General features: G+C 72.9%; 96 protein-coding genes, 1 tRNA gene, 7 pseudogenes and 2 CRISPR repeat arrays (2 of these 106 only partly in view). Of the genes and pseudogenes, 48 read left to right on the top strand and 56 right to left on the bottom strand.

The genetic code is table 11. From position 1 onward, the window contains the following. Both AC4IHM_RS21445 and AC4IHM_RS21450 read left to right on the top strand, forming a co-directional pair. On the top strand, window positions 1–483 hold the 3' portion of the coding sequence (locus AC4IHM_RS21445; protein WP_490868625.1) for an acyl-CoA thioesterase. It extends 399 nt beyond the left edge of the window; only the last 483 of its 882 coding nucleotides appear in the window; the start codon falls outside the window, past its left edge; it ends in the stop codon at window positions 481–483. 4 nt (window positions 484–487) lie between these two features. After that, the gene (locus tag AC4IHM_RS21450) at window positions 488–1462 is read left to right on the top strand and encodes a cation diffusion facilitator family transporter (protein WP_490868626.1); all 975 of its coding nucleotides are present in this window, start codon (window positions 488–490) and stop codon (window positions 1460–1462) included. 13 nt (window positions 1463–1475) lie between these two features. On the opposite strand, the gene AC4IHM_RS21455 is transcribed toward AC4IHM_RS21450, so the two are convergent. Together AC4IHM_RS21455 and AC4IHM_RS21460 are read right to left on the bottom strand one after the other, a co-directional pair. Beyond that, a complete protein-coding gene (locus AC4IHM_RS21455; RefSeq protein WP_490868627.1) occupies window positions 1476–2264 on the bottom strand; it encodes a phosphatase in 789 nt (262 codons plus the stop codon). 61 nt (window positions 2265–2325) lie between these two features. Then, window positions 2326–3813, bottom strand: coding sequence for a PucR family transcriptional regulator (locus tag AC4IHM_RS21460; protein ID WP_490868628.1), 1488 nt, complete (start codon window positions 3811–3813; stop codon window positions 2326–2328). A gap of 188 nt (window positions 3814–4001) precedes the next feature. Between AC4IHM_RS21460 and speB the strand changes: the two genes are divergently transcribed. Then, window positions 4002–4991 (top strand): agmatinase, encoded by a 990-nt coding sequence (gene speB / locus AC4IHM_RS21465; RefSeq protein WP_490868629.1) that lies wholly within the window; start codon window positions 4002–4004, stop codon window positions 4989–4991. Next, window positions 4988–6676 carry a thiamine pyrophosphate-binding protein gene (locus AC4IHM_RS21470; RefSeq protein ID WP_490868630.1) on the top strand — a complete coding sequence of 563 codons (1689 nt, stop codon included), beginning with the start codon at window positions 4988–4990 and terminating at the stop codon, window positions 6674–6676. The genes speB and AC4IHM_RS21470 overlap by 4 nt, the downstream gene beginning before the upstream one ends. Window positions 6677–6687: 11 nt before the next feature. Here AC4IHM_RS21470 and AC4IHM_RS21475 read toward each other — a convergent pair whose 3' ends face one another. Beyond that, on the bottom strand, window positions 6688–7524 hold the full coding sequence (locus tag AC4IHM_RS21475) for a helix-turn-helix domain-containing protein (RefSeq protein ID WP_490868631.1): 837 nt from the start codon (window positions 7522–7524) through the stop codon (window positions 6688–6690). Between the two features lie 112 nt (window positions 7525–7636). Here AC4IHM_RS21475 and AC4IHM_RS21480 point away from each other — a divergent pair, with 112 nt between their 5' ends. After that, window positions 7637–8233, top strand: a complete 597-nt coding sequence (locus AC4IHM_RS21480) for an NADPH-dependent FMN reductase (RefSeq protein WP_490868632.1) — start codon at window positions 7637–7639, stop codon at window positions 8231–8233. 7 nt (window positions 8234–8240) lie between these two features. Here AC4IHM_RS21480 and AC4IHM_RS21485 read toward each other — a convergent pair whose 3' ends face one another. Further along, window positions 8241–9065 carry an endonuclease I family protein gene (locus AC4IHM_RS21485; protein ID WP_490868633.1) on the bottom strand — a complete coding sequence of 275 codons (825 nt, stop codon included), beginning with the start codon at window positions 9063–9065 and terminating at the stop codon, window positions 8241–8243. A 320-nt stretch (window positions 9066–9385) separates the two neighbouring features. Between AC4IHM_RS21485 and AC4IHM_RS21490 the strand changes: the two genes are divergently transcribed. Then, complete coding sequence (locus AC4IHM_RS21490) at window positions 9386–9796, top strand: hypothetical protein (protein WP_490868634.1); 411 nt, start codon at window positions 9386–9388, stop codon at window positions 9794–9796. A gap of 385 nt (window positions 9797–10181) precedes the next feature. Here the strand turns inward: AC4IHM_RS21490 and AC4IHM_RS21495 are convergent, their stop codons facing one another. The 3 genes from AC4IHM_RS21495 to AC4IHM_RS21505 all read right to left on the bottom strand — a co-directional run bounded on the left by AC4IHM_RS21495 (window position 10182) and on the right by AC4IHM_RS21505 (window position 11896). After that, entirely contained in the window at window positions 10182–10793 is a 612-nt protein-coding gene (locus AC4IHM_RS21495; protein WP_490868635.1) for a hypothetical protein, read from the bottom strand. A gap of 92 nt (window positions 10794–10885) precedes the next feature. Then, entirely contained in the window at window positions 10886–11029 is a 144-nt protein-coding gene (locus tag AC4IHM_RS21500; RefSeq protein ID WP_490868636.1) for a DUF397 domain-containing protein, read from the bottom strand. 75 nt (window positions 11030–11104) lie between these two features. After that, entirely contained in the window at window positions 11105–11896 is a 792-nt protein-coding gene (locus AC4IHM_RS21505; protein ID WP_490868637.1) for a helix-turn-helix domain-containing protein, read from the bottom strand. A gap of 162 nt (window positions 11897–12058) precedes the next feature. Here AC4IHM_RS21505 and AC4IHM_RS21510 point away from each other — a divergent pair, with 162 nt between their 5' ends. The 4 genes from AC4IHM_RS21510 (at window position 12059) to AC4IHM_RS21525 (ending at window position 17878) form a co-directional block, all read left to right on the top strand. Continuing rightward, window positions 12059–12238 (top strand): hypothetical protein, encoded by a 180-nt coding sequence (locus AC4IHM_RS21510; protein ID WP_490868638.1) that lies wholly within the window; start codon window positions 12059–12061, stop codon window positions 12236–12238. Then, entirely contained in the window at window positions 12235–12516 is a 282-nt protein-coding gene (locus AC4IHM_RS21515; protein ID WP_490868639.1) for a hypothetical protein, read from the top strand. The genes AC4IHM_RS21510 and AC4IHM_RS21515 overlap by 4 nt, the downstream gene beginning before the upstream one ends. Before the next feature lie 103 nt (window positions 12517–12619). Continuing rightward, on the top strand, window positions 12620–16360 hold the full coding sequence (locus tag AC4IHM_RS21520) for an ABC transporter ATP-binding protein (protein ID WP_490868640.1): 3741 nt from the start codon (window positions 12620–12622) through the stop codon (window positions 16358–16360). A gap of 93 nt (window positions 16361–16453) precedes the next feature. Further along, window positions 16454–17878, top strand: coding sequence for a S28 family serine protease (locus AC4IHM_RS21525; protein ID WP_490868641.1), 1425 nt, complete (start codon window positions 16454–16456; stop codon window positions 17876–17878). Between the two features lie 69 nt (window positions 17879–17947). Here the strand turns inward: AC4IHM_RS21525 and AC4IHM_RS21530 are convergent, their stop codons facing one another. From AC4IHM_RS21530 to AC4IHM_RS21540, 3 genes and pseudogenes are all read right to left on the bottom strand, one after another. Beyond that, window positions 17948–18574 carry a hypothetical protein gene (locus tag AC4IHM_RS21530; protein WP_490868642.1) on the bottom strand — a complete coding sequence of 209 codons (627 nt, stop codon included), beginning with the start codon at window positions 18572–18574 and terminating at the stop codon, window positions 17948–17950. Between the two features lie 104 nt (window positions 18575–18678). Continuing rightward, window positions 18679–20526 carry a glycoside hydrolase family 3 protein gene (locus tag AC4IHM_RS21535; RefSeq protein WP_490868643.1) on the bottom strand — a complete coding sequence of 616 codons (1848 nt, stop codon included), beginning with the start codon at window positions 20524–20526 and terminating at the stop codon, window positions 18679–18681. 376 nt (window positions 20527–20902) lie between these two features. After that, window positions 20903–21055, bottom strand: a pseudogene (locus AC4IHM_RS21540) (LysR family transcriptional regulator); the annotation flags it as partial. Between AC4IHM_RS21540 and AC4IHM_RS21545 the strand changes: the two are divergent. Next, window positions 21055–21525 (top strand): annotated as a pseudogene (locus AC4IHM_RS21545) (EamA family transporter); the annotation flags it as partial. The pseudogenes AC4IHM_RS21540 and AC4IHM_RS21545 sit on opposite strands and share 1 nt — an antisense overlap. A gap of 12 nt (window positions 21526–21537) precedes the next feature. Here the strand turns inward: AC4IHM_RS21545 and AC4IHM_RS21550 are convergent. Together AC4IHM_RS21550 and AC4IHM_RS21555 are read right to left on the bottom strand one after the other, a co-directional pair. Continuing rightward, on the bottom strand, window positions 21538–22338 hold the full coding sequence (locus AC4IHM_RS21550; protein WP_490868644.1) for a sugar phosphate isomerase/epimerase family protein: 801 nt from the start codon (window positions 22336–22338) through the stop codon (window positions 21538–21540). A gap of 145 nt (window positions 22339–22483) precedes the next feature. Beyond that, window positions 22484–23530 carry a LacI family DNA-binding transcriptional regulator gene (locus AC4IHM_RS21555; RefSeq protein WP_490868645.1) on the bottom strand — a complete coding sequence of 349 codons (1047 nt, stop codon included), beginning with the start codon at window positions 23528–23530 and terminating at the stop codon, window positions 22484–22486. Between the two features lie 208 nt (window positions 23531–23738). Between AC4IHM_RS21555 and AC4IHM_RS21560 the strand changes: the two genes are divergently transcribed. Genes AC4IHM_RS21560 through AC4IHM_RS21570 form a run of 3 tightly spaced genes read left to right on the top strand, consistent with a single transcriptional unit; the run spans window position 23739 to window position 26910 of the window. Beyond that, entirely contained in the window at window positions 23739–24890 is a 1152-nt protein-coding gene (locus AC4IHM_RS21560; protein WP_490868646.1) for a Gfo/Idh/MocA family protein, read from the top strand. Next, window positions 24887–26047, top strand: a complete 1161-nt coding sequence (locus tag AC4IHM_RS21565) for a dihydrodipicolinate synthase family protein (RefSeq protein ID WP_490868647.1) — start codon at window positions 24887–24889, stop codon at window positions 26045–26047. The genes AC4IHM_RS21560 and AC4IHM_RS21565 overlap by 4 nt, the downstream gene beginning before the upstream one ends. A 47-nt stretch (window positions 26048–26094) precedes the next feature. Next, window positions 26095–26910 (top strand): sugar phosphate isomerase/epimerase family protein, encoded by an 816-nt coding sequence (locus AC4IHM_RS21570; protein WP_490870893.1) that lies wholly within the window; start codon window positions 26095–26097, stop codon window positions 26908–26910. 165 nt (window positions 26911–27075) lie between these two features. Here the strand turns inward: AC4IHM_RS21570 and rbsD are convergent, their stop codons facing one another. The 6 genes from rbsD to AC4IHM_RS21600 all read right to left on the bottom strand — a co-directional run bounded on the left by rbsD (window position 27076) and on the right by AC4IHM_RS21600 (window position 34301). Then, window positions 27076–27465 carry a D-ribose pyranase gene (rbsD, locus tag AC4IHM_RS21575; protein ID WP_490868648.1) on the bottom strand — a complete coding sequence of 130 codons (390 nt, stop codon included), beginning with the start codon at window positions 27463–27465 and terminating at the stop codon, window positions 27076–27078. Continuing rightward, a complete protein-coding gene (locus tag AC4IHM_RS21580; RefSeq protein WP_490868649.1) occupies window positions 27462–28364 on the bottom strand; it encodes a ribokinase in 903 nt (300 codons plus the stop codon). The genes rbsD and AC4IHM_RS21580 overlap by 4 nt, the downstream gene beginning before the upstream one ends. 124 nt (window positions 28365–28488) lie before the next feature. Next, the gene (locus AC4IHM_RS21585; RefSeq protein ID WP_490868650.1) at window positions 28489–30447 is read right to left on the bottom strand and encodes an ABC transporter permease/substrate-binding protein; all 1959 of its coding nucleotides are present in this window, start codon (window positions 30445–30447) and stop codon (window positions 28489–28491) included. Continuing rightward, window positions 30437–31993, bottom strand: a complete 1557-nt coding sequence (locus AC4IHM_RS21590; protein WP_490868651.1) for a sugar ABC transporter ATP-binding protein — start codon at window positions 31991–31993, stop codon at window positions 30437–30439. Before AC4IHM_RS21590 ends, AC4IHM_RS21585 begins: the two co-directional genes overlap by 11 nt. Next, a complete protein-coding gene (locus AC4IHM_RS21595) occupies window positions 31990–33030 on the bottom strand; it encodes a LacI family DNA-binding transcriptional regulator (RefSeq protein WP_490868652.1) in 1041 nt (346 codons plus the stop codon). The genes AC4IHM_RS21590 and AC4IHM_RS21595 overlap by 4 nt, the downstream gene beginning before the upstream one ends. Window positions 33031–33872: 842 nt before the next feature. Beyond that, on the bottom strand, window positions 33873–34301 hold the full coding sequence (locus tag AC4IHM_RS21600; protein ID WP_490868653.1) for an ATP-binding protein: 429 nt from the start codon (window positions 34299–34301) through the stop codon (window positions 33873–33875). Between the two features lie 207 nt (window positions 34302–34508). Here AC4IHM_RS21600 and AC4IHM_RS21605 point away from each other — a divergent pair, with 207 nt between their 5' ends. The 6 genes and pseudogenes from AC4IHM_RS21605 (at window position 34509) to AC4IHM_RS21630 (ending at window position 40775) form a co-directional block, all read left to right on the top strand. Beyond that, window positions 34509–35345, top strand: coding sequence for a helix-turn-helix domain-containing protein (locus AC4IHM_RS21605; RefSeq protein ID WP_490868654.1), 837 nt, complete (start codon window positions 34509–34511; stop codon window positions 35343–35345). An 8-nt stretch (window positions 35346–35353) separates the two neighbouring features. Then, window positions 35354–35542 (top strand): DUF397 domain-containing protein, encoded by a 189-nt coding sequence (locus AC4IHM_RS21610; RefSeq protein WP_490868655.1) that lies wholly within the window; start codon window positions 35354–35356, stop codon window positions 35540–35542. Between the two features lie 7 nt (window positions 35543–35549). Further along, complete coding sequence (locus AC4IHM_RS21615; protein ID WP_490868656.1) at window positions 35550–35789, top strand: DUF397 domain-containing protein; 240 nt, start codon at window positions 35550–35552, stop codon at window positions 35787–35789. Beyond that, window positions 35786–37018, top strand: a complete 1233-nt coding sequence (tgmC, locus tag AC4IHM_RS21620; RefSeq protein ID WP_490868657.1) for an ATP-grasp peptide maturase system methyltransferase — start codon at window positions 35786–35788, stop codon at window positions 37016–37018. Before AC4IHM_RS21615 ends, tgmC begins: the two co-directional genes overlap by 4 nt. Then, window positions 36987–39243 (top strand): annotated as a pseudogene (gene recD2, locus AC4IHM_RS21625) (SF1B family DNA helicase RecD2). Before tgmC ends, recD2 begins: the two are co-directional and overlap by 32 nt. 242 nt (window positions 39244–39485) lie before the next feature. After that, a complete protein-coding gene (locus tag AC4IHM_RS21630) occupies window positions 39486–40775 on the top strand; it encodes a citrate synthase (RefSeq protein WP_490868658.1) in 1290 nt (429 codons plus the stop codon). A gap of 649 nt (window positions 40776–41424) precedes the next feature. Here the strand turns inward: AC4IHM_RS21630 and AC4IHM_RS21635 are convergent. The 3 genes from AC4IHM_RS21635 to AC4IHM_RS21645 form a co-directional block, all read right to left on the bottom strand. Further along, window positions 41425–43680, bottom strand: a complete 2256-nt coding sequence (locus AC4IHM_RS21635) for a heavy metal translocating P-type ATPase (RefSeq protein ID WP_490868659.1) — start codon at window positions 43678–43680, stop codon at window positions 41425–41427. A gap of 20 nt (window positions 43681–43700) precedes the next feature. Further along, window positions 43701–43940 (bottom strand): heavy-metal-associated domain-containing protein, encoded by a 240-nt coding sequence (locus AC4IHM_RS21640; protein ID WP_490868660.1) that lies wholly within the window; start codon window positions 43938–43940, stop codon window positions 43701–43703. Between the two features lie 169 nt (window positions 43941–44109). Then, window positions 44110–44301: a helix-turn-helix transcriptional regulator gene (locus AC4IHM_RS21645; RefSeq protein ID WP_490868661.1), complete on the bottom strand. Its 192-nt coding sequence runs from the start codon at window positions 44299–44301 to the stop codon at window positions 44110–44112. 753 nt (window positions 44302–45054) lie between these two features. Between AC4IHM_RS21645 and mmsA the strand changes: the two genes are divergently transcribed. The 3 genes from mmsA (at window position 45055) to AC4IHM_RS21660 (ending at window position 50298) form a co-directional block, all read left to right on the top strand. Continuing rightward, on the top strand, window positions 45055–46557 hold the full coding sequence (mmsA, locus tag AC4IHM_RS21650; protein WP_490868662.1) for a CoA-acylating methylmalonate-semialdehyde dehydrogenase: 1503 nt from the start codon (window positions 45055–45057) through the stop codon (window positions 46555–46557). A 163-nt stretch (window positions 46558–46720) separates the two neighbouring features. Continuing rightward, window positions 46721–49372 carry an alpha/beta fold hydrolase gene (locus AC4IHM_RS21655; protein WP_490868663.1) on the top strand — a complete coding sequence of 884 codons (2652 nt, stop codon included), beginning with the start codon at window positions 46721–46723 and terminating at the stop codon, window positions 49370–49372. After that, on the top strand, window positions 49369–50298 hold the full coding sequence (locus AC4IHM_RS21660) for an ABC transporter permease (RefSeq protein ID WP_490868664.1): 930 nt from the start codon (window positions 49369–49371) through the stop codon (window positions 50296–50298). Before AC4IHM_RS21655 ends, AC4IHM_RS21660 begins: the two co-directional genes overlap by 4 nt. A gap of 89 nt (window positions 50299–50387) precedes the next feature. Here AC4IHM_RS21660 and rdlB read toward each other — a convergent pair whose 3' ends face one another. After that, window positions 50388–50792 (bottom strand): rodlin RdlB, encoded by a 405-nt coding sequence (rdlB, locus tag AC4IHM_RS21665; RefSeq protein ID WP_490868665.1) that lies wholly within the window; start codon window positions 50790–50792, stop codon window positions 50388–50390. A gap of 262 nt (window positions 50793–51054) precedes the next feature. Between rdlB and rdlA the strand changes: the two genes are divergently transcribed. From rdlA to AC4IHM_RS21680, 3 genes are all read left to right on the top strand, one after another. Continuing rightward, window positions 51055–51447: a rodlin RdlA gene (rdlA, locus tag AC4IHM_RS21670; RefSeq protein WP_490868666.1), complete on the top strand. Its 393-nt coding sequence runs from the start codon at window positions 51055–51057 to the stop codon at window positions 51445–51447. Between the two features lie 285 nt (window positions 51448–51732). Beyond that, complete coding sequence (gene chpD / locus AC4IHM_RS21675) at window positions 51733–51960, top strand: chaplin ChpD (RefSeq protein WP_490870894.1); 228 nt, start codon at window positions 51733–51735, stop codon at window positions 51958–51960. A 136-nt stretch (window positions 51961–52096) separates the two neighbouring features. Next, on the top strand, window positions 52097–52882 hold the full coding sequence (locus AC4IHM_RS21680) for a chaplin (RefSeq protein WP_490868667.1): 786 nt from the start codon (window positions 52097–52099) through the stop codon (window positions 52880–52882). A gap of 127 nt (window positions 52883–53009) precedes the next feature. Here AC4IHM_RS21680 and AC4IHM_RS21685 read toward each other — a convergent pair. Further along, a pseudogene (locus tag AC4IHM_RS21685) lies at window positions 53010–54303 on the bottom strand (carboxylate--amine ligase). A 150-nt stretch (window positions 54304–54453) separates the two neighbouring features. Between AC4IHM_RS21685 and AC4IHM_RS21690 the strand changes: the two are divergent. Then, window positions 54454–55614 (top strand): glycoside hydrolase family 26 protein, encoded by a 1161-nt coding sequence (locus tag AC4IHM_RS21690; protein WP_490868668.1) that lies wholly within the window; start codon window positions 54454–54456, stop codon window positions 55612–55614. Window positions 55615–55654: 40 nt separating this feature from the next. Here the strand turns inward: AC4IHM_RS21690 and AC4IHM_RS21695 are convergent, their stop codons facing one another. From AC4IHM_RS21695 to AC4IHM_RS21730, 8 genes and pseudogenes are all read right to left on the bottom strand, one after another. Continuing rightward, entirely contained in the window at window positions 55655–56770 is a 1116-nt protein-coding gene (locus tag AC4IHM_RS21695) for a GNAT family N-acetyltransferase (RefSeq protein WP_490868669.1), read from the bottom strand. Continuing rightward, entirely contained in the window at window positions 56767–57498 is a 732-nt protein-coding gene (locus AC4IHM_RS21700) for a YveK family protein (RefSeq protein WP_490868670.1), read from the bottom strand. Before AC4IHM_RS21700 ends, AC4IHM_RS21695 begins: the two co-directional genes overlap by 4 nt. Next, the gene (locus AC4IHM_RS21705; RefSeq protein ID WP_490868671.1) at window positions 57495–58655 is read right to left on the bottom strand and encodes a glycosyltransferase; all 1161 of its coding nucleotides are present in this window, start codon (window positions 58653–58655) and stop codon (window positions 57495–57497) included. The genes AC4IHM_RS21700 and AC4IHM_RS21705 overlap by 4 nt, the downstream gene beginning before the upstream one ends. 1 nt (window position 58656) lies before the next feature. Beyond that, window positions 58657–59346, bottom strand: a complete 690-nt coding sequence (locus tag AC4IHM_RS21710; RefSeq protein WP_490868672.1) for a polysaccharide deacetylase family protein — start codon at window positions 59344–59346, stop codon at window positions 58657–58659. 233 nt (window positions 59347–59579) lie between these two features. Further along, a pseudogene (locus AC4IHM_RS21715) lies at window positions 59580–61211 on the bottom strand (lipid II flippase MurJ); the annotation flags it as partial. Then, window positions 61208–62575, bottom strand: a complete 1368-nt coding sequence (locus AC4IHM_RS21720) for an O-antigen ligase family protein (protein ID WP_490868673.1) — start codon at window positions 62573–62575, stop codon at window positions 61208–61210. The pseudogene AC4IHM_RS21715 and the gene AC4IHM_RS21720, both read right to left, overlap by 4 nt. A 5-nt stretch (window positions 62576–62580) precedes the next feature. Continuing rightward, a pseudogene (locus AC4IHM_RS21725) lies at window positions 62581–64030 on the bottom strand (sugar transferase). Beyond that, the gene (locus AC4IHM_RS21730; RefSeq protein ID WP_490868674.1) at window positions 64027–65514 is read right to left on the bottom strand and encodes a glycosyltransferase family 4 protein; all 1488 of its coding nucleotides are present in this window, start codon (window positions 65512–65514) and stop codon (window positions 64027–64029) included. Before AC4IHM_RS21730 ends, AC4IHM_RS21725 begins: the two are co-directional and overlap by 4 nt. Before the next feature lie 275 nt (window positions 65515–65789). On the opposite strand from AC4IHM_RS21730, the gene chpG reads away from it, so the two are divergent. The 5 genes from chpG to AC4IHM_RS21755 all read left to right on the top strand — a co-directional run bounded on the left by chpG (window position 65790) and on the right by AC4IHM_RS21755 (window position 69002). Continuing rightward, window positions 65790–66029 carry a chaplin ChpG gene (gene chpG / locus AC4IHM_RS21735; protein WP_490868675.1) on the top strand — a complete coding sequence of 80 codons (240 nt, stop codon included), beginning with the start codon at window positions 65790–65792 and terminating at the stop codon, window positions 66027–66029. 193 nt (window positions 66030–66222) lie between these two features. Further along, window positions 66223–66969 carry a hypothetical protein gene (locus AC4IHM_RS21740; protein WP_490868676.1) on the top strand — a complete coding sequence of 249 codons (747 nt, stop codon included), beginning with the start codon at window positions 66223–66225 and terminating at the stop codon, window positions 66967–66969. Between the two features lie 200 nt (window positions 66970–67169). Next, on the top strand, window positions 67170–67451 hold the full coding sequence (locus AC4IHM_RS21745) for a hypothetical protein (RefSeq protein WP_490868677.1): 282 nt from the start codon (window positions 67170–67172) through the stop codon (window positions 67449–67451). Window positions 67452–67573: 122 nt separating this feature from the next. Next, window positions 67574–68152, top strand: coding sequence for a tyrosinase cofactor (locus AC4IHM_RS21750; RefSeq protein ID WP_490868678.1), 579 nt, complete (start codon window positions 67574–67576; stop codon window positions 68150–68152). After that, window positions 68136–69002, top strand: coding sequence for a tyrosinase family protein (locus AC4IHM_RS21755; RefSeq protein ID WP_490868679.1), 867 nt, complete (start codon window positions 68136–68138; stop codon window positions 69000–69002). Before AC4IHM_RS21750 ends, AC4IHM_RS21755 begins: the two co-directional genes overlap by 17 nt. A gap of 90 nt (window positions 69003–69092) precedes the next feature. On the opposite strand, the gene chpF is transcribed toward AC4IHM_RS21755, so the two are convergent. From chpF to AC4IHM_RS21775, 4 genes are all read right to left on the bottom strand, one after another. Beyond that, on the bottom strand, window positions 69093–69365 hold the full coding sequence (gene chpF / locus AC4IHM_RS21760) for a chaplin ChpF (RefSeq protein WP_490868680.1): 273 nt from the start codon (window positions 69363–69365) through the stop codon (window positions 69093–69095). Window positions 69366–69531: 166 nt separating this feature from the next. After that, entirely contained in the window at window positions 69532–70500 is a 969-nt protein-coding gene (locus AC4IHM_RS21765; RefSeq protein WP_490868681.1) for a D-2-hydroxyacid dehydrogenase family protein, read from the bottom strand. A gap of 84 nt (window positions 70501–70584) precedes the next feature. Then, the gene (locus AC4IHM_RS21770; RefSeq protein WP_490868682.1) at window positions 70585–71922 is read right to left on the bottom strand and encodes an FtsX-like permease family protein; all 1338 of its coding nucleotides are present in this window, start codon (window positions 71920–71922) and stop codon (window positions 70585–70587) included. Window positions 71923–71925: 3 nt separating this feature from the next. After that, the gene (locus AC4IHM_RS21775) at window positions 71926–72717 is read right to left on the bottom strand and encodes an ABC transporter ATP-binding protein (protein WP_490868683.1); all 792 of its coding nucleotides are present in this window, start codon (window positions 72715–72717) and stop codon (window positions 71926–71928) included. A gap of 417 nt (window positions 72718–73134) precedes the next feature. Between AC4IHM_RS21775 and AC4IHM_RS21780 the strand changes: the two genes are divergently transcribed. Further along, on the top strand, window positions 73135–73461 hold the full coding sequence (locus AC4IHM_RS21780; RefSeq protein ID WP_490868684.1) for a type II toxin-antitoxin system PemK/MazF family toxin: 327 nt from the start codon (window positions 73135–73137) through the stop codon (window positions 73459–73461). 175 nt (window positions 73462–73636) lie between these two features. On the opposite strand, the gene AC4IHM_RS21785 is transcribed toward AC4IHM_RS21780, so the two are convergent. From AC4IHM_RS21785 to AC4IHM_RS21795, 3 genes are all read right to left on the bottom strand, one after another. After that, window positions 73637–74095 (bottom strand): type II toxin-antitoxin system VapC family toxin, encoded by a 459-nt coding sequence (locus AC4IHM_RS21785; RefSeq protein ID WP_490868685.1) that lies wholly within the window; start codon window positions 74093–74095, stop codon window positions 73637–73639. Next, a complete protein-coding gene (locus tag AC4IHM_RS21790) occupies window positions 74085–74354 on the bottom strand; it encodes a prevent-host-death protein (RefSeq protein WP_490868686.1) in 270 nt (89 codons plus the stop codon). Before AC4IHM_RS21790 ends, AC4IHM_RS21785 begins: the two co-directional genes overlap by 11 nt. Before the next feature lie 125 nt (window positions 74355–74479). Then, a tRNA-Arg gene (locus AC4IHM_RS21795) sits at window positions 74480–74552 on the bottom strand. Between the two features lie 320 nt (window positions 74553–74872). Between AC4IHM_RS21795 and AC4IHM_RS21800 the strand changes: the two genes are divergently transcribed. The 7 genes from AC4IHM_RS21800 to AC4IHM_RS21830 all read left to right on the top strand — a co-directional run bounded on the left by AC4IHM_RS21800 (window position 74873) and on the right by AC4IHM_RS21830 (window position 83870). Next, window positions 74873–76480: a dynamin family protein gene (locus AC4IHM_RS21800; protein ID WP_490868687.1), complete on the top strand. Its 1608-nt coding sequence runs from the start codon at window positions 74873–74875 to the stop codon at window positions 76478–76480. A gap of 3 nt (window positions 76481–76483) precedes the next feature. Next, complete coding sequence (locus AC4IHM_RS21805) at window positions 76484–78583, top strand: YfjP family GTPase (RefSeq protein ID WP_490868688.1); 2100 nt, start codon at window positions 76484–76486, stop codon at window positions 78581–78583. 181 nt (window positions 78584–78764) lie between these two features. After that, window positions 78765–79232 (top strand): single-stranded DNA-binding protein, encoded by a 468-nt coding sequence (locus tag AC4IHM_RS21810; RefSeq protein ID WP_490868689.1) that lies wholly within the window; start codon window positions 78765–78767, stop codon window positions 79230–79232. Between the two features lie 329 nt (window positions 79233–79561). Then, on the top strand, window positions 79562–80971 hold the full coding sequence (locus AC4IHM_RS21815; protein ID WP_490868690.1) for a Cys-Gln thioester bond-forming surface protein: 1410 nt from the start codon (window positions 79562–79564) through the stop codon (window positions 80969–80971). Window positions 80972–81109: 138 nt separating this feature from the next. After that, window positions 81110–82774, top strand: a complete 1665-nt coding sequence (gene ettA, locus AC4IHM_RS21820) for an energy-dependent translational throttle protein EttA (protein ID WP_490868691.1) — start codon at window positions 81110–81112, stop codon at window positions 82772–82774. 2 nt (window positions 82775–82776) lie between these two features. Then, window positions 82777–83187, top strand: a complete 411-nt coding sequence (locus AC4IHM_RS21825; RefSeq protein ID WP_490868692.1) for an acyl-CoA thioesterase — start codon at window positions 82777–82779, stop codon at window positions 83185–83187. Beyond that, window positions 83184–83870, top strand: a complete 687-nt coding sequence (locus AC4IHM_RS21830) for a DUF8185 domain-containing protein (RefSeq protein ID WP_490868693.1) — start codon at window positions 83184–83186, stop codon at window positions 83868–83870. Before AC4IHM_RS21825 ends, AC4IHM_RS21830 begins: the two co-directional genes overlap by 4 nt. 63 nt (window positions 83871–83933) lie before the next feature. Here the strand turns inward: AC4IHM_RS21830 and AC4IHM_RS21835 are convergent, their stop codons facing one another. Then, window positions 83934–84347, bottom strand: a complete 414-nt coding sequence (locus tag AC4IHM_RS21835) for a globin (RefSeq protein WP_490868694.1) — start codon at window positions 84345–84347, stop codon at window positions 83934–83936. Window positions 84348–84430: 83 nt separating this feature from the next. On the opposite strand from AC4IHM_RS21835, the gene AC4IHM_RS21840 reads away from it, so the two are divergent. Beyond that, on the top strand, window positions 84431–85405 hold the full coding sequence (locus AC4IHM_RS21840) for a methyltransferase domain-containing protein (protein ID WP_490868695.1): 975 nt from the start codon (window positions 84431–84433) through the stop codon (window positions 85403–85405). Between the two features lie 44 nt (window positions 85406–85449). On the opposite strand, the gene AC4IHM_RS21845 is transcribed toward AC4IHM_RS21840, so the two are convergent. The 14 genes from AC4IHM_RS21845 to AC4IHM_RS21910 all read right to left on the bottom strand — a co-directional run bounded on the left by AC4IHM_RS21845 (window position 85450) and on the right by AC4IHM_RS21910 (window position 104636). After that, entirely contained in the window at window positions 85450–86793 is a 1344-nt protein-coding gene (locus AC4IHM_RS21845) for an FHA domain-containing protein (RefSeq protein WP_490868696.1), read from the bottom strand. Between the two features lie 46 nt (window positions 86794–86839). Beyond that, entirely contained in the window at window positions 86840–88186 is a 1347-nt protein-coding gene (locus tag AC4IHM_RS21850; protein ID WP_490868697.1) for a vWA domain-containing protein, read from the bottom strand. 164 nt (window positions 88187–88350) lie between these two features. Next, the gene (locus AC4IHM_RS21855; RefSeq protein ID WP_490868698.1) at window positions 88351–89685 is read right to left on the bottom strand and encodes a PP2C family protein-serine/threonine phosphatase; all 1335 of its coding nucleotides are present in this window, start codon (window positions 89683–89685) and stop codon (window positions 88351–88353) included. A 3-nt stretch (window positions 89686–89688) separates the two neighbouring features. Continuing rightward, window positions 89689–92445: a serine/threonine-protein kinase gene (locus tag AC4IHM_RS21860; RefSeq protein WP_490868699.1), complete on the bottom strand. Its 2757-nt coding sequence runs from the start codon at window positions 92443–92445 to the stop codon at window positions 89689–89691. Window positions 92446–92467: 22 nt separating this feature from the next. Further along, on the bottom strand, window positions 92468–93793 hold the full coding sequence (locus tag AC4IHM_RS21865) for a coiled-coil domain-containing protein (RefSeq protein WP_490868700.1): 1326 nt from the start codon (window positions 93791–93793) through the stop codon (window positions 92468–92470). Between the two features lie 59 nt (window positions 93794–93852). After that, window positions 93853–94845, bottom strand: a complete 993-nt coding sequence (locus tag AC4IHM_RS21870; RefSeq protein WP_490870895.1) for a glutamate ABC transporter substrate-binding protein — start codon at window positions 94843–94845, stop codon at window positions 93853–93855. Between the two features lie 113 nt (window positions 94846–94958). Next, window positions 94959–96422: a GlnX family signal transduction membrane protein gene (locus AC4IHM_RS21875; protein ID WP_490868701.1), complete on the bottom strand. Its 1464-nt coding sequence runs from the start codon at window positions 96420–96422 to the stop codon at window positions 94959–94961. A gap of 190 nt (window positions 96423–96612) precedes the next feature. Further along, window positions 96613–97584, bottom strand: a complete 972-nt coding sequence (locus AC4IHM_RS21880; protein ID WP_490868702.1) for an N-acetylglucosamine kinase — start codon at window positions 97582–97584, stop codon at window positions 96613–96615. Beyond that, entirely contained in the window at window positions 97575–98840 is a 1266-nt protein-coding gene (locus AC4IHM_RS21885) for a 6-phospho-beta-glucosidase (protein WP_490868703.1), read from the bottom strand. The genes AC4IHM_RS21880 and AC4IHM_RS21885 overlap by 10 nt, the downstream gene beginning before the upstream one ends. A gap of 4 nt (window positions 98841–98844) precedes the next feature. Next, window positions 98845–99735 carry a carbohydrate ABC transporter permease gene (locus AC4IHM_RS21890; protein ID WP_490868704.1) on the bottom strand — a complete coding sequence of 297 codons (891 nt, stop codon included), beginning with the start codon at window positions 99733–99735 and terminating at the stop codon, window positions 98845–98847. Continuing rightward, complete coding sequence (locus AC4IHM_RS21895) at window positions 99732–100676, bottom strand: carbohydrate ABC transporter permease (RefSeq protein WP_490868705.1); 945 nt, start codon at window positions 100674–100676, stop codon at window positions 99732–99734. Before AC4IHM_RS21895 ends, AC4IHM_RS21890 begins: the two co-directional genes overlap by 4 nt. Window positions 100677–100682: 6 nt before the next feature. Beyond that, window positions 100683–102029 carry an ABC transporter substrate-binding protein gene (locus tag AC4IHM_RS21900; RefSeq protein ID WP_490868706.1) on the bottom strand — a complete coding sequence of 449 codons (1347 nt, stop codon included), beginning with the start codon at window positions 102027–102029 and terminating at the stop codon, window positions 100683–100685. A 66-nt stretch (window positions 102030–102095) separates the two neighbouring features. Next, window positions 102096–103307 (bottom strand): ROK family transcriptional regulator, encoded by a 1212-nt coding sequence (locus tag AC4IHM_RS21905; RefSeq protein WP_490868707.1) that lies wholly within the window; start codon window positions 103305–103307, stop codon window positions 102096–102098. A gap of 234 nt (window positions 103308–103541) precedes the next feature. Beyond that, window positions 103542–104636 carry a mechanosensitive ion channel family protein gene (locus AC4IHM_RS21910; protein ID WP_490868708.1) on the bottom strand — a complete coding sequence of 365 codons (1095 nt, stop codon included), beginning with the start codon at window positions 104634–104636 and terminating at the stop codon, window positions 103542–103544. 356 nt (window positions 104637–104992) lie between these two features. Between AC4IHM_RS21910 and AC4IHM_RS21915 the strand changes: the two genes are divergently transcribed. From AC4IHM_RS21915 to AC4IHM_RS21935, 5 genes are all read left to right on the top strand, one after another. Next, on the top strand, window positions 104993–105529 hold the full coding sequence (locus AC4IHM_RS21915; protein ID WP_490868709.1) for an HNH endonuclease: 537 nt from the start codon (window positions 104993–104995) through the stop codon (window positions 105527–105529). Between the two features lie 100 nt (window positions 105530–105629). Continuing rightward, a complete protein-coding gene (locus AC4IHM_RS21920) occupies window positions 105630–106466 on the top strand; it encodes a phosphotransferase enzyme family protein (RefSeq protein WP_490868710.1) in 837 nt (278 codons plus the stop codon). Window positions 106467–106641: 175 nt separating this feature from the next. Further along, entirely contained in the window at window positions 106642–106947 is a 306-nt protein-coding gene (locus AC4IHM_RS21925; protein WP_490868711.1) for a hypothetical protein, read from the top strand. Between the two features lie 9 nt (window positions 106948–106956). Then, on the top strand, window positions 106957–109266 hold the full coding sequence (malQ, locus tag AC4IHM_RS21930) for a 4-alpha-glucanotransferase (protein WP_490868712.1): 2310 nt from the start codon (window positions 106957–106959) through the stop codon (window positions 109264–109266). 71 nt (window positions 109267–109337) lie between these two features. Continuing rightward, complete coding sequence (locus tag AC4IHM_RS21935) at window positions 109338–109613, top strand: hypothetical protein (RefSeq protein ID WP_490868713.1); 276 nt, start codon at window positions 109338–109340, stop codon at window positions 109611–109613. Window positions 109614–109617: 4 nt separating this feature from the next. Here the strand turns inward: AC4IHM_RS21935 and AC4IHM_RS21940 are convergent, their stop codons facing one another. Together AC4IHM_RS21940 and AC4IHM_RS21945 are read right to left on the bottom strand one after the other, a co-directional pair. Then, window positions 109618–110142: a MarR family winged helix-turn-helix transcriptional regulator gene (locus AC4IHM_RS21940; protein ID WP_490868714.1), complete on the bottom strand. Its 525-nt coding sequence runs from the start codon at window positions 110140–110142 to the stop codon at window positions 109618–109620. 708 nt (window positions 110143–110850) lie between these two features. After that, the gene (locus AC4IHM_RS21945; RefSeq protein WP_490868715.1) at window positions 110851–111435 is read right to left on the bottom strand and encodes an HD domain-containing protein; all 585 of its coding nucleotides are present in this window, start codon (window positions 111433–111435) and stop codon (window positions 110851–110853) included. 66 nt (window positions 111436–111501) lie between these two features. Then, window positions 111502–111775: a CRISPR direct-repeat array (repeat unit 28 nt). Window positions 111776–111873: 98 nt separating this feature from the next. On the opposite strand from AC4IHM_RS21945, the gene AC4IHM_RS21950 reads away from it, so the two are divergent. Continuing rightward, a complete protein-coding gene (locus AC4IHM_RS21950) occupies window positions 111874–112146 on the top strand; it encodes a hypothetical protein (protein ID WP_490868716.1) in 273 nt (90 codons plus the stop codon). Beyond that, a complete protein-coding gene (locus AC4IHM_RS21955; protein WP_490868717.1) occupies window positions 112143–112529 on the top strand; it encodes a PIN domain-containing protein in 387 nt (128 codons plus the stop codon). Before AC4IHM_RS21950 ends, AC4IHM_RS21955 begins: the two co-directional genes overlap by 4 nt. Before the next feature lie 430 nt (window positions 112530–112959). Next, a CRISPR array of direct repeats spans window positions 112960–113904; the repeat unit is 28 nt; unit sequence CTGCTCCCCGCACGCGCGGGGATGGTCC. Between the two features lie 22 nt (window positions 113905–113926). Here AC4IHM_RS21955 and AC4IHM_RS21960 read toward each other — a convergent pair. Beyond that, window positions 113927–114554 (bottom strand): annotated as a pseudogene (locus AC4IHM_RS21960) (GntR family transcriptional regulator); it runs 227 nt beyond the window's last position.

A 114554-nucleotide genomic window follows, 5' to 3' on the forward strand; every position in this document is an offset into this window, starting at 1 on the left:
GAGGAGCGGCTGCGCGGCTACCCGCACCTGCCCGCCGAGACCGTCGAGCGGTTCCTGGAGGCCCGCGCGGCCGTGGACCTGCGCCACGTCGCCGACCCGCCCTTCGGCGACTACGGCAGCCCGCGCGAGCCGCACTCCCAGGTCTGGTTCCGCACCAACGGCAAACTCGGCGGCGCCGTCGACGAACCCCTCCTGCACGTCGTCCTCGCCACCTACGTCTCCGACATGACCCTCCTCGACTCCGTGCTGCTCGCGCACGGCCGCGGCGGCTGGGCCGTCGGGGACGTCGTCGGCGCCTCCCTCGACCACGCCATGTGGTTCCACCGGCCGTTCCGCGCCGACGAATGGCTCCTGTACGACCAGCAGTCGCCGTCCGCGTCCGGCGGCCGGGGCCTCGGCCAGGCCCGCATCTACACCCAGGACGGCCGGCTCGCCGTCTCGGTCGTGCAGGAGGGCGTGGTCCGCGTCCCTCGGGAAGACTGAGGGCATGGCGGACACCACGAGCGGCACGACGGGCGGCGGCGACAGCACCTTCACGGTGATCGTCGCCGCCCTCGCCAACCTGGGCATCGCCGTCGCCAAGGCGGTGGCCGGGTTGCTCAGCGGGTCCAGCGCGATGCTCTCGGAGGCCGCGCACTCGGTGGCCGACACCGTCACCGAGGTCCTGCTGCTGACCTCCCTCAAACGCAGCGTGCGCCCCGCCGACGAGGACCACCCGCTCGGCCACGGCCCCGAGCGCTACGTCTGGGCCCTGCTCGCCGCCGTCGCCACCTTCGTCGGCGGCGCCGTCTTCTCCCTCTACGACGGCATCCACACCCTCGCCCGCGGCGAGGACCTCGGCGACCCGCTGATCGCGTACATCGTCCTGGCCGTCGCCTTCCTGCTGGAGGGCTACTCGCTGCGGACCGGCCTGAAACAGGTGCGCGGCGAGGCGGCCCACCACCGGGTGCCCTTCGGCCGCTATCTGCGCCGCACCCCCGACACCGCCGTCAAAGCCGTCGTCATGGAGGACTCCGCCGCGCTGGCCGGCCTGCTGCTGGCCGCCGGCGGACTGCTCGCCGCACAGCTCACCGGCTCCGGCGTCTGGGACGGCGTCGCCTCGCTCTGCATCGGCGCGCTACTGCTGTACGTCGCCTGGGTGCTGGGCCGCTCCAACGCCGAGTTCCTCGTCGGCCGCCCGCTGCCGCGCGCCGTACGGGACGGGATCCGGGCGGAACTGGTGGCCGTCGAGCACATCGAGGCCGTCCTTGAACTGACCACCCTCGTGCAGGGGCCGCAGGAGGCACTGGTCGCCGCCAAGGTCGACTTCCGGGACGTGTCCACGGCGGCGCAGATCGAGTGGGCGTGCGAGCGGGCCGAACAGCGGCTGCGCGAGAGGTTCCCCGTGGTGCGCCGGGTCTACCTGGACCCGACGCCCGGATTCGCCCAGCGCCGCGCGGAAGGGCTGAACCCCTGGCCGTGACCGGGCCCGCCGGTCACTTCAGCCCGGCCTCCGTCAGCAGGTACGCCGTCATCGGGTCGTAGTGGCGCGGGCTGACCACATGGTCGTCCAGCGGGATCGCGACCTGGAGGGTGCCCTCGGACTCGGCGAGGAAGAGCGCCGGGTCGTTGCAGTCGGCGTAGCCGGCGGAGTCCACGCCGTGCTGGGCGGCGTAACCGGCCCAGCCGTGGTCGGCGACGACCAGGTCCGGCAGCGGGCGGCCCGCGCGCTCCAGACCGGTCAGGATGGCCTTCATCGGCTCACCGGAGTGGGTGTGCCACAACGAGGCGCCGTGCTCCAGCATCGCCACGTCCGCGAACTGCTGGACATACCCCTCCTCCGTCGTCAGCCCCTCCGGGATCACGACGATCTCGCAGCCCGCGGTGCGCAGCGCGTCGGCCGTGGCACGGTGCACGTCGAGCAGGCCGCCGGGGTGGCCGGTGGCGAACAGCACCCGCTGCCCGCCGTCCGCCGCCTTGCGCAGCCGGCCGGCCAGACGCTCCAGCGCGGCCACGGTCAGCTCCGGGTCGATGGTGTCCTGCCCGTACCGGTACTCCGGGTCGTCGTTGACACCGACCCGCTCCGCCATCACCGCGAGCACGTCCTGCTCGTCGGACCAGCGCTCGCCCAGCTCCAGGCCGAGCCAGAAGTTGCGGTCGCCGTTCGCCAGCTTCCGGTAGTGGGAGAGATTGTTCTCGCGGGGCGTGGCGACATCGCCCGCGATACGGGTCCTGACGAGGTGCTCGGCGAGTTCGGCGCGGCTGGGTGTCCCGGGTATCGGCATGTTTCCATTGTGAGGCAGCCGCCCGCGGGAGTCTCCGGCACGTCACCCGCTGGGACACGTCTCACGCGCGCAGCGCGAACCACAGCTCCATCCGCACGTCCGGGTCGTCCAGGTCGCTGTCCAGCAGCGCCGCGCACCGGGCGACGCGCTGGCGGACGGTGTTGCGGTGCACGGACAGCGCGACGGCCGTACGGTCCCAGCTGCCGTGCAGCGAGAGCCAGGCCCGCAGCGTCTCGGTGAGCGCCGGTACGGCCGCGATCGGCGCGAGCAGCGCCCGCGCGTGCGCCTCGGCCTCGCCGGCCGGCACCAGATCGGCCAGCGCGGGCCGGTCCGGATGCCGCACCACCGGCAGCCGCGCCCCCCTGGCCCGCGCCAACGCCCGCCCCGCCTGAGCGTCCGCGACCGGCAACTCGGCGACCGGGACGGCTCCACTGACCCCGAGCGTCCACCCGGCCTGCGGCCCCGGACCCGCCCCGGCGGCGGACCCCGGCGCGGCCGGGACGAGCACCCGTACGACCTCCCCCGACGGGTCGACAAGCCAGGAGCCGAGGGCCGTGCCCAGCGCCGAGGCCGAGATCCGGTCCGGGGCGCCGCCGGCCGGGCGGGCGTGCACCACCTGCCAGCCGGTGGCGTCCTGGCCGAGCAGCGGGGCCACCTCCTCGGGGCGGGCGCCCAGCAGCAGCCGTACCAGCGCGGAGGAGCGGGCCGCGCCCGTGCCGCTGCGGTGCTCGCCGGTGAGCAGGGACAGCAGCACCGCGGCGACCGAGGCGATGGTGTGGTCGCCGGACTCCTGGCGTGCGGTCGCGACCCCGAGGACGAAACCCGGCCCGGTGCCGAGCGCGTACGCGGCCAGACGGACACCGGCGACGGTGTCCGATGCGGTGGTGGAGGCGGTGGCGTCGCCGCCGACGAACCGGGCCAGCTCCGTAAGCGCCCGGCGCGCCTCCTCCGCGGGCTCCCGCCCCGCCGCCGCGATCCGCGCGCCGTCCGCCCCGAACAGCACCGCCAGCCCGTCGAGCCCCGCGGCCAGCCGGCGCAGCACCGACGGCACCGGATCCGGCCGCGCCGCCGCCGCGGCCAGCCCCTGCTGCGCCTCGGAGACCCGGCGCACCTCGGCCAGCCGGGCCAGCGCCATCAACTGCCACAGCGCACGGGCCACGCCCGAGAACGTCGTCCCCTGCGGCACCTCCACCAGCGGCAGCCCGTACTCCTCGCAGGCCGCGACCAGCGCCTGCGGCACCGTGTCGTGCACCGGCGCCACCCCGAAGCCGAGCGCGGCGCCGCCCGCCGCCGCGATCCGCGACACGTACCCGTCGAAGTACGCCGCCCCCGCCCCCCGCGGAACATGCACCCCCGCCGTCAGCAGCAGCTCGCCGCCCAGCAGGTAGGGAAAGGGGTCGGACATCTCCGAGGCGTGCGCCCAGCGCACCGGCACCCCCGCGGCCGGCGGCCCGGCGATCTGCCGCAGGGCCAGGTCCTCGCGCGACAGCAGGGCCGCGAGCGGCACCGGCGGGGTGGGAGGCGCGGGCGGGGCGGCGGACTCCTGCATGGTGGACGTTTCCTCCGTCGTATCGATCCCGAATGGATGAAACGTACACTTCACAGTCGCCTTTCGGCCACCTAGTGTCGACCTGACCGGGAGACCCCGGACCATGCCGGAACTCCCGGTCCAGGCACACCAGTACAGTCGGACAGCAGTAGTACATACGCGACGAAGCGTAAGAAGGAAGGCAGTGCATGAGCAGCAACGAGACGCCCCGCGGCCCCGTCGACTCCTCCCGCGTCCCCCGGTACGCCGGCCCCGCGACCTTCGCCCGGCTGCCCCGTCTCGACGAGGTCGCCACCGCCGATGTCGCCGTGGTGGGCGTGCCCTTCGACTCGGGCGTCTCCTACCGTCCCGGCGCCCGCTTCGGCGGCAACGCCATCCGCGAGGCCTCCCGCCTGCTGCGCCCCTACAACCCGGCGCAGGACGCCTCCCCCTTCGCCCTCGCCCAGGTCGCGGACGGCGGCGACATCGCCGTGAACCCCTTCCACATCAACGAGGCCGTCGAGACGATCGAGGCCGCCGCCGACGACCTCCTGGGCACCGGCGCCCGCCTGATGACCCTCGGCGGCGACCACACCATCGCCCTCCCGCTGCTCCGCTCGGTCGCCAAGAGACACGGCCCGGTCGCCCTGCTCCACTTCGACGCCCACCTGGACACCTGGGACACCTACTTCGGCGCCGAGTACACCCACGGCACCCCCTTCCGGCGCGCGGTCGAGGAGGGCCTCCTCGACACCTCCGCGCTCTCCCACGTGGGCACCCGCGGCCCCCTGTACGGCAAGCGGGACCTCACCGACGACGAGAAGATGGGCTTCGGCATCGTCACCTCCGCCGATGTCTACCGGCGCGGCGCCGACGAGGTCGCCGACCAGCTCAGGCAGCGCGTCGGCGACCGCCCCCTCTACATCTCCATCAACGTCGACTGCCTGGACCCCGCCCACGCCCCCGGCACCGGCACCCCCGAGGCCGGCGGCATGACCTCCCGCGAACTCCTCGAGATCCTGCGCGGCCTGGCATCCTGCAACCTGGTGTCGGCCGATGTCGTCGAGGTGGCCCCCGCCTACGACCACGCGGAGATCACGTCCATCGCGGCGTCCCACACCGCGTACGAACTCACCACGATCATGAGCCGCCAGATCGCGCGGTCGCGCGCGACGGACCAGGAGAACGAAGCCAAGTGACCCACGACCACGACCTGGTACTGCGTCCGACCGCCGCCCAGACGGAGGCCGCGCTGAACCCTCCCCCCGGCCGCAACGGCGGAGACCTGGTCGTGGAGGCCCTGGCCGCACTCGGCGCCACCACCGTCTTCGGCCTGCCCGGCCAGCACACCCTCGGCGTGTTCGACGCGCTGCGCCGCTCCGACCTGCGCTACATCGGCCTGCGGATGGAGAACAACGCCGGATTCGCCGCCGACGCGTACGGCCGGATCACCGGCGAGGCGGCCCCCCTGCTCCTTTCCGCCGGCCCCGGCGCGCTCACCTCGCTGGCCGCGCTCCAGGAGGCGCGGGCGGCCTCCGCGCCCGTCCTCGCCATCGGCGGCCAGGTCCCGACGGCCGGCCTCGGCGGCGGCCGCCACGGCTACCTGCACGAACTCCCCGACCAGGCGGCCTCCTTCAGCGGCGTGGTGAAGTCCGTCCACACCGTCCGCACCCAGTCCCAGATCCCGTCCGCGATCGCCGAGGCGTGGACCTCGGCACTGACCGTCCCGCACGGCCCGGTGTGGGTGGAGATCCCGCAGGACGTCCTCCTGGCCCAAACCCCGCTCCCCGTGGTGACGGGCGGCGACACCTTCCCCGAGGAACTTCCCCCGCGCCCCGAACTCACCGCCCTCGCCGCCCACTTGCTGGCCGGAGCGCGGCGCCCCGCGATCATCGCCGGCGGGGGAGTCGTCCGCGCGGACGCGTCGGGGAAGCTGCGGCAACTGGCGGAGCGGCTCCAGGCCCCCGTCGTCACGACCTTCGGCGGCAAGGGCGCCTTCCCCTGGACGCACCCCCTCTCCCTCCAGTCCTGGCTGGAGGACCGCCACACGACGGACTTCCTGGAGGACGCCGACGTCCTCCTGGTGGTCGGCTCGGGTCTGGGCGAACTCTCCTCCAACTACCACACGTTCAAGCCGCGCGGCCGTGTGATCCAGATCGAGGCCGACCTCGGCAAACTTGAGTCCAACCACCCGGCCCTCGGCATCCACGCCGACGCCCGCCTCGCCCTCCAGGCCCTGCTGGAGACGGTGGAGGAGCAGCGCCGCGACCCGACCGCCCCCGAGCGCGTACGCGCCGTACTCGACCGGGTCCGCGCCCGCCTCGACGCCCAGGAACTCACCCTGGAGCAGGACGTACTGGCGGCCGTCCGCAAGGCCCTGCCGGCCCGCTCCCCGTCCTTCTGGGACATGACCGTCCTCGCCTACTGGGCCTGGTCGGCCTTCGACGCCAAGGCCCCCAACACCATGCACTCCGCCCAGGGCGCCGGCGGCCTCGGCTACGGCCTCCCCGCCGCCCTGGGCGCCGCGGCCGCCGACCCCACCCGCCCCGTGCTGGCCGTCTCCGGCGACGGCGGCGCCCTGTACTCCGTCGCCGAACTGGCCACCGCCCGCCAGTACGACCTCGACGTCACCTGGCTGATCGTCGACGACGGCGGCTACGGCATCCTGCGCGAGTACATGACGGACACCTTCGGGCAGCCGACGGCGACGGAGCTGACCCGCCCCGACTTCGTCGCCCTCGCCGAGTCCTTCGGGGTGCCGGGCGTGCGTACGTCGCCGCAGGCCCTGGAGACGGACCTGGCGAAGGCGCTGGCCTCACCCGGCCCCTCGGTGGTCGTCCTCCCCGCCGTCCTGCGGATGTTCGCGCCCACCCACCTCGGCTGACCCGCCCCGGCTCAGGAGATCGCCCGCAGCCCCCCGTGGGAGGCGCGGCCGAGCCGTTCGACGGCCCGCGCCGTCTCCTCGTCGGCGGGCAGCAGCACCACCAACTGCTGCGCGTCCGCGGTGAGGTCGAGCGTCTCGCGGCGCAGCCGGAGCTGCGGCCCGCGGGGGTGGCGCAGCCGCAGTACGCCCCGTGCGGGGACGACATGCCCGTTCAGCCGGCGGGTGAACTCGGGCCCGGCCTCGGGCGCGAGGTCCGCCGCGAACCACTGCGCGTTCTTCGCGAAGGGCCCGAGCCACAGGTCGAAGGCCTGCTCGTCCGCGACGTCGTCCCAGTCGGCGAAGAAGGTCCGGGCCCGGGGATCGGTGAAGACGTACCGGGTGAGGTTCGCGGCGGCGCCGTCGAGCAGTCCCGTACCCTCCGTCACCGCCTCGTACGCGCGGGTGCGGGCGAGGATGTCGCCCAGCCGGTTGGTGACCAGGGCGATCCCCGGTTCGAGCAGGCGCAGGGTCTCCAGGACGGAGGGGCGCACCTCGCGGCGCGGCGGGTCGGGCCGGGTGTGGGCGGTGCACTCACCGCCGCTGACCTTCGACAGGTAGCGCAGATGCTCGCGCTCCGCGGGGGCGAGGCTCAGCGCGTCGCCGATCGCCCGCAGCACGGCGGGGGAGGGCCGGCGGTCCCGGCCCTGCTCGATGCGGGTCAGGTACTCGACGCTGATCCCGGCCCGCGCGGCCACGTCCGAGCGCCGCAGCCCCGGTGACCGCCGGCGCCCGTGGTCCGGCAGGCCGAGCGACTCCGGCTGGGTGCTGTCCCGTCTGGCCCGGATGAAGTCCCCCAGTGGTGTCCCCATGCGTTCGAGCATAGGACGCCCCCGCCCGCTCCCGCGGGGCTCAGGCTGGCCCTGCCGGGGCCAGCCTGAGCACGGTCTTGCCCGCCCCCGGGCGGCCCCCGACGGTGAGGGCATGAACAACGACAAGCACAGGCTCGTGATCCTCGTCGGCAGTGTCCGGGAGGGACGCTTCGGTCCCGTGGTGGCGTCCTGGGTGGCCGAACAGGCCCGCGCGCACGGGGCGTTCGACGTGCAGGTCGTCGACCTCGCCGAGATCGACATCCCCCTGTCGCTGCCCGCCGCGTCCCCGAAGCACGCCGGCGAGGACTATCCCCGCCCGGCCGGGATGGCGCCCCTGACCTCCGCGCTCGCGGGCGCCGACGCGGTCGTCCTGGTCACGCCGGAGTACAACCACAGCTACCCGGCGTCCCTGAAGTCGGCCATCGACTGGCACTTCACCCAGTGGCAGGCCAAGCCGGTCGCCTTCGTCAGCTACGGCGGCGCGGCGGGCGGCCGGCACGCGGTGCTGCACCTGGAGAACGTGCTGACCGAACTGCACGCGGTGACCGTCCGCGACGGTCTCGCCTTCCCGAACTGCTTCACCGCGTGGCAGGACGGCCGTCCCCTGGACGCCGCCGTCCCCGGGTACGCCAAGACCCTGCTTGAGCAACTGGCCTGGTGGGCGGGGGCGCTGCGCACGGCGCGCGAGGCCGTCCCCTACCCGGGGTGAGGATCGGCTACCAGATCGCCTCGACCCACTCCGGGTGGTCGACGAACGGGTTGCGGTTGTGCTGGTAGTCGTCGTAGATGACCTGGTTGCGGTGCTCCTCGAAGGCGTCCGGCGGGTCCTCGGCGCTCCATTCCTTCAGTACGGAGACCTTGCCGATGTACGGGGCGCTGCCGTTGTCGACGCTGCCGTTGACCTCCAGGTCGGCCCAGCCGTCGCCGCCCTCGTAGCGGACCGCCATGTAGAAGATCATGCGGGCCACGTCGCCCTTGACGGCGTCGCGGGGCTCGAAGGAGTCGGAGTCGGAGAGGCTGCCGCCGCCGTCGCTGACGGCGCTGCCGCCGTTGTCGAAGTCCTTGTTGCCCCGCACGCTGTTGACCTGGACGTCCTCGGGCCGCAGATGGTGCAGGTCGGTTCCGGGCCCGGTCGCGGTGCCGAAGCCGCCGTGGGACTTGGCCCACACGTGCTCGCGGTTCCAGTCGCCGGTGGCGCCGCCGTTGCGCGACTTGCTGCGGGAGGCGCCCGAGTAGAGCAGGATCACGTTGTCGCTGTCGGCGGGGTCTTCGTCGGTGGCCTTCAGCGCGTCCCAGACCGCCGAGTAGGAGATCCTGGTCTGGTCGCTGATGATCGTGTGGAGCGAGGACTTGAGGTCGGCGCCCGTCTTGCCGACCGCGTCCTTGTAGTACGTCGAGTCGTAGTCCGCCGCCGAGGCCGCCGCCGTCGCTGTCGTCGCCGTGGCCGGGGCCGCGGTCAGCGCGGGGGCGCCGAGGCCGGCGAGGACGACGGCCGTGGCGAGGACGGTGGCTTTTCGGCGCCGTGTGCGTATCGCGAGCATGTGGGGTGTCCGATCTACGCGTGTGGATGAGAGCGGTAGATCGATCGTGACATGGACATGTTGGAGGTGGGGTGTGCGGAGCGTGATGATTACGTGACTGTGTGCCGGGTCGGGTCACGTCGGAGGGGTCCAGTCGCTAGACGGCCGTCCCGTGCGCCCGGCCGTTGGCCTGCGCCGGGGGCGGGCGCCTTACCGCCTCCGCAGTTTGCGAAGCCGCCCCGGGCTCCACCCGGGACGCCCATGCCGCCGTTCGTCGACGGGCCCGCGGTCGGGTTGGTGCCGGTTGTGGCGCTGCCCGAACCGGACGGTACCGACCAGGCATGAGCCGTTGGTCCGGCCACCCCGCGACGACGGTCGCGGCCGCAGACACCGCCGGCAACCGCACCCCGCGCCCCGAACGGGAGACGAGGAGCGCCGCGATCGCCGGCGCCATGACCACGGCGACTGCCGGCCACGGCCAGGTGTTCCAGCCGGCGGCACGGCGCAGCAGCACGATGGCCCACACGCCGGTGGCGCCGAGGGCGAGGGGCAGCATGACACCGCCGCCCCCGCACAGCGCCGCGATCCCGGGCGCGAGCGCGGTCGTCGTAGGGGTGCACGGTGCACTCGGCCATGGCGGAGGTCGGGTAGCGCAGCGGCCCGCCTGGTGCCAGGCCGCCGCCGAGCGCGATGCCCGCGAACGGCAGCAGCCAGGAGATCCGGCCCCAAGTATCCGGCGGAGGCCGTTGTGACCCATGACCAGATCTCAGGCCGTGCCCGTCGGCCGAACCGCCGATGTGCGGCCGCTGCGCGGCGGGCGCCAGGTTCCCGGGCCGTTTCGTCCAGCCGGGGTCCGCGGGATGCGGCCCCGGCCGCCACCAGGCCGGCGCGGGGACCGCCGCCGCGCCGTGGCCCCACACCCGTTTCGCCGAGTGCTGCAGGGATCAGATCGTGCCTGGGGCGGCCACAAGCGTCGGCAGCATCATCTGCCGGGTGCCGTATCCGAAGAGTCGGCACGACAGACGCACGACCGTCAAGGCCAGGATCGCCGCCGGGGCTGGCCGCGACCATCGTGGTGTGCCGGGGACGATGCGGGCGGCTCGGTGGCCGTGTGCGGGCTGTGCATTCCGTGGTGGGTTACTCAGGGGCGGTCTCCCACGGGGCGAGCAGGTCGCGCAGCAGGTCGGCGAAGGCACCGTCCAAAGTGGCCTCCCGCTCCTTGTCTCCGACGGCCTCGGGGCACAGGGCGGCGGGGCGGGCGATCCACAGGATTTTCCAGGGCCGGGAGTGCAGTACGGGATCGCCCCAGATCCCGCCGTGCGGGGCGAGGGAGTACAGCAGATCGCCGACGCGTTCCGTCACGACCCCCACCAAAGGGCCGTCGGTCGATGTGTGCGCCTTCGCGATCGCCGTACGGGAGGTCCGGGCGACGGCCGCCGTCGTCGGATGTCGCCGGACGACGCGTACGACCTGCGTCAGGTGCTCGGTGATTCCCCGAACCGTGCCGTCGCTGGGATGGGTGCGGTCCGCGGTGTCGAAGGCGCTCGACAGTTCGGTCGTCAGCGCGCGCAGATGCAGCGCGGAGGCGGATTTCCAGTTCGAGTAGAGGAAGTTGCGCGAAGTCCCGCAGGCGCGGGCGATGGCGGTCAGGGACACGTCCAGTCCATCGGTGCGCATGAGTGTGCGCACCGTGCTGATCACATGCCCTGTGCTGTGAGGGTCGCGGTCGTGCCACGGAGCGGGAGTCATGGACCCATGGTCGAAAAACTGTGAGCAGTTGGGGCGGTTTTGTCAGGTGGCCACTCGGATGAGGGAGGGGAGGACAGAAGGGGGCGGAGTGTTCACGGTTTTTGGGAGAGGGGGTGGTTCTTGAGGGCGTTGATGAACAACGTCCACCCGCCCGCCGAGAAGACAACCGCCGGCCCGCACGGCACCTTCGAATCCCGAACAGGTATCCCCCAACGATGCCCGTCCACCACCTCCACACAGCTTCCCCCTGATCATTGCTGTGGGAGGACTTCCGCCAGCCCCGCAGTGCCGCGGCGTTGCGGATTTTCCGATCAGTCATGGCGTTCGTAGCCCCTTGCCGTTGCCTTGAGCAGAGCCAGCGTTTCCCTGAGTGGCAGGGCATCGCCCAGTGCGAAATCGTAGCGATGCTGCAATTCCTGGACCACGGACGGGGTGTCGTGGAGCATGCCCATGTGCAGACCCTCGGCGTAGGCCACGGGCGGCTGGTCCTCGAACCACATCAGGGTGAGCATGTTGCTCAGCAGGGGATGGGTGCCCAGGGCGAACGGCAGCACGTGCACCTGGATCCGGCCGCTCTCCGCGAGGTGCACCAGGTGGCCGATCTGCTCCGCCATGACGCCGGGCCCACCGATCCGACGGCGGAGCACTGCCTCATCGAGCAGCGCCCACACCACGGGCAGGACGGGATCGTCGAGGATCTTCGCGCGCTCAAGGCGTGTGACAAGGCGTCTGTCACGCTCATCCTCACCCACGCGAGGGAACGCCGTACTCAGAACCGCACGTGCATACCCCTCCGTCTGCAGGACACCCGGGACAAGAGCCAGCGCGAACTCGCGGATCATCACGGCCTGTTGCTCCAGTTGCCGCGCCGCCTCGAAGTAATCCGCGACCGCCGCCTCCTCCGGAAGGAAGCTGCTCAGCACATTCCCCGTGTTCAACGCCGAGTCGAGCCGCCGCGCGTCCTCCTTCGACGGCACTCGGCGGCCCGCCTCGATATGGGCGATGTGCGACCGCGTCATGATGGCCATGTCGGCCAGCCGCTGCTGCGTCAGGTCGGCCGCCTCGCGCTGCTGCTTGAGCCAGTCGCCGTAGATGTTGCTCATCCGTTCGACCCCCGCGTGACAAATCCGTCGTCACATCCGTACCTCTGGCGAGCCTAGCTCCGGCCGTCTCACTCTGTACGCGGATCGCTACTCAAGGCGACGCCCCCGCGACCGTCGCACCGGTCCGGGGGCATGGCCACCGACCACCACGGAGTCGACGACATGCGTCACCGTATCGCCCGCCTCGCCGGGCCGCCCCTGCTTCTGCTGCTCGAACTCCTGCTGCCCGCCTCGGGACGCCGCCGCCGGCGACGACGCCCGGCGACGAAGCGCGCGGCACCGCCCGGCACCGGCACGCCCGCCCCGTTGTTCGCGGTGCACGGTGTGGGGGTGGCCCGGTGAACGACGGCACACGCCGGGCCCGGCTGCTGCCCTGGACGGGCTCCGAGGGCAAGCCCTGCTATCTGCTGACCGACGGCGACGGACCACTGTCCCGCCTCGCCGACGTGATCGAGACCACGCAGCTCGACATGGCGGAGGAACTGCTCGACCACGCCGCGGACCTGCTCGCCGCTCCACGGGCGACGCCCGAACAGCTGCGCTTTCTGCTGACCCGGATGCGCGAGTCGCTCACCGACGTGCACCGCATCGCGGAGAGCCGCGGCGCGCGGTTGGGCTGAGAGAGCCGCGGCCCCGAATTGTTGCAGCGGGATGAAATCCCGACTCGCCCGCGTTGGTGCCTTCCGGTAGATCAGGTGGATCAGGACGACCGGAGGGCACGGCGTGGACGCGCAACGGGGCTGGGCACGACGGCTGGCGGGCTACGCCTGGCGCTACCCCAAGGACGTCCTCCTCGCCCTCGGCGCCTCCCTGGGCGGCATGGCCGTCATGGCCCTTGTCCCGCTGATCACCAAGGTGATCATCGACGACGTGATCGGCGCCAAGACCAGGGACATGGCCCTCTGGGCCGGTCTCCTCGTCGGCGCCGCGGCCCTCGTCTACGGCCTCACCTACGTCCGCCGCTACTACGGCGGACGGCTCGCCCTGGACGTCCAGTACGACCTGCGTACCGACATGTTCGACACGATCACCCGGCTCGACGGGCGGCGCCAGGACGAACTGTCCACGGGGCAGGTCGTCGGACGGGCGACCAGCGATCTCCAGCTGATCCAGGGCCTGCTGTTCATGCTCCCGATGACCGTCGGGAACGTCCTGCTCTTCCTGATCTCCCTGGGGATCATGGCGTGGCTGTCCCCGCCGCTCACGCTGGTCGCGCTCGCCGTCGCCCCCGCCCTGTGGTTCATCGCCCGCCGCAGCCGCACCCGTCTGCACCCGGCCACCTGGTACGCCCAGGCCCAGGCCGCCGCCGTCGCGGGCGTGGTCGACGGCTCGGTGAGCGGCGTACGCGTGGTGAAGGGCTTCGGGCAGGAGGAGCAGGAGACGGGGAAGCTCAGGGAGGTCGGGCGCAGACTCTTCGCCGGGCGGCTGCGGACGGTCAGGCTGAACGCCACCTACACCCCCGCCCTCCAGGCCGTCCCCGCGCTCGGCCAGGTCGCCATGCTCGCCTTCGGCGGCTGGCTGGCCGTACGCGGGCACATCACGCTCGGCACCTTCGTCGCCTTCTCCACCTACCTCGCCCAGCTCGTGGGCCCGGTCCGCATGCTCGCCATGGTCCTCACCGTCGGGCAGCAGGCCCGCGCCGGCACCGAACGCGTCCTGGAGCTGATCGACACCGAGCCGGCCATCAAGGACGGCGCGAAGACACTGCCGGCCGACGCGCCCGCGACCGTCGAGTTCGACAACGTCGCCTTCGGCTACGCGTCGGCCTCGGGCACGGTCAGGCCCGTCCTCGACGGACTCTCCTTCGAGATCCGGGCCGGCGAGACCCTCGCCGTCGTCGGCTCCTCCGGTTCCGGCAAGTCCACGGTCTCGCTGCTCCTGCCGCGCTTCTACGACGTGACACGCGGCGCCGTCCTCGTCGGCGGACACGACGTGCGCGAGCTGACCCTCGACTCGCTGCGGGCCGCCGTCGGGCTCGTGCCCGAGGACTCCTTCCTCTTCTCGGACACGGTGCGCGCCAACATCGCGTACGGCCGTCCGGACGCCACCGACGAGGAGATCGAGGCCGCGGCGCGGGCCGCGCAGGCCCACGGCTTCATCACCGAGCTGCCCGAGGGCTACGGCACGACCGTCGGCGAGCACGGCCTGACCCTCTCCGGTGGCCAGCGCCAGCGCGTCGCACTCGCCCGCGCGATCCTCACCGACCCGCGGCTGCTGGTCCTCGACGACGCCACGTCCGCCGTGGACGCCCGCGTCGAGCACGAGATCCACGAGGCGCTGAAGCAGGTCATGCGAGGCCGCACCACGCTCCTCATCGCCCACCGCCGCTCCACGCTCGGCCTCGCCGACCGCATCGCCGTCCTCGACCGCGGCCGGCTCGCCGACCTCGGCACGCACGAGGAACTCCAGAGGCGTTCCGCCCTGTACCGGCGGCTGCTCACCGACCCCGACGAGCTGGGCGGGGTCTCACCGGGGCACGCCCGGCCCGCGGCACCCGCGGAGGACACCTCCGTACGGGACGAGCTGGACGCCGAGTTCGACGCCGAGCGCGGGGTCACCCCACGGCTGTGGACCGGGGACCGCGCGCCGAGGGACACCGCCCTCGAAGGCAGCCCGGCCACCGCGGAACTGCTCGCCCGGGTCGAGGCGCTGCCCCCGGCCGACGGGACCCCGGACATCGACGAGGCGCGGGCGGTGCGGCCGGAGGAGTCGTACGGTCTGCGGCGCCTGCTGCGCGGCTTCCGCGCGCCCCTGCTGATCAGCCTCGCCCTCGTCGCCGTGGACGCCGGCACGGGCCTGCTGCTGCCGGTCCTGATCCGGCACGGCATCGACGAGGGCGTCACCCGGGCCGCCCTCGGCGCGGTCTGGGCGGCGGCGCTGCTGGGTCTGCTGGCCGTGCTCGCCCAGTGGACGGCGCAGACCGGCGAGATCCGCATGACCGGCCGGACGGGGGAGCGGATCCTGTACTCGCTCCGCCTGAAGATCTTCGCCCAGCTCCAACGGCTCGGCCTGGACTACTACGAGCGCGAGCTGACCGGCCGCATCATGACCCGGATGACGACGGACGTGGACGCGCTGTCGACGTTCCTGCAGACGGGGCTCGTCACCGCCTTCGTCTCGGTCGTCACCTTCTTCGGCATCATGGTGGCGCTGCTGGTGATCGACGTGCAGCTCGCGCTGATCGTGTTCGTGACGCTGCCGCCGCTGATCGTCGCCACGTACTTCTTCCGCAGGGCCAGCGTGAAGGCGTACGAACTGGCCCGGGAGCGGGTGTCCACGGTCAACGCGGATCTCCAGGAGTCGGTGGCGGGGCTCAGGATCGTGCAGGCATTCCGGCACGAGCGGGACGGCGCGCGGAGGTTCGCCGAGCACAGCGACAGCTACCGGCAGGCCCGGATCAGGGGGCAGTGGCTGATCTCGGTCTACTTCCCGTTCGTGCAACTGCTGTCCTCGGCCGCCGCCGTTGCCGTGCTGGTCGTCGGCGGCGCGCGGATCGACGACGCGACGCTGACGACCGGCGCGCTGGTGGCGTACCTGCTCTACATCGACCTGTTCTTCGCGCCCGTCCAGCAGCTCTCCCAGGTCTTCGACGGCTACCAGCAGGCGTCCGTCTCGCTGGGCCGCATCCAGGAACTGCTGCGCGAGCCGGCCTCGACCCGGGCCGCCGAGCAGCCGTCCGAGGTCACGGCCCTGCGCGGGGAGATCGCCTTCGAGGACGTGCACTTCGCGTACGGCGGCGCCGAGGACGCGGAGGCGGCCCTCACCGGTGTCGACCTGCGCATCCCGGCCGGGCAGACCGTCGCCTTCGTCGGCGAGACCGGCGCGGGCAAGTCGACCCTGGTCAAGCTGGTGGCCCGGTTCTACGACCCGACCGGCGGCCGGGTCACGGTCGACGGGCGGGACCTGCGCGCCCTCGACCTCACCTCCTACCGGCACCGGCTGGGCGTCGTGCCGCAGGAGGCGTACCTCTTCCCCGGCACCGTGCGGGACGCCATCGCCTACGGCCGCCCGGACGCCACCGACGCCGAGGTGGAGGCGGCGGCGCGGGCGGTCGGCGCCCACGAGATGATCGCCACGCTGGAGGGCGGCTATCTCCACGAGGTCGCCGAGCGGGGCCGCAACCTCTCCGCCGGGCAGCGGCAGTTGATCGCGCTGGCCCGCGCCGAGCTGGTCGACCCGGACGTCCTGCTCCTGGACGAGGCGACGGCGGCCCTGGACCTGGCCACGGAGGCACAGGTCAACCAGGCCACCGACCGCATCGCGGGGCGGCGCACCACGCTCGTGGTCGCGCACCGGCTGACCACGGCCGCCCGCGCGGACCGCGTCGTCGTCATGGCCGACGGGCGGGTCGCCGAGGACGGCACGCACGACGAACTGCTGGCGCTCGACGGACGGTATGCGCGGCTGTGGCGGACCTTCGTCGGAGCGGCCGGCCCCGAGGAGCCGGTGGGCGCGCTGCACTGACGGCGGCCGGCCGGTCATTTCCCCACCTCCCCTGGTGTGTTGGCGTCCTGCTCCGATAGCTTCCGGCGCACATCCGTTTCACAGGGAGGGTGCATGCGCAAGGCGCTCAGATGGCTGCTGGCGCTCGTGGTGCTCATCGGCACCGTCAGCACGGCGGGCGCGGCCACCGCCGCCGAGCCGAAGGCCGTCGACATCAAGGACCGGCTGCTGTCCATACCGGGCATGAGCCTGATCGAGGAGAAGCCGTACACCGGCTACCGCTTCTTCGTCCTCAACTACACCCAGCCGGTCGACCACCGGCACCCGTCCAAGGGAACGTTCCAGCAGCGGATCAGCGTGCTGCACAAGGACGTGAACCGCCCGACGGTCTTCTACACCGGCGGCTACGGCCTCTCCACGACCCCCAGCCGCCGCGAACCGACCCAGATCGTGGACGGCAACCAGATCTCCATGGAGTACCGCTACTTCACCCCGTCCCGGCCCCAGCCGGCCGACTGGTCCAAGCTGGACATCCGGCAGGCGGCCGACGACCAGCACCGCATCTTCAAGGCGCTCAAGCCGCTCTACCCGAAGAACTGGCTCTCCACCGGCGGTTCCAAGGGCGGCATGACCGCCACCTACTACGAGCGCTTCCACCCGCGCGACATGGACGGCGTCGTCGCCTACGTCGCCCCCAACGACGTGGTGAACGACGAGGACTCGGCCTACGACCGCTTCTTCGCCCGCGTCGGCACCAAGGAGTGCCGCGACCGGCTCAACGGCGTGCAGCGCGAGGCACTGGTGCGCCGCGCGCCGCTCGAGAAGAAGTACGCCGCGTACGCCGCCGACAACGGCTACACCTTCGACACGATCGGCAGCCTGGACCGCGCCTACGAGGCCGTCGTCCTCGACTACGTCTGGGGCTTTTGGCAGTACAGCACCCTGAAGGACTGCGCCGACATCCCGGCCGACGCCAAGAACGCCACCGACGACGCGATCTGGGACTCGGTCGACACGATCTCCGGCTTCCCCTTCTACACGGACCAGGGCCTCGACCCGTACACGCCGTACTACTACCAGGCGGGCACCCAACTGGGCGCGCCGACGATCCACTTCCCGCACATCGAGAAGAAGTACGTCCGCTACGGCTACCAGCCGCCGCGCGACTTCGTGCCCCGGTCGATCCCGATGCGGTTCCAGTCGGGGGCGATGCGGGACGTCGACACCTGGGTCCAGCACAACGCCCGTCAGATGCTGTTCGTGTACGGGGAGAACGACCCGTGGGGTGCCGAGCGCTTCCGCCTGGGCCACGGCGCGCGTGACTCCTACGTCTTCACCGCGCCCGGCATGAACCACGGCGCCAACGTCGACGGACTGGTGCCCGAGCAGAAGGCCCTCGCCACCGCCCGCATCCTCGACTGGGCGGGCGTCGCCTCCGCCGCGGTCCAGGAGAACCCGTCGGCCGCCAAGCCGCTGGCGGCCTTCGACGCACGCCTCGACCAGCGCGACGTGCAGCGCGAGCCGGTGCTGCGCCCGTAGCCCGTAGCCCGTAGCCCGCAGGACGCCGGCTGTGCCCGGCCACCGACGAGACGCCGCGATCGGGGGCGCTCACAGGGGCCGGGCGCAGCCCACCGGACGTTCGCCGCCGAGACGGACGTACAGGCCGGTCGAGGCGGGGCAGCCGGCCCGGTCGGCGACGGCGTCGACCACCTTGAACCGCGGCTTCCGCTCGCCCGTGCCGTCGCACGCGGTCTCGCGGACCTTGCCGTGCCCGGCCTCGTAGACGCAGTCGCCGACGATGGTGCGCGGGCCGCCCCCGGCGCCCGGGTCGCCGGGGTGCGGCGGCTGGAGCCCCCGCATGCAGGCGTACCCCTGGGGGACGAGGCCGTCGCCGTCCTCGTCGGCCGAGGGGCGCTGTTCGCTGATGTGCAGGACGAAGTCGGTGGTGTCGGGGCACGGCGGCCCGTCGGCCGCGCGGCCGTCCTCCCGGGCCACGACCCGGGCCGCCGCCCGCTCGCTGTCGCACGGCACCTCGGTGAAGCTGACCGTCCCGAACGAGCTGCACTCGCCGGCCGCCAGGAACACCGCCCCGTACCCGGAGGGCCGCACGGCGGCCGACGCCGGACCCGGACGCGAGTCCGACGCCGGGGCCGGCGGGCTCTGACAGCCCGTCAGCAGCAGGGCGCACAGCGCCGACAGCGCGCCGCACACCCGCGCGGACCCTCTCTCACGCATCGCCGTCCCCCCGGATCCCCGGTCCAGCGTGCCCCGCCGGGGCGGGCGCACGCCAGACGCGCGGGATGCGCACCCCCGGCGCGTGGCGGGGGCCGCGCCACGCCCTACGGCCGGTACGACAGCCCGTGCCCGAGGGGGAGCAGCACCGTGTCCGGATCGTCCGCCCGCACCACCGGCACCGGCAGCTTCCCGCGCGGCCGTACCCGCCCCGCGATCACCCGGGCCGCGGCGCGCACCTCGACGTCCGTCCAGGAGTAGGCGGCGAGCTGGGCGGGGACGCCGGGGAGCCGGGCCACGTCGTACGGGTTGCGGATCGCGACCGCGACGACGGGTCTGCCCGTCTCCAGCAGCCGGGCGACCAGCGTCCGCTGGCCGCTGTCCGCGGTGACGTCGTACGTGGCGACCACGACCGCGTCGGCGTCCTGGGCCGCCGCGACCGCGCGGTCCACGACGGCGGCGGACGGTGCGGTGCCGGTGGACAGGGCGGTGGCCGTGAAGCCCAGTTCGGTCAGGGCGCCGGCGAGGACGTCCGTGGGCGGCCCGGTCGTGCCGGAGGGCGAGGCGGGATCGGCGCCCACGACGAGCAGCCTGCGATGCCCGCGCCGCGACAGCGGCAGCAGCCGGCCCTCGTTGACCAGCAGGGTGGTGGTCCGCTCGGCGATCCGGTCGGCCGCGGCCAGGTGCGCGCGGGTGCCGACGGTGCGGTCGACCTCGCGACGGCTGGTGTAGGCGTCCTGGAACAGGCCCAGCTTCGCCTTCAGCCGCAGCACGCGCAGGATCGATTCGTCGAGCCGGGCCTCGGTGAGTTCGCCGTCCCGTACGGCGGTCAGGACGGCGTTCCAGGCGAGGTCCAGGTCGGGCGGGTTGAGGAGTTGGTCGACGCCCGCCTTCAGGGCCAGCACCGGCACCCGTTCGTCGCCGTACTTCGTGCGTACGCCCTCCATGCCGAGGGAGTCGGTGACCACGACGCCGTCGTAGCCCAGTTCCTCGCGCAGGATGCCGGTGAGGATGGGGCGGGAGAGGGTGGCGGGGTCGCCGGAGTCGTCGAGCGAGGGGACCATGAGGTGCGCGGTCATGATCGAGTCGATGCCGGCCTCGATCGCCGCGCGGAACGGCGGCGCGTCCAGCTCCTCCCACTGCTCGCGGCTGTGCGTGATGACCGGGAAACCGGTGTGGCTGTCGGTGGCGGTGTCGCCGTGCCCGGGGAAGTGCTTGGCGCACGCGGCGACGCCGGAGCCCTGGTACCCCGTCACCTCGGCGGCGACCAGACCCGCCACGGCGCGCGGGTCGGCGCCGAAGGAGCGTACGCCGATCACGGGGTTGGCCGGGTTGACGTTCACGTCGGCGACGGGGGAGTAGTCCTGGCGGATGCCCATCGCGCGCAGTTCGGCGCCCGCGATCCGGCCGAGCGTGCGGGCGTCGGAGCGCGAGCCGCCGGCGCCCAGTGCCATCGCGCCGGGGAAGAGGGTGGCCGGCCGGCCCACGCGGGCCACCGCGCCGTACTCCTGGTCGGTGGAGATGAGCACCGGGAGGCCGCGGGGCAGTTCCAGGGAGGCCTTCTGGATGCCGTTGGACAGGTCGGCGATCTGCTGCGGGTCGCGGGTGTTGTGCGCCCAGGCGAAGTAGATGATGCCGCCGACCCGGTACTTGGCGATCATCTCGGCCGCGGTGCGGACGCCGATCTCCGTGAGGTTGGCGTCAACGTCGGCCTGGTCGGGGTCGGTGGCGGAGTGGCCGTAGACCCGCATGACGAAGAGCTGGCCGACCTTCTCCTCCAGCGTCATGCGGGAGACGAGGGAACGGAGCTTCGCGTCGTCGGGCCGGCGGGCGTCGGCGTACGCCGTGCCGGTGCCGGCCGCCAGGGCCGCGGCGGCGACCGCGGTGGCGGTCAGGACGGTTCGTCTGGAGGGGGGTGCGGTGCTTCCCGTGCCGGCCGTGCTGCTGTGGTGCACGTGCGCTCCTTCCGGAGAGCTGGTGAAGGAAACTTCCAAAGGGACAGCAATATCCGGGAAGTTTCTGCCAGTCAAGGGAGCGCACAGGAGTCGCCGAAGCCGCGGGCGGCCGGCGGGAGGGGCCGCCGTCGGCGCAAGGGAGGGGTGTGCGCCGACGACGGCGGGCTGCCGGTCGCGGTACGGCGGAGAGGGGTGGTCGGCGATCGCGGCCGTCGGCGAGACCGACACCGCACCGCGGGGACTCTCCCGGCAACGCGCGCATTGGACGACCGCGACGGGCCGTGGGTTCCCGTACCGGCCCGGATTCCCCCAAGTCGGTGCAGAAGGGGAGCACCGGGACGGGTGTGCCGCGAACCGGCCGGTACGGAAGCGGGGTTCAGCCGGCCGCGGACGGGTCCGTGTGGGCCCGCAGGGTGCGTACCGTCTCCGCGATCGCCGGGCGGCGGGCCGCGCCCGCGCGCCACAGCGCGTACAGGCGCCGTACCGGCATCGGGTCGAGCGGCACCTCCACCACCCCGGCCGGCAGCGGGCGTGTCCAACGTCCTGACCCGCAAGGCCTCCCCGCCCGACGCGCTGAACTTCATGGTGTGGGTCTGCACCGTCCCGGTGCTCCCCCTGCTGGCCCTCTCCCTGCTGACGGAGGGCCCGGCGGAGGACCTCGCGGCCCTGCGCGGCCTGGACTGGCAGGGCACCGGCACGATCCTCTTCGTCGCCTGGATCTCGACCGTGTTCGGCTTCGGCGCCTGGGGCCGGCTGCTGCGCAGTCACCCCGCGTCCACGGTCGCGCCGTTCTCCCTGCTGGTCCCCGTCTTCGGCATGTCGTCGGCGGCGCTCTTCCTCGGCGAGCCGGTGACCGCACTGCGCTGGTGCGCGGCGGCGCTGCTGGTCGGCGGGGTGGCCCTGACGACCCTCACCCCCGCGCGGCGCGGCCCCCGGGACCGGATGCCGGACGCGATCGCGACCGACCCGGCGCCGGCGGCGTCGGCGCGGGGCGCCTGAACCCGGGGGCGCTCAGGCCGCGTCGGTGAGCAGCCGAGTGAGGTGCTCGCGCCCGCCGTCCAGCAGCTCGGGCAGCGGGGCGGCCGACTCGTACCACCGCTTCTCGTACTCCCAGCACAGCCAGCCGTCCCAGCCGTGCCGGGAGAGGACGTCCACGACCTCGGTGAGCGGCAGCACCCCGGCGCCCAGCGGCAGCGGGGTGGTGTCCTCGGCGGAGGCGATGTCCTTGACCTGGACGTAGCCGAGGTGCGGGGCGAGGGCCAGATAGCTCTCCGCGGGCTGCTCGCCGCCCAGCCAGGTGTGCATCACGTCCCACAGCGCGCCGACCCGTAGGTGCCCGACCAGACCGAGGACGCGCATCGCGTCGGCGCCGGTGCGGTGCGAGTCGTGGGTCTCAAGCAGGATGCCCACGCCCAGTTCGGCGGCGTACTCGGCGGCGGTGCCCAGCCGCCGGGCGGCCGTCGCGTCGGCGTCCTCGGCGCTCTGTCCGGTGTCGCCGCCGGGGAAGACCCGGATGTACGGGGCGCCCAGGTCGCGGGCGAGTGCGAGCAGGTCGCGGATCTCGGCGACGACCGTGTCGTCGTCGCCCGGCGCGGCGACCCGCACGTATCCGGCCAGGCTCAGCAGTTCGACGCCCGAGGCCCGGAAGGCGGCCGTCACCGCGGCCCGTTCGTCCGGGGACAGGCCCGGGTGCACCGGTTCCCCCGGATGGGCGCGCAACTCGACACCGTGGTAGCCGTGCGCGGTCGCGAGCCCCAGCACATCGCTCAGGGGCAGTCCGGGAACACCGAGAGTGGAGAACGCCAGCTTCATGACCACGGAGCGTACCCGCCACGAGGCCTCATCCAGCCCGTCCGGCGTTTGAGGGCGAGGCCGTTCAGGCCGAAGGGGGCTCTGGGGGCGCAGCCCCCAGCAAGGCCCGCCCCAGCACGGCGCACGAGTCGACCCACCCGCACCTTCAGAGCCGCGGCCCTCCGGAGGACCCCCGCACCATCAACTCCCCCCGCACCGTCGCGATCCCCCCGGGCGGCGCCTCCTCCCGCCCCATCGCGATCCGCCCGGCCCGCGCACCCGCCTCCGCGAGCGGCAGCCGCACCGTCGTCAGCGCGGGCACCGCGTCGATGCTGAAGGGCAGGTCGTCGAAGCCGGCCACGGACACGTCGTCCGGGATCCGCAGCCCGGAGTCGCGCAGCGCCGCGCACGCGCCGAGCGCCACGGTGTCGTTCGCGGCGACGACCGCCGTCAGGGAGGCGTCCCTGCGCAGGAGTTCGAGCGTCGCCTCGTAGCCGGACTGCCGGTCGTAGCGGCCGTCGACCGTCCGGCGGGGGTCCTCCTCGACACCGTGCGCGGCGAGCGCGGCGCGGTGCCCCTCCAGCCGGTGCCGGGTCGTGGTCCGCTCCTGGGGGCCCGCGATGTAGCCGAGCCGCCGGTGCCCGAGCCCGAGCAGATGCTCGGTCAGCTCCCGGCCGCCCCCGCGGTTGTCGAAGGTCAGCGCGATCGCCCCGGTGTCCGGCGCGGGCGGCCGCCCGCACAGCACCACCCGTGTCCCGGCCTCCGCCAGCCTGCGCAGCTTCGCCGCCACGGCCGCCTGGTGCGCCGGGTCCTCCATCGCCCCGCCGGTCAGCACGACCGCCGCCGCGCGCTGCCGTTGCAGCAGGGTGAGGTAGGTCAGTTCGCGCTCCGGGGCGCCGCCGGTGTTGCAGACCACGGCGAGTCTCTCGCCGCCCGCCCTGCCGCCGGGCCCCCCGATCTCGGACTGGATCGCGCCGGCCATGATGCCGAAGAAGGGGTCGGCGATGTCGTTGACGAGGATTCCGACCAGGTCGGAGGTGGCCGCCGCCAGCGCGCTCGCGGGGCCGTTGAGCACGTAGTCCAGCTCGTCGACCGCCTTGAGCACCCGGTCCCGGGTGGAGGCGGCCACCGGATAGTTCCCGTTCAGCACGCGCGACACCGTCGCGGGGGAGACCTGGGCGCGGGCCGCCACGTCCGCCAGTGTCACCGTCATGTCCTCGTCCTTTGCATCGCGCGTGTCCGAACGCCGTCCCGGGTGACCTTACGTCCACCGTCCGCCGCCGTTCGCTCCCTCGAACAACTCACCCGAATCACGGTCTTGTCCAGACCACTGTCCACAGGCTAGCTTCGTCAGATGTAGAAAGCGCTTGCTGAATGGCTCGCCCTACGGCTCGCGGCATCGCCCGTACGAAAGGACTGACGTGACACGCAAGACGGTGCGTATCGCCATGAACGGCGTGACCGGGCGCATGGGCCACCGCCAGCACCTGGTCCGCTCCCTCCTGGCCCTGCGCGAACAGGGCGGCCTCGACCTCGGCGACGGCACCGTGCTGTGGCCCGAGCCGGTCCTGCTCGGCCGCCGCGAGCACGCGCTGCGGGCGCTCGCCGAACGGCACGGCCTGGAGCACTTCTCCACCGACCTGGACGCGGTCCTCGCCGACGACGGCGTCGAGATCTACTTCGACGCCCAGGTGACCTCGGCCCGCGAGGACGCGATCAGGAAGGCGATCGCCGCGGGCAAGCACGTCTACACCGAGAAGCCCACCGCCACCGGCCTGACCGGCGCCCTGGAACTGGCCCGCCTCGCCCAGGCCAGGGGCATCAGGCACGGCGTCGTCCAGGACAAGCTCTTCCTGCCCGGCCTGCTCAAGCTCAAGCGCCTCGTCGACGGCGGCTTCTTCGGCCGGATCCTGTCCGTGCGCGGCGAGTTCGGCTACTGGGTCTTCGAGGGCGACTGGCAGGACGCCCAGCGCCCCTCCTGGAACTACCGCGCCGAGGACGGCGGCGGCATCGTCGTCGACATGTTCCCGCACTGGGAGTACGTCCTGCACGAGCTGTTCGGCCGCGTGAAGTCCGTCCAGGCCCTCACCGCCACCCACGTCCCCGGGCGCTGGGACGAGAACGGCAAGCCCTACGACGCCACCGCCGACGACGCCGCCTACGGCGTCTTCGAGCTGGAGGGCGGCGCCGTCGCGCAGATCAACTCCTCCTGGGCGGTCCGCGTCAACCGCGACGAACTCGTCGAGTTCCAGGTCGACGGCACCGAGGGCTCCGCGGTCGCGGGCCTGCGCGGCTGCCGGGTCCAGCACCGCTCGGCCACCCCCAAGCCGGTCTGGAACCCGGACGTCCCCGCCACCGAGGCCTTCCGCGACCAGTGGCAGGAGGTCCCGGACAACGGCGGGTTCGACAACGGCTTCAAGGCCCAGTGGGAGCTGTTCTTCAAACACGTCTACGCCGACGCCCCCTACCGCTGGGACCTGCTGGCCGGCGCCCGCGGCGTCCAGCTCGCCGAACTGGGCCTGCGCTCCAGCGCCGAGGGCCGCCGCCTCGACGTGCCGGAGATCGCGCCGTGACCCTCCGCCTGCCCGACGCGCACGGCACCCTGCGCGCCTACGAACCCCGCGCCGAACCCCTCGCCGTCGTCCGCGAAAACCCGGGAAGCGCTTTCACCTCGCGTACGGTCTTCTCGGCCGCGCACGTCGTCGCCGACCCGTACGCCGACACCACGCCCGACGGCCTTGCCGCCGTCGACTGGGACGCCACCCTCGCCTTCCGCCGCCACCTGTGGGCCCACGGGCTCGGCGTCGCCGAGGCGATGGACACCGCCCAGCGCGGCATGGGCCTGGACTGGACCGGAGCGGCCGAACTGATCCGCCGCTCCGCCGCCGAGGCGAGGGCGAGCGGCGGGCGCGTCGCCTGCGGCGTCGGCACCGACCAGCTCACCGGCGGCACCCTCGCCGAGGTCCGGGCGGCCTACGAGGAACAGCTCGCCCTCGTCGAGGAGTCCGGCGCCCAGGCGATCGTCATGGCCTCCCGCGCCCTGGCCGCGACCGCGCGGGGCCCCGAGGACTACCTGGAGGTCTACGGCCACCTCCTGCGCCAGGCCGCCGAACCGGTGATCCTGCACTGGCTCGGCCCCATGTTCGACCCGGCCCTGAAGGGCTACTGGGGCTCACCCGACCTCGACACGGCCACGGACACCTTCCTGGAGGTCGTCGCCGCCCACCCCGGCAAGGTCGACGGCATCAAGGTCTCGCTCCTGGACGCCGGACGCGAGATCGAGCTGCGCCGCCGCCTCCCGCGGGGCGTGCGCTGCTACACCGGCGACGACTTCCACTACCCCGAGCTGATCGCCGGCGACGAACAGGGCTTCAGCCACGCCCTGCTCGGCATCTTCGACCCGCTGGGCCCGCTCGCCGCCGAGGCGGTCCGCGTCCTGGACACCGGGGACACCGAGGGCTTCCGCGCCCTGCTCGACCCCACCGTCGCACTCTCCCGGCACCTCTTCCGGGCCCCCACCCGCTACTACAAGACCGGCGTGGTGTTCCTGGCCTGGCTCGCGGGCCACCAGAGCCACTTCGCGATGGTCGGCGGCCTCCAGTCGGCCCGCTCCCTGCCGCACCTCGCCCGCGCCTACGAACTCGCCGACGGCCTGGGCCTGTTCCCAAACCCGAAGCGGGCGCAGGAGCGCATGAGGACCCTGCTCGACCTGTACGGAGTGAACCAGTGACCGGCACCGGCCCGGACCCGGACCCGACGCGCCTCAGCATCAACCAGATGACGGTCAGACAGCTCCCGCTGCCCGAACTGACCGCCGCCTGCCGCGAACTGGGCATCGGCAACGTAGGCCTGTGGCGCGAACCCGTCCAGGCCCACGGCGTCGAGGCCGCCGCCGCACTCGTCCGCGACGCCGGTCTGAAGGTCACCACCCTGTGCCGCGGCGGCTTCCTCACCGCGATCGACGCGGACGAACGCGCGCGGGCCCTGGCCGACAACCGCCGCGCCGTCGACGAGGCCGCCACCCTCGGCACCGACACCCTCGTCCTGGTCTCGGGCGGCCTCCCGGCCGGGGACAGGGACCTGCGCGCCGCCCGGGAGCGCGTCGCGGACGCGCTGGCCGAACTGGCCCCCTACGCCGAGCGGCACGGCGTACGGCTCGCCATCGAGGCCCTGCACCCCATGTACGCCTCCGACCGCTGCGTGGTCTCCACCCTCGCCCAGGCCCTGGACCTCGCCGAACGCTTCCCGGCCCACCAGGTCGGCGTCACCGTGGACACGTACCACATCTGGTGGGACGACCGGGCGCCCGAGCAGATCGCCCGTGCCGGGGCGGGCGGCCGTATCCACGCCTTCCAGCTCGCCGACTGGACCACCCCCCTGCCCGAGGGCGTCCTCAACGGCCGCGGTCAGATCGGGGACGGGGCGATCGACATGCGGGAGTGGAGGGGGTACGTGGAGGCCGCCGGGTACACCGGCCCCATCGAGGTCGAGCTGTTCAACGAGGGGCTGTGGGCGCGCGACGGGCGGGAGGTGCTCGCCGAGACGGCGGCACGGTTCGCCGCGCACGCGGGCGGCGGGGCGCCGGAAGAATAAATCCCGGCGGTCCGTGCAACCGTTCCGCGGCCCGGCGGGTCGTACCTGGCATCGGAACACCTGTGGGGGGACCCGGGGGGGGGATTCACGGGGTTCCGACGGGGGAGACGGGGGAGGGGAAAACCGAGGGGGCCCGGTCGTCGACCGTGCCCCCTCGAAGTCCGCTCAGAAGAAGACCCCGCACCGCAGCAGCACGTTCGCGTACGGCCGGGCCTCGCCGGTGCGCACCACCAGCCGGGCCCCCGCCGCGAGTTGCTTGAGCCGCTCGTGCGGGACGAGCCCGAGCGCCGGGAAGCGCCCGTCGAGCAGCGCGGCGGCCTCCGCGTTGGCCTCCCGGACCTCCGCCGCCGCCGTCGCGCCCTCGACGACCAGCTCGGCCAGCAGACCGTCCACCACCTCCGCGAACGAGGGCACCCCGGCGCGGAAGGCCAGGTCGACCACGCGCGGCCCCTGCGGAATCGGCATGCCCGCGTCGCACACCAGCACCCCGTCCCCGTGGCCCAGTTCGGCGAGGGCGCCCGCGAGGTGGCGGTTGAGTATCCCGGCCTTCTTCACAGCGCCTCGGCCTCCGCCGCCGTCGGATACGACTCCTGCGCCCCCGCCCTGGTGACGGCCGCCGCACCCACCCGGGCCGCGTACGCCGCCGCCTCGGCCAGCGACTCACCCCTGCCGAGCCGCCAGGCGAGCGCGGCCGTGAACGCGTCACCGGCGCCCGTCGTGTCCACGGCCTCCACCCGCACGGACGGGACCCGGGCGACGCCCGCGCCCGACGCCACCAGCGCCCCCTCGGCGCCCAGCGTCACGACCACCGAGCGCGGCCCCTTGGCCAGCAGGACGCGGGCCCAGTCCTCGGGGCGCTCGCCCACGCGGGCGTCGCCGAGGATCACCTTCGCCTCGTGCTCGTTGACGATCAGCGGGTCGCAGGCCGCCAGCACCTCCTGCGGAAGGGGGCGCGGCGGCGACGGGTTCAGCACGAAGCGGCTGTCCGGCGCCAGACTCCGCACCACCTGTACGACCGTCTCCAGCGGGATCTCCAACTGGGTGGAGACCACGCGGGAGGCGTGGAAGAGACTGGCGGCGGCGGCCACGTCACCCGGTGTCAGACGGCCGTTGGCGCCCGGCGAGACCACGATGCTGTTGTCCCCCGACGGGTCCACGGTGATCAGCGCGACCCCGGTCGGGGCCCCGCCGACCAGGACGCCGACCGTGTCGACACCGGCCGCCCGCTGCGAGTCCAGCAGCAGCCGGCCGTGGCCGTCGTCGCCGACCCGGGCCAGCAGGGCCGTACGGGCGCCGAGCCGGGCGGCGGCAACCGCCTGGTTGGCGCCCTTGCCGCCCGGGTGGACGGCCAGGTCGGAGCCGAGCACCGTCTCGCCGGCGTCCGGCCGCCGCTCGACGCCGATCACGAGGTCGGCGTTGGCCGACCCCACGACCAGGAGGTCGTAGTCGTACATGAATCGCTCTCCGATCCGAGTGAACCCGGGTGAAGCCGAGTAGTCCGAGTGAGGAGGGCGGGCGGGAGGACGGCCGGTCGGTCGAGATGACCGTCCGCCCGTCCGCCCGCCCGTGCGCGCCGCGTCAGCCCTCGAAGCCGGCCACGTTCTCCTGGGTGACCACCTTCACCGGCACCTTCACCATGGTGTCCACCTTCTCGCCGTCGGCCGCGCGCAGCGCGTTCTGCACCGCGATCCTGCCCAGTTCCTTCGGCTGCTGCGCGACGGACGCGAACAATGTGCCCGTCTGCACCGCCTTCAGCCCGTCCGGAGTGCCGTCGAAGCCGACGACCTGGACCGACTTTCCGGCCTTGGAACCCAGCGCCTTGATCGCGCCGAGCGCCATCTCGTCGTTCTCCGCGAAGACGCCGTCGATGTCGGGGTGCGCCTGGAGCAGGTTCGTCATCACGTCCAGGCCCTTGGTGCGGTCGAAGTCCGCGGGCTGCTTGGCGACGACCTTGATGCCCGGGTACTTCTTCAGACCGGCGGCGAAGCCCGTCCCGCGCTCCCGGCTGGCGGAGGTGCCGGCCTGGCCCTGGAGGATGACGATCGTGCCCTTGCCGCCGAGCTTCTCGGCCAGCGCCTTCGCGCCCAGCTCACCGCCCTCGACGTTGTCGGAGGCGACCAGCGCGGCCGTCCGCGCCTTGTTGACGCCGCGGTCCACGGCGATGACGGGGATGTCGTCCTTGTTCGCCGAGCGCACCGCGGGGCCCGCGGCGTCGGAGTCCACCGGGTTGACGATGATCGAGGACAGGCCCCCGCTGGTGAAGTTCTGCAACTGGTTGGCCTGCTGGGAGGCGTCGTTCTGCGCGTCCGTGACCGTCAGGTCCACGCCCAGCTTCTTCGCCTGCTCCTGCGCGCCGTCCCGGATCTGCACGAAGAACGGGTTGTTGAGCGTGGACAGCGACAGACCGATCTTCTGGTTCCTGCCGTCCGAGCCGTTGTGCAGCAGTGAGGTGGCGCCGACGACGGCGACGGCCACGACCGCCGCGATCAGATACGTCAGGGCCTGCCTGCCCCTGCCGCCCCCGACCCCGCCTGCCCCGGCCGCGGGCGTGATCGCCCCCGCCTTGCGCCGCAGGGTGTCAAGAAGCACCGCCAGCGCGATGACGACACCGATGACGACCTGCTGCCAGAACGCGGAGACGGACAGCAGGTTGAGGCCGTTGCGCAGCACCGCCAGTATCAGCGCGCCGACCAGGGTGCCGGACGCCTTGCCGGTGCCGCCCGCCAGTGAGGCGCCGCCGATGACGACGGCGGCGATGGCGTCCAGCTCGTAGCCCTGCGCGGCCTGCGGCTGCGCGGAGGAGAGCCGGGAGGCGAGCACGATGCCCGCGGCGGCGGCGAACAGGCCGGAGAAGGCGTAGATGGCGAGCTTCTGCCGCTTCACCCGCAGACCGGACAGCCGCGCGGCCTCCTCGTTGCCGCCGATGGCGTACATGGAGCGGCCGATGTAGGTACGCCCGAGCACGAACGCGGTGATCAGACCCATCACGATCATCACGAGCACCGGCACCGGCAGCCATCCGCCGAGCGTGTCACCGAGGTGGGAGACGGAGTCGGGGAAGGCGATGGGCGAACCCTGCGAGACGACCAGCGAGAGGCCGCGCCCGACCGACAGCATGGCGAGCGTCGCGATGAACGGCGGGAGCTTCCCGTACGAGATGAGGAAGCCGTTCACCAGACCGCAGGCGATGCCCGTCGCGATCGCCAGCACCACCGCGAGCACGACCGGCATCCCGGCCTCGGTGGCGCTCCACGCCAGCACGGTGGCCGACAGGGCGGCGACCGAGCCGACCGACAGGTCGATGCCCGCGGAGACGATGACGAAGGTGACGCCGAAGGCGAGGATGGCGGTGACGGCGGCCTGGACGCCGACGTTCAGCAGGTTGTCGGTGGTCAGGAAGTCCCCGGACAGCGCCGACATGGCGATGACGAGGACGATCAGCGCGGTCAGCGCGCCGTTGTCGAGCAGCAGACGGCGCAGGCCGCCCGTCGCGCCGCCCTGGGCGCCCGGCTTGTTCTTGAGCGTGTCAGTGGCCACGGGAGGCCTCCTCTCCGGAATCTCCGGTCTCTGCTGTGGTCGCGGTGGTGGTGGGTGTGCTGACGGCGAGCGCCATCACGGCGTCCTGGGTGGCCTGTTCGGCGTCGAGTTCGCCCGCGACGCGGCCCTGGGCCATGACGATCACCCGGTCGCTCATGCCGAGCACCTCGGGCAGATCGCTGGAGATCATGAGCACGGCGGCACCGGCCGCGGTCAGTTCGTTGACGAGCTGGTAGATCTCGACCTTGGCGCCCACGTCGATGCCGCGTGTCGGCTCGTCGAGGATCAGCACCTTGGTGTCGGCCAGCAGCCACTTGCCGATGACGACCTTCTGCTGGTTGCCGCCGGACAGCGTCCGCACGTGCTGGCCGAGCCCGGCCATCCGCACCCCGAGCTGCCCGGCGATCCGCTCCGCCGCCGCGTGCTGCCCCTTGAGGTCGACGAGTCCCGCGCGGGCGGTGGAACGCAGGGTGACGAGCCCGAGGTTCTCCTCGACGGAGGCGTCGAGGACGAGCCCCTGCCCCTTGCGGTCCTCGGGCACGAGCCCGATTCCGGCCGCCATGGCGGCGTTCACGTCGTGGCCGCGCAGCGGGCTGCCCGCGACCTGCACGGACCCCCTGTCGTAGGGGTCGGCCCCGAACACGGCCCGGACGACCTCCGTGCGCCCGGCACCGACCAGGCCCGCGATGCCGACGACCTCACCGGCGCGCACCTCGAAGCCGACGTCGTGGAAGACGCCGTTCCGGGTGAGCCCCTCCACCTTGAGCAGGGCCTCACCGGCCTCGGCGCGTTCGCGCGGGTACTGCTGCTCGATCGAGCGCCCGACCATGAGCCGTACCAGTTCGTCCTCGGGCGTGCTGGCGGGCACCTGGCCGACGCTGCGGCCGTCCCTTATCACGGTGACCCGGTCGCCCAGGGCGGCGATCTCCTCCAGGTGATGGGTGATGAACACGATCCCGACGCCGTCCTCGCGCAGCCGCCGCACGATGGCGAACAGCTTCTCGACCTCCTCGGAGGTCAGTACGGCCGTCGGCTCGTCCATGATGAGCACGCGCGCGTCGAGGCTGAGCGCCTTGGCGATCTCGACCATCTGCAGCCGCGCGATGCCCAGTTCACGCACCCGGGCGCGGGGCGGGACGTTGACGCCGACCCGCTTGAGCAGCACCTCGGCGTCCGCGTCCATCTTCTTGCGGTCGATCATCCCCAGGCGGCGCGGCTGGCGCCCCAGGAAGATGTTCTCGGCGACCGTGAGATCGGGAACGAGGTTGAACTCCTGGTAGATGGTGGCGATCCCGAGGCGCTCGGAGTCCTGCGCACCATGGATGCGCACCTCCTCGCCGCCGGCCAGGATCCGCCCGGCGTCGGGCGTGTAGGCGCCGGAGAGCATCTTGATGAGAGTGCTCTTGCCCGCGCCGTTCTCACCGAGCAGCACATGCACCTCGCCCCGGCGCAGGTCGAAGTCGACGCTGTCGAGCGCGACCACACCGGGGAAGGTCTTGCGGATGCCCTCGATGCGCAGCAACTCGTCCGGATCACGGCTGCTCACGGCGTACTCCTTTGTACGGGGGACGGGGATGGGGTGTGCGGGTGCGGCGCCTCACCGCACGACCGGCGCGCCACGAGCCGCGCCGGGAGGGTGACGGACTCGCCGGGCCGACCGGCGATGCGGTCGACCAGCGCGCGTACGGCGGCCCGCCCGAGGTCGCCCGTGGGCTGGGCGATCGCGGTGACCGGCGGGTCGGTGTGCACGAACCAGGGGATGTCGTCGAACGCCGCGAGCGCGATGTCCTCGGGGACCCGCAGTCCGCGCGCGCGTACGGCGTCCAGCGCGCCGAGCGCCATCAGGTTGTCGGCGGCGAAGACGACCTCGGGCGGCTCGGGCAGGTCGAGGAAGCCCTCGGTGACCAGGCGCCCGCTGCCGGCCTGGAAGTCGCCCTGGCCGATGTAGGCGTCGGGCAGGGGGAGCCCGTACGCGCCGAGCGCCTCGCGAAAGGCGTCGACGCGCTCGCGGCCGGTCGTGGTGGCGGCGGGCCCGGCGATGATGGCGAGCCGCCGGTGCCCGAGCCCGTGCAGGTGCGCCACGAGTTCCCGTACGGCGGTTCGCCCGTCCGACCTGACCACGGGCACGTCCACGCCGGGAATCCACCGGTCGACGAAGACCATCGGCGTCCCGGCCCGCGCGGCGTCCAGCATGCGCGGGGAGCCGCCGTCGGTGGGGGAGACGAGGAGTCCGTCGATACGGCGGTCCAGCAGGGTCGTCACATGATGATCCTGGAGATCGGGCCGCTCGTCGGCGTTGCCGATGATGACGCTGTAGCCGAGCGCGCGGGCCTCCTCCTCGACGGAGCGGGCCAGCTCGGTGAAGTACGGGTTCATGACGTCGCTGATGACCAGGCCGAGGGTGCGGGTCTGGTCGGTGCGCAGCGAGCGGGCGACGGCGTTGGGCCGGTAGGCCAGCGTCTCGACGGCGGTCAGCACACGCGTGCGGGCGGCGGGGCTGACCGACGGGTGGCCGTTCAGCACGCGCGAGACCGTCGCGACGGACACGCCTGCCTCGGCGGCGACGTCCTTGATGCTTGCCATCGCCTTTCCACCTCCTCGTGGAATCGATTACACGGAGGATTGGAAACGATTACATGGGGGGATGGCAAGGGGGTGTGAGGTTGCCGAAACCTAATCGTGACCCGGGGTGGGGAGGTGGGTGAGGGGGCTGCTCGCCCGATGAGTGGCCGTGGGGCCGCCCGCTTCTTGGTCAGTGTCGTGCTTCCGCGATCCGCGTCAAGGGCGCTCCGCTGGCGCTGCGCGTCGCCTTCGGCGATGGCCCTGCGGGCCACCCTTGACCCGGCCCGCTCCAGCACGGGTGAGAAGCGTGCGGGCGGCCCGGGGGGAACGGGTGGCCAACCCGGGTTCACGATCAGCCGTCCGTTGCATCGCCCCCGGCGCGGGCGGTGCGCGTCGGCGCCTCGCATGCACGCCGCGCGGGCTAAGCGGCTAACGGTGGGCGGGGGGGTGGTCTTGAAAAGCGTGAACACTTCGGCCCGAAGTGTTCACGCTTTTCAAGGGGGGTGTCCTGGCCACTCGCGGTTGGCCGCCGAGACGGCCCGGGGTGCATGCGAGGCGCTGACGCGTCCCCCTATGCCGGGTGGCTGGGTAGCTGGCGGAAGGGGCCGTTGCAGGTTGGCCGCCCGTTCCTCCGGGCCGCCCGCTCGCTTCTTCCCCGTGCTGGAGTGATCCGGGTCAAGGGTGGCCCGCAGGGCCATCGCCGAAGGCGACGCGCAGCGCCAGCGGAGCGCCCTTGACGCGGATCGCGGAAGCACGACACTGACAAGGAAGCGGGCGGCCCCACGCCCACATCTCAATCGACCCCCACGACAACGCCCCCTAACCAACGGCCGCAACCCCGGGAAGCCTCCAGGGCAAGTGAGTTACGGAGCCGGCACCTTCAGCCCTGCCACCAGCTCACACCATACGTATTTGCCTCGGTTGCCGTGTCTGGCCAACGGATGCCACCCCCACACATCCGCACAGGCCCGCACCAGCGCCAGCCCCCGCCCCTCCTCCAACTCCTCCACCCGCCCGAACTCCACCGGCGGCTCGGGCGGTTCGGGATCCGCGTCCCACGCCCCGATCCGCAACGTTCCCGGCGGAGCCCACCGCACCCGCAGCGCGGCGGGCCCCTTCGTGTGCCGTGCGGCGTTGGAGACCAGCTCCGTCGCGAGCAGCTCGGCGACATCGACGAGCCGGATCAGACCGTGCATGGTCAGGATCAGCCGCAGGGTCCGGCGGCTGACCGTGACGGCTCGGAGATCGTTGGGGATGTAGAGGGAGTACTCCCACGGTTCGTTTTCGGACATGCGGCAACTCCGTTCGGTCAGCGGGGGAGTCAGGGGGCGGTGTCATTGCCGCAGCCGTCATGGCAGGACGAAGCGGTGCACTTCCGGCGCCCGGGTGTTTCGCACGGTGTGCGTCACGTCACTGACGGTAGACCTTAAAGTTTCGGCGGGGTAAGCCGGTCGCGTAATCTGACCCCGAACGAGGCGCGTTGAAGTGAGGAGCGACCCATGCCCACGAGGCGCGAACCCACCGCGCGGCAGCTGCGCCTGGCGGTAGAACTGCGCAGACTCCGTGAGGCGGCGGGCCTCAACGCCCGGCAGGCCGCGGCCCTGCTCGGTGTGAGCAACGTCCAGATCAGCCAGATCGAGGCAGGACTTTCAGGAGTCAGCGAACAACGACTCCGCCGCCTGGCTTCCCATTACGCCTGTGTGGACGAGGAGTTCGTAGAGGCCCTGGCAAGGATGGCGACCGAACGCGTACGGGGTTGGTGGGAGGAGTACCGGGGCCTGCTGCCCACGTCGTTCCTGGATCTCTCGGAACTGAATCACCACGCCCTGTTCCGGCGCGACGTGGCGGTTCTGTACGTGCCGGGCCTGCTCCAGACAGAGCAGTACGCCCGTGCCGTCTTCTCCGGGAGGGTCCCCGAACTGACCACTGAGGAACTGGATTTGCGAGTCCACCACCGCATGGCGTGCCAGGAGATCACCATCCCCTACGAGTTGGTGATCCATGAGGCCGCCCTGCGCATCAGAGTCGGCGACCGTGCCGCTTCCCGGGCACAGCTCACCAGGCTCCTGGAGCTTTCCGAAGCGGACAACATCACCGTGCGCGTGGTCCCGTTCGACCTGGACGGATTCGCGAGAGCCGCCAGCACCATGACGTATGTGGGCGGCCCTGTGCCCAAGTTGGACACGGTGGTGCGTGACGTACCCCATGGCTCGTCCTTCATCGACTCCGAAGCCCAGCTCAGCGCCTTTCGAACTCGCTTCCGTAAAGTAGAAGCCGCATCACTCGACCCCGAGCGCTCGTGTGACTTCATCAACCGGCTGGCGAAGGAGCTGTGAGGCACCTCATGGGCAACTGGCGTAAGTCGTCCTACTCGGGCCCTGACGACGGCAACGAGTGTGTGGAGATAGCGACCTCCCCCACCCATGTCGCCGTCCGAGACTCCAAGGCCCCGGCTCGCGCCACCCTCACCTTCTCGCAGGCGGCTTTCGGCGCTCTTGTCGAGGCGATCAAAATGAGACGAAAGGAGCTATAGGAATCCCATGGACAACTGGAGGAAGTCGTCCTACTCCGGCCCCGGTGACGGCAACGAGTGCGTGGAGATCGCCACCTGTCCCACCCGCGTCGCCGTCCGAGACTCCAAGGTCCCGACCCGCGCCACCCTCACCTTCCCGCCGAAGGCCTTCGCCTCGTTCGTCGAAAGGCGTGAAGGGACCCAGCGGGCAGCCGTGACGCCGGCACAAGGGTCGTATCCAGCCCGGGAACAGGGAGACAACCGATGACCGATGCGGCCGCCGCGCGGCGTCGTATGGCCGCGCTGCTCGCGGACAAGGGCGTCCTGAAGTCCCCCTGGCTGCGCGAGGCCGTCGAGGCCGTGCCGCGGGAGCGGTTTCTGCGGGCCGGGGTCTTTCTCGACGAGGGGCGGACCTGGCGGCCTGTCACCGAGCGGGGAGCCGGTCCGGACGAGTGGCTGCGGATCGTCTACAGCCTCGCCACTCTCACCAGCCAGCTCGACGGCCACCTCACCGCCGACCGGTGCGGCGAAGGCGTCGCGGGCGTGCCCACGTCGTCCTCGACCGATCCGGCCACCGTCGTCGGCATGATCGAGGCCCTGGAGGTCGGGGCGGGACACCGCGTCCTGGAGATCGGCACGGGCACCGGCTACTCCACGGCCCTGATGTGCCGGTACGTCGGGGAGGACAACGTCACCACGGTCGAGGTCGACCCGCAGGTGGCCGCGCGCGCCGACGCCGCCCTGGAATCCGTCGGCCACTCGACGTGGACGGTGACGGGCGACGGACTGCTCGGCCATCCGCACCGGGCGCCGTACGACAGGGTCATCGCCACCTGCGCGGTCCGCCGCATCCCGTACACCTGGGTCCGGCAGACCAGGCCCGGCGGCGTCATCCTCGCCACGGTCGGCTCCTGGCCGTGGGGAACCGGCCTGGCGAAGGTCACCGTCGGCGACGACGGCAGCGCCGAGGGCGCGATCATCGCCCGCTCCTCCTTCATGCAGGCGCGGGCGCAGGCGGTGACGCCCCTGGCCGGCGATCTCTCCGCCCGGACCGCCTACGCGGACAGCGTTCGCCCCGCGTTGGTGCCTCCCGACGCCCTGGAGGCGTGGATGCCGGCCTTCCTGGCCCAACTCGCGGCGCCGGGGGCACAGTTCGTGCGGGCCACCCGCGGCGACGGCGCGGCGCTGCGGTATCTCTTCGACCCGGAGCGGGAGTCGTTCGCCGAGTTCACCGCCGACGGCGGGGGCTGGACCGTCCGCCAGGGCGGCCCGGTGGCCCTGTGGGACGACGTCGAGCGGGCCCTCGTCGCCTGGCGGGACAGTGGCGAGCCGGACATCGAGGCCGTGCGGCTGCGCGTCACCGACAGCTCGCACCTGTACTGGATCGAGCGCGGTCCCGCGCTGCGCTGGGAGCATCGTCTCGCCCGAGCACACGGCTGTCGCACCCCACCGGTACCGTCGGAGCATGCCCAACCAGCCCGCGGCGGCCCCGGGTGAGCGCCGCCTCGCCGTTCTCGAAGGCGTTCTGGAACGCATCACGTACGCCAATGAGGAGAACGGCTACACCGTGGCCCGTGTCGACACCGGCAAGGGGGCCGGCGACCTGCTCACGGTCGTCGGCGCGCTGCTCGGCGCTCAGGCGGGGGAGGCCCTGCGCATGGAGGGGCGCTGGGGGTCCCACCCGCAGTACGGCAAGCAGTTCCACGTCGAGAACTACACGACCGTGCTCCCCGCCACCGTCCAGGGCATCCGGCGCTATCTCGGCTCCGGCCTGGTCAAGGGGATCGGGCCCGTCTTCGCCGACCGGATCACCCAGCACTTCGGGCTCGACACGCTGACCGTCATCGAGGAGGAGCCCAAGCGGCTCATCGAGGTGCCCGGCCTCGGCCCCAAGCGCACCAAGAAGATCGCCGACGCCTGGGAGGAGCAGAAGGCGATCAAGGAGGTCATGCTCTTCCTCCAGACCGTCGAGGTGTCCACGTCGATCGCGGTGCGGATCTACAAGAAGTACGGCGACGCCTCGATCTCCGTCGTGAAGAACCAGCCCTACCGGCTGGCGTCCGACGTTTGGGGCATCGGCTTCCTGACCGCCGACAAGATCGCCCAGTCCGTGGGCATCCCGCACGACAGCCCGGACCGGGTCCGGGCGGGCCTGCAGTACGCGCTGTCGCAGGCCACCGACCAGGGCCACTGCTACCTCCCCGAGGAGAGGCTGATCGCCGACGCGGTGAAGCTGCTCCAGGTGGACACCGGCCTGGTCATCGAGTGCCTCGCCGACCTGGCCGCCGAGCCGGAGGCGGACGGCGAGGATCCGGGGGTCGTCAGGGAGAAGGTCCCCGACCCGGAGGGCGGCGACCCCGTCACCGCCGTCTACCTGGTCCCCTTCCACCGCGCCGAGCTGGCCCTGGCCGGACAGCTCCGCCGCCTCCTGCGCACGGACGAGGACCGGATGCCCGCCTTCCGGGACGTGGCCTGGGACAAGGCGCTCGGCTGGCTCAAGGGCCGGACCGGCGCCGACCTCGCCCCGGAGCAGGAGGCGGCCGTCAGGCTCGCGCTGACCGAGAAGGTCGCCGTCCTCACCGGCGGTCCCGGCTGCGGCAAGTCCTTCACCGTCAGGTCCGTCGTCGAGCTGGCCCGCGCCAAGAAGGCCAAGGTGGTGCTCGCGGCCCCGACCGGACGCGCCGCCAAGCGGCTGGCCGAGCTGACCGGCGCCGAGGCCTCCACCGTGCACCGGCTGCTGGAACTCAAGCCCGGCGGCGACGCCGCCTACGACCGGGAACGGCCGCTGGACGCCGACCTGGTGGTGGTCGACGAGGCCTCCATGCTCGACCTGCTGCTCGCCAACAAGCTGGTCAAGGCGGTGGCCCCCGGCGCCCACCTGCTGTTCGTCGGGGACGTTCGACCAGTTGCCCAGCGTCGGCGCGGGGGAGGTGCTCCGGGACCTGCTGGCCGACGGCAGCCCCGTCCCCGCGGTCCGGCTCACCCGGGTCTTCCGCCAGGCCCAGCAGTCCGGCGTGGTGACGAACGCGCACCGGATCAACGCGGGGCAGCACCCCCTCACCGACGGCATGAAGGACTTCTTCCTCTTCGTCGAGGACGACACCGAGGAGGTGGGGCGGCTCACCGTGGACGTCGCCGCGCGCCGCGTCCCGGCGAAGTTCGGGCTCGATCCGCGCCGGGACGTGCAGGTCCTCGCCCCCATGCACCGGGGACCGGCGGGCGCGGGTGCGCTGAACGGGCTGCTCCAGCAGGCCGTCACCCCGGGGCGGCCGGACATACCCGAGAAGCGGTTCGGCGGTCGCGTCTTCCGGGTCGGCGACAAGGTCACCCAGATCCGCAACAATTACGAGAAGGGCGAGAACGGCGTCTTCAACGGCACCGTCGGCGTGGTCACCTCGCTCGACCCGGTGGACCAGCGTCTCACCGTACGGACGGACGAGGACGAGGAGGTGCCGTACGAATTCGACGAACTGGACGAACTGGCCCACGCCTACGCGGTGACCATCCACCGCTCCCAGGGCAGCGAGTACCCGGCGGTGGTGATCCCCGTGACGACCAGCGCCTGGATGATGCTCCAGCGGAATCTGCTGTACACGGCGGTCACCCGGGCCAAGAAGCTGGTCGTCCTCGTCGGTTCCCGCAAGGCGATCGGACAGGCGGTGCGCACGGTGTCGGCCGGACGGCGCTGCACGGCGCTGGATTTCCGGCTGGCGGGCCATTGACCGTGAAACCTCCGGTAAACCTCCCGGCCCCTGTGAAATAGATGATCGATCAAACGAGTCGTAAAGGTCACAGAGCACTTCCGGAAGGGCAGCCGAGCGGGCAGGATGAGCAAGTTGGCGGCACTGAGTGCCGCCAATAGGCCCGATGGTCGACCCCGAGTGCACTCTCCTGAGCCAAGTGGGGGATGGTAGAGACAGTCAGGGCACCTCGAAGATGAGGCACTACGTCGGTGAGGGAAGACGTGAGCGACAACTCTGTAGTACTGCGGTTCGGCGATGGCGAGTACACCTACCCGGTGATCGACAGCACCGTCGGTGACAAGGGCTTCGACATCGGAAAGCTCCGCGCCCAGACCGGTCTGGTGACGCTGGACAGCGGGTACGGCAACACCGCCGCCTACAAATCCGCCATTACGTATCTGGACGGCGAGGCGGGCATCCTCCGCTACCGCGGCTACCCGATCGAGCAGCTGGCCGAGCGCTCCTCCTTCGTGGAGGTCGCCTACCTGCTGATCAACGGCGAGCTGCCGACCGTCGACCAGCTCACCGCGTTCAAGAACGAGATCACGCAGCACACGCTGCTGCACGAGGACGTCAAGAACTTCTACAAGGGCTTCCCGCGCGACGCCCACCCGATGGCGATGCTGTCGTCGGTCGTCTCGGCGCTGTCGACGTTCTACCAGGACAGCCACAACCCGTTCGACGAGCGTCAGCGCAACCTCTCCACGATCCGGCTGCTCGCCAAGCTTCCGACGATCGCGGCGTACGCGTACAAGAAGTCGATCGGCCACCCGTTCGTCTACCCGCGCAACGACCTCGGCTACGTCGAGAACTTCCTGCGCATGACGTTCTCGGTGCCCGCCCAGGAGTACGACCTCGACCCGACGGTCGTCGCCGCCCTGGACAAGCTGCTGATCCTGCACGCGGACCACGAGCAGAACTGTTCGACCTCCACCGTCCGGCTGGTCGGCTCCTCGCAGGCGAACATGTTCGCCTCGATCTCCGCGGGCATCAACGCCCTGTGGGGCCCGCTGCACGGCGGCGCCAACCAGTCGGTGCTGGAGATGCTGGAGGGCATCCGCGACTCCGGCGGCGACGTCGACTCCTTCATCCGCAAGGTGAAGAACAAGGAGGACGGCGTCCGCTTGATGGGCTTCGGCCACCGGGTCTACAAGAACTTCGACCCGCGCGCCAAGATCATCAAGGCCGCCGCGCACGATGTGCTCTCCGCCCTCGGCAAGTCCGACGAGCTGCTGGACATCGCCCTGAAGCTGGAGGAGCACGCGCTCTCCGACGACTACTTCGTCTCGCGCAGCCTCTACCCGAACGTCGACTTCTACACCGGTCTGATCTACCGGGCCATGGGCTTCCCGACCGAGATGTTCACGGTGCTGTTCGCCCTCGGCCGGCTGCCGGGCTGGATCGCCCAGTGGCACGAGATGATCAAGGAGCCGGGTTCCCGCATCGGCCGCCCGCGCCAGATCTACACGGGCGTCGTCGAGCGCGACTTCGTACCCGTCGAGGAGCGCTGACCCGCGCACACCCGCACGGCACACGCCCGGAGAGTCCCGTCCCGCAGCGAGCGGTACGGGACTTTTCCGTGCCCGGCGCCCGCCACCCGGGCGGGGAGAGGGCGTGAGCAGCAGAAGGCGCCCTGGCGCCGGTCCCCCCACGGGCCGACGAACCAGGGCGCCTTCCCATGTCCCGGTGCGGATTCCCCCCACGGGATCCGGCCGGGCGTCTGCGGGGACAGCGCCTGAATCGCTGTGCTGAGCACAACGAGCAAAACTCGTCGTGCCGGTCGTGCCTGTCGTGCGGTCTGCCGGGACAGCGCACGCCCGGGAGGGCCGCTCAAAGCTTCCCGGTGTACGTGTCCCGGCAACGCAGTTCTGGGAAAGTCCCCCAAGACGTCCCCAGATGTCAGGTGACGCCCCCCAAGACGCTGCCTGACATCGCCAACTTAGACCTTCGAACCCCTTCGATGGTTACGTTCGCTTCACTGTGATCTGCGTCTCTTGTATTTGTCCGTTTGGTGCGCAAGAGCCCCGATACGGTGAACGGGACTCAAGCGTAAGGAAGATGCGCGAGCCTTGTGAAGAGCTTATGTGAGGTACGTGCCGGACTCCAGAGGCGTTCCCGCCCGACCTGCGGGAAATGCGGGGGCGGTGCGGGCTCGGTGGCTCAGCGGAAGGCCCGCAGTCTGAGGCTGTTGGTGACCACGAACACCGACGAGAAGGCCATCGCGGCCCCGGCGATCATCGGGTTCAGCAGTCCGGCGGCGGCCAGCGGCAGCGCGGCCACGTTGTAGCCGAAGGCCCACACGAGGTTGCCCTTGATCGTCGTCAGGGTGCGCCGGGACAGCCGGATCGCGTCCGCCGCCACCCGCAGGTCCCCGCGCACCAGCGTCAGGTCGCCCGCCTCTATCGCCGCGTCCGTCCCCGTGCCCATCGCCAGGCCCAGGTCGGCGGTGGCGAGCGCGGCGGCGTCGTTGACACCGTCCCCGACCATGGCGACCGTACGGCCCTGCGAGCGCAGCCGCTCCACCACGGCGACCTTGTCCTCGGGCAGCACGTCGGCGATCACCTCGTCGATGCCGACCTCCGCGGCGACCGACTCGGCGACGCGCCGGTTGTCGCCGGTCAGCAGGATGGGCGTGAGGCCCAGCCGACGCAGCTCGGCCACCGCCTCGGCGCTGGTCTCCTTGACCGTGTCCGCCACGGCGACGACCCCGCGCGCCACGCCGTCCCACCCGACCACGACGGCCGTACGGCCGTTCTTCTCGGCCTCGTCCACGGCACCGGACACCTGGGGCGGAAGGTCGTCGTGGAGGCGCCCCACGGTCACCTCGCGGCCCTCGACGCGCCCGCGTACGCCCCGCCCGGGGACGTTCTCGAAGTTCTCGACGCCCGGCAGCGTGCCGAACCGCTCCTCGGCGCCGGCCGCGAGCGCGCGGGCCACGGGGTGCTCGGAGGCGTGCTCGACGGCACCCGCGAGCCGCAGCACCTCGTCCTCGGCGCTGCCCTCGGCGGCGTACACCTCGTGGAGGGTCATGCGGCCGGTGGTGACGGTGCCGGTCTTGTCCAGGACGATCGTGTCGACGCGCCGGGTGGACTCCAGTACCTCCGGGCCCTTGATGAGGATGCCGAGCTGGGCGCCGCGGCCGGTGCCGACCAGCAGCGCGGTGGGTGTGGCCAGGCCCAGCGCGCACGGGCAGGCGATGATCAGTACGGCGACGGCGGCGGTGAACGCGGCGACCGTGTCGGCGGTGGCGCCCAGCCAGGCCCCGAAGGTGCCGGCCGCGATCAGCAGCACCACGGGCACGAAGACGCCCGAGACCCGGTCGGCGAGCCGCTGCACCTCGGCCTTGCCGCTCTGCGCGTCCTCGACGAGCTTCGCCATCCGCGCCAACTGCGTGTCGGCGCCGACCCGGGTGGCCTCGACGACCAGCCGGCCCCCGGCGTTGACGGTGGCTCCGGTGACGCTGTCGCCGACGCTCACGTCCACCGGCACCGACTCGCCGGTCAGCAGGGAGGTGTCCACGGCCGAGGCGCCCTCGGTCACCGTCCCGTCGGTGGCGATCTTCTCGCCGGGCCGTACGACGAACCGGTCGCCCACGGCCACCCGGTCCACCGGGACCCGCACCTCGCGCCCGTCGCGCAGTACGGCGACGTCCTTCGCGCCCAGCTCCATCAGCGCCCGCAGCGCGGCACCGGCCCGGCGCTTGGAGCGGGCCTCCAGCCAGCGGCCGAGCAGCAGGAAGGCGGTGACACCGGCGGCGGCCTCCAGGTAGATGGAGGAGGCGCTGTCGGCGCGGGAGACGGTGAGGTCGAAGCCGTGCCGCATGCCCGGCATTCCGGCGTCCCCGAAGAACAGCGCCCACAGCGACCAGCCGAACGCCGCCAGGGTGCCGAGCGAGACCAGCGTGTCCATGGTGGCGGCGCCGTGCCGCAGGTTCGTCCAGGCGGCGCGGTGGAAGGGCAGCCCGCCCCAGACGACGACGGGCGCCGCCAGGGTGAGCGAGAGCCACTGCCAGTTGTCGAACTGGAACGCCGGGACCATCGCGAGCAGCACGACGGGCGCGGCGAGGAGGGCGGAGACGACCAGGCGCCGGCGCAGGGCGGACAGTTCGGGGTCGTCGGCGTCCTCCGCGGGCCCTGCCGCTTCGGCGGGCTCGGGCGCGGGTTCCTCGGCGGTGTAACCGGTCCTGACGACGGTGGCGATCAGGTCGGTCACCGGCGTGGTCGCCGGGTAGGTGACCCGGGCCTTCTCCGTCGCGTAGTTCACCGTGGCGGAGACCCCGTCCATGCGGTTGAGCTTCTTCTCGACGCGGGCCGCACAGGAGGCGCAGGTCATCCCGCCGATGAGCAGTTCGACCTCGGCGAGGTCGGGCTCGGCGGACGTGGGGGCCGTGGGTGTGCGCGCGGTGGTGCTGGGCATGGTCCGGACTCCTGACGGGCTCAGACCCTGCCGACGAGTTCGAAGCCCGCCTCGTCCACGGCGGCGCGTACGGCCTCGTCGTCGAGGGGTGCCTCGGAGACGACGGTGACCTCGCCGGTGGCGGCGACGGCCCGCACCGAGCCGACGCCCGCGATCTCGGAGATCTCGCCGGAGACGGCGCCCTCGCAGTGTCCGCAGCTCATTCCGTTCACCTTGTAGACGGTGGTGACGGAGCCCTGGGTGTCGGTCTGGGCGGTCATGTCGTTGCTCCTCGTCGCGGTGGGCATGGCGGGTACCCGTGATCCGGTGTGGACCACGCGTTCCCCACTGTACCCCTAGGGGGTATGAGTGCCGGTACGGAGGGGACAGAAGTGGGACACCCGCTTCCGTGCCCCGCGCGAGGGCGGGGCACGGAAGCGGGTGTCCGGGTTAGCGGTTGCGGTTGCGGGGGCGGGACGCCACCCAGGTCCGGATGGTGTCCGCGTACCAGTAGGGCTTTCCGCCCTCCACGTGGTCGGGCGGGGGCAGGAGCCCGTGCTTGCGGTACGACCGCACGGTGTCCGTCTGCACCCGGATGTGGGCCGCGATGTCCTTGTAGGACCAGAGCCTTCGGTCGGTCACTAGTTGCACCTCCCTGCGCGTGCCGCGGCGGCGACCGGGGACGGCCGCCGGGGGAGCCGGGCGCTGCGCTGGCGATCACCAAGCCTGTGCCAGGTGAACGACGCGCAGTGACGGACGGTCGGGGAGCGTTCCCGGGTGTGACGGAAGACCCGCGTACGCGTGACATGTGTGACCGGGAGGGTGCTTTTGTGACACGAGTGCCACAAAGGCGTCAGCCGTTGTTCAGGCGTGGCGCGTTGACTGCGCGGGCCCGTGGTGCTCCGCCGTACGGCCGTGGCACCGGCCCCCGGGCCGCCACTTGGACCAAGTCGTCCGAATGTCCGGACAAAACATTGACAGGCCGCACGCGCGGGGCTAGAAACCGGGGAGACGCAAGGGCGGGCAAGAAGGGAACGCGATGGCGCACGACCTGATGGCACACGGCCCCGGGCGCCGGTTCCCCCACCGAACGCCTCCGGCGCGGGAAGGCGGCCTCGCCCTGGCAGGAGCGAGGCACGAGCGCCAACTCCCCGCTCGCACCGGCTCCGCGCCGGAGGTTTCCGCGGCCCGTCGGGGACGGGCCGCCCACACTGCCCCACGTGTCTACGCGGACGCCCAAACCGCAGACACAGTGTCGGGCGCGCCCGCGGCGCCCGGCTGCTGGGATGGAGTCGGGGCCGAGACCGCGACCGGACCGTCGCCGGTCACGGCCCGCGGGCAGCACCAACGGCACGTCTCGACCCGTCGCCGCCATCTGTGAAGGAGTTCTCGGTCATGACGAACATCGTCAACCACTGGATCGGCGGCAAGACCGCCGAAGGCGCCTCGGGCACGTACGGGCCGGTGACCGACCCGGCGACCGGCGCGGTCACCACCAAGGTCGCCTTCGCCTCCGTGGCCGAGGTGGACGCGGCGGTCGCCGCCGCCAAGGACGCCTATCTGACCTGGGGTCAGTCCTCGCTGGCGCAGCGTACGTCGATTCTGTTCCGGTTCCGGGCGCTGCTGGACGAGCACCGGGACGAGATCGCGGGGCTGATCACGGCGGAGCACGGCAAGGTGCATTCCGATGCGCTGGGGGAGGTCGCGCGGGGTCTGGAGATCGTCGATCTGGCGTGCGGTATCGCGGTGCAGCTCAAGGGTGAGCTGTCGACGCAGGTGGCGACCCGGGTCGATGTCTCCTCGATCCGGCAGCCGCTGGGGGTGGTCGCGGGCATCACGCCGTTCAACTTCCCGGCGATGGTGCCGCTGTGGATGTTCCCGGTCGCCGTCGCGTGCGGGAACACCTTCGTGCTCAAGCCGTCGGAGAAGGACCCGTCGGCGGCGAACCGGCTCGGTGAGCTGCTCGCCCAGGCCGGTCTGCCGGAGGGGGTGTTCAATGTCGTGCACGGGGACAAGGTGGCGGTGGACCGGCTGCTGGAGCATCCGGACGTCAGGGCCGTCTCCTTCGTGGGCTCGACCCCCGTCGCCCGGTACATCCACGCCACCGCCTCGGCCGGCGGCAAGCGTGTGCAGGCGCTGGGCGGTGCGAAGAACCACATGCTGGTGCTGCCGGACGCCGACCTGGACGCGGCGGCGGACGCGGCGGTCAGCGCGGCCTACGGCTCGGCCGGGGAGCGCTGCATGGCCATCTCCGCGGTCGTCGCGGTCGGTGCCGTCGGCGACACCCTGGTGGAGAAGATCCGCGAGCGCGCGGAGAAGATCAGGATCGGTCCCGGCAGCGACCCGGCCTCCGAGATGGGCCCGCTGATCACCAGGGCCCACCGCGACAAGGTGGCCTCCTACGTGCAGGGCGCGGCGGCCGAGGGCTGCGAGGTCGTCCTGGACGGCACCGGCCACACCGTCGAGGGCTTCGAGGACGGCCACTGGATCGGCATCTCGCTCCTGGACAAGGTCCCGACCACCGCCAAGGCCTACCAGGACGAGATCTTCGGCCCCGTGCTGTGCGTGCTGCGCGCGGAGACCTACGAGGAGGGCGTGGCCCTCATCAACGCCTCCCCCTTCGGCAACGGCACCGCGATCTTCACCCGGGACGGCGGCGCGGCCCGCCGCTTCCAGCTGGAGGTCGAGGCCGGCATGGTCGGCGTCAACGTCCCCATCCCGGTCCCCGTCGGCTACCACTCCTTCGGCGGCTGGAAGGACTCCCTCTTCGGCGACCACCACGTCTACGGCAACGACGGCACCCACTTCTACACCCGCGGCAAGGTCGTCACCACCCGCTGGCCCGACCCCGCCGACACCCCCACCGGCGTCGACCTGGGCTTCCCGCGCAACCACTGAGACGCGCACACGGCGCCCCCCCGCCCCACCGCACGGCGGGGCGGGGCCCCTCCCGCGTACCACGGCCGCGGTACATGGGAGGGAGCCCGTACTTCCCTGGGAGGGGCGGCGGTTCAGCCCCCGGGCTGCCCCCGAAGCCGACGGCGGCCCGTACGGTTGACGCATGGATCTTCGACTGCCCCGCGTGCGAGGGCTGCTGCGGGGGCCGCGCCGGATGCTCGGCGCCGCGGCCGCCGTCCTCGTACTCGCCGGCGCCGGGACGTGGACGGCCGTCGCCGGTGACGACCCGCCCGCGGTGCACCGCGCCGACCGGCTCATGGCCGTGGGCGACGGCGTGCGCCTGGACACCTCCTACTTCACCGCGGGCTCCGGCGGCCGCCGCCCGGCCGTCCTGATCGGGCACGGCTTCGGCGGCAGCAAGGCCGATGTGCGCGAGCAGGCGGAGAGCCTCGCCCGCGACGGGTACGCGGTCCTCACCTGGTCCGCGCGCGGCTTCGGGAAGTCCACGGGGAAGATCGGACTGAACGACCCCGACGGCGAGGTCGCCGACGTGTCCCGGCTGATCGACTGGCTGGCGGGCCGCCCCGAGGTCGAGCTGGACAAGGCGGGCGACCCCCGCGTGGGCGTCGCGGGCGCCTCGTACGGCGGCGCGATCGCGCTGCTGGCCGCCGGGTACGACAGCCGCGTGGACGCCATCGCCCCGGCCATCACGTACTGGAACCTCGCGGACGCCCTGTTCCCGGACGGTGTGCTCAAGAAGCTGTGGGCCGGTCTCTTCGTCAACTCCGGTGGCGGCTGCGACCGCTTCGAGGCCGACCTGTGCCGCATGTACCAGCGGGTCGCCGCGTCCGGCACACCGGACGCGGCGGCGGTCGGGCTCCTTGAGGAGCGCAGCCCGCAGGCCGTGGGCGACCGCGTCAAGGTGCCCACCCTGCTGATGCAGGGCCAGACCGACTCCCTCTTCCCGCTCGGCCAGGCCGACGCCGCGGCCGAGGCGATCCGGGCGAACGGCGCCCCCGTCGACGTCGACTGGACCGCGGGCGGCCACGACGGCGGCGACCCGGAGACCGACCGCCTGCACGCGCGCGTGGAGAGCTGGTTCGACCGGTATCTCAAGGACGACAAGGGCGCCGACACCGGGCCGGCCTTCCGCGTCACCCGCACCGGAGGCGTCGACTCCACCGACGGACAGGCGCAGTTGCGCGGCGCGAGCGCGGACCGCTACCCGGGCCTGGCGAACGGGCCGCGGTCGGTGCCCCTGAGCGGCGGCGAGCAGAGCGTCGACAACCCGGCGGGCGCCAACCCGCCCGCCGTCTCCGCCCTCCCCGGCATCGGCGGCGCCGCGGGGCTCTCCCGGCTCTCCTCCCTCGGCGTCGGCGTGTCCCTGGACTTCCCCGGCCAGTACGCCGCGTTCGAGTCGGCCCCCCTGCGCGACAACCTGCGCATCACCGGCTCCCCGACGGCCACCGTCCACGTCCGCTCCACCGGCGAGGACGCCGTCCTGTTCGCCAAGGTGTACGACGTCGGCCCCGGCGGCACGTCGCCCGTGCTCCCCTCCCAGCTCGTCACCCCCGTCCGCGTCGAGGGCGCCAAGGCGGGCAAGGACGTGACGGTCACCCTGCCGGCCATCGACCACGAGGTGGACAAGGGCCACCGCCTGCGCCTGGTCCTGGCCTCCACCGACCTCGGCTACGCCTCCCCGCTCGCCCCGGCGACGTACACCGTCTCCCTCGAAGGCGGCCTGAAGGTGCCGACCGCCCCCGGCGTGACGACCGCCGCCGCCCCGCTCCCCTCGTGGGTGTGGTGGCTGCCCCTGGCCGGCGCCGCCGTCGTGCCGGCCCTGCTGTGGACGGGCCGCCGCCGCGCCGCCGCACCGGCCCCGGACCCCGCCCTGGCCGACGTGCCCCTGCGGATCACCGGCCTGAGCAAGCGGTACGCCGGGTCCGCCGAGCGGTACGCGGTGCGGGAGCTGTCCTTCGGCGTGGAGAAGGGGCAGGTGCTCGGCCTGCTCGGGCCCAACGGCGCCGGCAAGACGACCACCCTGCGCATGCTGATGGGCCTGATCAAGCCGGACGACGGCGAGATCAGGGTGTTCGGCCACGCCATCCGGCCCGGCGCCCCGGTGCTGTCCCGGGTCGGCGCGTTCGTCGAGGGCGCGGGCTTCCTGCCGCATCTGTCCGGCCGGGAGAACCTGGAGCTGTACTGGCGGGCCACCGGCCGTCCGGCCGAGGACGCCCACCTGGACGAGGCCCTGGAGATCGCCGGTCTCGGCGACGCGCTCGCCCGCGCGGTGCGCACCTACTCCCAGGGCATGCGCCAGCGCCTGGCCATCGCCCAGGCCATGCTGGGCCTGCCCGACCTGCTGATCCTGGACGAGCCCACCAACGGCCTCGACCCGCCGCAGATCCGCGAGATGCGCGAGGTGATGATCCGCTACGCGGCGGCCGGCCGCACGGTGATCGTCTCCAGCCATCTGCTGGCCGAGGTCGAGCAGACCTGCACGCACCTCGTGGTCATGGACCGGGGCAGGCTGGTCCAGGCGGGCCCGGTCGCCGAGATCATCGGCTCCGGCGACACGCTCCTGATCGGCACCGGACTGCCCGTGGACGAGCCGCTCGTGGAGAAGATCGCCGCGCTGCCGGGCGTGGCCTCGGTCGTGCGCACCGACGACGGGCTCCTGGTCCGCCTCGACACCGGAGGCACGGCGCCCGGCCTGGTCGCCGAACTGGTCCGGCTGGAGGTGCCCGTGGCGTCGGTCGGCCCGCACCGCCGCCTGGAGGACGCCTTCCTCACCCTCATCGGAGGTTCCGCATGAGCACGCTCACCGAGCCGTCCGAGTCCGAGTCGGAGTCCCGGTCCGGGTCCGGGTCCGGTTCCGAATCCGCGTCCGGGTCCGCGCCGGAGTCCGCCCCCGGCTACCGGGCGGCCCGCACCCTGCCCCTGCGGGTGGAGCTGGCACGCCAGCTCAAGCGCCGCCGCACCCTGGTCATGGGCGCGATCCTCGCCGCCCTGCCCTTCGTCCTGGTCGTCGCCTTCGCGATCGGCGGCGAGCCGGACGGCCCAGGCAACCGCGTCACCCTGATGGACACGGCCACCGCGTCCGGCGCCAACTTCGCCGCCGTCAACCTCTTCGTCTCGGCGGGCTTCCTGCTGGTCGTCCCGGTCGCCCTGTTCTGCGGGGACACCGTGGCCTCCGAGGCGAGCTGGTCCTCCCTGCGCTATCTGCTCGCCTCCCCGGTGCCGCGTGCCCGGCTGCTCGCGTCCAAGCTGGCCGTCGGGCTCGGGCTGAGCCTGGCCGCGATGGTGCTGCTGCCCCTGGTGGCGCTGGCCGTGGGCACGGTCGCCTACGGCTGGGGGCCGCTGGCCATCCCCACGGGCGGCTCGCTCGCCCCGGGCACGGCGGCGCAGCGTCTCGTGGTGGTCGTGGCGTACATCTTCGTGTCCCAACTGGTCACCGCCGGACTCGCGTTCTGGCTGTCCACCAGGACCGACGCCCCGCTCGGCGCGGTCGGCGGCGCGGTCGGCCTGACCATCGTCGGCAATGTCCTGGACGCCGTGACGGCCCTCGGGCACTGGCGCGACTTCCTGCCCGCGCACTGGCAGTTCGCCTGGGCGGACGCCGTCCAGCCGCACCCCGAGTGGGCGGGCATGATCCAGGGCACGGCGGTCTCGGTGACGTACGCCCTGGTGCTGTTCGCCCTGGCCTTCAGGGGCTTCGCGCGAAAGGACATCGTCTCCTAGCGCGGGTTCCGGGCGCGGGCACGCACGGCCCGGGGCATGCGAAAGGGGCGGGGCGCCGAACAGTTCGGCGCCCCGCCCCTCGGCCGAGGTCAGTGCCCGCCGCCGGCCTGACCGCTGGAGGACAGGATCGAGACGTCCTCCAGGAGGTGCGCCAGCGCACCGTCGCGCTTGGTCTGCGTGGAGTTCTCGACGCACTGCTGGTTCAGGTCGTCCGACAGGATCGGGATGTCCTGGACCGGGACCAGACCGACGACGCTGACCGGGATGTCGCTGACCGCGATGCACGGCTTGTTGAACGATCCCTGGATGAGCGCCATCTGCGGGCTCATGTTGCCGTGGGTCGCCGAGTTGCCGAAGTACTGCGAGGCGCCGTTCCCGTTGGCCACGGCCGGCCCGCTGTCGTCGCCGATCGCCATCGCCTGCGGGGCCGCGGCAGCGGAGGCACCCATGACGGAGGCGGCGATCGCCGCGTAGGCAACTACCTTCTTGATCACTGGCCAGTCCTTTCTGAGGAAACCCCGTCCACCGGAGCGCTCTGGTCAACTCCACGGGTCCGGTCGGGTTTCTCCCGTTCACTCCGTCGGCGGACAACGGGAAATGTGTGCGGGTCCGCTTTTCCTCGCCGGATTCCGGCGACTTTCGCCGGTTCCCACGAGATCCCGTGCGGCCAACCGGGTGAACGCCCGCAACCAATCATGGCGCACCGGGTTGATGAGGCCGTAGGACAGTGCGTCGCTACGACGAAAGGAACGCGAAGTGCTCAAGAAGGCAATGGTCGCCGCGGCGGCTGCCGCTTCTGTGATCGGCATGTCGGCTGCCGCCGCTCCCCAGGCTCTTGCCATCGGGGACGACAACGGGCCGGCCGTGGCCAACGGCAACGGCGCCTCGTCGGCGTTCGGCAACTCGGCGACCAAGGGCGACATGAGCCCTCAGCTGTCGCTGGTCGAGGGCACGCTGAACAAGCCGTGCCTCGGTGTCGAGGACATCAACGTCGCCGCGGTCAACCTCGTCCCGATCCAGGACGTCAACGTCCTGGCGGACGACCTGAACCAGCAGTGCGCGGACAACTCCACGCAGGCCAAGCGGGACGGTGCCCTGTCGCACATCCTGGAGGACCTGTCGGTCCTGTCGGCGAACGGCCAGGGCTGAGCCCTGCCCCGCCGAGTCCGGGCGGCCCGCTGACCTCCCCGCGGGCCGCCCGGCCGCAGCGGACCCGGATTTCGCCGGGGAGCGGAATGACGTCGTCGCTCTCCTGGGGGAACGGCCGGACCGTTTCGTGAGGCATCCGAGTGAATTTCGTGGGGCCTCGCGTTCGGTAGTTTCCCGGCCGTCAATTCCTCGTTTGCAGGCTGCAGGTCATGGTGCGAGCCATCAATGCTGTGCTCGCGCGGTTTCGGCCGTCATTCAGGCATGACCGCAGAGAAGGGAAAGTTCATGAAGAAGAGCGCTGCTGTCGTCGCAGGCGCGATCATGGCCCTCGGCATGGCCGCCCCGGCCTTCGCCGACGCCGGCGCCCAGGGTGCCGCCGTAGGCTCCCCGGGCGTCCTGTCCGGCAACGTCATCCAGGTTCCCGTGCACGTTCCCGTCAACGTGTGCGGCAACAGCATCAACGTCGTTGGTCTGCTGAACCCGGCATTCGGCAACGCGTGCGTGAACGACTGACGTCGTTACGCACCGACCGGCTGCGTCACGGCCGGCCTTGGCCAACTCGTTTGGTTCGGGGCCGGCTTTCCCCCTCTTTGCAGCCTGTCCTCCAGCCCGTTCTCCAGCCATCTCTACAAGCAGGAAGACAACCAGAGTGCGACAGACCCTGAGCAGGGGGATGGTCGCGGCAGCCGCCGCGACGAGCGTCCTTTCCCTGTGCGGCAGCCCCGCCCTTGCCGACTCCCAAGCGGATGGGACCGCCAGCAACTCGCCGGGCGTCGCGTCCGGCAACGCCCTCCAGGCGCCGGTCAACGTCCCGGTGAACGTGTGCGGCAACAGCATCGACGTCGTCGGCCTCCTGAACCCGGCCTTCGGCAACGAGTGCGAGAACAGCTCGGACCACCCCTCCGGCCACCCCTCCGGCGGCCACGACTCGGGCTACGGCTCGGACGAGGACGGCGGATACGGCGGCGGATACGGCGAGGACGGCGGAGCCCCCTCCGGCGCCTCCGCGGGCGGCGGGACGGAGGGCTCGCCCGGCGTCGGCTCCGGCAACCACGCGCAGATCCCCGTCGACGTGCCGCTGAACGTGTGCGGCAACAGCATCAACCTCGTCGGCCTCCTGAACCCGGTCTTCGGCAACTCCTGCGAACAGGGGAAGGAGCCCCCCGGCTACGGCGACGAGACGCCTCCCCCGGTGACGCCCCCCGGTGAGGAGAAGCCGCCCCCCGGCGAGAAGGAGAAGCCGCCGCCTCCGCCGGTCAAGGAGACCCCGCCGCCCACCGAGAAGGAGCACACCCCGCCGGTCCCGCAGACGGAGCAGCCGCCCGTCCTGGCGGAGACCGGCAGCGAGGGCACGCTGGGCGCCACGGCCGCGGCCGCCGCGCTGATCGCGGGCGGTGCGATCCTCTACCGCCGCAGCCGCGTCAGCCGCCGCTGACCCCGGCAGACCCCGCTCGGCGCGACGCCCCCGACGCCCCGCGCGGCCGGTTCCATCGATCCCCGCAACACCCTGGACTCCAGGGAGTTGCGGGGATCGTGGTTGACCCCCCCCGGCGGACGGCACGTCAGCGGCGGCCCGCCCGGTCCTTCCGCGGGAGGAGGCCGGCGCCGTCGGCGGGCGGTGCGGTCGCCTGGCGCACCACGCGGGCGCCGGCGGGAGCCCCGGTGCGCGGGTGGCCGCCCCCGCGGCGCGCGCGGTCCAGCAGCCGGGCGGACACATGACGGCCCCACAGGGTCCACAGGGCCCGGCCCGGCGCCCGGTCGTCCGAGGCGTGCCAGGCCAGCTCGCGCCCCTCGGGCGCCCGACGCACGGCGCTCAGCGGCGCGTAGTTCTCCACCACGAAGGCCCGCCCCGGCCGCGGTGCCCCGTCCGGCAGCGGTCGGTGGGTCAGGTCCAGGTGCAGGGCGCGTACGACGTCCAGCCCCGCGGTGTCGGTGAAGAGCCGGAACTGGGCGCCGGGGCGCGGGTTGAAGTCGAGCAGGTGATAGCGGCCCGTCGTACCGCAGCGCCGGAAGTCGAGGTCGAAGACGCCCCGGTAGCCCAGCTCACCGACGACCCGCTCGGAGAGCGCCTGCACCTGCGGGTTCGGCGTCCAGCGGCCGACCGCCGTCAGGCCGGCGCCGCGCGGCCTGGCACGCGTCTTGCGGCCGGGACCGCCCGCCCGGACCGCGCCCGAGCGGTCGGCGTACCCGTGGAAGAACCAGTCGCGGTCCGCCCCGGGCGGCAGATACGCCTGGAGCAGCAGCCGGCTGCCCGCCTCCTCGGCCCGCAGATACAGCTCCCGGGCCTCCCGGGCCGAGCGCACCAGCACGGTGCTGCGCAGCCCGCCGCCCGCCGGCACCAGCCAGGGCCGGCTCCACTTCGCCACCACCGGCAGCCCCAGCCGCCAGGCGGCACGGGCGGCCTCGGCCGAGCCGTCGGGGACCAGGGTCTCGGGGTGCGGGACGTTCCAGCGACGCGCACATCCCGGCCAACTCCGCCTTGTCCGCCACGCGTTCGGGCAGCGCGCCGGGCAGATCGGGCAGCAGATACGAGGGCGCCAGCTCCGCCCGCGCCCGCCCCACCGCCACGGCACACGCGTCGTCCATCGGGATCAGTACGGCGGGACGCGCGATCCGCGCGGCGACACGGCGCAGGGCCACCGCGATGTCGGCGGGCGACGCGCCGGGCGGCGGGGGAGTGTGCACCCGGCTCACGTACCGGGAGGCGCCGACGGGGCTCCGCGCGCAGTCGGCGACCACGTGTACGTCCACCCCCGCGCGGCCGAGCGAACGCACGGCACCCAGCGTTCCGTGGTGAAAGGGATTCCGGTCGGTCCGCAGCAGAACGGCGGGGACTCGGGTGTCGTACAGCGACACGGGATTCTTCCTTCGTATTCGACCGTCGGGCGATTCGGTTCACCGGTGCGGGCGATCGGCGCACTCGAAAGCCGTAACGGCGGTGGCGTGATGGCTTCTCATATGACTGAGTGTCAGTAGGTAATCGATGAGGAGAGCAAAGGAGCCGGCATGGCCGTACGGCAGTCACGGGCCCGGTCCAGACGGCCGGCCCACGTCGTGGCGGCGGCGATCGCGGCGGCGGCGCTCCTGGCCGCGGGCCCCGGCACCGCCGCCGGTGAAGCCGGGGAACCGGAGGCGTCCGAACCCACTCCCGCGTTCGGCGCGTACCTGGACTACGGCCCGCGCGGCGTGGCCCGGATGGCCGAGCTGAGCCGCTGGCTGGGCGACGCCGAACTGCGCGTCGGCCACACCTATCTGCCCGGCGACCGCTGGAGCAACATCGAGGGCGCCCCCGGCTTCCTCGACGTGTGGGCCGACTGGCGCACCCGCAAGGCGGACCGGACGCTCGTGCTCAACGTGCCCATGATGGAACGCAACGAGGAGCGGGTCGGCGACGACGAGGTGCGCCGGCTGCTGCGCCAGGGCGCCGCCGGAAGTTTCGACCAGCACTACAGGGCCCTGGCCGAACGGCTGGTGGAGCTGAAGGTGCCGGACACGGTCCTCGTGCTCGGCTGGGAGATGAACGGCACGACGTACACCCATCGTTGCGGACCGGATCCGCAGGCCTGGAAGGCGTACTGGAACAGGATCGTCACCACCATGCGCGCGGTGCCCGGCCAGAAGTTCCGGTTCGACTTCGCACCGAGCCGCGGCCGGGACGCCGTCGCCTGGACACGGTGCTATCCGGGGGACGACACCGTCGACATCATCGGCATGGACTCCTACGACCAGCCACGCGGAATGAGTTTCGACGAACAGGTGAAGGAACCGTACGGACTCCAGGCGCACGTGGATTTCGCCAAGGCCCACGGAAAGCCCGTCTCCTATCCCGAATGGGGGCTCTTCCGCAACGGCGACAACGCCGAGTACATGCGGCGCATGCTCGCCTGGATGGACGAGCACAAACCCGTGTACAACACGGTCACCGACTACTGCCCGCACGGCGTGTGGCAGTGCGACGACAATCCCCGGTCCACCGCGGTCTACCGGTCCGTGCTCTACGGCCGCACCGACGAGCCCGCTCCGGCGACCCCGCAGCCCACCGCGCCGCCCTCCACCACGCCCCGGCCCTCGGACGACTGCTCGCCGCTGGCGCTCGGCGACTGGGTCGAGTACTGGCTCGGCGGGAAGCTGTGCATGCGCCTCGACTGGTTCACGCGCAGCAGGTAGGGGCCGCTCGCCGTGGCCGGCGCGGTGGCGGCGGCGCCGGTCAGGTGCCGTGGCCACCGTCGCGCTCCTTCCGACGCCGCAGCAGTTCCTTGCCGCGGCGCCGGGCGGCGGCGTCGCACAGGGCCGCCCACAGCAGCGGGGCCGTGCGCCGGCGGGCCAGCAGCAGCCGCTGGTTCACCGCCGGCTCCGGGCGCCAGTGGTGCTTGTACGGCTCGTTGCCGCGCAGCAGGCTCAGCGTGCCGCGCCCCGGGAGCCGGGTGTGCTCGGCGCACGCGTCGAGGAGCATCACCGCCACGTCCGCCTTGCGCTCCCGCAGCCGGGGATGGGCGCCGTAAAGATAGCCGCCGGCCAGCCGGGGCGACAGCAGCGTCACGTCCACGGCCACCACCTCGTCGTCCATCCGGAACTCGGTGACCACCGCGTCCCCGGCACGCACCATCGGCCCCACCGCCCGCACCAGGTGCTCGCGGAACCGGGGCCGCAGGTGCTCGCCGGTCACCTTCCGCCCCTGCCACTGCACGCGGTGCAGCTCAAGCAGCCTGTGCAGGGCCGCGTCCACCTCGTCGGGCAGGACGGCGCGGCTCTTGACGCCGAGCGTGTCCAGCCTGCGCAGTTGGGCGCGGACCCGCTGTCTGGTCTTGGCCGAGGGCAGCCGGGCGACCAGCTCGTCCATCGGGAGGGCGGGCAGTTCGAGGCAGAGCGAGTCGGCCAGCCGGTGCCGGGGCCCGCGCCAGTGGTCGTAGACGCGCTGGGCGGCGGCGCCGGGCGGTACCTCGCGCAGGTCGATCAGCGCGGTGCGGGCCGCCGCGGACAGGCCCTCGGCGAGCGCGGCCACCGCGTCCGCGCCGCGCTCGTCGTCCAGCAGCACGTCCCCGTAGTCGGAGATCGCCCCGCCCAGCGGCACCAGCGCCGGCACCGGGTGCCGTACCCGCATCAGCGGTGCGGCGGCGACCAGTTCGCGGCCGTCGCGGGCCAGCACCAGCCGCAGCCGGCCGGCCGAACCGTAGGACCGCCACCACGAGTGCAGCCAGGCGTGGCTCTGGAACGGGGTCGCGGCGCCGCACCGGCCGTGCAGCCGGCTCCACTCGGGGGCCAGTTCGGCGAAGGCGCGCTCGCCGGTGACCAGTTCGGTCGTGTACGTCGTCGGGTGCGTCACAGCTGTCCGCGTCCGTCGGCCGCCGAGGCGGGTCCGGGTACGGCCGCCGCCGTGCGGCTCGGCCCACGGGTGGCCCGGCGCGGCCTGACCAGCAGCGCCAGCCCGCCGAGCAGACCGCCCGCGCACGCGCCCACCAGGGCCGTCACCTCGGCCGGGGGCGAGGACGCCCCGGTGGGTTTGGTGGCGCGCGCGAACTGCCGCAGCTCCACGTGGGTGTCGCCGGCGGAGGCCGCCGCGTGCAGGGTCAGCGCGCGCACGACCGCGTTGGCCATGTCGGCGGCCCGCGCCGGGCGGTCGGAGGTGGCCGTCACGGACACCATCGGCGCGTCGGGCGAGGTCGCCGTGCGGACGTTCTTCTCCAGCGTGGCCACCGGCACGCCCGCCCACACCTGCGCGTCCCCGAGCACCGCGAGCTGCGTGGCGACCCGGCCGTAGGCCTGGGCGAAGCCGAGCGCGGCCGCCGGGTCCGACTTGTCGGTGGGGACGGCGACGACGTAACCGGTCGCCGTGTACTGCGGGGTGGCGGCCAGGCCGTAGCCGGCGCCGAGCAGCCCGCCGGCCAGGGCACCGGCCGCGAGCGGGAACCAGGCCGGCAGGGACCGGACGCGGCGGCGGACACGGCGCAGGGCGGTACGTGTGCGGCGGGGGCGGGCGGGCCGCTCGGCCTCGTACTGTGCCTCGGGCCCGGCGGTGTGCTCGGCCGGGGACTGGGTGAGGGGCTCGGTCATGCGGAACTGACTCCCTGGGGTGCCGGGGACAACGGATGCGTGAGGGTGGCCGCGTACACGTCCATCAGCTGGGCGGCGCTGCGGGTGACGCAGTAGTGGCGGGCGGCCTCGGGGGCGGTGCGCGGGCGGGGGCACGGGCCGCCGGAGGCGCGGGCGGCGGCGAGGGCGCGGGCGAACTCCTCGGCGCCGCCGGTGACCCGCCGGGCCGTGGGCGCCGCCCGCGGGGGCAGGTCCTCGATCGCCGGGCAGGAGGCGTAGAGCACCGGCAGGCCGGACGCGAGGCCCTCCACGACCGCCAGCCCGAAGGCCTCCTCGGAGGACGGGGAGGCGAGTACGTCCATGGCGGCGGCCAGCGACGGCAGGTCGGGGCCGGGGGAGCCGTCGGGATGATAGGGGCGTTCGCCGGTGAGCAGGACGCGGTCGGCGACGCCGGCCTCGTGGGCGGTGCGGCGCAGCAGGTGCTCCTGCGGGCCGCCGCCGACCAGCAGCAGCCAGCAGTCGCCGGGCAGCCGGGCCAGGGCGCGGACCAGGACGTCGAACCGCTTGCCCGCCGTCAGCCGGCCGATCCCGCCGACGACGTACGCGCTCTGCGGCAGGCCGAGGCGGCGGCGGGTGCGCAGGCGGGCCACGGGGTCGAAGCGGAAGCGGGCCAGGTCGATGCCGTTGGGGACGACCTCGATGCGCGGCGCGGGCACGCCCCAGCGCCGCAGCCGGTCGGCGACGGTGGGGGAGACGGCGACCGTGGCGCTGCCCAGCCGCTCCCCGGCCAGATACAGGGCGCGGACGGCCGGGGTGAGCGGGCGGCCCTCCATCTGGGAGTCGCCGAGGGAGTGTTCGGTGGCGACGACCGCGCGGACACCGGCCAGCCGGGCGGCGAGGCGGCCGTAGAGGCAGGCGCGGTAGAGGTGGGTGTGCACGAGGTCGTAGCCGCCGCCGCGGATGAGCCGGGTGAGGCGGGGCAGCGCGGCCAGGTCGCGGTTGCCGGCCATGCCGAGGTGGACGACGCGCACACCGTCGGCCAGCAGCCCGTCGGCGACCGGGCCCGGGTTGGTGAGCGTCACGACCTCGCAGTCGACGGGGAGATGGCGCAGGAGCAGCCGCAGTTGCTGCTCGGCGCCGCCGACGCCGAGGCCGGTGATGATGTGCAGGGCCTTCATCTCACACCCCCGCCACGGGGCGCCGGCGCAGCCGGTGCAGCCGGGTCTTCAGCAGCAGCCGCACGGCCGTGTCGTGCTGGCCGACGTGCACGCGGGGCAGGGCGTGCGGGCCGGTCAGGGGGCCGGGGTCGATGGCGCAGGCGTAGCGGTACCCGGCGGCGCGTACGGCGTCGGCGGCGCGGGCGTCGACCGCGCCGTACGGGTAGCAGAAACCGGTGACCGGAGCACCGGTCAACTCCGAGAGCAGTGCTCTGCTCTCGGTGGTCTCGGCGCGCAGCACGCTGTCGTCCGCCCCGGTCAGGTCGACGTGGGTGAGACCGTGCGAGCCGATCTCCACGCCTTCGGCGGCGGCGTGCCGGATGCCGTCGGCGCTCAGCAGCGGCTTGCGCGGGCCCAGCGGGTCCCAGGCGTTGACGCCGGCGAGCCGGCCCGGCAGGACGAAGAGGGTGGCCCCGCAGCCCCAGCGACGCAGGCAGGGCAGCGCGTGCTCGACGAAGTCGGCGTATCCGTCGTCGAACGTCAGCCCCACCAGGTCGCCGCCCTCGCCCCGGCCCCGGGCGGCCAGCAGTTCGGCGACCGGCACCCCGCGCAGCCCGCGCCGCCGCAGCCAGCCGAGCTGCGCGTCCAGCCGGTCGGGCGTGACCGTGACGCGGTACGGGTCGTCGGAGCAGTCGCCGACGGAGTGGTACATCGCCACCCAGGGGACGGCGCCGGGACGGGGGACGGCGCGGGACCGGGGGCGGAGGCCGGTGCGGGGACCGACGCCGGTGCGGGTGCGGGCGTCCACGGGATCCGCGGAGGCTGAACGGGCGTCAACGGGATCTGCGGAAGCTGAAGCGGCCATGCGGGAGCCTTCGTGTGACGGGGCGGAGGAAGCGGAAGGAGCGGAGGGAGCGGAGGGAACGTCAGGGCGGTGACGGCACGCAGAGGGGCGAGGGCGCGGAGGGCCGGGCCGACGCCCTGGACGCCCAGGACCAGGCCCAGGAGGACGAAGACGCCGACGACGGTCGCGACACCGGCGGCCAGCGAGACGCCCGGGGCGGCGAACCGGGCCGCGGCCGACGCACCCGCGAGGGTCGCCACCGCCGCCGCCAGCACCGGCCTGCCCAGGTCGGCCAGCACCCGCCGGACACGGACCGGGACGCTGCGCGGGCCCATCCCGGCGAGCAGCAGTGCCGCGGTGACGGTGATGCCGGCGGCGTTGGCGGCGGCGATGCCGCTCACGCCCCACGGGCCGGTCGCGCAGACGCCGACGCCCGCGGTGGTGGCGATGCCCACGGCCATCGCGCCGAGCGGATACCAACTGGCCCGGCCCGCCGAGAAGTAGGAGCGGGCCAGCGCACCCACCACGGTCTGCCCGAGCAGTCCGAGGGCGTACACGCGCATGACGCCCGCGGTCGCCGCCGTGTCGGCCGCCGTGAACGCGCCGCGCTCGAAGAGCAGACCGATGATCTGCGGTGCGCAGGCGACGGCGGTGGCCGTGCCCAGCAGCACCAGGCAGGCCGCCAGCGCCACGTCCCGCTCGACGCGGTCGCGGGCCCGTTCGACGTCGCCGTCGGCCAGCGCACGGGCCACCAACGGGAAGGTGACCGTGCACAGCATCAGCGACAGCGTCATCGGGATCTGGGCCACCTTCTGCGCGTAGTTCAGGTGCGAGATGGCCCCGGAGGGCAGCCCGGAGGCGAGGAAGCGCTCGATGAGGATCTGGGACTGCCGGCACAGCGCGAAGAGCAGGACGGTCGCGAACAGGGCGAGGGCCAGCGGATGGGCGGGGCCCGCGGTGCCCTGCGGCCGCTCGCCGCCGTCCGGGCGCCGCAACTGCCGCAGCAGCGAGGGCACCTGCGCGGCCACCATCAAGACCCCGCCGGCCGCGACCCCGACCGCCGCCGAGCGCACCCCCCAGCGCCCGCCGAGCACGAACATCGCGGTGATGATGCCGGTGTTGTACGCGACGTAGATCGCCGCCGGGGCCAGGAACCGGCGGTGCGCCCGCAGCGCGGCGCTGCAGTACCCGGCGAGCCCGAAGCTCACCACGCAGGTGGCGGTGAGCCGGGTGCAGTCCACGGCCAGGGCGTGGTCCGGCAGGCCCGGCGCCAGCACCCGGACCAGCAGCGGCGCGCAGGCGACGATCAGCGCGCCGACCGCCACGAAGGCCGGTGCGAGCCGGGGCAGCGTCGAGGCGACCAGCGCGCGGACCGGGTCGCCGGGGGCGCCCTGCGCGCGGCGGGCCAGGGCCATGCTGAACATCGGGACCAGCGCGAAGGCCAGCCCGTCCTCGATCAGCAGCGTCGCCGCGAACTCCGGCACCGTCCAGGCCACCAGGAAGGCGTCCGTCTCGCCGCCGGCCCCGAACAGCCGGGCCAGCGCCTGGTCCCGGGCCAGCCCGAGCACCGACCCGGCCACCGAAAGCACGGCCGTGACCAGGGCGGCGCGGGCCAGGAACCCCCCGGAGGACCCGCCCTCGCCGGCCGCCCCGGTGTCCGCCCGCGGCGCGGTGGTCCGGGCCGGCGGGACGGCCGCGGCCGGGTCCGCCGGGGGGAGCGGGGTCGCCTTCACCGCGCCGCCACCTCGGCCCCCGCACCGGAGCCCGGCACGGGGGCCGTGCCGGGCTCCGTACCGGTCTGCGTCGCGGACCCGAGCGCCCACCAGGCGGCCAGTCCGAGGCACACCGCCGTCAGCACGGTCGAGGGGCCGCCGATGTCGGCGTACGCGAAGTCGGTCAGCTGCCACACCAGCAGCCCGCAGGCGACGAACGCGCAGTCCGGCCCGGCCCGCCCGGAGCGCCGCACGGCACGGAGCCTGCGCAGCCCGAGGACGAGCAGCGCCAGCCAGCTTCCGGCGAGCGCCACCAGCCCGATCAGGCCCTGCTCGGCCAGCACCAGCAGATACATGTTGTGCGGGGACAGCAGCGGCTGCCTGCGGTAGCCGGCGCCGGCGCCGTCGGTCTCGCTGCCCGAGGACAGCGCCAGCGAGGCGTGCGCGTCCCGGTGTTCGGGAAAACCCTTCAGCCCCACGCCGGTCAGCGGCCGCTCGTCCCACATGCCGGTCGCCGCCGCCCACATCGTGTAGCGGTCGGTCACCGACTGGTCGGGGGCGTCGGCGACCCGGGTGATGCTGCCGACCCGCTCCTGGAGCATCGCCGTGCCGATCCCGAGGCCGCCCACCAGCACCACCGCCGCCGCGGCCACCGCGGCCCCCACCACCAGCGCCCTGCGCACCCCGGCCAGCAGCAGTTGTACCGCGCACGTCACCGCCGTGGCGATCCACGCCCCGCGGCTGAACGACAGGGCGAGCGGCAGCAGCAGGGCGAGCCCGCACCCGGCGGCGAGCAGCCGGTGCCGCACCGGCTCCCCTCCCAGCGCCAGCCCGAGCGCGCAGACCAGCCCCAGGGAGACGACGGTCGCCATCCCCATCACGTCCTGCGGCCCGAAGGTGCCCACGGCCCGGATCGCCTCGCCGCGGTACGAGGCGCCGGTCCCGGTGACGTACTGGTGCACACCGAGGGCCCCCTGCCAGAGCGCCAGCCCGACCATCGACCAGGCGAGCAGCCGTACGTCGTCCCGGCCGCGGATCAGCAGCAGTACGGCGGCGGGGACGAGGACGAAGACCTGGAGGTAGCGGCCGAGTCCGGCGAGCCCGGCCCCCGGCGAGGCGGCGCCCGCGGCGGCGACGGCCAGCCCGAGCACCGGCAGGCCCAGCACCACGGCCGCCGTACGGGACAGCGGGCGCCGCCGGTCGCGCACCAGCCGCAGCGCGCAGTACAGCACCGCCAGCGCGGAGGCCGCGTCGGCCGGATGCGCGCCGCCCCCGTCGTCCGGCGCCACCGGCAGGGCGAGCAGCGCGACGACCGCGACCACGGCCAGCACGGGAGGCAGCCGCCGCACACGGGCCGCGGAGCGCAGGGGCAGGGCGTGGCTCACCGCGCTCAGCTCCCCGTGGGGCGCACGAGCGCGGCGGCCGTGCGCAGCAGGATGCAGAACGTCCTGCCACAGCGACCAGTCGTCGATGTAGGCGTTGTCGAAGCGGGCCCGGTCCTCGATGGAGGTGTCCCCGCGCAGCCCGTTGATCTGGGCCAGGCCCGTGATGCCGGCCGGCATCCGGTGGCGGGCGGCGTAACCGGGGTAGGTCTGGCTGAACCGGGCCACGAAGTACGGGCGTTCGGGCCGCGGGCCGACCAGGCTCATGTCGCCCCGGAAGACGTTCCACAGCTGGAGCAGCTCGTCGAGCGACGTGCGCCGCAGGAAACGGCAGAACCACGGCATCCGCCGCTCGTCCGCCACGCTCCACCGGGTCGCCGCCTCGTGCTCGTCGGCCGGGCGGTGGGTGCGGAACTTCAGCAGCGTGAAGGGCCTGCCGTCCTTGCCGACGCGCTCCTGCCGGAACAGCACCCCGGGCCCGCCGATGATCCGCACCAGCGTCGCGCAGACCAGCAGCAAGGGGCTCAGCAGCAGCAACAGCGCCCCGGACACCGTCACGTCCAGCACCCGCTTCCCGACGCCGCCCGGCCGCCGCGGCCCGGCCTTGAGACGCCGGCAGGAGAACCCGGCGAGGCGGTCACGGGGGGTGTGCGCGGGGGCGGGGGCGTCCGTGTGCGAGGGGGTGTCCGCGTCGACCTCCCACAGCACGCAGCCCGACTCGGCCAGCGTCCGCAGAAGCGGTGCCTGCCGGGCCCGTACGGAGGGGTCCACGGCCAGTACGTCCCGCACGCCGTTCTGCACGACCGCCCGCCGCGCCTCCTCGCCCGTGGTCAGCACCGGCAGGCCCGCGGCGGCGCCCGGGTCGTCGGTGACGATCCCGACCGGGCGCACCCCGCAACGCGGGTGGCGCAGCACCGCCGAGGCCACCCGCTGCGCGGTCGCGGCGGGCCCGACGACGAGGGCCGCGCGTGGACGGTTCGCCAGCGCCGTGCGGCGCCGCAGATGCACGACACCCCGGCCGGCGCAGCCCGCCGCCGCGTGCAGGAGGAAGCCGCAGAGCAGGGTGCGGACGGACAGCGCGTGCGGCGGGGCGTACGCCGCGACGAGCGCCGCCAGCGTCAGCCAGAGCACCGCGATCCGGCCGCACAGGGCGGGCAGGTCGTCCAGTACACCCGGCAGCCGCCGGGCCGGGTGCGGGCGCAGCAGCAGCGAGGCGGCGACCAGCAGGGTCGTGAGCAGCGGCTGGTGCGGGGTGCCGGTGAGGACCAGCGAGCCCGGCAGGGCCGCCGTGCCGTCCGCGACGAGCAGCGGCAGCGGGGAATCCGGCCGCGGCGCGGGGCGCCCGGCGGAGAACCGGACGCCCGCGGTGCCGGCGCGCTGCGGCAGCACCGAGACGGAGGACGAGCCGAGGTCGCGTGGCTGGCCGGCGGGGGTGGGGACGGTGCGTTCCGCGGTCACGGGTGGGTCGACTCCCTGTACTCGATGGGCACGACGACCGACCGCCCCACGGCCACGGGCCGGTCGCCGGGGGCGGTGCGGGGGTCGGTTGTTCGCACGTTGCCGGGGGCCGTGCGCGGTCCGGTCGTTCGCGTGTCGTCGGGGGTGGTGTGCGAGGCGGTTGTCCGGGGGGTGTCGGGGGTGGTGGCTCGGGTGCTGCTGCCGGGAGTGGTGCGTGGGGTGGGCGGTCGGGTGGCGCCCAGGGGGGTGTCGCGGGTGGTGTGCGGGCCGGTCGTTCGGGGGGCGTCGAGGACGGTGTCGTACAGCGTGGTGATCGCCGCGGCCGTGTGCCGTACGTCGTGGGTGGAGCGGACGTGCGCGTGTCCCCGGCGGCCGAGGGACGCGCGCAGCGGTGCGTCGAGGAGCAGGCCGGTGACCGCGTCGGCCAGTGCCGTGGGGTTCTCGGGCGGGACCAGGCAGTGCGGCACGAGCGCGGGCGGCAGCCCCTCGCGGGCACCGTCCACGTCGGTCACCACCACGGGCCGCCCACAGGCCATCGCCTCCAGCGGGGCCAGGGCCATGCCCTCCCAGCGCGACGGCAGTACGACCAGATCGGCGGCCCGGTACCAGGCGGCGGCGTCGGCGACGGCACCCGTGAACATCACGGACGCCGGGGAGTCCTCACCGGGGCGGGCTCCCGGGGCCTGTCCGGCACCGAGGAGGCCGGCCGGGTCCGGTGCGGCGTCGAGGAGGCCGTACGCCGAGGCGCGGGCGGTCAGCCGGGGGCGGTCCGGGCCGTCGCCGACCAGGACCAGCCGGGCGCCCGGCACCCGCGCCAGCACCGACGCCCACGCGGCCAGCAGCACGTCCTGGCCCTTCTGCCGGCACAGCCGCCCCACGCAGACCACCAGCGGGGCGCGCGGGGACCGTACGCCGTGCACGGCGCCGGTGTCGGCGCCCGCCCGGAAGTGGTCCAGGTCGATGCCGTTCGGGATCACCGACCAGCGCCCGCGGACCCCGGCCCGCACCCCGCGCAGCCGCTCCGCCTCACTCACGCACACCGTCCGCGCCGACCACCGCGCGCCCCACCGCTCCCAGCCGAGCGCGAGCAGCGCGGCGGCCCCGCCGACCGCCTCGAACGACCAGGCGTGCGGCTGGAACACGGTCGGGACCCGCCCCCGTACGGCGAGCCGCCCCGCCAGACCGGCCTTCGCACTGTGCGCGTGCACCAGATCGGGCCGTACGTCCTCGATCACGCGGGCCAGCCGCCGCACCTCCGGCACCAGCGCCGGACCCGGCGACCGTGTCGCCCGCCAGTGCCGCACATCGGCGCCCAGGGCCCGGAGCCGGTCCGCGAGGGATCCGTCGGGACAGGCGACGGCGACGCGAAGGCCGGCGGCGAGCTGAGCCCGCGTCAGATCCGTCACGACCCGGGCGACCCCGCCGTCCACCGGCTGTGTGACATGCAGAACCCCTGGGCGGGCGCCGGGCGGTGGCAGATGCATGCGCGTTTCCTCGCTCACGGAAGATGCTCGGGACGGGCGGGAACGCGTCTCACCGCAGGTGCCGGCCGTGGTGCAACAGGGATGCGTCGAATGGTGTGGGACTCTAGCCGCAATCCGTACTAATACGCCGAAACCGGGCAACTGTGTTGGATTTGTGAACGCCGGTCTGCCGTCAGATCACCCCTTTGGCGGCACAACTCGCGCGGATGCCACGCGTTGACACTGCGCCGGGCACCCGCCCGGATGTTTGTGACAACCCCAAGGAGCACTTCTCCATGTCGCGTATCGCGAAGGGCCTGGCCCTGACCTCCGTCGCCGCCGCCGCGGTGGCGGGCACCGCCGGTGTCGCCGCTGCCGACAGCGGCGCGCAGGCCGTCGCCGCCCACTCCCCGGGCGTCCTGTCCGGCAACGTGGCACAGATCCCGGTCCACATCCCGGTCAACGTCTGCGGCAACACCATCGACATCGCCGGTCTGCTGAACCCGGCGTTCGGCAATCAGTGCGTGAACGACTGACGTCGGACTCGAAACTCCCCGCACCGGCCGTCCCTGCCGTGGTTCCTCCGCGCACGGGCGGCCGGTTCGCGTTGCCGCGCGGACGGCGGTGTGCCGCCCCGAACGGGGGGTGCGTGCGCCCGCCCGGTTGCAGAGCGCCATGGCCGCTTCCACGGTGGGCAGACGACCCCGACGCACACCGAAAGGAACCCCCATGCGTCTGCCCGCACGGCGAATCGCCACGTCCGTTCTCTGCGCCGGCCTGCTGATCGGTCTCTCCGGTCCGGCGGTGACGGCGGCCGACGGCGAATCGGTCCGGGAACGCACCCACGCGGCGTCCCGCGCCCCCCTCCCCGACGCGGAGGAACTGCAGAGCCAGGTCGGCAGCCTGGCCGGCCTCGGCGGAGTGCTCGCGCCGGTCACCGACCTGCTCGACGCCGTCCTCAAGGCCGACAACGGCAAGCTCTCCGCCACCGACGCGGACAAGCTCGCCGCCGCCGTCAAGGACGCCCTCGCCAAGGCCGACGCGGCGGGCACCGGCACCGAGGGCGCGGTCACCACGCCGGGCACGGACACCGAGGGCGCGGCCACCGCGCCGGAGGCCGGGGCGCCGGTCACGCTGCCGGCTCCCGTCGGGGCCGCGAGCGGTGACGAGAACACCGCGGCGTCCGGCCCGACCGCCACCGCGCACGCCGCCCTGCGGAAGCAGATCGACGCCCTGGTGAAGGCCACCACCTCCGGCAACGCCGAACAGGTGAGCCCGGCCGTCAAGGACGTGGTGACCGGCGTCGTCAACGTCGTCGCCGCCACGCTGGTCGGCGGCGGGCTGCCCGCCGGGGACCTGGCCGCTCTGCCCGCGCTGCCGAACGCACCGGAGGCCACCACGCCGGACGCCACCGCCCCGCAGGCGCCTGCACCGGAGACCGTACCGGCCAACCCGCAGCCGGCGGACCCCTCCTGACGCTGCGGATCCACGGCGTCCGGGCCGTCGTGCCGCCCCCTTCGCGGGTTGGTGCGGCGGCCCTTCACGTGTTCGAGGGATCGGGGGACCCGGAGATCTCATATGTCTTCCGGACACGGGGTTTCCGCGCCCGGCGCAGGTCGTTAGGGATGGCGTCAGCATTCTCTCCGGTGACGCGAGTCGCCGAGGAAAGGAGCACGATGAAGTCCCTCAAGGCCGCCGCCGTCGTCGCCGGTTCCCTGGTCGCCGCCGGCTCCGCCGTGCCCGCGTTCGCCCACGACACCGCCGACCTCACGCCCACCAGCCTCAACGGCGCAGTGAACACGCTGACCGCGGAGCCCATCAACGTGATGCCGCTGAAGCACCAGTCGGACGCGCTCGACACCGAGAACAAGGACTCCGTGCTGCACACCGTGAAGGGCGCGACCACCCAGCTGAACTCCGCGAGCGGCCTGCTCGGCGGCCTCCCGCTGGGCGGCTGAGCCACCCCGCGCGCTCCGCCCGGTGGGTGTGGTCCTGCTCCGACTGGCCCTGTACGCGGTGACCGAGGGGCCCGCCGTTCGGTTAGCGGTGCGGATCACCGGAACCGGACGAGGAGCGAGCCATGGTCGTCAGTACGGGCAGAGCGACGAGCGACGCGGAGCGGGAACGGGAGGCGGTGGGTCCGGCGAGAGGCGGGCCCGCGCACGGGACACGGCGGCAGATGATGCGGGGGCTGCTCGCCCCGGCCCTCGCCGTGGCCCTCGCGCCCCTGATCGCCGCCTCCCGGCCCGCCGAGGCCGATACCCCCAAGGGCGAGCCGGGAGCCATGGGCCCCGAGCCGCGGTCCGCCACGGGCGTTGAACCCGCCGAGATTGCCGAGAGCGCCGAGACCGCAGAGATCGCCGAGAGCAACACCGCGTTCGACGAGACCTACCGCGGGCGCCGCATCCACGGCATCCGGTCCGCCGGGGGGCGGGCCCTCGGCGCCGGCACCTGGCACGTCACCGTGGACGGGCGGCCGCTGCATCTGATGCGCCGGGCAGACGGCAGCTGGGTGAGCATGGTCGACCACTACCAGTCGTACCCCACCCCGCTCGCCGCGGCCCGCGGCGCCGTCGACGAACTCGGCCCCGGCGAGCGCCTGCGCGACACGCCCGCGGGCCACGACCACTCCGGGGGGCGGCATGGCGTACACGCGTAAGGACGTCAGCACGCTGACCGCCGCCGAGAAGCGACGGTTCGTCAAGGCGCTGCTGGAGATCAAACGGCGTGGCGAGTACGACGAGTTCGTGCGCACCCACATCGAGTACTACGTCTCCGACGGCGAGAGGGGGCTGCGTACGGCGCACATGGCCCCGTCCTTCCTGCCCTGGCACCGCCGGTTCCTGCTGGACCTGGAGGAGGCGCTGCGCCGGGTCGACTCCTCGGTCACCGTGCCGTACTGGGACTGGACGAAGAACCGCACCGGCACGTCGGTGCCCTGGACCGCCGACCTCCTCGGCGGCACCGGGCGGCGTTCCGACCACCGGGTCACCACCGGGCCCTTCGCCCACGCCGAGGGCAACTGGACCCTCAAGGTGAACGTCACCGACACCGCGTACCTCACCCGGGACCTCGGACGCGCCGCCGACCCCATCGCGCTGCCCACCAAGAGCGACCTGGAGTGGGCGCTCGACGACCCGGCGTACGACACCGCGCCCTGGGACTCCACGGTCGGCAAGGGGTTCCGCAACAAGCTGGAGGGTTGGGGGAGCGGCAGCGGCAGCGTCTCCTGGCGCAACCACAACCGCGTGCACCGCTGGGTCGGCGGGGCCATGGTCGGCGGCGCCTCCGTCAACGACCCGGTGTTCTGGCTGCACCACGCCTTCATCGACCTCCAGTGGTCCCGCTGGCAGGCCCGCCACCGGGGCGCCCGCTATCTGCCGGCCGAGCCTCCCGGTCTGGGCAACGCACAGCGCGGGCGGGTCGTCGCCCGGCACGAGAAGCTGCCGCCGTGGGACGTGACGCCGGACGCGCTGGAGGACCACAGCAAGATCTACCGGTACGCCTGAGAGGACAACTGGGAGGAAAACACCGCGCCCGGGAGGAAAAGGGAGGAGCCCCGGCTGGGAAGGCCGGGGCTCCTCGGGTGCCTGGAGGACTCAGCCGCCGTAGCCACCGCTCTTCTGGTGGGTGTCGCCGTTGACGCAGGCGTTGCCGAAGGCCGGGTTCAGCAGGCCGATCACGTCGATGGTGTTGCCGCACAGGTTGACCGGCACGTGCACCGGAACCTGGATGACGTTGCCGGACAGGACGCCGGGCGAGCCGACGGCGGCGCCCTCCGCGCCCGCGTCCGCCATGGCCAGGCCGGTGCCGCTGAGCACCACGGCACCGGCGCCGAGGGCCATTCCGGCAACCTTCGCGATGCGAGACATCACGTTCTCCTTCTGACTCGGGGAGCACGGCAGCAGGACGCGCCACCGCACTGCCGGTTCAACGCATCCGGTCGAGGCGGGTCACGGGGGGAATGTGAGGATCACCCTTTTTGAACAGAGGGAGGGGTGAGGGAGGGGTGAGACACCCGCGCCGGAACGGCGGAATCTACGGGCGTCCGGGCCGCCGGCGTACGGGGGAGCCCGCGAGGTGGGCCTGGATCGCCTCGACTGCCTGGCCGTAGTACGTGGCGTAGTTGGCCTGCGAGACATAGCCGAGGTGCGGCGTCGCGAGCAGGCGCGGGGCGGTGCGCATCGGGTGGCCGGCCGGGAGCGGCTCGGTGTCGAAGACGTCCACGCCCGCGCCGGCGATGCGGCCCTCGCGCAGGACGGTGAGCAGGGCGTCCTGGTCGACGATCGCCGCGCGCGAGGTGTTGACCAGGTAGGCCGTCGGCTTGAGCAGGGCCAGTTCGGCGGGACCGAGCAGGCCGCGGGTGCGGTCGCCGAGCGCCAGATGGACGGAGACGAAGTCGGCCGTCGCGAGCAACTCCTCCTTGGAGGGGGCGAGTTCGACGCCGACCTCGTCGGCGCGCTGCCGGGTGAGGTGCTGGCTCCACGCGCTCACCCGCATGCCGAAGGCGAGGCCGACGTGGGCCACCCGGCTGCCGATCCTGCCGAGGCCCAGCAGTCCGAGCCGGCGGCCGTGCAGGTCGGCGCCCACCGTCTGCTGCCAGGGGCCGCCCGCGCGCAGCGCGCCGCTCTCCCGCACGATGCCGCGGGCCAGGCCCAGCAGCAGGGCCCAGGTCAGTTCGACGGGCGGGGTCGAGGAGGACGCCGTACCGCACACGGTGACGCCGTGCGCGTCGGCGGCGGCGTAGTCGATGACGCTGTTGCGCATGCCGGAGGCGACGATCAGCCGCAGCCGGGGGAGCCGGGCGATCAGCGATCCGGGGAAGGGCACGCGTTCGCGCAGCGTGACCACGATGTCGAAGTCGGCGAGCGCGGCGGCGAGGGCGTCCTCGTCGGTGACATGGGTGTCGAAGGAGACGACGTCCACGTCGCCCGCGACCGGGGACCAGTCGGCGACCTCGGTCGCCACCCGCTGGAAGTCGTCGAGCACCGCGCAGCGCAGTCGCACGTCGTCCGGTCCCTCTCGCCGAGCGGGCAGTGACGCCCCGGCGGGGCGCGGCGCCCAAGGATAGCGGCCCGGCCCGCAGGGGCGTCAGCCGGCCGCAGCCACCGCACCGACGGCCGGCACACGCAGCATCCGCAGGGCCGTACCGACACCGGTGACCAGGGTCGCTCCCGCGGCGACCGCCACGATGCCCAGCCAGGCCCCCGGCCCCTGGTCCGGCAGGAGGGCGGAGGTGCGCACCGAGTTGAACGGCAGGATTCCGGCGACGGCGGCCACGCTGCCGAAGAACACTCCGAACACCGTGAGCACCAGGGCCTCCACGCCCACCATGCCCAGCACCTGACCCGGCGTCGCCCCGGCAAGGCGCTGCTGGCCGAACTCCCGGCGGCGGTACGAGGTCGCGGCGTACAGGCTGTTGATCAGCATGATGCACGAGAAGACCGCGATGATGCCGACGACCGTGAGGTTGAGGGTCTCCAGGTTCTTGTCCTCGACGGACCGGGTGAGGCCGGATGCCTTGATCGTGTCGTTCTCGATGAACTGCATGTACAGCGTTCCGGTCGCGATGCCGGTGAACAGCACCAGCGGCATCAGCATGCCGGACAACTGCGCCACGCGCTGCCGCATGTTGTGCACGGCCAGATGACCGCTCGCCCCGAACAGCGCGCTCAGCGGACGTTCCAGCCGGCCGAGCACGGCCCGCAGCAGCGACGGCGAGAAGACGGCGAGCCCGACGGCGAGGAGGATCGCGCCGTACGCCGGGGCGGCCATCAGGGCGGGGTCCGTCGCGTCGAACGAGAACGTGGCGCACACGGCCGCCGCCCCGCCGACGAGCGCCGCCCATCCGCCCAGCCTCCGTGCCCGTCCGGAGGACGTGGCGGTGCCGGCCGCGGCTCTCGTCGCCCGGCGGACCGCGAGGAAGGCGGCACCCGTCGAGGCGGCCACGGTGACGCCGAATCCCGTGCCCAGCGCGATGGGCCCGAACACGTGGTCCACGTCCTCGGCGACCTGTCCGCTGTCCTGGAAGGCTCCCAGCAGGGCGTGTCCGCCGAGCATCGCGGGGCCGACGGCCGGCAGCGCGGCCACCACGGCGACCGCGGCGGCCTCGCCGACGACCATCCACCGGATCTGTGCCGGGGTCGCGCCGGCGCTGCGCAGCAGGGCGATCTCCTCGCCGCGTTGGCGGACGTTGACGGTCAGCGTGGACGCGACGGCGAAGAACACCAGCAGAGTGCCGTAACCGCCCACCACACTCGCGGCGAGGCCGAGCGACTCGGAGCTGACGTGGTCGACACCCGGCGCTCCCGCGGTGTCGTGCATCGAGTTGAACACCATGATGATCGTGGCGCCGAGGAACGCGGCGAGCAGCGTGGCGACGAAGCGCCCGGGACGGTGCCTGACGGAACGCATGGCCAGGAAGAACACGGCTCACACCTCCAGCTCGACGCCGTCGCCCGCGTGGTCGCCGAGGTGCGCGAGCCGCTCGGCGACGCGGTCCACGCTCGGCGCGGTCATCCGCCCGGCCAGCCGGCCGTCCGCGAGGAACAGCACGGAGTCGGCGTACGAGGCGGCCACCGGATCGTGCGTCACCATGACGACGGTCCGGCCGTGCAGCCGCACCGCCTCCTGCAACAGCCGCAGCACGTCCCCGGCGCTGCGCGTGTCGAGCGCCCCGGTCGGCTCGTCCGCGAAGACCACGCTGGGCTCGGTGACCAGCGCGCGGGCGATGGCGACGCGTTGGCGCTGGCCGCCGGAGAGCTGATCGGGCAGAGCGTCGGCACGGTTGCCGAGACCGACCTGGGTAAGGATCTCCCGGGTCCGGTCCCCGTCGACACGCCGCCCGGCCAGCCTGAGCGGCAGCACCGTGTTCTGGGCCACGGTGAGCGTGGGCAGCAGGTTGTACTGCTGGAAGACGAAGCCGATGCGCCGACGCCGGAACTTGGTCAGCGCGGCCTCGCTGCCGCCCGTCATCTCCTCGCCGTCCACCACGACCGTCCCGCTGTCCGGCCGCTCAAGCCCGGCCGCGCACTGCAGGAGGGTGGACTTGCCGGAGCCGGACGGCCCCATGACGGCGGTGAAACTCCCCGAGGGAAGGCTCAGGCCGACCCCGTCCAGGGCGGTCACGGCCGCCTCCGCGGTGCCGTAGACCTTGCGCACCTCGACCAGGCGCAGCGCCTCGGCGCTCCGGGCGGGCCCTGACCCGCTCGTACGACGCGACATCGGCAGTCCTCTCCATCGGTCACCGGGCGCGCACCGCGCCACCCCCATGACGCTATGGACCACGTCCCGCCGGCGCACTGGGCCCATGACCCGAGTACGGGGTGGTGGTGGGTACACCTCGGAGGGGGGAACGGGCGCCGTCCTGCTGCGAGGCGCCCCGGCATGCCTGAGTGGCTTGTCGTCCGGGGTGGCCTCCTCGGCCCACTCGGCGATGGTTCAGCAGTTCTCACGCGGCGGGTCCGACTGGCAGCCGGAGCACCAACCGTCCGGCCCTGCACCGGGGTTCGACTCGCGTGAACCGGCCTGCGATCCGGCTCAACATCCCTCGAACGCCTCCTGCCGGCGGGCAGGGCCTACGCTGGGGCCTGCGGCCACCGCATGATCGGTGTTCGTCTGCCGTCCTGGACAGGAGGACACTTGCAGCGTGGCGAAGTCTGGTGGGTCGAGTTCGACGAGCGGCGGCTGGTCGTACTGCTGTCGGCGGACGACGCGTCCGGGATCCGGGCGATGCAGGTCGTCGCGCCGGCGGGCGTCGACATCAGCGGTCTGGGCGTCGAAGTGCACGTAGGCGCCGTGGAAGGGCTGCCTTTTGAGGGCGTACTGCGGTTCGCGTTCCCGCGTCCAGGCTTCACCCCCTGCACGTGGCTGACCACCATGTCCCGGGACGACCTGATCGAGCGGGCAGCCGTTCTGCCCTCCGCGAAGCTCGGCGAGATCGAGGATGCCCTCCGCATGTCCCGGTGAACTCGCGTAGGCGGACAAGGCCCTTCCGCGGTGTGGTCGATCTTGGCCGGATGATCGACACCGGCCGTCCGACTCCTCGGCGCCCTCACCGTCGAGATCACGAAATACGGCTGGAGTACGAGCGGTCATTGCGAGCGGTGCAACAGACGGCGCGGCGAACCTGCTCGGGCGTGTGCTACCGGTCGTGCAGGATCTTGGGGCGCGTGACCGGCACGATGGTGATCAAGTTTTCGAGGCCCTTGAAGTCGTCGGGGTTGGTGGTGAAGAGGGGGAGTTCTTCGGCGGCCGCGACAGCCGCGATCATCAGGTCGGCCACGCGCCGGCGGGGTTTGCGACCTGCGGAGACGACGGCGGCGCAGATTCTGCCGTAGAAGCGGGCCGCCTCCACGTCGAAGGGGATGGGGTCGAATTCGTTCTCTGCGCGCTGCAAGACGTCCATGCGGCGGGCTCGTTCGGCATGATCGTCGTAGTCGCTCTGCTCATTGCTACCGCGTACCTGGTGGGGGCCCGCGGAGAGTTCGGCGAGGGTGATGGCGGCGATGGCCACCTCGGCGGGCAGTTCGTCGGCGTTGATCCACCTGCGCAGGATCATGATGTTCGTGTCGAGCAGACCCTGCTCGTGCTCAACGGCCATACGGGTCGTCCAAATCCTGCTCGACGGCGTCGTCCTGGTCGTCACGGAAGGCGTCCAGGGAGATGTCGGGTGCGGTGCGCGACATGGCCGCGAACTCGGCGCGGGGGACGAAACGGCGACGGCGCCGCAGCGGGACAAGCTCGCCCACATGATGCCCGTCACGAGTGACCGTGAAGGCCTGTCCGCCTTGGACGGCGTCCATGATCTCTTTGGAGCGAGTGCGTAGATCGCGCTGAGTGATCTCGGGCTGCGCTGTCATGACGACCACGATAGCGAATATGTGCTACATGGTGCTACGTGGTGCTGCGCGCTTGCTCTTGGGATGATGCGCATCCGGACATGAAAGAACCCCTCACGCGTTTCCGCAGGTGAGAGGTTGCGAAGCGCCCCCGGCAGGACTCGAACCTGCGGCCAAGCGCTTAGAAGGCGCCTGCTCTATCCACTGAGCTACGGGGGCCTGGTGTGGTGGCCTCGGTCGTGGTGCCCGGTGTGGGCCGATCCGTGACGCTGCCGGGAACAAGGATAGGGCTCCCGACTCCATGTCCCTGACGCTTCACCTCCGTGGCTCGATGTGGAGGTTCGGTGAAGCGGTCCTGATAATCGCAGGCAGGTACGAATCGTGCATCGCTTTTGGTGCCTCGCGCATCGGGTGTTGTGCACTCGTTATGCCTGGACTGCCCTCGCGTCCCAGTAGTCCCTTGCGCCCGGAGTGTCTGGTCGGCGCGCAGACATGCCCATATGCTTCAGAATTCCCCTAAAATTGGGCATTCTTCCCATGTGGTGACCTTGGACGTACGGCCTCAGCTGCTCGACGCACTCTCCGCCCTGCGCGACCGTGTCGCGGCCGCACGCTTCCCGTTGCCCCTGTCGGGGGCTCCACGCGCGCGTGCCAACCGCGACGAACTGCTCGCGCAGCTCGACGACTACCTGGTGCCCCGGCTGAAAGACCCCGAAGCGCCGCTGCTGGCCGTGGTGGGCGGCTCCACCGGCGCCGGGAAGTCCACCCTGGTGAACTCCCTCGTGGGGCGCCGGATCAGCGAGGCGGGCGTGCTGCGGCCCACCACCCGGACGCCGGTGCTGGTGTGTCATCCGGAGGACCACCACTGGTTCAGCGGCATGCGGGTGCTGCCCGACCTCACGCGCGTGTGGGTGCCCCACCGGGAACCCGACGACGACCTGCTCCTGCCGGGTGAGAACCCCGCGCGCGTGCTGCGCGTCGAGACCGCCGACACCCTGCCGCCCGGCATCGCCCTCCTGGACGCCCCCGACGTTGACTCCCTCGTCGCCGACAACCGCGTCCTGGCCGCCGAGCTGATCTGCGCCGCCGACATCTGGGTGATGGTCACCACCGCCGCCCGGTACGCCGACGCGGTGCCCTGGCATCTGCTGCGCACCGCCAAGGAGTACGACGCCACCCTGGTCACCGTGCTCGACCGGGTGCCCCACCAGGTGGTGTCGGAGGTCTCGCGGCAGTACGGGGCCCTCCTCACCAAGGCCGGGCTCGGCGACGTACCCCGCTTCACCGTGCCCGAACTGCCCGAGTCGGCCTGGGGCGGCGGCCTGCTGCCGGCCACCGCCGTGGCGCCGCTGCGGGCCTGGCTCGCCCACCGGGCACAGGACTTCGAGGCCCGGCACCACACCATGGCCCGTACGGCGCACGGCATCCTGGAATCCCTCAAGTCCCGGATGCCCGAGCTGGCCGGCGCCACCGCCGCCCAGTACGCCGCCGCGCTGCGGCTCACCGCCGCCGTCGACGCCGCGTACGACGGCGAGCACGCGCGCGTGCAGGGTCGTTTGCAGGCGGGCGCCGTACTCGCCGGGGACGCGCTGAAGCGCTGGCGGGCCTTCCCGCTCGACTGCTCCCCCGAGGAACTCCTCGACTCGCTGGTGGAGAGCCTGAGCACCCTGCTGCTGTGCGCCGTCACCGCCGCCGACGAACGCGTCGACGAGGCCTGGCGGCGCGAACCGGCGGCGGGCGCCCCCGAACTCGCCGCCCCCGACACCGTCCCGGAGAGCGCCGAGCACCGTATCGGGATGGCCGTACGGCGGTGGCGGCGCGAGCTGGAGGAATACGCCGAGGAGGAGGTGCGCGAGCTGGACCGGAGCATGGCGCCGGACCCCGGGACGGTCGCCGGCCTGGTCGCCACCGTGCTGCTGGGCGGGCGCCGGGCGCGTGTCGCCGGGGAGCGGCTCGCCGAACGGATCGGCGCCCACGGCGCGCTGAGGCTGCGCGACCGGGGCGGGCGGCTGCTCGAGGAACACGTCGACCGGGTCATGCACGTCGAGCGCGAACGCCGGCTGGCGCCGCTCGACGGGCTGGAGGTCAACCCCGAGCCACAGGCCGAACTCATCGCCGCGCTGTCCGTACTGCAGAAGGAGAGGTGACCGGTGACCGCCGTCACTGACCAGGACCCCACCGAGCACACCGACGACCCGCCGGAGGAGGAGCGCCGGACGGACCGGGCGGACCGGGCGGGGCGTTCCGCCGGGGAGGAGGCCCCCGGGGCGAAGGACGCCGCCGCCACGGACGCCGGGCAGGAGACACGCCCGAGGGAGCGCGGGAGCGCGCGCGTAAACGGCTCCCACGCGCGCGTGGAGGACGCGGGGGCGTCCCGCCGGGAAGGGGACGCGGACCGGGACGGGAGCAGGGGGGACGAGCGTGAAGGACGTACGCAGCGAGGGGGACACCGGGGGTCCCAGGCGCCCGTGGAGCCCAAGGAGCGTGGGGCGGCCCGGGAGCGTACGGGTGGCAGGGACGAGCGTACGGGTGGCAGGGACGGGGAAGGCGCCTGGGGCGACGGGCTGATCGCGCGGCGGGTGGACGAGAACGGCGCGGCGGAGCAGTACGCCGTACTGCCCAGCAGGCCCGCCGCCTCCTCGACCGCCCTGATGCCGCTGGCGTACGACGGACATCTCAGGTCGCGGCTCGACGCGCTGCGCGAGCTGGTCGGGCTCTCCCGCACCCGGCTCGACGGCGACACCCTGGCCGAGGCGGGCCGGGTCCTCGACGAGGCCGCCGCGCGGCGCAGGCTCTCCGGGCAGCACACCGTCGTCGCCATCGCCGGCGCGACCGGCAGCGGCAAGTCGCAGCTGTTCAACACGCTCGCCGGGGTGACGATCTCCGAGACCGGCGTACGCCGGCCGACCACCGCGGCCCCCATCGCGTGCAGTTGGAGCGACGGCGCGGCCAGCCTCCTGGACCGGCTCGGCATCCCCGGCCGGCTGCGCCGCCGCCCGCTCCAGCACCCGGACGCCGAATCGCCGCTGCGCGGGCTGGTCCTGATCGACCTGCCCGACCACGACTCGGCGGCCGTGCAGCACCGCGAACAGGTGGACCGCATCCTGGCCCTGGTCGACGCCGTCATCTGGGTCGTCGACCCGGAGAAGTACGCCGACGCCGTGCTCCACGAGCGCTATCTGCGGCCGATGGCGGGCCACGCGGAGGTCACCTTCGTCGTCCTCAACCAGGTCGACCGGCTGCCCGGCGAGGCCGCCGAACAGGTCCTCGACGACCTGCGCCGCCTGCTCGACGAGGACGGCATCGCCCTGGGGGAGTACGACGAACCCGGCGCCACCGTGCTCGCCCTGTCCGCGCTCACCGGGGAGGGCATCGGCGAACTGCGCGAGGTGCTCGGCCAGTTCGTCGCCGAACGGCACGCCCCGGCACGCCGTATCTCGGCCGACGTGGACGCCGCCGCCCGGCAACTGCGGCCCGTGTACGTCACCGGGCGCAGTTCCGGGCTCAGCGAGGAGGCGCGGGACGAGTTCGCGGACCGGCTCGCGGACGCGGTGGGCGCCACCGCGGCGGGCGAGGCGGCCGAACGCGCGTGGCTGCGCAACGCCAACCGCGCGTGCGGCACACCCTGGCTGCGACTGTGGCGCTGGTACCACGACCGGCGCGGACCCGCCACGGGCCGGCTCTCCGCGCGCGCCCAGGCGGACGAGGAGGCCACGGCCCGTCAGCGCGTCGAACAGGCGGTGCGTACGGTGGCCGACCGGGCGTCGGCCGGACTGCCCGCGCCGTGGGCGCAGGCGATGCGCGAGGCGGCCGTCCGGGGCGCCCAGGGACTCCCCGAGGCCCTGGACGAACTGGCGGTGCGCACGGGGCAGCCGCCGGGGCGTCCGCCGCGGCCGGGGTGGTGGCCGGTTGCCGTGCTGGCCCAGGCGTCCATGACCCTGCTCCAGGTGGTGGGCGGCCTGTGGCTGCTGGGCCAGATCATCGGCTTCATGTCGCCGAACCTCGGTGTGCCGGTGCTGCTGATGGTGGCCGGCATCGTCGGCGGCCCCCTCATCGAGTGGAGCTGCCGCCTGGCGGCACGCGGACCGGCCAGGCGCTACGGCCACGAGGCGGAACGCCTGTTGCGGGAGGCGGCCGCCGGATGCGGCCGGGCCAGAGTGCTGGATCCGCTGGCGGCGGAACTGCTGCGGTACCGGGAAGTGCGGGAGCAGTACGGGCGGGTCACGGGGGTAGGGGCCGCGGCGCGGTAGGGACGGGGACCCCGGACGGGGACCCCGGACGGGGACCCCGGACGGAGACCCCACCCGCAGGAGTGGCGGAGTTTTCCACAGGCCCGGGGCCGGTCCACAGCCCTCTGCGGGGCGGCTCGGAAGGAGGCAGTCTGGCTTCGCGGCCGTACGGGACAGACCCGTACGGGAGGGAGGACTCGCGATGAACGAGACGATGATCTGCGCCGTGGGCAACGTGGCCACGCAGCCGGTGTTCCGGGACCTGGTGAACGGGCCGTCGGCCCGGTTCCGGCTGGCGGTCACCGCGCGGTACTGGGACCGGGAGAAGGGCACCTGGACGGACGGCCACACCAACTTCTTCACGGTGTGGGCCAACCGGCAGCTCGCCACCAACGCCGCGGCGTCGTTGACGGTGGGCGACCCCGTCGTCGTCCAGGGCCGGTTGAAGGTGCGCACGGACGTGCGCGAGGGGCAGAACTGGACCTCGGCGGACATCGACGCGGTGGCCATCGGCCACGACCTCGCACGCGGCACTGCGGCGTTCCGCCGGACCGGCAGGGCGGAGGCGTCGGCCTCCCCACCGCAGCCGGAGCCCAACTGGGAGACCCCGGCGGGGGAGCCGGCCGACCCGGCCCCCCAACAGCGGCCGGAAGCCGCCGCGGTGGCCTGACACCGCCGAACCACCTGCCGGCCGATGCCGCCGAAGCCGGAATCCACTGGGTCCGCTGAATACGCCGGATCACCGATCCATCGGAACTGCCCGAAGTACGGCTTATAGGCGAATGCGCCCGGGTAAACGCGGGTGGATTTGTCGATAAGCCCAGCTCACGGACGCTGTCGGCGATAACGATTCCGAGTCGGATCACCGCAGGGGCGAACATCCCCGGCAAGCGTGGTCCGTCATGTCTTTAGGATGCCGAACGAGCCCCCAGGGGCTGCTGATTCTGCTGGTGGGACCCTTCCCCCCAAGCCAACGGGTCCTGCTCGAAGGGGAATTTGGTGCTTTCTTCGCTCACTTCTTCGCTCGCCGCGCCGTCACGTTCCGGTCGGGGGACGGCGCGTCTGGCCGCCGCGGTGCTGGCGTCCGCGCTCGCCGCCGCCGGTGTGGTGACCGCCGCGGGCCCGGCCGCCGCCCAGGAGGTGGCGCGGGACCAGGGCGGGGCGACGGCCACGATAGGCGCCCTCAAGACGCACGGCACCGCGATCGTCCACGGGGAGGACGGCGACCAGGAGGTCCAGGCCGGCCTGTTCGAGATGTCCGTCGAGGGCGGCGGCATGCTGCAGACGTACTGCGTCGACATCCAGAACCCGACGCAGAAGGACGCCAAGTACTACGAGACGCCGTGGAGCGGCACGTCGCTCGGCGTCAACAAGGACGCCGGCCGGGTCCGCTGGATCCTGGAGAACTCCTACCCCCAGGTCAACGACCTCGCCGCGCTCGCGAAGAAGGCGGGAGTGCGCGGCGGGCTGACCGAGCAGGACGCGGCGGTCGGCACACAGGTGGCCATCTGGCGCTACTCGGACGACGTGGACGTCGAGGCCGCCCGCCCCCAGGCCGAGCGGCTCGCCGACTACCTGCAGAAGAACGCCCGCGACCTCGCGGAGCCCGCGGCCTCGCTCACCCTGGACCCGCCCGCGGTCTCGGGCCGCCCCGGTGAACGGCTCGGCCCGGTGACCGTCCGCACCAACGCCGGCGGCGCGACGGTGGCGCCCCCGGCGGACTCCGCCACCAGCGGGGTGCAGATCGTCGACGAGAAGGGCGCCCCCGTCACCTCGGTGACCAACGGCACCCAGGTCTTCTTCGACGTGCCCGAGGACGCGGAGGCCGGCACCACCGGGCTGACCGTCCAGGCGTCCACCACGGTGCCGGTCGGCCGTGCCTTCGCCTCCGAGAGCCGCAGCCAGACCCAGATCCTGGCCGGCTCCAGCGAGTCCACGGTCGCGGCGACGGCGACCGCCACCTGGGCCGCCCGGGGAGCGATACCCGCCCTGTCCGCGCGGAAGAACTGCGCCGAGGGCGCCCTGGACATCACCACCGCCAACAAGGGCGACGAGGCGTTCACCTTCGAGCTGCTGGACACCGAGTACTCCATCGCCCCCGGCGAGACCCGGACGGTGACGGTCCCGCTGCCCGAGGACCGGGCCTACGACTTCACCATCCGCGGCCCGGCCGGCTTCGAGCAGCGCTTCACCGGCGTCCTCGACTGCGTGACCCTCAGCGCCGCGTCCGACGACACCCACACCCTCGGCGAACCCGCCCCGACCCCGGTCGTCCCCCCGGCCACGAACCCCAACCTCGCCGACACCGGCAGCTCGAACGCGACCCCCCTGATCGGCGGCACGGCCATCGGCCTGGTCATGATCGGCGGCGCGGTCCTGCTCCTCCTGCGCAGGAAGAACGAACAGTAGGCACCGGATAGCCCTGCGTGCCCACGCTCCGGCGCCCGGAGCGGCGGCCCCCCGGCACTGGTTTCCTTCCAGGGGTGGCGGTGCGGCAAGATGGGGTGTATCTGCCCACTGCCTGATCAAGCTGCCGGACGGTTTCTCTTGGCTGAGTACATTTACACCATGCGCAAGGCGCGCAAAGCGCACGGCGACAAGGTGATCCTCGATGATGTCACCCTGAGCTTCCTGCCCGGCGCGAAGATCGGTGTGGTCGGGCCGAACGGCGCCGGCAAGTCGACCGTTCTGAAGATCATGGCGGGGCTGGAGCAGCCGTCCAACGGTGACGCGTACCTGTCGCCGGGCTACACGGTCGGCATCCTGCTCCAGGAGCCCCCGCTGAACGAGGACAAGACCGTCCTGGAGAACGTCCAGGAGGGTGTCTCCGAGGTCAAGGGCAAGCTCGACCGGTTCAACGAGATCGCCGAGCAGATGGCGACCGACTACTCGGACGCGCTGCTCGACGAGATGGGCAAGCTTCAGGAGGAGCTGGACCACGCCAACGCCTGGGACCTCGACGCCCAGCTGGAGCAGGCCATGGACGCGCTGGGCTGCCCGCCCGGCGACTGGCCCGTGGTGAACCTCTCCGGTGGTGAGAAGCGGCGCGTGGCGCTGTGCAAGCTGCTGCTCGAAGCCCCCGACCTGCTGCTGCTCGACGAGCCCACCAACCACCTCGACGCCGAGTCGGTCAACTGGCTGGAGCAGCACCTCGCCAAGTACGAGGGCACGGTCGTGGCCGTGACCCACGACCGGTACTTCCTGGACAATGTGGCCGGGTGGATCTGCGAGGTCGACCGCGGCCGGCTGCACGGCTACGAGGGCAACTACTCCAAGTACCTGGAGACCAAGGCCACCCGCCTCAAGGTCGAGGGTGCCAAGGACGCCAAGCGGCAGAAGCGCCTCAAGGACGAGCTGGAGTGGGTGCGCTCCAACGCGAAGGGCAGGCAGGCCAAGTCCAAGGCGCGGCTGGCCCGCTACGAGGAGATGGCGGCCGAGGCCGACAAGATGCGGAAGCTGGACTTCGAGGAGATCCAGATCCCGCCGGGTCCGCGCCTGGGCAGCGTGGTCGTCGAGGTCAACAACCTCAGCAAGGGCTTCGGGGACAAGGTCCTCATCGAAGACCTGAGCTTCACGCTGCCGCGCAACGGCATCGTCGGTGTGATCGGCCCGAACGGCGCCGGCAAGACCACGCTCTTCAAGATGATCCAGGGCTTCGAGGAGCCGGACTCCGGTTCCATCAAGGTCGGCGACACCGTCAAGATCTCCTACGTCGACCAGAGCCGCGAGAACATCGACCCCAAGAAGACCCTCTGGGCCGTCGTGAGCGACGAGCTGGACTACATCAACGTGGGCCAGGTCGAGATGCCCTCGCGGGCGTACGTCTCCGCCTTCGGCTTCAAGGGACCGGACCAGCAGAAGCCGGCCGGCGTCCTGTCCGGCGGTGAGCGCAACCGGCTCAACCTCGCGCTCACCCTCAAGCAGGGCGGCAACCTGCTCCTCCTCGACGAGCCGACCAACGACCTCGACGTCGAGACCCTCAGCAGCCTCGAGAACGCCCTGCTCGAGTTCCCCGGGTGCGCCGTGGTCGTCTCCCACGACCGGTGGTTCCTCGACCGGGTCGCCACCCACATCCTCGCCTACGAGGGCGACGCCAAGTGGTTCTGGTTCGAGGGCAACTTCGAGTCGTACGAGAAGAACAAGATCGAGCGGCTCGGCCCCGACGCCGCCCGCCCGCACCGCGCCACCTACAAGAAGCTGACCCGAGGCTGACCTTGCGGCACATCTACCGCTGCCCACTGCGCTGGGCGGACATGGACGCGTACGGCCACGTCAACAACGTGGTCTTCCTCCGATACCTGGAGGAGGCCCGTATCGACTTCCTGTTCCGCCCGGACAAGGACTTCAAGCAGGGGTCGGTGGTGGCGCGCCACGAGATCGACTACAAACGGCAGCTCGTCCACCGGCACCACCCGGTCGACATCGAGCTGTGGGTGACGGAGATAAGGGCCGCCTCCTTCACGCTCTCCTACGAGGTCAAGGACGGCGACCAGGTCTACGTCCGCGCCTCGACGGTGATCGTGCCGTTCGACTTCGAGAAGCAGACGCCGCGCCGGATCACCGCGGAGGAACGGGAGTTCCTGCGGGAGTACACGGACGACAAGGAGGGGGCCGTCGCCGCATGACGGTGCTCCACCTCGCCGACGAGGGGGAGGCCGCGGATCTCGTGGCCTTCCTCTCCCGCCTGCTCCACTACGACCGTGCGGCGGCGGTGCGGGTGCAGGGGGCCGGCACGGCGCTCGCCGTCTTCGGCCGGCCGCCCTCCTTCGAGGTGCTGGCGGTGCGCGCGGTGCGCCTGGCCAAGCCGTACGAGAACGGGCTCGATGTCGCGCTGGACGTGACCGTGTCCGCAGGTGAGCTTGCGGAGACGGTGGACGAGCCGGCCGCGACCGCGGGTGTTCCGGACACGGTGACCGGGCCCCCGTGGGCCGGGGTGCTGCCCCCGCGCGGCGGCTGGCGGCCCGAGCCGGGACTGCCGGCCCCGGACGCCCTGCGCGCGCTGGTCGCCGCCGCGGTGGCGGAGTTCCGCTCCCGCACCGGGGAACTGACGCCCGAGCGGCGCACCCGCGCCGAGCTGGACCGCATCGGCCGCGACATCTGGTCCCGGACGGTCGGGGAGACGGGGCTGCCGGTGCGGGCCGTGCACGCGGCCCAGTCCCTGGGCTTCCTGCGCTCCCCGGCGGCGCTCGGCGAGGACACGCCGGGGCTGTTCTCCTCGGGCGCGTGGCTGCGGCTGCGCACGCCCTACGGCTCCGTCGCCCTGCGCCGGGCGGGAGCCGCCGGGGCCCTGGGCCTCAGCGTGCGCTGACCCGCCCGCGAGCAGCGCCGGCCGCCCGGGACGCGCTCACCGCGCGCCCGGTCGACCCGGGGGTCAGCCCGGTGTGTTGATCATCGAGGCCGCCGCGTACGTCAGGTACTTCCACAGCGTCTGCTCGTGCTCCTCGGAGAGGCCCAGCTCGTCCAGGGCGACCCGCATGTGCTTCAGCCAGGCGTCGTGCGCCGCCCGGTCGACCACGAAGGGGACGTGCCGCATCCGCAGCCGCGGGTGGCCGCGCTGCTCGCCGTACGTCGTCGGACCGCCCCAGTACTGCATCAGGAAGAGCGTGAACCGCTCCTCGGCCGGGCCCAGGTCCTCCTCCGGGTACATCGGCCGCAGGACCGGATCCTCGGCCACCCCCTGGTAGAAACGGTGGACGAGTCGGCGGAAGGTCTCCTCCCCGCCGACCTGCTCGTAGAAGGTCTGCTCCTGAAGCGTGCCGCGCCGAATCTCATTCACGTCGTCCATGGTCTCAGACGCGTGGGCGTAGGACTCAAGACCTGGGGCCCCGGTACCGGCCCGTACCGCCGCCGGGCCCGTACTGTGGAGACATGGGCGAGCACCCGGACCTGGACAGCCTCGCCGTCTCCGCGCGGGCGGAGCTGGCGCGGGAGATCGAGTTGAGCGGTGCCTGGGCGGCCGACCCGGTGTGGCGGGAGGCGTTCGAGACGGTTCCGCGCCATCTGTTCGTGCCGTACTACTACGTCGGCGTCCGGGGCGGCTACGAGCGCCGGTGGGGCGAGGATCCCGACCGGGAGGCCCGTGAGCGCTGGGTGCGCGGCGCGTACGCCGACGCCCCGCTGGCGACCCGGCTGCGCGACGGCGAACTGCTCTCCTCCAGCAGCCAGCCGTCGCTGATGGCGATGATGCTGGTGGAACTGGACGTGCGGGACGGCGACCGGGTCCTGGAGATCGGCGCCGGCACCGGCTACAACGCCGCCCTGCTCGCCCACCGGCTCGGCGACGACGACCTGGTCACCACCGTCGACCTGGACCCCGAGATCACCGAGTCGGCCCGCCGGCACCTGGCCGAGGCCGGATACCACCCCGCCGTCGTCACCGGCGACGGTGCCCGCGGTGTGCCCGAGCGCGCCCCCTACGACCGGATCCTCGCCACCTGCGCGCTGCCCTCGGTGCCGCGCGCCTGGCCGGCCCAGTGCCGCCCCGGGGGCCGGATCCTGACGCCCCTCGCCACCGGGCTCGTCGTCCTGACCGTGCGCGACGCCGAGCACGCCGAGGGCCGGTTCCTGCACACGCCCGCGTACTTCGTGCCGCTGCGCGGCGCGGACCGCTGCGAGCCGGAGACCCCGGGCCTCGGCGGAGTGCCGCGCCGGGCCCGGGAGGACGACCTGTTCCGCTTTCTGCTGGCGCTGAGCCGGGGCAGCCTCGACCCGCAGGAGGCGTATGCGCTGTGGCAGCGCGAGGACGCCCCGCGCCGCGAGCGCTACGGCATCACCGTCAGCGGCGAGCGGGCCTGGGCGTGGCTGGACGACCCCGGGGGCCCCTACGCCTGGCCCTTCCTCTGACGGGCTGACGGGCTGACGGGCACGGGCTGACGGGCACCGCCCGGTCATCCCCGGTGGATCGTGATCGTCGTCCAGGCACCGACGTGCACCCGGTCGCCGTCCTGGAGCGGCACCGGCACGAAGGGCTGGATCGGCTCCTCGCCGCCGTTGACCGTCGTGCCGTTCGTCGAGTTCTGGTCGACGACCGCCCAGCTGCCGTCCGGCTGCTGCACCAGCACCGCGTGCTGGTGCGAGACGCCCGGGTCCTCCGGCGGCACCGCCAGATCGATGTCGGGGGTGTCGCCGGTGGAGTGCCTGCGGCGGCCGATGGTGATCTGGTTGCCGGTGAGCGCGCGCTGCTGCTCGGGCGAGTACGCGGGCAGGTTCAGGCCCGCGGCCTCGGGGCCGGAGCGCTGCATCATCGCCATGAAGTACTCGCGGTCCGGACCGATCGTCGCCGACCAGTTCATCGACTGCTGGGGCTGCTGGGACTGCTGCTGCGGGAAGCCGTGGCCGGGCGGGGCCTGGGTGGCGCCGGGCTGCGGATAGCCGTAGCCGCCCTGGGCCGGACCGGGACCGCCCTGCCCGGAGGACGGCGGGGAGAGCACCCAGTCGTCGTCACCGCCGCCGAAGGACGGGCCGCCCTGCTGCGGGCGGTTGGTCTCCCGCGGGTACGCGGGCGGCGCGGGCGGACCCGACTGGTACGCCTGCGGGGCGCCCCCCTGCCCACCGGGGCCGGGCGGCGGCGGAACCGGCCGCGACGGGTCGCCGCCGAAACCGGGCGGGGCCGGCGGACCGGAGGGGCCGTTCGGACCGCCGGGGCCCTGCGGGTGGTGGGGGCCATGGGGCCCGTTCGGACCGCCGGGTCCTCCGGGACCGCCAGGCCCTCCGGGGCTGAAGGGGCCGGGGGGACCGCCCGGACCTCCGAAGCCGCCCTGCCCGCCGGGACCGCCCTGTCCGCCCTGGCCCGGACCACCGCGGCCCGACGGGTCGCCGCCGAAGGGCTGGCCGGGCGGGATCGGTTCGGCGGGGCGGTTCATCTGGGACGGGCGGGAGCCCTGGTAGTCGTACCCGTCACCGCCGCCGTACGACGGCCCGGCCGGCGGCTGCTGGTAGTGCGGCGCCGGACCGGGAGCCTGCGGGCGCGGGGCGGCCGGGGTGTACGAGGTGGCGGTGTTGGTGAGGAAGTTCCACCGGCACTCCTCGCAGAACGGGGCACCGCCCTCACGCGGCGTGCGGCACTGCGGACACAACTGCGGCTCGGCACCAGGACCGGCGGGCGGCGGGAAGCCGTAGCCGCCCGGTGGGGGCGGCGGCGGAGGGGGCGGCACGGCACCGGCCATGCGGTGACCGCAGACCTCGCACCAGTCGTCGGAACCCGACTGGTGTCCGTTCGGGCAGGTCGGCATGTCGGAGCTTCCCTCTCTTGCGGCGTGTCGCGTGTGTTGTCCTGCGTCACTTCTTTACACGAACAGTCTTTGTGGACCGGGTCTCGAGAGTCATCTCGTCGGCCTCCTCGACCTTCGCTTTCAGTCGCACAGTACCCGCCGCCGCGTCCACCACGTCCACCACCTTCGCAAGCAGTTTCGCCGTATCCGCGTTTCCGGAGACTCCGGCGAGCTGAACCGCCCGGCCCAGTTTGGCCGTTGCTCCGTCGATGTCTCCCGCTTTGCGCAGATCGAGCCCTTGCTGGATGGCTTGTGCCAGTTCGGCCTGCCCGGTGTAGTGGGCGACTTGCGGGTTGATCGACGTGGAGGCGGTCATGTCGTCCGTCCACACGGCCCGCACCAGACCCTGCGCGCCGAGGTTCTGGACGCTGCCCCCGGGCTCCGGGATGACCAGCGAGACGCGGGCGGCCAGCATCTCCTGGCCCAGGTCCGCGGCCGGTACCTCCACGCAGACGTGGTAGTCCCGGGACTCGTCGCCCCAGGAACCGGTGGGGTAGTCCCCGGCCCGCGGACCCGCCTCGGTGCGGCGCCCGGTCAGTTCCTCGACGGTGGGAGCGACCTGCTTGACGAACCGCACGGTGGTGCCGACCGGGGTCCACAGGCGCAGGGCGACGTCCGCGACCTCCTTGCCCATGGCCGTCTCCATCATCTGCGTGAAGTCGGCGGCGAGGCCCGCCGGATCGGCGACGATGTCGGCGGTGCCGAGCAGGGCGGAGGCGATCCCTGTGACTTCTTTCACTTCCCAGTCGGTGCCCACGCCCCGGGCGTCACAGGTGAACCGCCCGGCGCAGGCGTCGAGCGCCGCTCTGAGGTCCTGCGGCGACTCGTGCTCGTTGCGGCCGTCGGTGAGCAGGATGCCGTGCCGGATCGCGACGTCCGCGGAGGACAGCAGCCGGTCGGCCAGCCGCAGCCAGGTGCCGATGGCGGTGCCGCCGCCCGCGCTCAGTGTGCGCAGCGCCCGCTTGGCCTGCTCCCGGGTGGTGGCGTCGGCGACCGCGAGCCGGCCGCCGCCCGGATAGACCTCCTTGGCCACGTGGGTGCCGCCGATCACCGCGAAGTGCACCCCGTCGCGCAGGGTGTCGATCGCGGCGGCCGTCGCGTCGCGGGCGTTGCGCATCTTGGTCGGCGGGTAGTCCATCGAGCCCGAGCAGTCGACCATGAGCGCCACGGCCGCGGACGGGCCCTCGCCCGGTGAGTACAGATGGGGCGCGGCGGCCGCGCTCCCGATGGTGCCGCCGCCGGTCGCGGTGACCGTCACGATGGCGTTGACCTCGCGGCCGCCCTCGGGCAGGTACTCGTTCTGGTAAACGTCCACCGCGAACTGCGGCACGTTCGACTTCGAGAAATTGGCCATGCCGGGTCGCATCCCCCTTTACGTCCCCACGCTGGTGGGGTGTGTTGGCTACTGGCGCGGACCGCCCCCTGCGGCCCGCGAGGCCGTCCCGTGCGCGTACTCGCCGTATGTGCCGGGCCTGTCGTGCCGGCCGGACTTGACGTGCCGGGCCACGGCGCGGCCTCTCAGGCCGATCCTGCCCCCTGGGGCGGGGCGGGGAACGGCAGGAGGGCCACTGTTACGTTGTCGTGGCCCCCGCCGTCCAGGGCGTGGCCGACCAGAACGCGGGCGCCGTGCAGGGGGCGCGCGGCGGCGTCCAGGGGCATGGCCTCGGCCATCTCCTCGGCGGACTCCGCGTAGTTCCACAGGCCGTCCGTGCAGACCACGACCACACCGGGGCGGTCCGGTTTGAACGACGCGGTGTGCGGCTCCAGTTCGTAGGCGTCCGCGCCCAGCCAGCCGGTGATCGCGTGGGCGCGCTCGTCGGCGTACGCCTCGGCCTCGCTCATCAGACCGGCGGCGACCATCTGCGCGGCCCACGAGTCGTCCTCGGTGAGCCGGGCGGGCGGGGTGGCGCGGTCGAGCGGCACCCAGTAGACGCGGCTGTCGCCGACCCAGCCGACGACCAGGAGACCGGCGGTGACGACGGCGCCGACCAGGGTGCAGGCGGGCGCGTTCTGGTGCGGGGCCTGTTCGAGGGCGGTGGCGGGCTCGTCCGCCAGCGCGTTGACGGCGTGCGAGGCGGCCAGGATCGCGTCGTGCATGGCCTGCTGGGGGTGGGTGCCGCGGGGCAGGGCGGCGAGCAGCGACGCGCCGGCCGCCCGGGACGCGGCCAGCGAGGCGTCGTCGGGGCGGGTCGCGGAGGACACGCCGTCGCAGACGATCGCCACGCTCGCGGGGGCGCCGTCGGGCAGCGCGGTGCAGCCGACGCTGAACGCGTCCTCGTTGCGGTGGTGGCGCAGACCGCGGTCGCTGACCGCGGCGACGGGGCCGGACTCCTGCTCCATGTGGTCGCGTTCGCGGGGCTGGGCGTGTCCGCAGTTCTCGCAGTAGCCGTCGCCGTCGACCCGGCCGGCGCGGCAGGCCACGCACACCTTGTCACCGGCGGCCGGTGCCGCCGGTTCGGCGGTCGGCCGCGGGTCGGGGGCCTGGAGCGGGTACTCGTCGGGCTCGCTCGGGCGGTCGAAGCGCACCCCGGGCGCGGTCGACTCCGCCGGCGGTGCGGGCGGCGGCAGCGGGGAGCCGCCCGAGTCGGTGCCCGGGACCTCGGCCGCCGCGTGCACCGGGGCGGGACGGCCGTGGCCGTCCGAGTCCCGGGCCGCCGGCCAGTCCACACCGTGCGACGCGGGTGTCCGGGCGGGCACCGCGCCGTTGATCGCGATCGTCGGGTTGTCCGCGGGCCGCGCGGGCACGGCGGACAGGTCGTGTCCGCAGGCACCGCAGAAGCGGTCGCCCGACTCGACGGGTTCCGCGCAGCTCGGGCACTTCGACACAGCGGCCTGCTGGGGCTTCTGCGACATCAACTACACCCACGTCCGGGGGCGGTAACGGTTGGCACGTTCCACCAGGTCGATCCTCTCCTCGCCGTCCCGCGCCAGGCGGGCCAGCGTGCGGTACGAACGCTCCAGGCCGAAGCGCAGGCCCCGTTCGTCCAGGCCGCTGTCGAGCAGCGTCCGTCCCCCGGCGGCGGAAGGGACGGAACCCCGTCCTCCGGAGAGTACCCAGTCCAGCGCGCAGCCGAGGACCTCGGCCGACAACTGCTCGCGCCGCGCGGGATCCAGACCGTACACGTCCAGCGCCTCGACCTGCCGCGCGGCGGCGCTCAGATCGTCCAGGAACACCAGGTCGCCCGCGGCCGCCGTGCGCTGCCGCAGCCGCGCCCGTACCGCCGCCACGCGCGCGGCCGTGCAGTGGATCGACGACTCCGGCACCGACTCCAGCGTCCGTACGGCACCGGTGCGGTCGCCGCCGGCGAGCTGGACCCGGGCCAGCCCGAACGCCGCGCTGACATGGCTAGGGTCGGACGACCACACCAGGCGGTAGTACTCGGCGGCGTTGTCGAGCTGGCCCAGCACCTCCGCGCACAGGCCGAGTGCCAGCTTGGGCGCGATTTCGCCGGGGAAGGCGTCGTAGATCGCGTCGAAGGCCAGCGCGGCGCCCTCGTGGTCGCCGGTCACCAGCCCGGCCAGACCGCGGTACCAGACCACCCGCCAGTCGTCGGGGTGCTCGCCCTCCAGGGTTTCCAGCGCCTCCAGCGCGCCGGGCGCGTCGCCGTTCTCCAGCCGGGCCCGGATCTGCCGCAGCCGGGTCTCGGTGGACGGCGCGGGCGCGGCGGCCAGCGCGGTCAGCAGCTCGGCCGGCGCGGAGGCCATGAGGCCGGCCAGGAAACCCGCGTTGGGGTCGGCGGCGTCGACCCGGGGGACCGGCAGGGCGAGCGCCGCGGTGGCCGCGTCGGCCGACTTCACCAGCCCGAAACCCCCGCCCGCACCGCCGAGACCGCCGCCCGCGCCCACGGCCCCCGCCACCGGACCGCCCGCCCCACCGGCCGAGCCGACCCCGACCCCGCCGCGCGCCCCGACGCCCGCGCCGCCGTACGCCCCGCCGGACGTACCGACCGCCGTCCCCGTGCCGCCCGGTGCTCCGATCGCCGCGCCGGTGCCGCTCGGCAGGGCGGGGGCCGGTGCCGTGCCGAGCGGCGGCCCGGCCGGGGTGCGGCGGCGTCCCGGCCTGGGCGTGCGGGCGCCCAGCCGGGAGACCTCCCCGTCCAGCCGTGGGAACAACTCGGTGTCCGTCACCCCGACCTCGGGCCCGAACAGCGTGGACACGGCGGGCCGGGCGCGGCCGGTCTGGAGGGAGACCACCTCGCGCAGCACACCCGTGAGCTGTTCCGCCATCTCCTGCGCGGAGGCGAACCGGCGGGCCGGATCGGGGTCGGTGGCCCGCACGAGCAGCCGGTAGAACGACTCGTAGTGCCGGAAGACGTCGATCGTGTCGGGGTCCGGCAGCGAGTCGGCGTAGACGCTGGTGTAGCCCTGGAAGTCGAACGTCAGCACGGCGAGCGTACGCCCGACCGTGTAGAGGTCGGAGGCCACCGAGGGGCCAACGTCGGCGACCTCCGGCGCCTGGTAGCCCACCGTGCCGTAGATGGCCGACTCGTCGTCGTCCATCCGGCGCACCGCGCCCATGTCGATCAGCTTGAGCTGGTCCTCGGTCTGGATGGCGTTGTCGACCTTGAAGTCGCAGTACAGCAGCTTGCGGCTGTGCAGATGACCGAGCGCCTCCAGCGCCTCGATGCCGTACGCGCAGGCCTGTTCGACCGGCAGCGGGTCGCGTCTGCCCGCCGGGGAGCGCCGCGCGTTGGCGATCTCCTTGAGCGACTTGCCGCCGACGTACTCCATGACGATGTAGCCGTCGAGGGAGCCGGTGCGCTGGTCGAGGTGCTCGACGAAGTTGTAGATCCGCACGATGTTGGCGTGCTCGATCTCGGCGAGGAACCGCCGCTCGGAGATCGCCGCCTCCATCGCGTCCTGGTCGCCGGTGTCCAGCAGGCCCTTGAGGACCACCCAGCGGTCGGAGACCGCCTTGTCGACGGCGAGGTAGATCCAGCCGAGCCCGCCGTGCGCGAGGCAGCCCACCACCTCGTACTGGCCGTGCACGACGTCCCCGGCCGTCAGCTTGGGCACGAACGAGTACGGGTGGCCGCACTTGGTGCAGAAGCCCTCCGTGCGGCCCGGCCGGTCACCGCGCCCCCGGCCGACCGGCGCCCCGCAGTCCGAACGGGAGCAGAACCGCTTCCGCTCCTGCACCTCGGGACGGTCCATGACCATCGCGCGCGGGTCGGGCCGCGGGACCGCCGGGACCTCGACGAGCCCGGCGCCCAGCCGCCCGCGCCCGGAGGAACCGGTGCTCGAACCGGAGCTGCGCACCGACACCGAACGCCCCGTCGACCGGCCCGACACCGCCCGCGAGAGCCGGCCCGACACGGAGCGCCGAGACTTCGAAGACTGGGACGACTGGGACGATTGGGGGGACTGCGACGACCGGGACGACTGCGACGACGTACGCGAACTGCGGGCGCCGGAGCGTGAACCGCCGCTGCCCGTCGAACCGCGCGAGCCCCGGCCGCCCCCGGTGACGCCGGTCGGCGTCGAACCGATCATGCCGCCCGCGGCGACGACCGGCGCCAGACCGCACGTGTCGCAGTACAGCTCGCCGCCGCCCATGTCCTCGTACGAGCCGTCGCAGCCGGGACGCTGACACGTCTGCTGTGCCTCACTCATGACGCTGCCTCCCCCTTCTCGCTCATGCGCCGGGCCCCGTCCGGTCCACCGGCCCGCCCTGACCGGGCACGCGCCGGGCGGAGCCGAGCAGGTCGACCGCCGCGTGCTGGTAGCGCAGCACGGCCTGTTCGGCGACGCGCAGGTCGCAGGGCGCGCTCCACAGCATGCGGCGCGCCTTCTCGTACTTCTCGACCAGCTCGGGTTCCTCGGCGAAGCCGAGGCGGGCCACCTTGGCCTTGTACGCGTCGAGCCGGCCGCGCAGTTCGGCGCGGACCGCGAGCGGTGCGGTGACCGCCGTCAATGACTCGCGGGCGCGCAGCAGTTCGTCCTCGGCCTTCTCCTCAAGGGACTCCAGCAGCGGGGACAGCCGGTGCCACTGGGCGTGCCTGCGGTACTCGGCGGCGGCGGCCAGTTGCTCCTGGAGCACGATCGGCGGCCCGCCGACGACCGGTACCTCCGTGGCGGCGATCTTCGCGAGCACCTCGCCGCGCGCGGTGCGGGCCTCGGCCAGGGTGCGGTCCGCGCGCGAGAGCACGTCCCGCAGCCGCACGATCCGCTGCTCGGCGTCCTGGCGCACGGCCAGTACGGCGTCGATCTCGCGGCGCACGTCCTCAAGGGCGCGCGCCTCCCGGTCGTACACCGTGGTGTCGGGCCGGCCGCCGCCCGGTGCCGAACTGCCCTCGGCGGGCAGCCAGAAGGCCAGCGGGTCGGACACCACCCGCTCGCGCAGCCTCGTCAGGGTGCGTGTGATGCGCTCCAGGTCGTCACCGGCCGGGTGCTCGCCGGGGCGCACGCCCACGGAGTGCGCGAGGCGGCGGGTGCGCTGGAGTTCGGCGGCGAGCAGATCGATCCGGGCGGGCAGCGCCGACCACACCGCGTCGGCGGCGACCACCATGTCGAGGGAGGCCGCGTAGAGCTGGTTCATCCGGTCCACCAGCGCCACCAGCGAGTACCGCTCGCTGAGCCGGCCGGGACCGCCGTTCGGCGCCGGCGCGTTGGCGGCGGCGCCGGCCACGGTGACCGCCTCGCCGCGCAGCAGCTCCGTCAGGTCGGCCAGGTCCTCGCGGCTGGACCAGCGGCGCCGGGAGCGGATCTCCCGGGCCGTGCGCAGCGCGCCCGCGTAGGCGTCGAAGTAGGTCCACAGCAGCGTGATCGACGCCTCCGCGGCGGCCCAGCGCTCGCTGGTGACGCCCGTGAGTTCGGCGCCTTCGAGGAGTCTGCGGCCCGCGTGGTCCTGGAGGGCGAGGAGCGAGGTCTCGATGGCCTCGTGCTCCGCGCCGAGCCGCGCCAGCGCACGGTCCACCTCGTCCCGGTCCATCACCGGCCCGGTGGGTCCCGTGTCGCCCATCGATCACCTCTCGCTGTCGCGGACTTGTGCGTGCTCTTTGCCTGCGGTGCGGTTCTCGGTCAGCTCGTGCGCAGATACTCCGGGGCCGGCGGTTCGGACTGCGCCGGGTCGGCGCCCATGGTCTTCGACAGCCACTCCTTGTACGAGTGCTGCCAGCCCTCCGACTTGTCCGCGCGCCACTCCTCAAGTATCCGGTTGACCCGGCGTACCAGATCGTCGGCGTCGTCCTTCATCGCCACGCCGTAGTACTCCGTGGTGAAGGCCTCGCCCTTCAGTTCGACCGTCGGGTCCTGCGCGGCCTGGCTCGCGGCGAGCGCGCCGTCGGTGACGACCGCGTCGACCTCGCCGAGCTGGAGCCGTACCAGGCAGTCCAGTTGGTTGGGCACGGTGGTGCTCAGATCGGCGTCGGCGGCCGGCCGGCCGGCCGACAGGTCCCGCTTCAGCGTGCTGAACGCGGTGGAACCCGCCGCCGTGCAGATCTTCTTGCCGGCCAGGGTGCCGTCGTAGCCGGTGATCGGGGACGACTTGGGGGCCAGCAGTTGCTGGCCGGTCCTGAAGTAGGGGGCGGAGAAGGCGACCTTGTCCAGGCGGTCGCAGGTGATGGTCATGGTGCGCACCACCATGTCGACCCGGCCCTGCTGGATCGCGGGCTCGCGCTGGTTGGTGGGGATCGCCCTGAACTGCACGGCGTTCGGGTCGCCGAGGATGTCCTGCGCTATGCGGTGCGCCAGGTCGATGTCGAAGCCCTCCAGTTCGGCGTCACCGCCGCGGTTCGGGTCCCGGTAGCCCCAGCGGTAGCTGTTCTGGTCGACGCCGACGATCAGCTTGCGCTTCTCGCCCTTGCGGTTCTGGATGGCCTCGATGGTGGGGCCGGCGGCCGCGGACGGGGAGAGGGTCTGCTTCTCCGGTGCCGCGCACTCCTGGGCGGCCCGCGCCTGGCTGCCGTGCGCCGCGCCGTGGCCGCCCGTGGTCCCCGCGCCGGCCGCGCCGTGCGAGCGGACCATGGGCAGGAGCAGGGCGAAGAGCACCGCGAGGGCGCAGGCGAACGCCATCGCCCCCACTCCGCCCCAGCCCTTGAGGCCGGTCCGCAACCGCCGCGCACACGTGCTCAAGCCCTCTTTCACGGCCACCCCTTCCCACCGGCCCGCCGGGTCCGCGCCCCGCTTCACCGGTACTCCGACAGCCTGCGGCCGATGCCCAGCACCGCGCCGGCCGCGCCCAGCACGGCGAGGACGCCCGCACCCTCCGGCAGATGTCCCAGGGCGCCCAGGCCGTCGCCCGCCGCCTGCTTGAATTCCTTCTCCTCGTGGGCGATGGCGAGGGCGAGCGAGTCGTCGACGCCGTCGAAGCACTCGACCGTGGCGCCCTCGCCGCCGATCACCAGGTTCAACGCCTGCTGGTAGTTGCCGTACTCGTCCTGCTCACGGGCCGACGCGTGCCGCTTCTTCCACTCGGCCATGTTGTCGTTGGCCGCCTGGACCGGCTCTCTGCCCGCCGCGTCGTCGGCGAGCCGCTCCGCCTCGGCCAGGCCCGCGCCGAGCGCCTTCATGTTCTGCCCGAAGGTCCAGTCGTAGGCGTCGTACGTCTTGTCGCCGACGGTCTTGGTCTCCGCGCCGCGGGACACCAGGGTGAGGTTCTCGTTGCCCCGGGCCTTGAGGGAGGCGATGCGGGCCTCGTTCAACGCGTTCAGGGAGCGCACGCCGTGCTCGTAGGAGGCGGTCAGGTTCGAGCGGGCGACGCCGTGTCCGACGACCAGCCACAGCAGCACGATCGCGGTGGCGGCGGTGGCGGCGACCAGGCCGTGGTTCAGGACGCGGTTGGTGCGCCGGTAGTTGCGGTGCTGCGCCCAGGCCAGCGCGGCCAGGGCGAGGAGGCCGAGGGTGATCGCCGCCCAGGGGTAGGGCTTGGCGTCGCCGTAGTCGGCGTTCAGCCGCTGGTTCTCCCGCTTGTAGAGGTCCTCGGCCGCCGGGAGCATCTCCTGCTGCATCTTCTCGTTGGCGTAGCGCAGATAGGCGCCGCCGACCGGGAAGCCCTGCCGGTTGTAGGTGCGGGCGCGCTCCACCAGGCCCTTGTACTCGGGCAGCAGGCGGTTCAGCTCGGCGATGGTCGCCGCGGCCGGTGAGTCGGCGTCCGAGTTGGCGGCCGCCTTCACGAGCCCCTCGGCGGCGGTCCGGATGCCGTTGTCGTACCGGTCGCGGGAGTCCCTGGTCTCCTGGCCGCCGGCCAGGAAGTTGCTGGAGGCCGCGGTGTTGGCCTCGGCGAGGGAGCGGTAGATGTCGGCCGCGGCCGAGCTGAGCGGCTGGCTGCGGTGGAGCACGTCGTCGGCCGCCGCGGACCGGTCGTTCATCTGCCAGGCGGTGACGGCGCCGAAGGCGACGACGAGCGCGGCGAGCAGCGCGCCGATGATGCGCAGCCGCCCCGGTTCGGTGACCGCCGCCGCGCGCAGCCGGTCCACGCCCTCGGCGAACGCGGTACGGCGGGGCGCCGCGGGCGGGGAGGCGGGCGCGAGGGGAGAGCCGCCGCCGGAGCGCTGCCGCGGCATCGGCGGGGGCTGCGGCGGCGCGGCGGGCAGGGTGGACGCACCCGTGCGCGGCGGCGGCGCCGCGCCGCTCTTCGGCGGTTGAGTCACTGCTGACCTCCCCCATGGTCATCCGTCGCCGCAAGTATCGCTGCCCGCACCGACATTCGCACCGGCCTTCACCCGATCTTGATGCGTCCCGGCGTTCCGCACCACCCCTGCCCATGAATACGCCACCGGAACCGGTTCGGTTCCCCCGCCCCGCGCCCGCCCCCTCCAGCCCCTCCCGTCCGGCGGAGTCTCAGACGGCGAAGTGCTCCCGCGCCCGCGCGTGGGCCCCGGGAGCGGCCCCCGCCCGGTCGAGGCCCAGCAGCACCGCGCCCAGCACGGGCCGGGCCGTCACCACGCGCGGGACGGCCCTGGGGGCGCGGGCCGCCAGCAGCTCCCGTATCCGGTCGTCGAGTTGCGGATGCCGTGCCGCCAGCACACCGCCGCCCAGCAGGACCGGCGCCGGTTCGGCCAGCAGGCCGAGGCGGGCCAGCGCGACCGTGGCCATGGCCACCACCTCGTCGGCCTGGCGGTCGACGACCGAGCGGGCGAGCGGGTCGCCGTCCGCCGCCGTGGCGAACAGCACGGGGGTCAGCTCGTGGCGCCGGGCCGGCTCGATGTGCCGCAGGTGCAGGGCCTCGATGAGGGCGTACATCGAGTCGAGCCCGAAGTGGGCCGGCAGGGCGCGGGCCAGCTCCGTGGGCCCTCCCCGGCCGTCCTCCGCCCGCGCCGCGTGCCACAGCGCCTCCTCGGCCAGCCCCCAGCCGCCGCCCCAGTCGCCGGAGAGGCGTCCGACGGCGGGGAAGCGGGCGGTGCGGCCGTCGGGGCGCATGCCGACGCAGTTGACGCCGGCCCCGCAGACGACGGCGACACCGAGCGGTTCGCGCACCCCGGCCCGCAGGATCGCGAACGTGTCGTTGCGTACGTCCACACTCGTGCCCCACGCGCGCGCGTGCAGCGCGGCGGCGAGCCGCTCCTCCTCCACGGGCAGGTCGGCGTTGGCCAGGCACGCCGAGACATGCTCCACGGCGGTCACGCCGGCCTGCGCGAAGGCCCGCGTCACCGGCTCCGCGAGGGCGTCCACGGCCCGCCCGACGCCCACCGCGTGCGGCCTGAAGGCACCGCCGCGAGCCGTGGCGAGGACCTCCCCGCCGGCCGCCACCACGGCCACGTCGGTCTTGCTGTTGCCCGCGTCGACGGCGAGGAGACTCGCGGTCACGCCCACGCCAGGTGCTCCCGGTTGTGCGCGATCAGCCGGTCGGTGAGCCGCTCGGCGTACGTGTAGTGGCCGACCAGGGGGTGGGCGAGCAGCGCCCGGAACACCCGGTCCCGGCCGCCGCGCAGGGCCGCGTCCAGCGCGAGGTCCTCGTACGCCGTCACATTGGCCATGAGCCCCGCGTACAGCGGGTCCACGGCGGGCACCGGCAGGGGAGCGGCGCCCTTGGCGCCCACCGCGGCCTGCACCTCGATCACCGCGTCGTCGGGGAGGAAGGGCAGCGTGCCCCGGTTGAGGGTGTTCACCACCTGGTAGGGGGAGCCGGTGCCGCCGAGCAGGGCGGCGGCCAGGTCCACGGCCGCCTCCGAGTAGTAGGCGCCGCCCCGCTCGGCGAGCAGGGCCGGTTTCTCGTCCAGCGCGGGATCGCCGTACATCTCCAGCAGCCGCCGCTCCATGTCGGCGACCTCGGCGGCGCGCGAGGGCCTGGTGCGCAGTTCCTCCACGACCTCGTCGTGGGCGTAGTAGTAGCGCAGGTAGTAGGAGGGGACGACGCCCAGCCGGTCCAGGAGGGGCCTGGGCAGGCGGAGGCCGGCGGCGATCTCGTGCCCGTGCACGGCCAGCAGCCGGGGCAGGACGTCCTTGCCCTCGGGGCCGCCGAGCCGGACGGCGGTCTCCCAGGTGAGGTGGTTGAGGCCCACGTGGTCGAGGTGGAGGTCGGCGGGTGCCACCCCGAGCAGGGTGGCGAACCTGCGCTGGAGCCCGATCGCCACGTTGCACAGGCCGACCGCCCGGTGCCCGGCCCTGAGCAGGGCGCGGGTGACGATGCCGACCGGGTTGGTGAAGTCGATGATCCAGGCGTCCGGGTTGGCCCGGCGGACCCGTTCGGCGATGTCCAGCACCACCGGCACGGTGCGCAGCGCCTTGGCGAGGCCGCCCGCGCCGGTGGTCTCCTGGCCGACGCAGCCGCACTCCAGGGGCCAGGTCTCGTCCTGCTGCCTGGCGGCCTGGCCGCCGATGCGCAGTTGGACCAGGACGGCGTCGGCGCCGTCGACGGCCGCGTCCAGGTCGGAGGTGGTGACGATCCGGGCGTCGTGCCCCTGCCGGGCGAGGATGCGGCGGGCGAGGCCGCCCACCAACTCCAGCCGGTCCGCCGCCGGATCGACGAGGACCAGTTCCTCGACCGGCAGCGTGTCCCGCAACCGGGCGAAGCCGTCGATCAGTTCGGGCGTGTAGGTCGAACCGCCGCCGACCACGGTGAGTTTCATGTCGTCAACCCTTCACTCCGGTGAGCGTGACACCCTCGACGAACGCCTTCTGCGCGAAGAAGAACACGAGGATCACGGGGGCCATGACCAGTACGGTCGCGGCCATGGTGAGGTTCCAGTCGGTGTGGTGGGCGCCCTTGAAGGACTCCAGTCCGTAGGAGAGGGTCCAGGCGCCGGGGTTCTCCGAGGCGTAGATCTGCGGGCCGAAGTAGTCGTTCCAGGCGTAGAAGAACTGGAAGAGCGCCACGGCCGCGATGCCGGGCCTTGCCATCGGCAGGACGACCTTCAGCAGGGTGCGCAGCTCCCCGCAGCCGTCCACCTTCGCCGCGTCCAGGTACTCGTCCGGGATGGTCAGCAGGAACTGCCGCAGCAGGAAGATGGAGAAGGCGTCGCCGAAGGCCGTCGGGACGATCAGCGGCCACAGCGTGCCCGACAGGTCGAGCTGCTTCGCCCAGAACAGGTACATCGGGATGACGACCACCTGCGGGGGCAGCATCATCATCGAGATCACCAGCATCAGGGACAACCGCCGCCCCCGGAACCGGAACTTGGCCAGCGCGTACGCCACGGGCACGGACGACACGACGGTCAGTACGGTGCCCAAACCGGCGTAGAGCAGCGTGTTGCGCCACCAGGTCGGGAAGCCGGGGGTGTCCAGGACCGCGCGGTAGTTGCCCCACTGCCAGGTGTGCGGCCACAGGTCGCGGGTGAGGGCCTGCTGGTCGCTCATCAGCGAGGTGAGGACCACGAACACGAACGGCAGGGTGAAGAAGAGGGCGGCGGCAACGCCCAGACTGTGCACGGCGATCCACTCCAGCAGGGCGCGCCGGCGGGCCGCGCGCCGTTCGGTGGGCGGGGTGCCGGCCGCCACGGGGCGTTCCCGTACCCGGGTCATCGGTCACCTGCCTGGATCAGACCGCCCCGGCGGCGCATCAGCAGCGCGGTGAACGCCATGGCCAGCGCGAACAGCACGAGCGCGACCACGCAGGCGGCGCCGTAGTCGAAGCGCTGGAAGCCGAGGTTGTAGACGAGCTGGGGGAGGGTGAGGGTCGACTTGTCCGGGTAGCCGGGCTCGAAGGACTGGCCGGAGCCGCCGACGATCCCGGAGGCGACCTTCCCCGCGACCAGCGGCTGCGTGTAGTACTGCATCGTCTGGATCACGCCCGTGACCACGGCGAACAGCACGATGGGCGAGATGTTCGGCAGCGTGACGAACCGGAACCGCTGCCAGGCCGAGGCCCCGTCCAGCTCCGCCGCCTCGTACTGCTCCTTCGGCACGTCGAGCAGCGCGGCCATGAAGATGACCATGAGGTCGCCCACGCCCCACACCGCGAGCGCGGTCAGCGCCGGTTTGGACCAGGCGGCCTCCGTGAACCAGCCGGGCGCCGGCAGACCGAGGCCCTCCAGGACGGAGTTGACCGGTCCGGTGCCGGGGTTGAGGAGGAAGACGAAGGCCAGCGTGGCGGCGACGGGCGGGGCGAGGCAGGGCAGGTAGAAGAGGGTCCGGAAGACCCCCGCACCCGATCTGATCCTCGTGACGAGCAGGCCGACGCCGAGCCCGAACACCACCCGGCAGGTCACCATCACCAGGACCAGCCACAGGGTGTTGCGCAGGGCCGGCCAGAACAGCGGGTAGTCCTGGAAGACGTACGCCCAGTTGCCCAGGCCCCGGAACTCCGGGACGCCGAAGCCGTCGTACCTCATCAGCGAGAAGTACACGGTGGACACCAGGGGATAGGCGAAGAAGACGCCGAACCCGACGAGCCACGGTGACATGAAGGCCACCGTCCCAAGCGCCGAGGAACGGCGCTTGGCGCGGAGTGTGTTGGTGGCCATGGACCGCTACTTCGCCTGCTCGATGTCGCGGTCGATCTGCTCGGCGGTCTTCTTGAGCCCCGCCCCCAGGTCCTTCACCCTGCCCGACTCGTACTGGTAGCCGAAGTCCTGGAGCGTCAGCTGGTACGTGGCGCCGTTGACGGCGGCCGGCGGGGAGTTCGACTCGGGGTGCTGGGCGATGTCCAGGAAGGTCTGGAACGCCGGATCGGTCTTCAGGCCGGGCGACTTCAGGGCGTCGAAGGTGGAGGGCACGTTGCGGATGGCGTTGGCGAAGGCGACGACCGCGTCGGTGTCGGTCGTCATGTACTTCACCAGCTCCCACGCCGCGTTCTGCTTCTTGCTGCGCGGTGCGATGCCCATCACCGTGCCGGAAAGGAAGCCCTTGCCGTACTCGTCCACCTCGTCGTCGGCGACGGGCATCGGCGCGGTGCCGATCTCGAAGTCCGTCCCGGCGTCCTTCGCCATGCCGAGCCGCCACTCGCCGTCGAGCTGCATGGCCACCTGGCCGGTGTGGAAGGGGTGTTCGGCGCCCCACTCGTCGCCGAAGGTGTTGCGGTACCGCTCCAGTCTCGCGAATCCGCCGAGGTCGTCGACGAGTTTCTTCTGGTAGGTGAGCATCTCCGCGAACGCCGGGTCCTTGGCGATGTTCGACTTGCCGTCCGCGTCGAAGTAGGCGTGGTCCCACTGGGACATGTAGTGGTCGACGACCGTCTCGTAGCCGTGGTAGTTCGGCATGAAGCCGAGCCGCTCGTAGCCGTCCCCCCTGGGCTTCGTCAGCTTCTTCGCCACCTCGGCCAACTCCGACCAGGTCTTCGGCGGGGCCTTGATGCCGGCCGCCTCGAAGGCGTCCTTGTCGTAGTAGAGGCCGTACGCGTCGCCGAGCAGGGGGAGGGCGCAGCGCGTGCCCTCGAACTGGGTGTACTCCAGCATCGGCTTCGGGATGAGCGCGTCCAGGTCGAGCTTCGACTTCTCGATGAAGGGCTTCAGGTCGAGGAAGGCGCCCGAGGAGCAGAACTTGCCGATGTTGGAGGTGGTGAACGAGGACACCGCGTCGGGGCCGCTGGAACCGCCCGCGCGCAGGGCCTGGTTGAGCTTGTCGTCGTTGATGTTGCCGACGACCTCGACCTTGATGTTGGGGTGCGCCTTCTCGAAGCGGTCCACGTTCGCCTGTACGGCCTTCACCTCGGCGGGCGCGCTCCAGCCGTGCCAGAAGGCGATGGTCGTCTCGGCGTCCGGGTCGTCCGTGGCACCGGACGCCGGGCCGTCCGCCTGACCGGTACAGGCGGTGGCGAGCAGGGCGAGGGAGGCGGAGGCGGCGACCACGAGGGCCGCCTTTCTGGATATTCCGGGCATGGCGGATCTCCCTGGGGCGGGGACGGAGTGGTGCGGGGTGCCGAGGAGGGGCGGGGTGGGGCGGGCTCAGCGGGAGGTGTCGAAGACCTCGTCGCGGGTGGTCGCGAGTGCGCTCTCCAGCGCGCCGCGCAGGACGGGGTGGTCGGTCACGCCACCGACCACGAGCCGGGGCCGGGACGCGGCCAGTTCCTCCAGCTCGTCCCGGACCAGGTCGCGCAGCGCCTCGCCGCCGGCGGTGAGCGAGGTGCCGCTCAGGACGACCAGTTCGGGGTCCAGCACGGAGACCAGGGAGGCGAGGCCGGTGGCCAGGCGGGTGGCGTAGGTCCGCAGGAGGCGGCGGTGCGGGTCGTCGCCGGCCTCCGCGGCGCGGGCCACGAGGGCGGCGGCGGCCTCGGGGTAGGGCCCGGAGGGCACCGAGGGGACGCCCAGCTCCCGGGCCAGTCCCGGCAGCGCCTGGGAACCGGCCAGCTCCTGGAAGCCGCCGCTGCCCGTGCGCCTGACCTTGCGGACCAGCGGGGCGCCCGGCACGGGCAGGAACCCGACCTCGCCGGCGCCGCCGGTCCAGCCGCGGTGCAGCCGGCCGCCGAGGACCAGGGCGGCGCCCAGGCCCTCCTGGTTCCACAGCAGGACGAAGTCCTCGTGCCCCCGGGCGGCGCCGAGCCGCTGTTCGGCCACGGCGGCGAGATTGACGTCGTTCTCGTACTCGACCGGCATCGGCAGCGCGGCGGCGAGTTCGCCGAGGAGGGTGGGGGAGTGCCAGCCGGGCAGATGGGAGGCGTAGCGCAGCCGCCCGGTGCCCGGGTCGAAGGCGCCCGGGGTGCCGATGACCAGGCGGCGGACGTTGTCCCGGGTGAGTCCGGCCGCCTTCACCGCGCCGTCGAGGGCGTCGGCGACCTGCCGGACGACAGGGGTGGCGGCGCGCCGGCGCGGGGTGGGGAGGCGGTACCGGCCGACCGTGCGGCCGGTGATGTCGGCGACCGCGGCCAGGACGCGGTCCGGGGTGACGTCGAGGCCGGCGGCGTACGCGGCGGCCGGGTTGACCTCGTAGAGCTGGGCGCCGGGTCCAGGGCGGCCCTCCGTGGTGCCGCCGGCCAGCACGAGCCCCGCGGCCTCCAGGCGGGCCAGGAGCTGGGAGGCGGTCGGCTTGGACAGGCCGGTGAGCTTGCCGATCCGGGTCCGGGACAGCGGCCCGTGCTCCAGCAGGAGGTCGAGGGCGGCCCGGTCGTTCATGGCGCGCAGGACGCGTGGGGTGCCCGGTGTGCCGGCGGTTCCTGCCATGCGAGTCCACACCTGCCTCTCGGCCGCTCAGCCTTTCAGGGGGCGGAGGGCGAAGTCCACCGCGGGCTCATTGGAAGCCCACGGGGTGCCTGCCGCACCGACCGCCGGGAAACGTCTGTTAGGAAAGTTTCCTGTTGGTCGAGAACGTAGGCCGCCGGGCAGGGGCCGTCAAGAGACCGTCCCCGGGGCAACGCGGTCGTAACCCCGGGGGCGCGAAGAGGGGCGCCGGAACCGCTACTTGGCGGTGCTCGGCGGCGGGATCGGGGACGCGGCGATGGACTGCGGCGACGCCGCGCTCGCGTACGCCGACGGCGCCGCGACACCTGCGGTCGGGTCGGGCTCGGGGGCCTCTTCCACCGGGGCCGTGCCACCGCCGACGATCGGGATGTCGGCCGCGTCGAAGGCCCGCTTGACGCGCCAGCGCAGCTCGCGCTCAAGGGTGAGGGCCTTGCCCGGCATGGTCTTCGCGGAGACCCGCACCACCATGGAGTCGAGCAGCACGGACTCCAGGCCGAGAACTTCGATCGGGCCCCAGAGCATCTCGTTCCAGGGCTCCTCCTTGCTCATCCGCTCGCCGACCCCGGCGAGGGTCTCCCGCACCTTGTCGAGGTCCTCGTCGGAGCGGACGGTCACGTCCACAGTGGCCGTCGACCAGCCCTGGGAGAGGTTGCCGATCCGCTTGACCTCGCCGTTGCGGACGTACCAGATCTCGCCGTCGGCGCCGCGCAGCTTGGTCACCCGCAGCCCCACCTCGATGACCTCGCCGGCGGCGACCCCCGCGTCGATGCTGTCGCCGACGCCGTACTGGTCCTCAAGGATCATGAAGACGCCGGACAGGAAGTCGGTGACCAGGTTGCGGGCGCCGAAGCCGATGGCCACGCCGGCGACACCTGCGGAGGCCAGCAGCGGCGCCAGGTTGATCTGGAAGGTGCCCAGGACCATCAGGGCCGCGGTGCCGAGGATGAGGAAGCTGGCCACCGAACGCAGGACGGAACCGATGGCCTCCGAGCGCTGGCGGCGCCGTTCGGCGTTGACCAGCAGGCCGCTCAGCGCGGTGCCGCCCGCCGAGGTGGGCCGGCGGTTCATGCGGTCCACCAGCTTGGTGATCCCGCGCCGCACCACCGCCCTGAGCACCGCCGCGATCACCACGATCAGCAGCACCTGCAGTCCGATCGCGAGCCAGGTCGACCAGTTCTCCTCGACCCAGCCCGCGGCGTTCGTCGCGTGCTCCTGGGCGTCCTGGAGCGAGGGCACCACCGGGACCGTCGGGGACGGTGACGGCGAGGGCGACGAACCGGCGGCCGACAGGACGGCGGCGGACAGGGACACGGCGGATACCTCCAGGTGCGGCGGCCCGTCTGCGGTGTGGACGGTCCCGGCCGGAGCGGGTCCGTGGTCGGTCCGTTGTCCGGTCCAAGGTCACGGAAAGGTCACCGGACGGGCAGAACCACCACACTAACGGGGCACCGTGGGTGCCAAGGCGCGAAGAGCACAGGAGAGACGGCGTTCACCCGCCGCCGGACTGGTCACGGCCGTGCGGGCGGGCCCCGTGCCCTCGCCCGTGTGGTCGAAAACACTCCCAGCCCGTTACCGGGACATGGTGGCGCTTCCACCAGCCATGAGGGGAGACTGAACCAGATCGTCCCGGCGCGAGCCACGCGCCGCCGACGCCCAAGGAGGCACCCGTGCCGCATGTCCTGGTTCTCAACGCGTCGTACGAGCCGCTCGGCGTCGTACCGCTCCGCCGCGCGCTCGTCCTCGTGCTGGAGAACAAGGCCGTATGCCTTGAGGAATCCGGCGCCTATCTGCACAGCGCGACCGTCACCGTGCCCGCACCCAGCGTGGTCCGGCTCAAGCGATTCGTACGGGTGCCCTACCGGGGGCCCGTCCCGCTGACTCGGCGGGCGCTGTTCGCCCGCGACGGAGGCCGCTGCATGTACTGCGGCGCCGTCGCCACCAGTGTCGACCACGTCATCCCGCGCAGCCGCGGGGGCGTGCACGCGTGGGAGAACGTGGTGGCGTCCTGCCGCCGCTGCAACCATGTCAAGGCCGACCGCCATCTGGTCGAGCTGGGCTGGCGCCTGCGCCACAAACCGGCCCCGCCCACCGGTCTGGCCTGGCGCATCATCGGCACGGGTCACCGGGACCCGCGCTGGCTGCCGTACTTGCAGCCGTACGGCGCGGAGGACGCCATGGCCCGGATCGACGGCATTTCCGCCTGACGGTCCGGGTTTTCCGGTGGCGCCCACTGGTCGTGCCGGTCGTGCCGGTCGTGGCCGGTCGTGGCCAAGGGCCGTGTTCAAGGGAGGGGGCCGGGCGAGGGTGCAGGAGCCGGAGTTCCCGCGCGCGGTGGCCGCGGCCATGTCGATCGCCTCGTCACTCGGTCTGCCGGCCGACGACGCGATCGTGCTCCACGACTCCAACAAGCTCACTCTTCGCCTGCTGCCCTGTGACGTGCTGGCCCGGGTGGCTCCCGTGGCGCAGCAGGTCGCGCGGTTCGAGGTCGAGGTGGCCCGGCGGCTTATCGCGTCCGGATGCCCGGTGGTCGCTCTCGACCCTCGGGTGGAGCCACGCGTCCACGAGCGCGACGGCTTCGTGGTCACGCTGTGGACCTACCACGAGCCCGTGACACCGCGCGGGATCCCGCCGGCCGACTACGCCCACGCGCTGGAGCGGCTGCACGCCGGCCTGCGCGAGCTGGACGTCCCCGCGCCGCACTTCGCGGACCGGGTGGAACTGGCCCGGCGACTCGTGGCGGACCGCGACCGCACCCCCGCGCTCGCCGACGCGGACCGTGAGCTGCTCGGCGACACGCTGCGCGGCCTGCGCCGGGCGATCGGAGAGCGCGGCGGCGCCGGGCAACTGCTGCACGGCGAGCCGCACCCGGGCAACGTGCTCGCCACGGAGAACGGGCCGCTCTTCATCGACCTGGAGACATGCTGCCGCGGCCCCGTCGAATTCGACCTCGCCCACGCGCCCGAGGAGGTCGGCGAACGGTATCCGGGTGTCGACCGGGACGTGCTGCGCCAGTGCCGGATCCTCGTACTGGCGATGGTCACCACGTGGCGCTGGGATCGGGACGACCGGTTCCCGGACGGACGCCGGATGGGCACGGAGCGGCTCGGTCGGATCCGGGCGGCACTCGGCCGCGACGGGTGAGCCGGTTTGCATGCTCCGTGAGCGGGTTAGGTGATTTTCGACCGCTTCACAGGCATTCCGGGGAGGTGGAATGTGACCAGGAGCACGTTGTCGGTGTCGGGGGGCCTGCCCCGGCGCCTTCTGGGTAGGGCTGCCGTAACCCGCCAAAAGCGTGCTCGACACAAAGGAGACCTCCGTGGCTGCACTGGCACCCCTTCTGCTCCCGGCCCCTTCCAAACCCGCGGCGGAGCCGCCCCTGCTCTGGGCGGAGCCCTCCGCCGACTCCGAGACCCCGCACTACCGCGTCTTCGGCGCCACCGGCAGCTGCGCCGGGGCACCGCTCACCAGCGAGCCCCCGCTGCCCGACGCCGAGCCCCTCACCAGCGAGTCCCCGTTCGCCGACGCCGTACCGCTGACCAGCGAGTCCTCGCCCGAACTCACGGCCGACGTGCCGGAGCAGGGCGGCCCCTCCTTCGCCGTCCCGGAACCCACGAGGTCATAGAGGTCGCAGATGCCCGCAGCCCGGCCGGCCGAGCCCCCCACCGAGGACCTGACCCGGCTCGCCGCCCTGTACGGCGTCGCCACCTCCTACCGCCCCTCCCCGGACCGCACCGTCCCGGCCACGGCCACCGCCGTCACCCTCGCGCTGGCCGCCCTCGGCGTGGACACGAGCACGCCCGAGACCGTACGGGCCGCGCTCGCCGCGCGTGACGAGGAGCTGCGCGAGCGCCTGCTGCCGCCCACCGTCGTCGCGTGGACCGGTACCGGCACCGGCATCCCGGCTGCCCTGACGGCACTGCCCGAGGGGACACGGCTGCGCGTGGATGTGGATACGGAGCGGGGCGGGACGCGTGAGACCGCGTGGCTGGGTGAGGTGTGTGAGGGCGCTGTGGGGGGTGAGGTGCGTGAGGGCGCTGTGGGGGGCGAGCTTCGGGACGGCATCGTCCGGGGTGGGACGCGCGACGGCGCCGGGCCCGGCGGGCTTCGCGGCGGCGTCGAGGGACTACCGGTCGGCGGGCTTCGGGACGGCGTCGAGGGGCTCCCGCCCGGCGGGCTTCGCGGCGGCATCGAGGGGCTCCCGCCCGGCGTGCACCGGCTGACCGCGACCGCGCCCGACGGCCGGATCGCGCGGGCGCACCTGATCGTCGCGCCCGCCCGGCTGCCCGCCCCCGCCGGACGCTCCCACGGGCTCCTCGTGCAGCTCTACTCCCTCGTCTCCCGCCGGTCCTGGGGCATGGGCGACCTCGGCGACCTCAGTGAGCTGGCCGCCTGGGCGGGACGCGCCCTCGGCGCCGGATTCGTCCAGGTCAACCCGTTGCACGCGGCCGTGCCCGGCACTCCCACCGACCCCTCCCCGTACCGGCCCTCCTCCCGCCGCTTCCCCGACCCCGTGCACCTGCGGATCGAGGCCGTGCCCGAGTTCGCGTACATCGCCGACCACGAGCGTGTCCGGGCCCTGCGGGAGCGGGCCGGGCGGTTGCGCGAGGCCGTACTGGACAAGGGCGCCCTCATCGACCGGGACGCCGTGTGGGAGCTGAAGCGCGACACCCTGGAACTGGTCCGCGAGGTCCCCCTCGGCCCCGGCCGCCGCGCCGCCTACTGCGACTACCTCGCCGAACAGGGCACCGCCCTGGAGGACCACGCCACCTGGTGCGCGCTCACCGAGGTCCACGGCCCCGACTGGCGCCGGTGGCCCGAGGGCCTGCGCGATCCCCGCTCGGCCGACACCGACCGCGCCCGCGGCGAGCTGATGGACCGCGTCGACTTCCACTCCCGCCTCACCTGGCTCACCGACACCCAGCTCACCGCCGCCCAGCTCGCCGCCCGCGAGGCCGGCATGCCGGTCGGGATCGTCCACGACCTCGCCGTGGGCGTGCATCCGCACGGCGCCGACTCCTGGGCCCAGCAGAAGTACTTCGCCGCCGGCATGTCGGTGGGCGCGCCGCCCGACGCCTTCAACGCCCGCGGCCAGGACTGGGGCCTGCCCCCGTGGCGCCCCGACCGTCTGGCCGACGCCGGCTACGCGCCCTTCCGGGACCTGCTGAGAGGCCTGTTCCGCTACGCCGGGGCGCTGCGGATCGATCACGTCATGGGCCTGTTCCGGCTCTGGTGGGTCCCCGAGGGCCGTCTGCCCACCGAGGGCACCTATGTCCGCTACGACGCCGAGGCCATGCTCGCCGTCCTCGTCCTGGAGGCCACCCGGGCCGGCGCCCTTGTCATCGGCGAGGACCTGGGCACCGTGGAACCCGGCGTGCGCGAGGCGCTGCGCGAACGCGGGGTGCTCGGCACGTCGGTGCTCTGGTTCGAGCGGGACTGGACCGGCGACGGCAGCCCGCTGCCCCCCGAGCGGTGGCGCGCCGACTGCCTGGCCACCGCCACCACCCACGACCTGCCGTCCACCGCCGCCCGCCTCACCGGCGAGCACGTCGAACTCCGCGCGCGCCTCGGCCTGCTCACCCGCCCGTTGGAGGAGGAACGCGCCGAGGCCTCGGCGGACATCGCCCAGTGGCTGGACGTACTGGCCCGGCTCGGCCTGCTGCACGGCACGGGCGGCGACTGCGGCACCCCCTCCGAGGAGGCCGGTGTCCAGGCCGTCCACCGCTTCCTGCTGCGCACCCCCGCCCACATGGTCGGCATCTGGCTCCCGGACGCCGTCGGCGACCGCCGCCCGCAGAACCTCCCCGGCACCTGGGACCAGTACCCGAACTGGCGCCTGCCCGTGGCCGACGCCGAGGGCCGCCCGGTGACCCTGGAGGACCTGGCCGCCTCGCCCCGGCTGCACGCCCTGATCAACGTCGTACGGGAGCGCGCCGGCGACTGAGCCCGCCGCCCGCGCGCCCCGTACGGCACCCCGGGCGCGCGCCTGTTCCGGCCGTTCGCTAACTTTGCACCGTGGACAAGAAGAACGCCCTGCGCGCCGGCGCCCTAGCAGCCGGTACGACGCTGATGATGCTGCTCATGTCGTCCCCCGCGCTCGCGCTGACCCGCGACGACGGCGACGACCCCGGCACGGGCCTGAGCGTCATCGAGACGCTGGGCCTGTACGTCCTGGCCCCGATCGCGCTGTTCGCGATCATCACGGGCCTGGTCATGGTCCTGGACAGGTCCCAGGAGAAGCACCGGGTGACCTCCCGCAACATCAAGACGAAGGCCGACGCGAAGGCCTGACCCCTCACCTCACCGGCTGCCGCTTCTCGGTGCCGGCGAGGAGGTCCCGCAGCAGGTCGGCCAGTTGCGCGGCCCGTTCGGAGCCGAGGGCGGCCAGGGCCTCGCCCTGTGCGGCGACGCCGGCGCCGACCGCCTCGTCGATCAACTCCAGCCCCCGGTCGGTGAGGCTGACCCGCAGCGCTCTGCGGTCGTGCGGATCGGGCGAGCGGCGCAGCAGCCCCGCCCGCTCCAGCCTGTCCAGCCGCCCCGTCATGCCACCGGTGGTGAGCATCAGGGCGGCCGACAGCTCGCGAGGCGAAAGCGTGTAGGGCTCACCGGCCCGGCGCAGGGTGGCCAGGGCGTCGAACTCCCCACGGGAGATCCCGAACCGCCCGTACGCCTCCTCCAGCCGGTCCCCCATACCCCGGGCCACCCTGAAGACCCGCCCGAACACCTCCATCCCGACGCCATCCAGATCGGGCCGCACCACGGCCCACTGGCCGACGACGACATCAACGGCGTCCTTGCGGCGCTCGGGGCTCTCGACCATGGGACGAGTATCGGCACGGTGCCGCCGGGCTGCAAGGAAGTGGCCTGCGAGGGTGCGGGGGTGGCGGGTTGCGGGAAGTGGTCGTTAGCGGGGGAGGGGGGTCCCCGCGGGTGCGGGGAGCAGGCTGGGTGGCCTGCGATTCCATGGGGGCCGGAGGCGGTTTCCGAGTACTTTCTCTGGTTCCGGCAAATAGTGCATACGTGACTCGACCCGTATCTGCCTCTTCCGAAGCGGCGGAGTTCGTACGGGCCGCGAACCCTGTCGGCGTCGCGTCCCGCGGCAGATCGAGGCCGGCATGGCCTTCTTACGTCCCCGTAGCCGGACGTGCGCCACGAGTTCGGCCCCCGCGCGGTGCCGCTCGTCGAGCTTCCGCCGGGACGGGGGCGCCGCTTCGGCCACGTCGACGGCCACGACTCCTCCGGTACGGGCCATCAGTCCGGCGAAGTCCTCGTCGAGGGCGGCCTCCGTCTTCCCTTCCCTCATCGGCGCCTCGACGACCATCAGACCGGGCGAGTTCCAAAGCGGCTTCCTGGAAAGGGCGTACGCCTGCTCCCACCGGCAGTTCGGACCGGGAGGTGAACAACTCCTGGGCACTGCTGTCCGGTTCTTCGGCCCGCCCAGGGATCCGGGAGGTCCAGCTCATGCCAGGCCGCGGCAAGACGCTCGTGGTCGTCGCGGGGCGCGCCGTCGGGGAGGTACGGGAAGAGGTCAGGGTTGCCGGCGATCCAGTAACGGCCGTTGACCAGAGCGGCGAGCAACACCTGCACCGGCTGCGGCAGTCTGCCCCTCCGCCATGCACTCAGCCGCCGGGCCACACCGAGGCCGCTCGGCACAGGCGCAGCAACTCCTCCTGCTCATCAAAGGGCCTCGGGCCTTGATCTGACCGTGCTCGGGCGGCACACCGTGATGTCCGCCCACCCGTGCGGTTCCTCCAACACCGGCCCGGCCGGACGGCGCGACCCGCCGATCCGGCCCCAGCCCTTGACCGCGCATCGCGCCGGCGAGCTGATCGCCCCGACACGCGAAGGCAGGGGTGGCCTTGCCGATGTCCTGCACACCGGCGAGCCACACGGCAAGGGCACGTGCGTCCTGCCTCTCCGCCCGGCAGCGCCCCGGACGGCGGCAGCCAACCGTCACTGCCCCGATCATGCTTGGCCCACACCGACCGGGCCGGCTCTCCACACCCAGAACAAGCAAACAGAAGGATCCCCTGAAAGACCCCACTCCCAAGACGTATGATGACCGGCTGACCCTGGAAGCGCCGACGAACTCGGACACCACTTGATGCCCCATTTGCCGGAATCTGCAAAAGTTGCTGAGGGTGGGCTCTTGCGCCCATGAACGCGCAGGTCACGCAGTCTGCTCCCCGCACGCGCGGGGGTGGTCCCGGCGAGGCTCGGCGAAATCGCTGCGGGTGCCTCTGCTCCCCGCACGCGCGGGGGTGGTCCCGAGACGGTCATCGCGCTGATCCGCCCGAAGCACTGCTCCCCGCACGCGCGGGGGTGGTCCCCGGACGGCCAACGACACCTCCGAGGGCGTCATCTGCTCCCCGCACACGCGGGGATGGTCCCGATGTCACCGGGTTCCAGCGCGGGGTTCGGCAGCTGCTCCCCGCATACACGGGGATGGTCCCACGTCGAACGTGGCGGCGGCGCCGGCGAGTAGCTGCTCCCTGCGTCGGTGGGGATGACGTCCATGACTCATGGGTATTCACGGCGGTATACTTTTCGTGTGGATACGACGATCAAGATCGGTGCGGAGACCCGTGACAAGCTCGCGGCCCTGGCTGAGGCCAGGAACATGTCGATGCGGGCGTTGATCGAGGAGTTCGCTGCAACCGCGCTTACTCCCGCACAGTTGCGTGAGCGAGCCGAGCGCACGGACGCATTCCTGGACGCGGAGTTCGGGCACCAGGTCAGCGATGACGAAGCCGGCGCATTGCGTGAGCGGATGCGTCAGGCGCAGAGTGCCGGGCAGGCCCGGTTCCGGGGTACGGCGGCGTGATCGTCGAGCACTACATCCTGGACAGTCCCACGCTCCTTGCCCTTGGGGGCAACAAGCAGGTCTCCGGGCTCATCCATGTTGCTGCGGGGGACCCCACGGTGCGTTTGTGGGTCCCCATCGTGTGTGTGCTGGAGGCCGAACGTGAACGGTCCGGGATCGTCGACTACCTGGGCATCCTCGATGTCCTGCACACCCTGGACGCTGACTACGCGACGGCCCATGCGGTCGCCGACCTATATCACCGGAATGTCCCCTTTGGTGTAGGGGCCGCCGCGCACGCCACCCGGCCCACGTTGGACCGCCCTGACGGTGCCCTTGTCGCCACGGTCGCGCCCGACCGCTACGGCGGCCTCGGAGTTCCGGTCCTGGACCTCAACCGGTAAGCGGCCCGCAGCACATCAGCGTTGGCAACGGGCCTCAGACGCGGGGAGGCGTTCATCCGGAGCCGTCCGTGACCGCGCTTGTGGCCCGGCATCTGCTGCGCTGCCGTGTCCTCCGGTCGGTGATGCCGATATTGCCGCCGATGACCTCACGTCGAGGAAAGTTGGCGGTCAGCCGGGTTGCTTCCAGAACATCAAAGCTGGTTTCGACTGGAGCAGTTGCAGCACACCAACGTCGTGCAGGCATACGACTGGGGGCTCGAGCCGGGCCGCACCCAATCGCCCCCGCCGGACGACGGCCGATACGCCGATATCCGGCTGTCTGGGTCGTCCTATAGTAGCCTCGGCGGGCACCCCGATGTCCTATTTGCCGGAATCTGCAAAAGTTGCTGAAAGTGCATTCCTGCGGCCATAGACTCGCAGGTCAAACAGTCTGCTCCCCGCACGCGCGGGGATGGTCCCTCCCGCTCACCACCCACCAGCCGACCTTGTGGCTGCTCCCCGCACGCGCGGGGATGGTCCCGGCAACCAGGCACTGAACCAGGCCCACTACGCCTGCTCCCCGCACGCGCGGGGATGGTCCTGTTCGAGATGAGCCACACCGGCTTCAAGGCCGCTGCTCCCCGCACGCGCGGGGATGGTCCCACGGGAGACGAAGTGGAACGGCTCCGGCCGGACTGCTCCCCGCACGCGCGGGGATGGTCCCTTGCCGCACTCCCCGGCCTCGCCACCGGCATCCTGCTCCCCGCACGCGCGGGGATGGTCCGAAGCCGCCGTGCAGGGAGTGCGTGTTGGAGCTCTGCTCCCCGCACGCGCGGGGATGGTCCCCTGGGGTCGTCCATGTCGCGGACGATCGCGTTCTGCTCCCCGCACGCGTGGGGATGGTCCTCCGGCCTGACCTCACAGGCCTGGGTGTCGGCGCTGCTCCCCGCACGCGTGGGGATGGTCCCGCGAGCTTCGACCTGACGATCGTCGACCGGGACTGCTCCCCGCACGCGTGGGGATGGTCCCTACAAGGGGTTCGGGCTCCGTGTCGTCTACGACTGCTCCCCGCACGCGTGGGGATGGTCCTTCTGGACCTGCACCCAGGCGCCCCCGAGGGCGCTGCTCCCCGCACGCGTGGGGATGGTCCCACCGGGTTGCGTGTCGCGGCTGTCGTACTCACCTGCTCCCCGCACGCGTGGGGATGGTCCCTCGAACTGGAACAGCCAGCCGGAGGGGTGGGTCTGCTCCCCGCACGCGTGGGGATGGTCCCGTCCTGCGCGGCGTCGACAACATGGCGATCGGCTGCTCCCCGCACGCGTGGGGATGGTCCCCGGCCACGCCACGGGATCGACGTCGACACCAGGTCTGCTCCCCGCACCTGCGGGGATGATGTCTCAGACCGCCCCCGCACGGTCTCACCGGCCAGGCCGCCCCACCCCCACCCCCGAAGCCGTAGCGCCAGGCCGCCCCAGGACGGCTTCCTGCCCGTCGGGTGTGAACTCGTACCGCAGCTCGTAGAGGTGGCCCGCCTTGACCATGACCGTGGCTTCCACCGGGCGGTCGTCGTCGGTGTAGACCACGCGCAGGGTGCGGAGTACCGGGAGGTCGCTGGGCAGGCTCAGGGCTTGGTACTGCTCCTGGGTGGGGACCCGGGCCGAGACCCGGTCCACGCTCAGGCGTGGTGGGTGTCCGAGTTGGCCGAGAAGGGTGGGGGTGCCGCCCGTGATCTTCCGTTTGGCCATGATGGCGGTGTCGCGGGCGATGGACAGAGGGTAGTACGACTTGACCAGCTCGACCGGTTCGCCGTCGATGGAGAGGATCTGGTGGCGCAGCACCGCAGTCTCGGTGTCGCCGAGGCCCAGTGCCGACGCGACATCGGCCGGAGGGCGGGTCTCGGCCACGTCGAGCAGGGTGCTGAGTGCCTGGGCGCCGCCGAGGTTCGCGGCCTCGGTCAGCCAGCGGTAAGGCTCTCCCGGCTCGGCGGGAGCCATCTACGACGCCGGACGCACCGTTCGCTGCCGGTGCTCGCGCACGGTGACGGCG

It is taken from the genome of Streptomyces sp. SL06, from assembly GCF_058244745.1.

Bases quoted from the DNA above. Each gene is read 5' to 3' on its own strand.
- AC4IHM_RS21450 (WP_490868626.1), top strand. From the start codon at position 488: ATGGCGGACACCACGAGCGGCACGACGGGCGGCGGCGACAGCACCTTC.
- AC4IHM_RS21455 (WP_490868627.1), bottom strand. From the start codon at position 2,264: ATGCCGATACCCGGGACACCCAGCCGCGCCGAACTCGCCGAGCACCTC.
- AC4IHM_RS21460 (WP_490868628.1), bottom strand. From the start codon at position 3,813: ATGCAGGAGTCCGCCGCCCCGCCCGCGCCTCCCACCCCGCCGGTGCCG.
- speB (WP_490868629.1), top strand. From the start codon at position 4,002: ATGAGCAGCAACGAGACGCCCCGCGGCCCCGTCGACTCCTCCCGCGTC.
- AC4IHM_RS21475 (WP_490868631.1), bottom strand. From the start codon at position 7,524: ATGGGGACACCACTGGGGGACTTCATCCGGGCCAGACGGGACAGCACC.
- AC4IHM_RS21480 (WP_490868632.1), top strand. From the start codon at position 7,637: ATGAACAACGACAAGCACAGGCTCGTGATCCTCGTCGGCAGTGTCCGG.
- AC4IHM_RS21485 (WP_490868633.1), bottom strand. From the start codon at position 9,065: ATGCTCGCGATACGCACACGGCGCCGAAAAGCCACCGTCCTCGCCACG.
- AC4IHM_RS21490 (WP_490868634.1), top strand. From the start codon at position 9,386: ATGAGCCGTTGGTCCGGCCACCCCGCGACGACGGTCGCGGCCGCAGAC.
- AC4IHM_RS21495 (WP_490868635.1), bottom strand. From the start codon at position 10,793: ATGACTCCCGCTCCGTGGCACGACCGCGACCCTCACAGCACAGGGCAT.
- AC4IHM_RS21505 (WP_490868637.1), bottom strand. From the start codon at position 11,896: ATGAGCAACATCTACGGCGACTGGCTCAAGCAGCAGCGCGAGGCGGCC.
- AC4IHM_RS21510 (WP_490868638.1), top strand. From the start codon at position 12,059: ATGCGTCACCGTATCGCCCGCCTCGCCGGGCCGCCCCTGCTTCTGCTG.
- AC4IHM_RS21525 (WP_490868641.1), top strand. From the start codon at position 16,454: ATGCGCAAGGCGCTCAGATGGCTGCTGGCGCTCGTGGTGCTCATCGGC.
- AC4IHM_RS21530 (WP_490868642.1), bottom strand. From the start codon at position 18,574: ATGCGTGAGAGAGGGTCCGCGCGGGTGTGCGGCGCGCTGTCGGCGCTG.
- AC4IHM_RS21550 (WP_490868644.1), bottom strand. From the start codon at position 22,338: ATGAAGCTGGCGTTCTCCACTCTCGGTGTTCCCGGACTGCCCCTGAGC.
- AC4IHM_RS21555 (WP_490868645.1), bottom strand. From the start codon at position 23,530: ATGACGGTGACACTGGCGGACGTGGCGGCCCGCGCCCAGGTCTCCCCC.
- AC4IHM_RS21570 (WP_490870893.1), top strand. From the start codon at position 26,095: ATGACGGTCAGACAGCTCCCGCTGCCCGAACTGACCGCCGCCTGCCGC.
- AC4IHM_RS21580 (WP_490868649.1), bottom strand. From the start codon at position 28,364: ATGTACGACTACGACCTCCTGGTCGTGGGGTCGGCCAACGCCGACCTC.
- AC4IHM_RS21595 (WP_490868652.1), bottom strand. From the start codon at position 33,030: ATGGCAAGCATCAAGGACGTCGCCGCCGAGGCAGGCGTGTCCGTCGCG.
- AC4IHM_RS21600 (WP_490868653.1), bottom strand. From the start codon at position 34,301: ATGTCCGAAAACGAACCGTGGGAGTACTCCCTCTACATCCCCAACGAT.
- AC4IHM_RS21605 (WP_490868654.1), top strand. From the start codon at position 34,509: ATGCCCACGAGGCGCGAACCCACCGCGCGGCAGCTGCGCCTGGCGGTA.
- AC4IHM_RS21610 (WP_490868655.1), top strand. From the start codon at position 35,354: ATGGGCAACTGGCGTAAGTCGTCCTACTCGGGCCCTGACGACGGCAAC.
- AC4IHM_RS21615 (WP_490868656.1), top strand. From the start codon at position 35,550: ATGGACAACTGGAGGAAGTCGTCCTACTCCGGCCCCGGTGACGGCAAC.
- tgmC (WP_490868657.1), top strand. From the start codon at position 35,786: ATGACCGATGCGGCCGCCGCGCGGCGTCGTATGGCCGCGCTGCTCGCG.
- AC4IHM_RS21635 (WP_490868659.1), bottom strand. From the start codon at position 43,680: ATGCCCAGCACCACCGCGCGCACACCCACGGCCCCCACGTCCGCCGAG.
- AC4IHM_RS21640 (WP_490868660.1), bottom strand. From the start codon at position 43,940: ATGACCGCCCAGACCGACACCCAGGGCTCCGTCACCACCGTCTACAAG.
- mmsA (WP_490868662.1), top strand. From the start codon at position 45,055: ATGACGAACATCGTCAACCACTGGATCGGCGGCAAGACCGCCGAAGGC.
- AC4IHM_RS21655 (WP_490868663.1), top strand. From the start codon at position 46,721: ATGGATCTTCGACTGCCCCGCGTGCGAGGGCTGCTGCGGGGGCCGCGC.
- AC4IHM_RS21660 (WP_490868664.1), top strand. From the start codon at position 49,369: ATGAGCACGCTCACCGAGCCGTCCGAGTCCGAGTCGGAGTCCCGGTCC.
- chpD (WP_490870894.1), top strand. From the start codon at position 51,733: ATGAAGAAGAGCGCTGCTGTCGTCGCAGGCGCGATCATGGCCCTCGGC.
- AC4IHM_RS21690 (WP_490868668.1), top strand. From the start codon at position 54,454: ATGGCCGTACGGCAGTCACGGGCCCGGTCCAGACGGCCGGCCCACGTC.
- AC4IHM_RS21700 (WP_490868670.1), bottom strand. From the start codon at position 57,498: ATGACCGAGCCCCTCACCCAGTCCCCGGCCGAGCACACCGCCGGGCCC.
- AC4IHM_RS21705 (WP_490868671.1), bottom strand. From the start codon at position 58,655: ATGAAGGCCCTGCACATCATCACCGGCCTCGGCGTCGGCGGCGCCGAG.
- AC4IHM_RS21710 (WP_490868672.1), bottom strand. From the start codon at position 59,346: ATGTACCACTCCGTCGGCGACTGCTCCGACGACCCGTACCGCGTCACG.
- AC4IHM_RS21730 (WP_490868674.1), bottom strand. From the start codon at position 65,514: ATGCATCTGCCACCGCCCGGCGCCCGCCCAGGGGTTCTGCATGTCACA.
- chpG (WP_490868675.1), top strand. From the start codon at position 65,790: ATGTCGCGTATCGCGAAGGGCCTGGCCCTGACCTCCGTCGCCGCCGCC.
- AC4IHM_RS21740 (WP_490868676.1), top strand. From the start codon at position 66,223: ATGCGTCTGCCCGCACGGCGAATCGCCACGTCCGTTCTCTGCGCCGGC.
- AC4IHM_RS21745 (WP_490868677.1), top strand. From the start codon at position 67,170: ATGAAGTCCCTCAAGGCCGCCGCCGTCGTCGCCGGTTCCCTGGTCGCC.
- AC4IHM_RS21750 (WP_490868678.1), top strand. From the start codon at position 67,574: ATGGTCGTCAGTACGGGCAGAGCGACGAGCGACGCGGAGCGGGAACGG.
- AC4IHM_RS21755 (WP_490868679.1), top strand. From the start codon at position 68,136: ATGGCGTACACGCGTAAGGACGTCAGCACGCTGACCGCCGCCGAGAAG.
- chpF (WP_490868680.1), bottom strand. From the start codon at position 69,365: ATGTCTCGCATCGCGAAGGTTGCCGGAATGGCCCTCGGCGCCGGTGCC.
- AC4IHM_RS21775 (WP_490868683.1), bottom strand. From the start codon at position 72,717: ATGTCGCGTCGTACGAGCGGGTCAGGGCCCGCCCGGAGCGCCGAGGCG.
- AC4IHM_RS21785 (WP_490868685.1), bottom strand. From the start codon at position 74,095: ATGGCCGTTGAGCACGAGCAGGGTCTGCTCGACACGAACATCATGATC.
- AC4IHM_RS21790 (WP_490868686.1), bottom strand. From the start codon at position 74,354: ATGACAGCGCAGCCCGAGATCACTCAGCGCGATCTACGCACTCGCTCC.
- AC4IHM_RS21810 (WP_490868689.1), top strand. From the start codon at position 78,765: ATGAACGAGACGATGATCTGCGCCGTGGGCAACGTGGCCACGCAGCCG.
- AC4IHM_RS21830 (WP_490868693.1), top strand. From the start codon at position 83,184: ATGACGGTGCTCCACCTCGCCGACGAGGGGGAGGCCGCGGATCTCGTG.
- AC4IHM_RS21835 (WP_490868694.1), bottom strand. From the start codon at position 84,347: ATGGACGACGTGAATGAGATTCGGCGCGGCACGCTTCAGGAGCAGACC.
- AC4IHM_RS21840 (WP_490868695.1), top strand. From the start codon at position 84,431: ATGGGCGAGCACCCGGACCTGGACAGCCTCGCCGTCTCCGCGCGGGCG.
- AC4IHM_RS21845 (WP_490868696.1), bottom strand. From the start codon at position 86,793: ATGCCGACCTGCCCGAACGGACACCAGTCGGGTTCCGACGACTGGTGC.
- AC4IHM_RS21850 (WP_490868697.1), bottom strand. From the start codon at position 88,186: ATGGCCAATTTCTCGAAGTCGAACGTGCCGCAGTTCGCGGTGGACGTT.
- AC4IHM_RS21855 (WP_490868698.1), bottom strand. From the start codon at position 89,685: ATGTCGCAGAAGCCCCAGCAGGCCGCTGTGTCGAAGTGCCCGAGCTGC.
- AC4IHM_RS21860 (WP_490868699.1), bottom strand. From the start codon at position 92,445: ATGAGTGAGGCACAGCAGACGTGTCAGCGTCCCGGCTGCGACGGCTCG.
- AC4IHM_RS21865 (WP_490868700.1), bottom strand. From the start codon at position 93,793: ATGGGCGACACGGGACCCACCGGGCCGGTGATGGACCGGGACGAGGTG.
- AC4IHM_RS21870 (WP_490870895.1), bottom strand. From the start codon at position 94,845: ATGGCGTTCGCCTGCGCCCTCGCGGTGCTCTTCGCCCTGCTCCTGCCC.
- AC4IHM_RS21885 (WP_490868703.1), bottom strand. From the start codon at position 98,840: ATGAAACTCACCGTGGTCGGCGGCGGTTCGACCTACACGCCCGAACTG.
- AC4IHM_RS21890 (WP_490868704.1), bottom strand. From the start codon at position 99,735: ATGACCCGGGTACGGGAACGCCCCGTGGCGGCCGGCACCCCGCCCACC.
- AC4IHM_RS21895 (WP_490868705.1), bottom strand. From the start codon at position 100,676: ATGGCCACCAACACACTCCGCGCCAAGCGCCGTTCCTCGGCGCTTGGG.
- AC4IHM_RS21900 (WP_490868706.1), bottom strand. From the start codon at position 102,029: ATGCCCGGAATATCCAGAAAGGCGGCCCTCGTGGTCGCCGCCTCCGCC.
- AC4IHM_RS21905 (WP_490868707.1), bottom strand. From the start codon at position 103,307: ATGGCAGGAACCGCCGGCACACCGGGCACCCCACGCGTCCTGCGCGCC.
- malQ (WP_490868712.1), top strand. From the start codon at position 106,957: ATGCCCGCAGCCCGGCCGGCCGAGCCCCCCACCGAGGACCTGACCCGG.
- AC4IHM_RS21940 (WP_490868714.1), bottom strand. From the start codon at position 110,142: ATGGTCGAGAGCCCCGAGCGCCGCAAGGACGCCGTTGATGTCGTCGTC.
- AC4IHM_RS21945 (WP_490868715.1), bottom strand. From the start codon at position 111,435: ATGGGGCATCAAGTGGTGTCCGAGTTCGTCGGCGCTTCCAGGGTCAGC.